This is a genomic window from Virgibacillus halodenitrificans JCM 12304 (assembly GCF_001310895.1).
Taxonomy (GTDB): Bacteria; Bacillota; Bacilli; order Bacillales; family Amphibacillaceae; genus Virgibacillus_Q; species Virgibacillus_Q halodenitrificans.
In genome coordinates, this window is the sequence record NZ_BAZS01000001.1 from 57,672 (window position 1) to 173,014 (window position 115,343).

Here is a 115,343-nt window from a genome sequence, read left to right on the forward strand (position 1 = left end):
CATCTCCCTGGTCCAAATAATAGAACACGTCCACTTGATGTATATGTAGGGAGATGTAGTTATATGTAATAGAAAAGGTTATATGGAATTAGTTAATCACAATTTTCTAACCCAATTTGGAAAAGTCAGTTCTTGTAAAATCTGAAGCTCTTTTTCTCTTTGTTCCTGATAAGAACTAACGGAGCGTAAATCCTTGTCTACAATAGCTGGATGGGTCATGATTTCAATCGAATGATGTGGTTGCTGTTGTAGCTTATCAAAAAGCTTTTCATCCACACCTTCCCCATAAAAATCCAACCAAAGTGCTTCGGTTAGCAGGATATCTTTTTCGTTCTTTAGCGTGTCTGTATAACGGACAGGTACCTGGTATTCATTTGCTAGCTGAAGAACGAGATTTTTTAATGGTGCCCAGCCGTGTATATGGTGATGACTATCAATATGATGAAGTGGAAGCCCAGTGGCTAAAAATGCTTCCAGTTGCGAACGCCACTCTCTTTCTACTTCCTCTAAATCAGGTGCTTCCATCTGTGCAAAGTTATTCGTGTATCGGAAATTACCTTTCTCATTAGTCAATCCGAAAACATTGTTAGATAGCGGCTTCCCCCATGTAAGAACAAGATGTATTCCTACTTTTAGCGAGGGATTCAATTTAGCGGCTACTACTGCATATTCGGTTGCTAAACCATTCATCATTAAGGTTGTGGACTGAACAATGCCATATAGATGGGATTGAACAATTCCGTCGGTAACTCCCTTTGTTAATCCAAAATCATCTGCATTCACTAAAACTTTCAAGACTCATTCCCCTCTCTTATTCATTAGGATAGTTACGCTCAATCACAAAATTTGTTTTATCTCCTCGGAAAAAGGAACGAGAATATTCTACTATTTTACCGTTTGCATCTTCAGCAATTGTTTCAATATAAAAACACGGTAAGCCTTCTTCATAATCTAATTGGTTAGCAATTCGTTCATCAGCAAAAGCAATTTCCACATGTTCTGTTGTCTTTGCTATATGAATCTGGAAAACATCTTTCATAGCTGCATATAAGGAAGTTTCTGCATGCTCCTTTGTAACTCCGGGAGCGACGACCAAGGAATATAAGCGATTTCGTATTGTGTTGGCTCACCATTTGCTTTTCGAACGCGTTCAATCCGTTGTACGGGATCGTTTGGTGCAACTTGTAATGTTTGTTGTAACAATTCTGTAGCAGGAATAACTTGTATGCCGACTAGAACAATCTCTGCCCTCTTTCCTTGGACCGCGACCTGATCACTATATCGTTTTACAGTGTGAGACAATGTTTGCTTTACTTTTTGTTCAGCTACATAGGTGCCTTTTCCTTGATGACGGACAAGATAGCCTTCCAGTGTTAATTGGTTTAATGCAGTTCTCACAGTGGTTCGGCTAACATCAAAATCCTTACATAGCTCCAACTCAGTTGGTATCTTCTCACCTTTTTTATAAATATTTGATTTTATTCTATTTAAAATTTCTTCTTTAATATAAACATGAAGTGCTTGATTTTTTTCCATATATTTTCTCCTTTAATAATCTCCTTTAAGTGTACTAAAATGCCTGGAAAATAACAACTTATTATCAAATGTAGTAACAAATAATACAATTTTATAAAAATAACTAGACAATAAAAAATATGTATGATACATTTTATTAAAGATAACAACATATTATGAATTACAAGAAATTAATTATTAAAACTTAAGCGTTTACAAAAATGCATCAAAGGAGTCTTGCGAAATGGCATTAAAAGTAGTCGTGATAGGTGGAGGATCCAGCTATACACCAGAAATTATTGAAGGACTTATTAAAAGACATTCCTCTTTTCCTGTAACGGAGATTGTACTAGTAGATATTGAAGCGGGAAAAGAAAAGCTGCAGATTATTGGAGAATTGTCGAAACGAATGATTGAAAAGTCCGGCAAATCTATTAATCTAGCCTGGACATTGGACAGAAGAAAAGCACTGCAAGGAGCAGATTTCGTATCTACACAAATTCGTGTGGGTGGACTGGAAGCACGTGCCAAGGATGAGCGAATACCATTAAGTCATGGATTTATTGGACAGGAAACAAATGGGGCTGGAGGTATATTCAAGGCATTCCGTACGATTCCTGTATTAATGGAACTGGCAGCAGATATTCACCAAATTTGCCCGGATGCATGGATGATCAATTTTACAAATCCTGCCGGTATTATTACAGAAGCTTTGTTAAAGCATTCGCAACACGATAAAGTTATTGGTGTTTGCAACATTCCATATAACATGCGTCATTCCACAGCAGAGATCCTGCATGTGGCTCCAGAGGAAGTGGATATTCAATTTGTTGGTATGAATCACTTTGTCTTTGGAAGAAGAGTATTTGTGAGCGGGATCGATCGCACCCAAGAAGTTTTGGAGAAATTAAAACAAGGGCTTGATTATTCACCTGCTAATATTGTAAACCTTGGTTGGTCCAGCACATTCATAGATGCGTTAGGCCTTTTGCCAAACCCGTATCATCAGTATTATTATCAGACGGAAGAAGTGTTGAAAAAAGATATAAAAGCATTTGAAGAAAACGGAACAAGAGCAGAAAAGGTACAAGAATTGGAAAGATCCTTGTTTAAATTATATACAAATCCTGATCTCCACGATAAACCGAAGGAATTGGAAGAAAGAGGAGGGGCCTTTTATAGTGACGTTGCCTGTAGTCTGATGGATTCCATCTATAATAATAAGAAGGATATTCAGACTGTAAATACTCGTAATAATGGCGCAATCCCAGATCTGCCAAATGATGCAGTTATCGAAGTGAATAGTGTTATTACGAAAAATGGGCCTAAGCCGTTAGTTGTCGGTCCACTTCCTTCATCTATCAAAGGAATGGTTACCCATATGAAGGCGTTTGAAGAGCAAGTAATTCAAGCAGGTATTTCCGGTTCATATAATGATGCCTATATTGCCATGTTAATGAATCCACTAATGCAAGACGAAAAAGGAAGTAAATTGGTTCTTGACGAGCTGTTGGAAGCACATAAAGCGTTTTTACCACAATTTAATTAGGGAGGAAATAGTATGAATAAATTTATGGAAAAATTTATTGAAATTGCCGGGCGGATTGGTGCCCAACGTCACTTAGTGGCTATACGTGATGGATTTGTAGCTATCATGCCATTGATTATTGTAGGATCTCTCGCAATACTAGTTAATAATTTTCCACCATTCGGTTCCTTTGACTTTGTTGCATGGATGAATGGGATATTTGGAGAGGGCAACTGGCAAACAGTTGGCGGCAGTATCTGGAATGGGACATTTGCGGTATTAGGTTTACTTGTGGCTTTCTCCATAGCTTATAATCTCGCTAAGTCCTATGAAGTAGATGGCCTTTCAGCTGGTATTATCTCGGCGGCAGCTTATATTATGCTTGTGCCGGTAACGGAAGATTGGGGTCTGAATTTCGCTTGGCTTGGAGCCCAAGGATTGTTTGTCGCTATTGTACTTTCTATTTTAGTAACCGAGTTGTTCCGTGTTCTGGTAAAATCAAAATGGACAATTAAGATGCCAGAAGGTGTCCCAGAGGGTGTTGCAAGGTCATTTAAAGCATTAATCCCTGCTACAATTATATTAATTCTTATTGGTTTCTTTCAAGCTATCATGAGCGTATTTGCTGAAATAAGTGTATTTGAATGGATCTTTAGTGTAATTCAAGAGCCGTTGCAAGGTCTTGGTAACACATTACCTGCAGCTATTATTATTGCTTTTTTAAATCATTTATTATGGTTCTTCGGATTGCATGGTACGAATATCATTGGTTCTGTCATCGAACCACTTTACTTACCGCTAATTCAAGAAAATCTGGAACTATTTAAAAGCGGTGTGTCTGCCTTTGATGTACCATATACAGTTACTAAACCATTCCTTGATTCATTCGTTTTTATGGGCGGATCAGGTACAACAATTGCATTGCTGGCAGCCATTTTTATTGTGATTAAACAACAGAAAAACCATCCGTACCGTGAAGTCGCAAAGCTATCTGCACCAGCTGGATTGTTTAATATAAACGAACCTGTTATTTTTGGATTACCAATTGTATTAAATCCTGTTATGTTAATTCCGTTTATTTTGGTACCGGTTACGTTAACGATTATTTCTTATGTAGCACTATCTACAGGACTTGTACCTAAAACGGTGGCATTAGTACCTTGGACCACACCACCTATTTTAAGTGGATATCTTGTCACAGGAGGAAGCTGGAGAGGAATTGCTCTACAGGTGTTCAACTTGGTTCTGGCAACACTCATGTATATTCCGTTCATTATGGCAGGTGCAAGAACATTAAAAGCAAAAATGGAGGATAACTAACATGCAAACAACAGAAGAAATACAAATGCTTTCTTTTACCATAATACTTCACGCAGGGAATGCGCGTTCACATGCGATGGAAGCAATTTCTCTGGCTAAAACTTATCAATTTGATGAAGCACGAGGTAAAATTGAAGAAGCAGAAAAAGAGTTTACTGAAGCCCATCATCAGCAGACGAAACTACTACAAGATGAGGCAAACGGTCAGGCAAATGAAGTAACGGTTATTCTTGTTCACGCACAGGATCATCTCATGACTGCAATGACTGTTAAAGATCTAGCAAATGAAATGATCGACATGTATGAAAAAATGCAATCCATGGAGGAGGCTAAAAAATGAAAATCATTTTAGTATGTTCAGCCGGAATGTCAACGTCTATGTTAGTTAATAAAATGAGAAAGGCTGCAGAGGATCGTGGAATGGATGCTGAAATCAATGCTATAGCAGAATCTCAGCTGAAAAATAATCTTGAGGGACTTGATGTTGTTTTGGTAGGGCCACAGGTTAGATACTTGGAGAAAAAAATTAAACAACAGCTCGAACCACAAGGAATTAAAGTTGCGATTATCGATCAAATAGCATATGGTATGATGCAAGGTGATAAGGTATTGGATCAGGCAATTGAATTAAAAGGATAGAGGTAGCTTGGCCATTTTCTTGAAAAAAGCTATTCATCATGTATAATAAAAGCTAATTGAATAGAAACGTTTTCTAGGGTTCCGTAACATGTCATGTTAGTCTGGTCCGAGAGAAAACTCACAGCTAAGCTGTGCCACGGAGGGACAAAAGCCTGGGAGATACTGTTTACAGTTATCTCCCTTTTTAGTGGAAAAAAATCTTGGAGGTGCTTATGACATGAATGCAAACTGGTTAAAAGTATTTATTGCTGCCTTTTTTGAGGTAGGTTGGGTAATTGGTTTAAAACATGCAGATGGTGTAATGGAGTGGGCGGCTACTGTTATTTGTATTATCGTCAGCTTTTATTTATTAATCATGGCGGGAGAAAAGCTTCCTGTTGGCACGGTTTATGCTGTGTTTGTTGGATTAGGTACTGCAGGGACAGTTTTTTCAGGGATTATATTCTTTGATGAACCCTTTAAAATAGCAAAAATATTACTAATCTGCGTTTTACTCGCCGGGGTAATTGGCTTGAAAATAGTTACAGAAGATAATGCTACGGAAGGGGCTGAATCCTAATGGCATGGCTTTTTCTCATATTCGCAGGCTTATTTGAGATGATTGGTGTGTTAATGATTAGTAAGCTGCACAAAGACCGGAGCTGGCAGTCACTTCTACTCCTCTTCCTGGGATTTGGCGCAAGTTTTCTATTCCTTTCTTTTGCAATGGAGACATTGCCTATGGGAATCGCATATGCCGTTTGGACAGGAATCGGCGCATCTGGAGGAGCAATTGTAGGAATGATTTTATATGGAGAATCAAAGGATTGGAAAAGAGTTGCTTTTATAGCAATGATTATAGGAGCAACCATTGGTTTGAAACTAGTTTCGTAAATAGAAAGAAGGAGAGCTTGGGAGGCTCTCCTTCTTTCTATTTATCAAGTATTATGGCATCATCAGGAACAAGGATACAAGAGCGATAAGTGGCATACTCATAGAAAGCGGCAAGCTGACCATCGCAAAGGCATTCACTGTTTCTTCAGATTCTGGTGTCACATCAATCCGCTTATTAACAAGAATAAAGAAAACTGTATATGCCATTAAAAATAAAACAATTAAAAATGGGATATAGAGCGCTGATATCGTTTGAACGGGTTCGAGGTTGATGAACCCATAAACAATTAAAAGGATAGGAATCGCTTCACTGATGGCAATACCTATCATAAACTTTGTTTGAACTTTATCTCTTAAACTAGGATCTTCTTTGAGCTTACTGCTATGTATCTTATAAAGTATTAAAATAGGAATTACAGCCAGTACAGCTGCAGCTACAAAAATATAAGGAACCAATTGATTAACCTCCTTTTCCAGATAATTTAGGTAATATTATCTTACCATAGAATCTGGAAAAGAACATCGGAAAGTTGGTGAGGAGTCGAGCGAGACAAAAAGACACATTGCCGAGACAGCAGGGGGCTCATCCGAGACAGGCGCCCGCCACCCGAGACAAGATCGCACACGCCCGAGACAGGCGATCGCCCATCCGAGACAACCGAGCGTCTACCCGAGACACCAGCGCTTGCACCCGAGACAGCCCAGCGTCCACCCGAGACAGGATCGCATACGCCCGAGACAAGCGACCGTCCATCCGAGACAGACGCACTCACCCATGCGAGACAACCCAGCGTCTACCCGAGACACCAGCACAGCATTTCACTTAAAATACAGGAGAAAATTACTTCCCGTGTTTACCTCATATCTCCATTCTCCCTGCACGATAAATATGTTGCTTACTGTCAGGTGCGAAGCCTGAAATAGTTACTTCAAACACTTCTTCTTGAGGTGAATCTCCAGCAACCTCCACAATTTTTGAGGCTCTTCCATTTCCTTTTTTAATGAAACCTGAGGTAACTAAACGGTTATTCGTCTGTGGCAACAAGTCTGCATCCCCTACAATTGGAGAGAAAAATGCTTGGCCACGCTCTTCTCCATATGTCCATACTTCCTCGACTGTCTTTTCCTTTTCATTAATGCGGTACTGTACTGCTCTGCTATATTGTTGACTCACTGTTTCATCTCCGCGGGTTATTCGATTATTATTGTCAAAAAGCATAATATCCAATGTCTCCGCGTTTCCGTCCTGATCAGCAAGAGCCATCACAGCATGGGGACCAGCCGGGTATTTAAAGTTTTGGCCTTTAGGTGTAAGTAAAACATCCTGATAATCGTCTGGCCATCCTTCTGGAGAAGAAAGAATCCAATCGATGTTTCCATCTGGAAAACTGTGCTTCATTACCAGGTCCTGATGTCTTGCTGTCATAACGACAGAATCGCTTTGTGTATCCAGCCAAATAGAATTATTATGAAGCCAATCGCCTACCTCTGAGCCGATACCAACATAATTTTCCTGAAAAGCTTTAGGAAAAAGGCTGGCATAGTCTAAGCGATTTATTACTTTTCCCGTCCTGCGATTTAACTCGACTAACCGATCTTCCAATGAATTCTCTGTTTGTTCGTGTGTCGTAACCAAAAGATTTCCATTGGAGAGCTCCATCACGTCTGTGTTAATTGCTGTAGTTGGGATCTCTGATTTAGCATAAATCGGATAGTAGTAATAGATCTTACCAAGTAAATCAATTTCCAATATTAAGTTGTGTTGTGTTTTAGGTGACCTGGTGTAGACTAAGAAATTGCCATTGGACAACGGCTTGAACAATTGTCTTATATTAAGGGTGCTATACCAACGAACCTTTGCTTGATTGTCGATGGCAAATAGATAGTTTGCACTTGGAACAATAAATGTAAGTCCATCTTCCATCTTCTCAGGAAGCGAATGATCCAATTTGATATTTAAAAAGTCCTTTGGTAATGATTTTGTTTTTAAAAAGATAGTGTTGGTTTCATAGGTGCCTGAGTGAAACGTAGCCGTAACAGTTATCCTGTTTTTTGTGTTAGGATACAGTCCGATAATAGGGAGTCTGTGAATAGTATGATAACCAGGATAGGTTTTCGTAATCGGATTTTCTCCGTCAATAGTGACTGAAACATGGGCTGGCTTCGAAGTTGTAAACAAAATTAAAGCTGTTAATGGGGCATTATGGTACGGATTTAGCTGAACTAAAGGATTGGTAATGGTATGTGTACGATGATTAAATCGTCTTTCAAGCCTTTTAATAATTTGTTGTTGTCTGTGCATTTGAGGTGTTTTACGACGTGATGTAGTCATAGGTACTCTGTCTCTCCTTTAAAAAATTAAATGAAAATAAAAAGTTCTGCCATCTGCTATTTGCTCTCTATTAACCTATTCCCTAAAAAAATGATTTCATTCTTATTATATTTGGAATGGGACGCCAGGTTCAAGCGAGAAACTTAAAAATCCGAATGAGAGAGCAGTTCATCCAAATGAGAGAGCCGAGCATCCAAATGAGAGAGAGACGGCCAGCATGAGAGAGCCGCCCACTCAAATGAGAGAGGACCGCACTCAAATGAGAGGCCTACCCCTTCATATGAGAGAGGCCCGCACTCAAATGAGAGACCAGGCATTCATATGAGAGAGGCCCGCACTCAAATGAGAGACCGAGGCATTTATATGAGAGAGGCCCGCACTCAAATGAGAGACCAGGCATTCATATGAGAGAGGCCCGCACTCAAATGAGAGACCTACCATTCATATGAGAGAGCCCTGCCCCCAAATGAGCCCCCACCGCCCCCAGAAGCCAACACCCCATTCAAACCAACTCACCGCTGGACTTCCTCCAACACCATTCTCTTCCATTTCAAGAATTCTTCTGAAAGCAGGATTTGTTCATCCCGTGGGCGAGCAAATGGTACCTCGAATACACGCTTTACCTTTGCTGGTCCTGCGCTTAATACAACAATTTTATCCGACAAAAAAAGTGCTTCATCTATACTGTGGGTGATAAATAAAATAGACTGCTGGTTATCCTCCCAAATATGAAGCAGCCATTTTTGCATGTCTAATCTGGTAAACTCATCTAATGCAGAAAAAGGTTCATCAAGGCAAAGAAAGGATTGGGGACTAAGCAATGCGCGAATAAATGATGCACGCTGCTTCATGCCTCCCGACAGTTCATGGGGATAGCTATGAATTACCTCCCCAAGGCCCGCTTTTTGCAACATTTCCTTGGCCAACCCTTCTTCTTTTCTACCTTGAAGCTCTTGTCCAATCAACACATTCTGTAAAATTGTTCGCCACGGAAACAGCGAGGCATGTTGGGGCATGTAGCTAATATGTCCAGTCGTATTCGTGATATTATCCTCATTCTTCCAAATTTCTCCGCCATCTGGCATTAACAGACCACCGATCAGATTAAACAGGGTCGTTTTACCACTGCCTGAAGGCCCAATAAGAGATACAAATTCACCCTCAGCAATTTCAAGCGATATGTCCTCCAAGACAATTTTATCACCAAAATGCTTACTAATCTGCTTTACAGAAAGCATTAGACAGTGCCCCCTTTCTTATTCCATTTCAATACAAGCTTTTCCAATAGTACAATCAACCCGAAGAAAGTGAGGCTTAGCACCATAACAACAATGATGGCAACAAATACTCTCGATGTTCGGAAAGAGGAAGTAGCTAATGTCATAAAAACACCAATACCTTCTTGTGCACCAAGCCACTCAGATATAACAGCAGCCATAACACTATAAGTTGCTGATATTTTTAGCCCTGAAAAAATGGAAGGTAAGGCATGAGGGAATTCTAATTTCCAAAATAATTGCCTTTTTGTTGCTCCCATCATTTTCATATAATGTACCAACTCGCGACTTGTTTGTTGAAAACCACCCAACGCCGAAACGGCAATAGGGAAAAAGCATGACAATGTAATAATAATTAACTTTGGAAGCGATCCAAAACCGAACCAGATAACAAGCAGGGGAGCAAGGACAATAATTGGGATGTTTTGGGATAATATTAAAAATGGATAAAAGGTTTCTCTTACCCTAGGGAGCATATGTAATAAAATAGCAACAGCTAATCCCACGCTAATACCAATAATAAATCCGCCAATCGTTAATTTCACTGTAGCTACAAAATGAAAGAGAAACTCTTCCCACGTATGCTGTGCTTCACTTAAAATGTCGGTTGGAGCAGGCAAAAGCCATTCCTCTATCGTAAATACACGAGTTGCTACTTGCCAAATAACGATAAATAGAAGGATGGCAGCAAGTGGCCGCCATCCTTTAGTGAAAATTTGTCTCATCGGTATTTCTCCGTAAGTGTGTCCATTGTAATTCCTGACGGCTGGTGTAAAATTTTAATTTGGGATATAACATTTTCAGCACCGATTTCCACCATGCGTGCATTCATTTTTTCCACGATGTGAAGAAGTTCGGATAATTCTCCTTCCATCGTTGTTTCCAACGGATTTACCTGATAAGTTACTCCTGCTTCATCAATTATCGCAATCGCCTCATCAACCATTCCATATACATCTTTTACATTGTCCGCCTTTGGGATAATTTGAATACTAACTAACGAATTTGCCATCAATAGTTCCCCCTATTCCTTTGTTGGTAAAAACTCATTCGTAAATGCTTTTTCTACGTCAATATCTTTATTTATAATCTCGTTTTCGACCATCCAATTTGTGAATGTCTGCCATCTTTCCTTTTCTTGGATTCCCCATTGTTTTGCATCATCCTGATATCTTGGAGATAACCATTTTTGACTGTTTTTCACCAGATCTTCATCTAAGTCGGGTGCGTGTTTTAATAAAATGTCTGCAGCTTCCTCTGGTTGATCAATTGCAAATTCATAGCCTTTCGCTGCAGCGGTCATAAATGCTTTTACAGTTTCTGGATTTTCTTCAATCATTGTTTCGTTCGTAGCAAGCACTGGTGTATAGTAATCCAGCTCTTCGGCAAAATCTTTAAGATAAATTGCATTCAATTCTTCTCCGCGGGTCTCTGCTTCAATGCCTGTCCAACCGTAAAAGATATTTGCAAAATCAATATCGCGTTTCACTGCAGTGAAGTAATCGGAGCTTCCGATATTTAAAAAGTCAACTTTATCTACATCTGCACCGTGCTGCTTCATAATTGTGCCAAGCACCGCTTTTTCCATATCTGTTCCATAACCGCCATAAACCTTTCCTTCAAAATCAGCAGGCTCCGTAATATCTTTGCCGACCGGCGAAGCGTAGGCTGCGGTGTTATGTTGAATAACGGCAGCGATCGAAACAATTGGCAGATCTTCTGCTCTTGCTTGTGTTAATTCTTCCTGAAAGCTAACCCCGAAATCTGCCTTTCCTGCAGCCATCAGCTGATTTGCTCCAGCCTCTCCAGGCAGCATGAGCTCTACGTCCAGACCTTGTTCTTTAAAATATCCTTTTTCTTTTGCTACATAGAGTCCTGTATGGTTTGTATTTGGTGTCCAATCTAAGGCAAATTTAATCGGAGTTAACTCCCCATCCTTACTCTTGGCTTCGCCTGATTGACCATCCTCTTGATTACACCCTGTTATAAAAATTAGAAATAAAACAACAACAAGTCCATAAAAAAACTTCTTCATATCTCTTCCTCCTTCATTGTTCTATTGCAAATGCTGGGACCCAAACGTTATCTTTTATATTCATAGTTGTTTGATTGCTACGAACTAGAGGTAACTTATTTCTCTGTTCATACAAAATGGCTAAATAACACCGCTAGGGAAAAACACTGCGCTTTTCGGGGGCGGCTGATGAGCCTCGGGCCAACATGATGTTGGTCATGAAGGCGTTGCGACAATGGGGTTTGGTGGGGCGAGTATGCGCAGCCCCAGGACGTCGCGACTTTAGCCTTCCGACCTTTACACCGCATTCCGGGGTCTCACCTATGCCTCATCTCCCCCAGAAGTCTTCGTATTTTTCCTTCGCTAAGGTACATTTTTACTTCAATGAAAAACATATTATTAAAATAGATGAGCTGTACCAAATGATTGGAATGGAAGATGGCAATCTAAGAACGCTATGCCCTGGGGATGAGACTACGATTACTCGTCCCATCGAAAACATTTTGGGCACCGATTGCATGACCAACGCCCTCGAAAAGGAAAACCACTTTTTCATCATGCGATGTTTCTCTTAAAAGCTTTCCTTATAACCCGCGGCTCCAGCCGGAATGCATGAGCTGAACACGCTGTATATAGCGGGTTACTATCACACCACATTATCAGTGAAGGAAAATCACGCAGACTCCTGCGGGAAAAGCAACGACTGAAGATCCCGCAGGAAGTGTTTTTCTTCCGAGGAAGCTGAAGGTTGCCCGCGGAAAGCGAAGTGTATTTACCGAAACGGCAGTTTACAGCACAAGGTAGTTCACAGTCCCTCCATTTTAAAGATTATTGGATAACCCCAATATAAATCACCCAGAACCTAAAAAAGCGCTAGAGGTTTAGTCCTCTAGCGCTTGGTATAACATTCATCATGTTGAGAAAAATATGATTATGTTCCCTCCGCTGGTACCAACCAGATCAGGTTCTAAGGGTCAGTATCATACGGATACAATCTCAGCCAGCTTCACCAGCCCCCCTACATTTAGTATTATGAAATTGACGGCAGGAACGTCTTCCAACCTGTGACGTATAACGCGTTACAAGGACAGTATGCCATAGAAGGAAGAACAATGTAAAGGTATTTGGACAAATAATTCTGAAAAACAAACATAATCCCTTAAATTCCCGTACGAAGGAACTATAATTTGCTAAAAGAAGCCAACCTTCGCTATAATTTAAGAACAAAAGCGCAAGCGTCTTATTTAGCAAATGTTTGTTTAGACTATATAATAGGAGAATATAATGTTTACTTATACAGAGTTAGTTCTCGCAGGTTTGATTGCGTTAGTTACCACACTGGTTTTAACGTATCCGGTGAAATGGCTCTCCATAAAACTTGGGGCAGTAGATTTTCCCAGCCATCGGAAGATACATACAAAAGTAACACCACGGTTGGGCGGAATCGCTATTTTCTTCGGTGCCCTGGCAGGAGCTATCTATTTACAGCCAAGTCACCCGCATTTACCTGAAATTTTTCTAGGGGCCATTGTTATTTTGATCACTGGTATCCTGGACGACCGTTACAATATTCGACCAGTTGTTAAACTCACAGGACAGCTACTCGCTGCATCCTTCCTGATTTCTTCCGGGTTAATTATAGAAAAACTGACCTTACCCTTTATTGGTACAGTGGAACTTGGCTTTATAAGTGTATTTGTTACCGTTCTTTGGATTGTTGGTGTTACCAACGCCATTAATCTAATTGATGGGCTTGATGGATTGGCAACAGGGGTAACCACTATTGCGTTGATAAGTATCTTTGCAATGGCAATTATTGATAGCCAAATTCTAGTTGCTTACTTATGTATATCTATCATTGGAGCCAATGTTGGGTTTTTATTTCATAATTTTTATCCTGCGAAAATCTATATGGGAGATACAGGCTCGAATTTTCTGGGGTATATGATAGCATGTGTATCCATGCTTGGCCTATTTAAAAATATAGCGCTATTTAGCTTTATTATTCCAGTCATTGTCTTGGCTGTTCCCATATTTGATACATTATTTGCTATAGTAAGAAGAGCATATAATAAAGAAAACATTATGATGGCAGATAATAAACATATTCATTACCAGCTTCTAAGAGCCGGCTACAGTCACCGCACGACCGTGCTCATCATCTATGGCTTTAGTGCTTTATTTGGGCTTATGGCAATACTGCTTTCTAATGCAAGTATCGTCATTAACCTCCTCGTCACATTATTCTTATTGGCATTGTTCCAACTTTTCGCAGAGATGATTGGGATTGTGATCGGGGGAAAACAGCCATTATTGGAGGCATTGCGGAAATTAGTGAATAAAGGAAGCAGAAACAGATAGCATAGAATGTATGATTATATGTTAATACATTATTTAAAATAGAGAGGAAGTTTTATACGATGGCAAAACAGCAAATTGGCGTTATCGGTTTAGCAGTAATGGGAAAAAATCTTGCAATGAACATGGAATCAAGAGGATATTCTGTTGCTGTATACAATCGTTCCGTGGAAAAAACAGAGGACTTTATGGCAAATGAAGCAAAAGGAAAGAACTTTGTCGGAGCTACATCGATCGAAGAATTTATTGAGTCTCTCGAAAAGCCCCGCAAAATCATGCTAATGGTTAAAGCAGGAGATGCTACTGATGCAACGATTGCAACGTTGAAGCCTTATCTGGAAAAAGGCGATATACTTATCGATGGTGGAAACACATTGTATGAGGATACGATTCGTCGTAATAAAGAACTGGAAAAAACAGGAATTCACTTTATCGGGACAGGCGTATCCGGTGGGGAAGAGGGAGCACTTAAAGGTCCTTCCATGATGCCAGGTGGTCAGAAAGAAGCATATGATTTGGTTGCACCTATCTTTGAAGCAATTGCTGCCAAAGTGGATGATGCACCTTGTACGACGTATATCGGCCCGGATGGCGCTGGTCATTTTGTAAAGATGGTTCATAATGGAATTGAGTATGGCGATATGCAGTTAATCTCTGAAGCATACTTTATCTTAAAGCATGTACTAGGTCTTGACACAGATGAATTACATGATGTATTTGCGGATTGGAATAAAGGGGAGCTTGACAGCTATCTAATTGAAATCACAGCAGATATCTTTAAGAAAAAAGATGAAGATACAGGTCAGCCACTTATTGATGTTATTTTAGATACGGCCGGTCAAAAGGGTACAGGAAAATGGACAAGCAAAAATGCACTAGATCTTGGTGTTCCACTACCTTTAATTACCGAATCCGTTTTTGCCCGTTTTATTTCTGCAATGAAGGATGAACGCGTAAAAGCAAGCAAAGTTCTTAGCGGACCTGCTCCAGAAGCCTTTACAGGAGATAAAGGAGAGTTAATTGAGGCAGTAAGAAAAGCTCTTTATATGAGTAAAATCTGTTCATACGCACAAGGCTTTGCCCAAATGCGTGCTCAATCAGAAGAATACGGATGGGATCTGAAGTATGGCGACATTGCTATGATCTGGCGTGGTGGTTGTATTATCCGTGCCCACTTCCTGCAAAAAATTAAAGAAGCATATGACCGTGATCCAGCTCTAGCAAATCTAATGCTTGATCCATATTTCAAGGAAATTGTCGAGGGTTACCAATCTGCATTGCGTGAGGTTGTCTCTGTAGCAGTCAAGCATGGTATTGCTGTTCCAACATTCTCCAGTGCCATTGCATATTATGACAGCTATCGTTCCGAAGATTTACCAGCAAATTTACTGCAAGCACAACGTGATTATTTCGGTGCCCACACCTATCAGCGTAAAGATAAAGAAGGCACTTTCCATACGAATTGGTTTAACTAATAAAAAAAGCATAGTGAAAGATTCTACAAAAAAGCACGCTCTTGAGGAGTGTGCTTTTTATCTTTAAAGGAGTTTTTTTCTGAATGAACATTACAACCAGCCAGTAACAAGATGGTAAACGTCAAAATAAGAACATTGAAATTTATTGGAATGTGAAAGAAGGCATAAAAACTAAATCTGGTTTCTGGTGAATCTATCTCAACAAAGAATGAATAGTTCTTTAGTTAGATAGATTTTTTTATAATTTTTATTCCGCATTTTACTTCGATTAGGACATAGAGATACACAGTAAGCTGAAAACAATTTCTTCCAGCAATCCCGCTCCCATCAAGCAATCCGTTACATCTTCACTATTTATCTACATTCACTCAACAAAAGCCAACAAATTTCCCCTACAAAACCCCTGTCTATTTACCCACTACTTTTGGCACTACACTATTATTTACCAATTTAATATACTTTAAATTGTAGGAAAATTATGTCACAAATTATTGTGGGGAAAAAGGAGGAGGGTTTCAAGATTCTTTATAAATCTATCAATTTTAGTACAAGGGGGAAAAATGTTGAAAAGATTAACTATTGCTCTATTAGCAGTTCTACTAGTATTAAGTAATTTTACCTATGCTAGTGCGCTAACAGGGGGAAAACTGCCGAACCAAGCAAAGAAAGCTGAAAAGCAGACAACCGAAAATATTGGGGAAACAGAAGATCCGAATAAGGAAGTGCGAGTTATTGTAGAAGCAGATGAAACCGCTGCCATTGAAGTAGCGACCCAAAAAGGCATTACCTTTAAAAAAATGAAGGAATCGGAAAAGAAGCAATTAGATAAAAAAGCGAAGGCAAAGCAAAAAGTAATTAAAGATAAAATGAAGGATAAAAAAGTAAAAGCAGAATATCATGAAGAATTTACTACCGTTGTGAATGGATTTAGTGCGGAAGTAAAGCAAGGCGACATTGATGAAATTAAAGACATCCCAGAAGTAAAGAACGTACATATCGTCAATGAATATAAGCGTCCAATTGAGAAACCTGATATGAAATACAGTAAGGAGCTTGTGGAAGCCCAACAGGCATGGCGCGATTACGGATTTAAAGGGGAAGGTATGGTCGTTGGAATTATTGATACAGGTATCGATCCGTCCCACCGTGATATGGTGCTATCTGATAATAAACCAGGAGAACTGACTCAAAAAGAGGTCAATGAAACAGTTGCTGAAGAAGGACTCCCAGGTAAGTTTTATACAGAAAAAGTCCCTTATGGTTATAACTACATGGATGAAAACGATGAGATTCGTGAAATTCATGCAGGAGCAAACTACCATGGGATGCACGTCGCTGGAACAGTTGGGGCAAACGGTGATGAAGAAAATGGTGGAATCCTAGGTATTGCTCCAGAAGCACAGCTACTAGCTTTAAAGGTTTTTGGAAACGACCCGGAATTTCAATCAACATACGGTGATATTTACGTAAAGGCTATTGATGATTCTATCAAGCTCGGTGCAGATGTGTTAAACATGAGTCTTGGATCAACTGCTGGTTTCGTAGATGAAGACTCTCCAGAATCAAAAGCTATTTCCCGCGCAGTGGAAAATGGGGTGCTTATGTCCATATCTGCAGGAAACTCTGCATTATTGGCGGATGGTTTTTATTACCCATTATCCTCTATGCCGGATTATGGAGTAGTTGGTTCACCTGGTGTTTCCCATGATTCACTTCAAGTAGCATCTTTTGAAAATACGTTTATGACAGTGAGTGGACTGGAATATACGGTGGACGGGGAAGCTGGAGCAGCGCCTTTCTTATCTGCTGGTAACACAGAGCCACCGAAAGACGGCTCTACCTTTGAACTTGCTTATGCAGGATTAGGGAAGCCTGCAGATTTTGAAGGAAAGGATTTTTCAGGAAAATATGCATTAGTACAACGTGGTGAGCTTGCATTTACAGATAAAGCGTTAAATGCACAGGCTGCCGGAGCTGAAGGGGTTATTATCTACAACAATACAGATGGTGTTGTTAGTATGGCTACAGACCCATCAATCAAAATTCCACAGCTGTTTATGCTGAAAAGTGATGGTGATAAGCTAGCTGCAGCATTGAAAAATGAACAGCAAGTGGCTATCACATTTAATGGAGATTCTTCAACAATTCAAAATCCTGATGCAGGAAAAATGAGTGACTTTACTTCATGGGGATTGACACCTAGTCTGGATTTCAAACCGGAAATCACAGCACCAGGTGGACAAATATTATCTACTCTAAATGACAATAAATATGGTTTAATGAGTGGTACATCTATGGCAGCACCACACGTTTCCGGTGGAGCGGCACTAGTATTAGAGCGTGTAGATGAAGAATTTGGCTATGAAGAAGCAGATCGCGTAGAATTGGCAAAAACATTAATGATGAACACATCGAAAAAAGTTACTTTTGAAAATGCATTTGTTTCACCACGTCGCCAGGGTGCAGGCCTTATGCAGCTCCATGCCGCACTTAGCACACCTGTAACTGTAGTGGAATCCGAAACTGAGGAACCAAAGGTAGCATTAAAAGAAGTAAGCAAGAACAAAGTAACATTTAAATTAACTGCAGAGAACCACTCTGACAAAGCAGTAAAATATGATGTAGCAGCAAATGTCCAAACAGACCAACCAGTACAAAACGGAGAAGACGTAGTTGTAGCTCCTAACATTATTGGCGGTATGGATATTACAGATCAAGCTACGGTGAAAATTAATAATAAAGAAACAAAAACAATTAAAGTTCCTGCAAATGGTGAAAGAGAATTTAAGGTAACCATAGATGTGAGCGCACTAGATGCTGATTTAAAAGCAAGCTTTGAAAACGGCTACTGGTTGGAGGGCTTCGTTACACTTACAGATCCGACAGATACCAATCCGGAATTAACTGTTCCATACGTTGGATTTAAAGGAGATTGGGATGCTTCACCAATTTTTGATCAGCCAATGTGGGATGCGAACAACTTCTACGGAATGACAGGTGTCGTTACTTCTGCTGAAGAAGAAGGTTCTTATAATTTCCTAGGAGAAGATCTTGCAACTGGCAACATTGATCCTGAAAAGATTGCCTTTTCACCAGACGGAGATGGTGTACAGGATGATGCACTAATGATCCTTTCCTTCCTTCGTAACGCAAAAGAAGTGAAGTTTAATGTGCTGGATGAAGATAAGAAAGTAGTAAGAACAATTAAGCTTGAAACAGAAGCACGCAAAAATTACTATGATGGTGGGAGCGCGCCAGAATACTCCTTGTCAGGTGATCGTGCTTGGGATGGTAAAATCAATGGCAAGCAAGCAGACGAAGGACAGTACTATTTACAGGCAACTGGTGTCATCGATTTCGAAGATGCAGACTGGCAATCATTGGAATTACCAGTAATTCTTGATACTACAGCACCAGAAGTAGAGGCTTCTTACAATGAGGACAAGCTTTTAACAGTGAATGTAAAAGAAGATCCGAATGGAAGTGGCATGAAGTATTGGGATGTCCTCGTTGATGGTAAATCAGTATTGGAAAAACCATATGTAAATGGTGAAACAGAGCATCAATTAAAGGATATAGCAGAAGGGCAAGAAGTAATTGTGGTTGTTCAGGATAATGCTGGAAACAAAACAAAAGCAGAAGCAGCACTAGCAGAAGAAAAGGATACAACGGTGCCGGACCTTCATGTTACTTCACCTGAACAAACAGGCGTAGCATCCGAGAAGGAAGTAGAGTTCTCCGGCTATGTTACAGATGCTTCTGGCATCAAATCTGTAACTGTAGACGGGCAAGAAGCTGACCTTCAATACGATGAGGAAAAAGACCAATATAATTTCTCATTAAAAGTAAAGCATAAAAAGGACGATTTCTATTTCCGTCACATTAAAGCTGCAGACAATGCCGGAAATGAAACAGAAATCGGCCGGAGATATTTTGTTGATTCAGAAAAAGCAAAAGTCAAAGTAAAAGCAGACAAAAAGACATCTGAAAACAAAGTAACTGCAAAAGTAAACGTAAAAGATGCCTTTGATGATATCAATGTATATGTAAATGGCAATCATGTGTACAAGCATGATTTGACCCAACCATATGAAAAGAAAAACTTCAATGAAGAGATTGAAGTAGAGCTTAACCTGGAAGATGGCAAGAACGAATTTGAAGTGAAGGTCGTCGATCTGGGAGGACATGAAACAGTTAAAAACATTACAGTGAAAAAAGTAAAGGAAGACAACGAGGACGATAACAATGATGGAGGAAACGAAGAGGAAGAGGAAAACAACAACTTCTTCGGCTTCATCTGGAATATCATCGGTAAGTTTTGGGGATTCTTCGGATAAACCATTAAAAGAAGCTGGCAGCCGCCAGCTTCTTTTATTTTCAGCTCAAAATGAGAGGGGGAAGTGGTCATATGAGAGACATAGCGTCCAAATGAAAGGGACAGCCTTTATATGAGAGACACAGCGCCCAAAAGAGAGAGGAAGCTTTCATATGAGAGAAGCAACGGCCTAAATGAGAGAGGAAGCTTTCATATGAGAGAAGCAGCAGCCTAAATGAGAGAGGAAGCCTATATATGAGAGGAGCAGGGGCCTGAATGAGAATCAAGCAATAAATTGAGAGGGTTTAGTCTTAGTAACATACACCTAATAGTAATTTCCCAATTAATACTAAAATACTATTTTCACATCTCCCCCAACAGAAAATAAAAAAGTTGTCGAATGATGTAAAAAGCATTGACTCTTATCAAAGTAGAGCAACACCCAAGAAGGTGGGGGAGAATAAATGGAACGTGATTATAGTATTGATTTTTTAAAGTTTTTTGCAATTTTTGCAGTTGTATGTATTCATACAGGAACCGTAAGTGGTGTCCATATAGGTAATATAGATGGGGATCAATTAGACTTCTTGATAGATATTACTGCACGTTTTGCGGTACCTTTCTTTTTTGTAACCTCAGGCTATTTGTTTATTCGAAAATTGAAGCAGCTGGAGAACAAGAACGATCAAGAAGTAACTTCACAGCAAAATCATTATTTCTACAAATATACAACTAAGCTGATCAAGTTATGGGCTGCCTGGTTTATCTTTTATTTCTTATTTGATTTACTAATTAAATATGTGGAAACAGAAAAAACAAGTGCGTCATTAATTTCAATGGTAAAAGAGCATATCACTTCTATTTTTACATGGGATCTCTTTTATTATGGAGCGGGCCAAAACCAATATCATCTATGGTTTTTACTCGCGCTCATATGGTCTGTAATGATCTTGTTTGTTGCATACAAAACAAATATGCTAAAGACCTTTTTACTGATCGGCCTCGGATTAAATATTTTAGGTATGTTTGGTCAGTCATATTCGTTTATCTATGATATGAGTTGGAACACTAGAGATGCATTATTTTTTGGAATGTTTTATATGTTACTTGGGGGTTTTATGGGAAGCTATATATTAAAAGTGAGGAATCTTGCTAAAAGAGTACCAACAACCGTATTTATAGGAGTAAGTTTGTTGTTTGTTTTCCTTCAAATTGGAGAAGCATCCCTTACAGTGCAGGTAGCAGGGGGAAAAGAGCAAAACTTCTTTCTGAGCACAATTCCGCTTACCATTATCCTGTTTATGTTGATTATGAAACATAATCAAGTCGGTAAAAATACAATTGTCTCCAAAATTGGAGCAAATTCTGTAGGTATATACGTGAGTCACGTATTTGTCATGGAAACATTACGTATCTTGATGAATCGTATGGGACTAGAATTAGTAATGGAAACCTTAGCGTGGAAGCTGGCATTTACACCAGCTGTGTTTATTCTAGCTTATTTGTTTTATATAGGTGTACAAAAAATGAAAGACCTAGATACGATAAAAGAAATATTACTACCAAGTAAGGTGCCTGTACCGAAAAGAAATTTACTAATAAATACAAATGAAAAGAAAAGTTAATGGAAATGCCGGTTATAAAGACCGGCTTTTGTTTAATTGATGTGACGACACTGGCCAATTCAACCGCAACGAGCCTCCCTTCAACCGAGACACCCGCACGCGCCACCACGACAGCACCCTCCCCCACCGCGACACCCGCACGCACCACCGCGACAGCACGCTCCCCACCCGCGACACTCACCCACCCCCACCTGCCAAAAATAAACAGGTTTAACATTCCCTAATAAAAGGAATGAACTAGTTAAATAAATATTTTTCAGCGTAAAGCCATTTCAAAGCATATTCTTTCATAATTAGAGAGGTGAAACATACAACAGTAAATTTGCGTCCATATTATTCCGTATACCGCCATATACATAGTAATATCTGAATTGAGCAGGGGAACGGGCTATTGATATAATTTTATGTATGGCAAAAAAGTCATGAAAGTGGAAATACTATTAGTAAAATATATTTCTATATTATACAAATCTATATTATAGAGAGAAAAGGGAGTTAGATCATGGAAGAGCGAACGACACTAGAGAAATCACTTAAGCCACACTGGGTATGGGCGATAGCGCTGGGATCCTCAATTGGCTGGGGAGCTTTCGTGCAGCCAACAAATTGGATGGCAGATGCTGGCCCCTTAGGCGTTATTATTGGCTTCGGAATAGGAGCCTTATTGATGATGCTGATCGCAGTGAGTTATGGATTTCTGATCAAAAGCTTTCCGGTATCAGGGGGAGAGTTTGCGTATGCGTTCATTAGTCTTGGAAGAAAGCACGCGTTTATTAGTGGATGGTTTTTAACACTTGGTTATATATGTATTGTAGCCCTTAATGCTTCCGCTTTTGCCCTCATGTTAAAATTTGTCTTTCCGGCAGTTATTGAACAAATTCCGTTGTATCAAATCGCTGGTTGGGACGTGTATGGAATGGAAGTAATTGTTGCTTCCGCCGCACTTGGTATATTCGGTTATTTTAATATAAGAGGAACTGGCTTATCCGGCCAGATGCAGTTTGTTTTCTGTACAATCATGATTATCAGTATTGTTGTAATCACCTTTATGGTTGGCGGACATCCTGGTGCAGGTTTAGAAAATGTCCAACCATACTTTCCAAAAGACACAACAGCATTTGCAGCGATTATTTCTATTGTTGCCATCGCACCGTGGGCCTTTGTAGGATTCGACAATGTCCCGCAGGCTGCAGAAGAGTTTCATTTTTCATCTAAAAAAGCATTTACATTAATTATATTAGCAATCTCTATTGCAGCTGTATTATATAGTATGATGATTATTGCTACAGCAATGACACAGCCTTGGCAGCAAACCGTTGGTGAAGGTCAGGTGTGGGGAACAGCAGCAACGATTCAAGAAACAATAGGTACGATTGGTCTCGTGCTTCTCGTTACCGCATTGACGATGGGGGTATTTACCGGATTGAACGGCTTTATCATCTCATCAAGTCGGTTATTATTCGCCATGTCACGTGCCAAGATTTTACCAGAAGCATTTTCTAAGCTTCATCCAAAATATAACACACCACATATCGGGATTATTTTTACTGTGGTTGTATCCATGTTTGCTCCATGGTTCGGAAGAGAAGCATTGCTATGGGTTGTAGATATGTCATCCGTTGGTGTAACAATTGCTTATTTCTATACATGCTACACGGCATTTTCATTATTTAAAGTAAAAAAAGGGGAGGACTTTAATCCTTCTAAGCATGTTGTATCACCAATGAAAAAATCTATTGCAGCTGCAGGGATGATCGCAAGTCTGGCATTCCTCGCATTACTATTAATTCCTGGATCTCCTGCATTTTTAGGAATTCAATCACGAATTGCGTTAATAGCGTGGATAGGACTTGGAGTCATTTTCTATATGGCAAAACGGAAGGAATTTAATAAGATTCCAAAAGAAGAGTTAAACTATTTAATTCTCGGCAGTAAAAAAATAATTGCAAAGAATAGATCGTAAAGTAATGCTAACATGCACACCAATCACGTCTTGGCATCTATTTTCATCGTAAACAACTACTAAGCATTATGCCCGCCGGACAAACACCTGTTGTTTGGCGGGCATCTTGTATGTAATAAAAGGGGAAGAAAAGAATAATCTCGCTCTGGATAGTGATTTCCTTCCTAGTTTAAACGATAACAATTAATAAAATTATTTAATGGAGGTGAACACATGCACGAGAAAACATCTTTTACCCATAGCTATTTTTTCTTTTTCCTGGTGGCATTTTCCCTGAAATTATATGTGTTCCGTCTCCTGCAGTTTGAGGACTTTAACCCGCTGAATACCATTTGGTATGAACTTTGCTTTATTGTCATTCTGTTTGCGATCGTGGAGTTGTTCATTAAAAAAGGGAAATTTACTGTTTATATTATACTTGATGTCCTATTTACCCTCCTGCTGTTTGCGATGGCAGTATACGGGAGATACTTTCACAATATCCCAACATACCATGCCCTGGCGCAAGTGAACCAGGTAGGATCAGTTAGTGGAAGTATCTGGTTGCTTTTATCCTTTAAAGATTTGTATTTGTTAGTTGATTTTGTTCTCTTAATTATCTTCCATAGAATAAAAAGTAAACGATTCTTCCCACAGGATCGTACGTTTACTAAAAAAAGCATGCTTGCCCTTGGAGTAGTGGGACTTTTGATTTCTATACTCAATTTCTCCCTTCACCGCGATGAAGTTATCCGGGATCAGGCGCTATTTTCAAAAAAATACGGGGTTACCAATGCCCAGTTAATTAAAGCGAACGAAGACGTACTTGGCACAACAAATACAAATATATCAAAAGTAACGCAAGAGGATATTATTAAATTAAAAGGAAACAAGCCAGTTCCATTTGAGGAACACACGTATTTTGACTCAGTCCCAGATAAAAATTTGCTTATCATCCAATTAGAGTCGTTTCAGGATTTCGTAGTCGATTTAAAAGTGAATGGGCAGGAAATTACACCGAATCTAAATAAATTAACGAAGGAAAGCATGTACTTTAAAAATGTCTTTCAGCAAATAGGCTCTGGAAATACAGCCGATGCGGAATTTATTATGAATGCATCAGTTTACCCAGTTGGAGAGGTCCCAACATCTCAAAAAATAGAAGGAAAGAAGGTAGAGCATAGCCTGCCGCGGTTATTGAAGGAGGAGGGATATTTCACCTCGACATTTCATGCAGACAAGGTTACGTACTGGAATAGAGATGCCCTATATCCTGCATTAGGTTTTGATGCCTACTTTGATTCGGAATACATTGGTGAAAAAGATATTATTGGCTTTGGTCCTTCAGACAAATATTTTTACAACCGCACAATGAAAAAGCTAAAAGAATTTCAAAACACAGGTAAGGAACCATTTTATGCCCATGTGCTTTCTTTAACAAGTCATTCTCCTTTTAAAATGCCAAAAGAGAAGCAAATGTTGGATTTACCGGAAAGGTATACAGATACATTAACCGGAAACTATCTGCAATCGGTTCACTATGCGGACCAAGCTCTTGGAAAATTCATTCAAGAATTAAAAAAGAGCGGCCTATGGGATGATTCCATGATCGCATTATATGGTGATCATTCCGGCGTGCATGGCGGACTTATGGAGGAAGAAGATAATAAGCTGTTAAAAGAAATATTGAATGAAGAATATACGATGGAAGATCGCTTCAACATCCCATTTCTTATTCACGTACCAGGGGATAAAGATAAGTTTATTAAAGAAGTTGATACCGTAGGCGGGCAGCTTGACATGATGCCGACCATTCTTAACTTGATGGGCATTAAGCCAAAGGGACTCTATTTCGGGCAGGATATTTTACAATATAAAAATAATCTAATCGGAATGCGCTACTATCTGCCGACAGGTGCCTTTATAAATAATGAGCATTTCTTTATCCCGGAAACTAGTAAAGAGCCTGTGCGAGTTTACGATTTGAAGGGGAAAAGTTTAAATCTGGAGAACCCGAAACAGAAATTTAAAGAGGATTATCAGAATATGCTGCAGCTGTATGATTGGTCTGATGCTTATTTTGAGGAATTGCCGATGAACTAATATCTATATTCCATCAAGGGATATAAGGAATGCCTGCTCCATATAAGAAAAATCGCCATCCTGTATCGACTTCAACAGGATGGCGATTTTGTTAAATTATTGGATGGCTTATAGGCTCCAGTAATGATAACCTTCAGCTTCACAAGCCTTCCAATCAAGAACTCCTTTTATATCTATCAAAACTTTTTTATTGCTTTTATATAGTTTATCTAACGTTTTTAGATCATACGTCTTTTTAAATTCTTCATGAGGTACCGCTAATACTACACAGTCTAACTCAGTTAATTTCTCTGAACCTACTAATTCAATGCCAAATTCTTCATTCACAGCATCTGGCTCAGCAACTGGGTCATGTACTAATACATCTACACCATATTCTTTTAATTCATCTATAATATCAATAATTTTTGTGTTTCTGACGTCTGCAACATTTTCTTTAAATGTTAAGCCTAGAATAGCTACTTTAGCTCCGTCTATTTCCTGTTTTGCCTTAATCATCTTTTTAATAATATTCCCGGCTATATACTTACCCATATCATCATTAATTTTTCTGCCAGAAAGAATAATTTGAGAATGGTAGCCTAACTGTTCTGCTTTATAAGTGAAATAGTATGGATCAACTCCAATGCAATGACCGCCAACCAAACCTGGAGTGAAATTCAAAAAGTTCCATTTGGTACCAGCAGCTTCCAATACAGCTTTTGTATTAATATCCATTTTATTAAAAACCATAGACAGTTCGTTCATGAAAGCAATATTAATATCTCGTTGAGAGTTCTCAATAACCTTAGCTGCCTCTGCTACTTTTATTGATTCAGCTTCATGAATTCCCGCTTCGATTATCGATCCATATACATGAGAAATTTCTTTTAATGCTTCTTCATCTGATCCGGATACAATCTTAACGATTTTTGTTAAAGTGTTTACTTTGTCACCAGGATTGATTCTCTCTGGAGAATATCCAACTTTAAAATCTTTGCCGTATGTTAAACCGGATTCCTCTTCAAGAATTGGAATACAAATTTCTTCAGTGGTACCTGGGTAAACGGTTGATTCATAAACGACAATAGAACCTTTTGTTAAATTACGACCTACTGTTTTACTTGCACCAATTACAGGATCAAGGTTTGGTGTCTTATCAGTATTGATAGGAGTGGGAACTGCAATCACATGGAATTTGCAGTCTTGCAAGTCATCTTCTTCACTCGTGAATTCCATGGTAGTTTGTTGAACCATTTCATTTCCAACCTCTTCTGTTACATCAATACCACTTAAATACTTATCTAATTTATTTTTATTTAAATCAAAACCAACTACATCATATTTTTTAGCAAATTCAATAGCTAAAGGTAGTCCGACATACCCTAATCCGATGACTGATACTTTCTCTTCTTTTTGTTGTATTTTTTCAAATAGACTCATACTATTTAGCCCTGCCTTTACAAGAGTTTTCGACAAATTATGATACTCTGTTCGATATCTATATAGTTATCGTTATCTTTATTATACAATTATTAAAGATATAATACATCAATTTGGTAAACAATCATAGAATTGACTATTTTATATCGGGAAAAAAATAAATACTATAATGAACCTGCTAATAATTTTTGTTTTGGACGAAGAATCTAATACTGTAAAAATTGGTTAGTGTGACCCCTTGTGATAAAATTAATATGGATATATATTTCATTTGAAATAAAGGAGATATAAAGAATGCGTGTAAAAAAAGCAATTATACCAGCTGCGGGTCTTGGGACTAGATTTCTCCCGGCGACAAAGGCTCAGCCTAAAGAGATGCTGCCAATTGTCGATAAACCAACTATTCAATATATTGTGGAAGAAGCTGTGGCTTCAGGCATAGAGGATATAATAATAATCTCCGGAAGAGGAAAAAGAGCTATCGAGGATCACTTTGACACCTCGTATGAACTGGAAGAGAAATTATCACAGAATGGGAAAACTGAGCTATTAGAAATGGTCCAGTCTATATCTAATTTGGCTAATATTCATTATATACGTCAGAAAGAACCGAAAGGACTGGGCCATGCAATTGCTTGTGCTCATCGCTTCGTAGGTAACGAGCCTTTTGCTGTATTGTTAGGAGACGATATTGTTGAATCGGAAGAGCCGTGCTTAAGGCAGCTTATAAATGTCTATGATAAATATCATACCTCTATTATTGGAGTACATGACGTCCCAGAAGAAGATGTTTCCAAGTATGGTATCATCAAGCCTATAGAACATACTAACTATGGAACGGGAATAAGGGCAATAGAGTCTTTAGTTGAGAAACCTCCGCGAGACAAAGCGCCCTCTAATTTAGCTATAATGGGAAGGTATATTCTTTCACCGGAAATATTTAGCATTTTGGAAAACCAAGAGCCTGGGAATGGTGGAGAAATTCAACTTACTGATGCAATTCAGAGCCTTAATGAAAAAGAGCAGGTATTAGCATACAATTTCACTGGGAAACGTTATGATATTGGTGGTAAATTAGGTTTTATTCAGGCAACAATTGATTTTGCGCTTAACCGTGAAGATCTTCGAGAAGATATAAAAGCATATATGGAAAAGAAACTGGAAATTATTGATTAAACCAGGAGTGAATAAGAATGGAAATTGCAGTAATTGGGACAGGCTATGTCGGATTAGTTACAGGCGTGTGTTTGGCTGACATTGGAAATAAAGTAACTTGTATTGACGTAGACCCAGATAAAATTACTATGTTAAGGGAAGGGGTTAGCCCAATTTATGAGCAAGGGTTAACAGAGCTACTTCAACAGAACATAGAGCGGGGTACTTTAGATTTTACTACGGAATATAATGAGGGGATATATGGTAAGGATTTAATCTATATTGCTGTGGGGACCCCACAAGGGAAAGATGGAGCCGCAGATTTATCTTATATTGTACAGGCAAGCAAATCTATTGCTGAAAATTTAAATAAAGATGCTGTGATTGTTACGAAAAGTACCGTCCCTCTTGGAACGAATGATTATATTAAACAGCTAATAGAATCTAACCTTAATAAGAGCGTGTCCGTAAAGATTGCTTCAAATCCAGAATTTTTAAGGCAAGGTACTGCAGTGTATGACACGTATAACGGTGACCGTATTGTAATAGGCGCAGACGATGAAGAGGCCTTAAAAGTTTTAGAAGAGGTGAATAGCGGTTTTAATCTACCAATAGTAAAAACTGATTTGAGAAGTGCGGAAATGATTAAATACGCTTCAAATGCCTTTTTAGCAACTAAAATCAGCTTTATTAATGAGATGGCAAATCTTTCGGAAAGAATAGGTGCAAATATTGATAACGTAGCAGAAGGTATGGGTATGGATAAGCGGATTGGACAATCGTTTCTAAATGCTGGAATAGGTTATGGAGGTTCTTGTTTCCCAAAGGATACCAATGCTATTATTTCAATTGGAAAAGAAGTTAACTACAGCATGCCTATTTTGGAGAGTGTAGTTAAGGTTAATGAAAGACAAAGAGGAATTATTGTAGAGAAGATATTGGACAGGATAAAAGATGTAAAAGGCAAAAAAGTTGCTGTGTTAGGCCTTGCCTTTAAACCAAATACAGATGATATGCGTGAAGCACCATCTATTTTAGTAACAGAAAGGCTTATTAAAAAAGGTGCTGAAATTTCTGCATTTGATCCTGTTGCTATAGAAAACGCAAAAAAAGTATTACCTAAAGAAATAAATTATACTTCAAGTATAGAAGAAACCATAGAGGATGCGGACATCGCCGTGATTTTGACAGAATGGCAGGAAATTAAGCAATTCCCACTGGAAGACTATAAGTTGAAAATGAAGGAACCAATAATCTTCGACGGTCGCAATTGCTTTACTAGAGAAGAGGCGGAAAGAGCTATGATTGAATATCACTCCATTGGACGCCCCACTGTTATAAGGAATTAGCGTGAGAGCTGATTCCTTTTTCATTGTAAAATTTGTAATTAACGGATACTCGCTGGAAGATTTCCTCATGCTGATGAAGAGCACTTGTTTTTATAATCTCTCTATCCCCAGCATACGAAGGATTTCGACAATTTATTTATTGACATTGCTATGATATAATGCTTTAGGTATAGTGCCATCTATTATTAGACATTTGCTAAAGGGAAGGCTGACTACATTGAAAAGAATAAAAGTTATGTTTTTTATATATCAGATGGGTGGCGGGGGAGCCGCAAGGACGCTTTTGAATATTGTGAACAATATAGATAGAGAGCGTTTTTTACCTGTTCTGGTTACTTTAAATTATAATGGAAGCTATGAAACGAATTTAAAAGAAGATGTAAAGTTTATAAAACTCAACACCAAAAGACTACGCTCAGCTATTCTCCCGTTAGCCAAAGTTATTCGAAAAGAGAGTCCAGATATTGTGTTTAGTACGATCCCGAATTATAATACGATAGCAATTTTAGCAACCTTACTATCTTTTACACGTGCCATGAATATCGTAAGAGAAGCAGCATACTTGGGAGGAGATTTCAAAACCAATTTGAAGCTTTTGGTGTATGGCATGTTTTATAAACTAACTAGTCAGGTTATTGCTTTATCAGACGGCGTAAAAGAAAACATAGTGAAGAGATATAAGGTGAAACCTAATAAAATAACTGTAATATACAATCCGGTTGATCTGGAAAATATTAGTCGAAATATTAATGATGGCTATATACCAGAAAAACATCGTTTAATATTTGAATCTCCAGGAAAAGTTATTGTGACGGCTGGAAGGCTTGTGAAAGACAAAGATCACCATACTTTATTAGAAGCTTTTGCCAAAGCAAGGAAACAAGTGAATATTAAATTAGTACTTCTAGGAGAAGGAGAACTACAGGAAGAGCTAAAACTAAAGGCAAAAGAACTACAAATTATTGACCAAGTGTACTTTGTTGGATTTCAACTAAATCCCTATATCTATTTTCAGAAAGCTGACTTATTTGTTCTTTCCTCTATTAGGGAAGGCTTTGGTCATGTTTTAGCTGAAGCTTTAGCTACCGGTACTCCAGTCATTTCCACCAGGTGTGAACCTGGGGCAGGAGAGGTATTGAATTATGGGGAATTTGGTAGAATGTGTGAGGTTAAAGATACAGATGAAATGGCTTCATTAATTATTGAACTTCTTAATTTGGATGAAAATTCCAGAGAGGCGCTTATTACTAAAGGTCTTCAGCGTGCAGACCAATTCAATGCCAAGTTAATTGTGAAGCAATATGAAAAAGTGTTTAATCAGACGTTAGACCAAACAAAAAACAGACAAGCGAGAGGAGCTGATGAAGGATGAATACATCAAAAAGAGTGGTACATTTGACTACCGTCCATCACCCTTATGACCCTAGAATTTATCATAAGGAATGTATGTCACTTCATCGTGCTGGCTATGACGTTACGTTAATTGCACAGGAAGACAATACCCAAGTAAGGGAAGGTAAGCCAATAAAGCACATCCCCCTTAAAAAGCACTCGAGTAGATTAAAGCGGATGATCTTTGGTGCCTGGGAGACATACAAGCAAGCCAAAAAATTAGAAGCTGACGTTTATCATTTCCATGATCCAGAGTTATTACCAGTTGGTTGGTTACTTAAGAAAAGAAAAAACGTAGTTATTTATGATATTCATGAGGATTATATTACAAGTATTATGCAGAAAGATTATATGGTTAAACCAGTTAGAAAAATCATTTCATATGCGTATAAGTATATGGAGAAGTTTTTCGCGCGAAAATGCAGCTTTGCTTAGCAGAAAAATATTATAAAGATATATATCCAAAGGGTGTATGTATATTAAACTATCCAATGGTAAATGAAGCCTTTATTAACCATAAAAGAAGCGAAGGTCCATCTGAAGATAAGCTATTGTATACCGGAAATGTTTCTTATGTAAGAGGAGCGCTTCTCCATGCAAAAGTACCATTAATTGAGGGAAATGTTTCTGTTTATTTTGTTGGAAAATGTCCAGGAGAATTGGCGGAAGAAATGTATAAAGTTGCTGGGGACGAAAAGGATAGATTAGTAATTGAAGGTATTGATCAGTATATAGAGAAGGAAGAGATAGAAGCAAGATATCTGAGTCGTGATTGGTTAGCGGGGGTGGCTCTCTTTCCTCCCACAGATCATTATATGAGGAAAGAGCTAACTAAGTTCTTTGAGTATATGAATGCGGGGCTTCCTATCCTATGTTCAAATTTTCCCGTTTGGAAAAAATTTGTAGAAACATATAATTGTGGAATCGCAGTAGATCCTTATAACGAAAAGGAAATAAAGCAAGCTATCAGTTATTTACAGGATAATCCTCGACAAGCAAAACGCATGGGAGAAAATGGTAAAAAGGCAGTATTAGAAGAACTTAATTGGGGAACTCAAGAAGATAAATTAATTACATGGTATAGTCAACTGTTAAAACATAGTTAATTATACAAAGTTAGGGCTGGTCATTTGGAGTACAATAATCCATTAGTTTCTGTAATAACGCCTGCTTATAATGCAGAAAGATTTATAAGACAAACAATTGAATCTGTTCTAGCGCAAACATACTCAAATTGGGAAATGATTATAGTTGATGATTGCTCAACGGATAAAACTGTGGAATATATTAATCACTATATAAAAACGGATAGTCGTATTAAATTATTTATCCAAGAAAAAAATAGAGGATCGGCAATTGCGCGTAATACTGCAATGAATAATGCAAAAGGGCAATATTTAGCTTTTTTAGATAGCGATGATTTGTGGTACCCTGAAAAATTAGAGAAACAGTTACACTTTATGATACAAAAAAACATAGCCTTCTCTTTTACTAAATATGTACGAATGACAGAAGAAGGGGTGCTTAAAAACACATTTTCAAAGACGCCAGAATCTGTAGGCTATAACGATTTGTTAAAACATTGTGTAATAGGCTGTCTTACCGTAATGATAGACAGAAATAAAACTGGCCACCATAGTATGGTGAATATTAGAACTAGACAGGATTATGCTTATTGGCTTACTTTAACGAAAAAGGGGCATCTGGCATACGGATTACCGGAAGTATTAGCAAAGTACAGAGATGTAGAGAATTCTATTTCCAGTAATAAAATCAAAGCTGCAAAGCGCCAATGGTTTGTTTATAGACAAATTGAAAGATTAAATTTGTTTGCAAGCATATGGTATTTTTCCCATTACGCATGGAAAGGTATTAGTAATACAATTAAGTACAAGCTTTCAAAGCGAAAAATTTAAATAGATGAAAGCTCTTGTGATGAAATTAGGCGGTGTCATTTTTAATGAAAACTTATATTCAAGAAATGTTAAAAAGAAAAGATTTATTAATATATCTAGTTAAATCTGGACTAAAAGCAGAGCATAGAAATAGTTATTTAGGTTATTTCTGGTGGTTATTAGACCCGCTACTTAACGTACTTGTCTATTACTTTTTAGTTGTTATTATTTTAGGAAGAGGGGGAGAAAATTATCCCTTATTCCTTGTAATTGGATTAGTTGCATGGAGATGTATCAGCTCGACTATCAATTCATCTGCAAAATCAATTATGCGTTATAGTTCAATTATTAATCAAGTATACTTGCCCAAATCGATTTTTCCACTGGCATTTATATTAACACAACTTTTTAATTTTGCTTTTGGTTTAGTAGTTGTGGGAATATTTCTTGCATTCTTCGGAGTGATGCCAGGTTGGGAAATTATCTATTTACCATTGATTGTGTTTGTGCAAACCGTTTTCTTATTGGCTGTGGGGTCATTCCTCGGATATATTACTGTGTTTGTTCGCGATATTGATAACTTATTAACATATATTGTCCGTATATTCTTTTACGCGTCACCAATCATTTGGGAAGGTGGACGTTTACCAGAGGAATATAGTTTTGCAGTGGATTACAATCCAATTGCTATCATTGTGGAATCATATAGAGCTATATTTATGTACAAAACAAGCCCCGATTTGGTTGGATTATTGATAATTTTCTTATTATCTGCAGTGTTAGCTATCTATATGCTTTATTATTATAGTAAGAATGAGCACAAAATAATTAAATCTCTATAAATGGAACTTCAGAGTTTGAAGTTCTTTTTTCCAATGATTAAAGTTATTTCATGACTACATCGATAAAAAAAGAGGGTTGAAATATGGCTGAACAATCTAGCTCCATAGTAAATAAACCAAATAAAGATGTTATACAAGCAAAGAAAATAGGTGTGTCTTTCTATGAAGGAAGACATAAGGATGACTACAAGTCTCGTGTATTACGATTCATTAAAAATAGGGGTAAGGTAAGTAAAATACAAAAGGTTTGGCCACTTAAAGATATTAACTTTAATGGACATCAAGGCGAAATATTAGGGATAATCGGTTCAAACGGGGCCGGTAAAACAACGCTTAGTAAAATTATAGCCGGTATTTTACAAGAAGATAAAGGAGAAATGAATGTAGATGGAAATGTGACAGCTTTGTTTTCGTTCGGTATGGGTTTCAATAAGGAATTAACCGGTCGCGAAAATGTATATTTAAATGGTATGATGCTCGGAATTGATAAAAAGTTAATTGATTATTATATAAGAGAAATTCATGATTTTTCCGACCTCGGAGAGTTTTTTGAACAACCAATGAAATATTACTCAAGTGGAATGAAAGCTAGGTTAGGATTTAGTGTGGCTTCTCATTTGCAGCCTGAAATACTTATTTTAGATGAAGCACTTAATACAGGTGATGCTAAATTTAGTAGAAAAGCTGCAGAAAAAATGAAAGAACTCGTTAAAAAAGCAAAAATGGTTATCATCGTTACTCATAGTCTGAGATACGCCCAGCGTAATTGTGACAGATTAATGTGGTTAGACGGTGGCGTTGTAAGAGAAATCGGAGATCCAAAAACAATTATAGAAAATTACAAAGCTACAGTCCCGCCTAGACCACCAAGGAAGCATCGGAATTTGCAACTGGAAAAAACGCAGACAATTGTAAAGGAAAACACGATTATTAAAGCCAATAATTTAGGAGTATCCTTTAACTTAAGCAGTGGAGAGTTTTGGGCTTTAAAAGATGTTAACTTTGAGATAAAAGAGGGAGAAGTTGTAGGGATCATTGGCCACAATGGTGCGGGTAAGAGCACACTCTGCAAAGTGCTCACTAAAATATTATCTCCGGATGAAGGCAATATTGAACTCAAGGGCGACACCTCTGCTCTGCTTGGTTATGGAACGGGTTTTAACGCGCATTTATCAGGTAGAGATAATATATACTTAAATGCAATGTTATTAGGAATTTCAAAGAAAAGAATTGAAGACAATTATGATGAAATTGTGGAATTTTCTGGATTAAAGAAAGCTATTGATAAACCTGTTAAAGAATATTCTAGTGGTATGAAATCCCGATTAGGATTTAGTATTGCAGCTATTTTGCAACCAGATATATTCATTATAGATGAGGCACTGTCGACAGGTGATATGGCGTTCAAACAAAAAGCAAGTGAACGAATCCAAGATATGATGGCTCGTGCAAAAGCGGTAATTATCGTAACACATAGTATGGCTTTTGTAGAACAAATATGCACTAGAGCAATATGGATGGAAAAGGGACAAATACGTTTTGACGGAAATGTAGAGGAAACTGTTGATAAATATAGAGAATCACAGGGTGTTAAAAAGAAAGTGAATGTAAAAAAACAACCAGGGAACTAACCTGTTACAGAAAAGTGATCACTTTAGCTGTTTAAGGAGGAAATATCAGTGCTACAGCGAGTAAAGAATATAATCTCCCAACCAGTGGACTGGTTTATGTACACCATTCTTTCTGAAAAACAAAGGAAGAATATAGGCGATATTTTTTCGGAACGACAAAAAAACTTGATGAAAAAATTATTGCATGGTAAGCAAAATGAACTTAGGCAAAAGCTGAAACAGATCAGGTTTTATCTCTATGGACTTGGATTTACGGAAAGAGGTCTTTACGAATTGGAGCACTTTTACACCAATGTTTCTGATCCTTCACTTAGACGGTTGGCGGCATGGGAATTGGTTTTATGGCATGCCAATAAGTATACTTCTGATGGAGCAACACAAGCATTGAATTACATTCCAGCAGCAAGATACCAAGTAAAAGATGTAGATCAGTTACGTAGAATAGCTATCATTGAAGCGGAATGTCTAGATATATTAAACAAGAATATAGAAGGTAGAACAATTATTGAACAGTTGCTAAAGGAACATCCGCACCCTGATTTGTTTTTAGCTGCAGCAAACCAAGAGGAGACAGTTCATGACCGTTTAAAGTGGATAAATAAAGCGATGGATATGTACAATATTAAACCTCTTACCTTTATTTCAAAAAGAAATAATCCTTCGTATGATGATATTAGAAATGAAGCAGTTGACAAAAAAATTGAAACGGGACCGAAAGTCTCTATTATCATTCCTGCTTTTAAAGCAGAGGAGGGTATTCGAACGGCTATTGAGTCTATGCTCTCCCAGACATGGCAAAATATTGAGTTGCTAGTTGTAGATGATTGCAGTCCGGATCAGACAGCGGAAGTGATAAAGGGATATGTGGAACAGGACTCCCGAGTTAAATTGTTTTCTACGCCCGTTAATAGCGGTCCTTATGTTGCCAGGAATATAGCTTTAAAAGAGGCATCTGGGGAATATGTAACGATAAATGATTCAGATGACTGGTCACATGAAGAAAAAATTGAAAAGCAAGTTAAACATTTAATTAATAACCCAAATATTATCGCGAACACTTCCGAGCACGCAAGATTAACGGAAGGTGATTTAAAGTTATACCGAAGAGGAACACCAGGTAGATATATTTTCCCTAATATGTCCTCAATCATGTTCCGCAGAGAACCAGTAAAGGAGAAAATAGGTTTTTGGGACAGTGTACGATTCGCTGCTGACGGTGAATTCAAACGACGCCTAATCCAGGTATTTGGTAAGGATAGTTATGTGGATTTACAAACTGGACCGTTATCTTTCCCGAGGCAGTCCGTTTCCTCGCTGACAGGGAGTTCTGCCTTTGGCTATAATGGTTATTTTAAAGGAGTACGTAGGGAATATGTGGACAGTCTGGAGAATTACCATAAACAAGCTAAAAGTTTATACTACCCATATCCTCAAACCACCCGACCTTTTCCAGTACCTGAACCCATGTGGCCAAATAGAGAGAACAAGATTGAAGGAAAAAGGGTGTTCGATGTTGTAATAGCTTCTGATTTAAGAGTGATGGACAGTCACTTAGTGGATATTATTAATCAAAATAAAAGCAAAAGTAAGCGTATAGGGTTCATACAAATGCATCAATTCGATTTGAATGCAACGAAAAAAGTGCATCCAGAGCTACGTAATATGATTGATGGAGATCAAATTCACATGCTTGTATTTGGGGAGAAAATATCATCTGATGATTTGATCGTTCTAAATCCTTTAGTACTAGAAGAATGGCAAACTTACATCCCTGAGGTCCATACAAAAAAAGCAAAAGTTATTGTTACCCAAGCACCAAAGGATATTTCTCATTTGAAAAAGTGTAGCGAAAATATGAAAACTTACTTTGGTACGCCGGGTAAGTGGTACGCTTTTAATGAAAATATTAGAGAAAGTATGAGGAGTCAGGAGAATGATATTAAAAAGGTTATTAATTTAGCTGATGAAAATTGGGAGAACTGTTGAAGTGAACAATATAGACGATCATCTTGTAGATAATGAAGATAAGAATTTGGAGGAGTCAACGGAGCTGATAGAGTTGACTGAAAAACTCCCAGCAGCTCGAGCAGAAAGAGATAGAGCAAAAGATAAATTATACACCTTAGAACACCAATATGATCAACTGTTGAATAGTAAGTTTTGGAAGTTAATACGTACTCCTCAACTAGTTAAATCTTTTTTTAGGTCGACGGTTGCATATTTGCTTGGGAGAAGAAATAGAAAGCAACTTTATAGTAGAGATTATAAAAGGAAAAATGCTGAGAATGCAATTAAACCTTATAAAAAATACTTGTATAATTTTGGTTTTATAGACAGAACCATAGCGGATTTAGAAAAAATATATCAAGAAACAACTAACTTGTACATGAAACAGGCGATCGCTTGGGAACTGGGGTTGTGGTATGCCAATAAATACACAAAAGAAGGGGCTAAAGAAGCACTAAATTACTTGAAGCTAGTAGTAAAAGAAAACCCTAATAAAGATCGCTTAAGACAGGCTACAATTATCCAATCAGAATGCTACGACTTATTAAATGAACAAGAAACGGGGAAAAATTTGATTTTTCCTTTGTTAGAAAAGAGTCACCATCCAGATTTATATTTGGCTGTAGCTAATCTTCAACCCAATATTGAAGAAAAACTTCCTTGGATAAATAAAGCACTAAATATGTATGGAATTCAACCGATTGGCTTTGGTGGAATGAAGAACCCTGGTTATAATGATTTAGTGACTTTAGGAGACAAAAAAGAGCTAGAATCAATACCAAAAGTTACTGTAATAATCCCTTCATATAATGCAGAAGAGGGCATTGGTACTGCAATTGAGTCCATATTAGCTCAAACCTGGGCTAATTTGGAGGTTTTAATTGTTGATGATGGTAGCACAGACAGTACAGTTTCCATTATCCAATCTTATGTTGAGACAGACAATAGAGTTAGGTTGTATTCAACACCGACAAATAGTGGGCCCTATATAGCAAGAAATATAGCGCTACAAAATGCTACAGGAGATTTTGTTACAGTTAACGATGCGGATGATTGGTCACATGCTGAAAAAATCGAAATACAAGCAACGTACCTAAGAGATAATAATGAGGTAATTGCTACAACTTCTGAACATGCCAGATTAACAGAAGAGTTGAAATTTTACCGTCGTGGTACTCCAGGAACCTATGTTTTTTCAAATATGTCCTCACTCATGTTTAAAAGAAAACCAGTGTTAAAAAAAGTCGGTTTTTGGGACAGTATCCGCTTTGCTGCTGACAGTGAATTTAAACGGCGTATTATAGCGGCCTTTGGACAAAAAAGTGTTGTTGATTTGAATACAGGGCCGTTATCGTTCCCACTTCAATCCATAGGATCATTAACTGGTAACTCTTCTTTTGGATATAATGGTTTCCTAATGGGTGTGAGAAAAGAATATGCTGAGGCTCATCGCGAATCCCATAAGAAAGCTGATGACTTTTATTATTCCTATCCTCAATCTGTTCGACCTTTTCCCGTACCTGAACCGATGTGGCCTGAAAGGGAAAAGAAGAATAAAGGAGCAAGGCAATTTGATGTCATTATTCTGTCGGACTTTAGATTGCCAAAAGAGCTTCTCCATACAACAATTGAGGAAATTAACCTACAAAAGAAAAAGGGACTACGGACAGGGTTAGTTCAAAAAAGTTGCTATAATTTTAAATTACCGCTATTGATTAACAATCAAATCAGGGAATTGGTAGATGGTGATAAAGTGCAACTTCTTCATTATGGAGAAAAAGTTAAAAGTGAATTACTTATCATTAAGTATCCTTTTATTTTTGATGAAATTGAAAAGTTTCTACCAGAAATCAGAACCAACTCTGTCTTGGTCATGTTAGACCCTGCAAGTGAGCGCCAGATTGTCCCTCACTACGATGTTAGGCACTTTTCGAGAAATATTGCAGAATATATAGGTAAAACGGGAAAATGGTATCCTATAAACAAGAAAGCTAGAAATGATCTAACGGAACAGCCGCATCTTCATTCAGTTAAGTTATCAATTGAGAATTGGATTGGAACCAATAATAGTAACTCGGAAGCACACGTTGAACGTCTGGAGAATTGGTTAGTTTGTAATAAGATAGAGCTGGGAGGAAGTGATGACGTTGAAAAACTATGATAATAAAGATACAAATGAGCGACCACAGCTAAATGAGCATGTCGACACTTCTCTCCACATAGAGACAGCTAAAGAACAAGAATTAATTAAAGAAATCATTAATAAGGAAGCTCAAATTAATAAGGCCAAAAGGGAAAAACTGAGTTTTGAAAAGAAAATTAAAGATATTGAAAAAAGCAAAACGTGGAGATTCTCTAAACCGATACGTAACATTTTTAGTTTCTTTAGTAGAAGCAAGAAGCAACAAACTATTCAATACATTCGTGAACTAGAAAAGAAATTGGAGTCAACACAAAAAGAGCTATATAGCACAAAAGACACCGTGAATGAATTATTGCTTGATGATCGGAAAATAAATAGTTATCAGATAGCTAAAATGATAAGAGACCTTAAAGATGAAGGAAAGATTATTAACTTTATTGACCACATATTAGAAATGAAAAGCAAGCACGAGGAAAACTATAGACATGCTCTTGTATATTCTGCAAGAATGTTTATAAATGAGCCGAATAAGTATAGGAATTTTGTATACTCTAAAGCCTTATCTGGTCTAACAATAGAAGAAATACCTGAATTCATGATAAGGGGGGGCTGTCGGATTCACCTATTCCCTTGAAGGCTGCCACATCTTTTCGGGCCTCATTAAATATGAGAATGAGACAAAAACAGCTAGTGGATTCCCTCCCAGAGTGGTTGTTAGATGACAAGAGAACTGCTTATGAATTCTTGGAAGTATTAGGTGTCCGCATTCCTTGGACTTCCTCAGAGACATATAGGGCAGAAGAACTTCCACGAAAAAAAATGTCTGTTATCAAACCAACAGATGGAGCAGGCTCCCGTGGAGTATATCTCATCTATGAAAGTGATGATATAATAGATGTTAAACAATCAAAGCAAATTAATAGTTGGGATACCTTACTAAATAGAATGAAAAAAGATATCTTGATGGGATGGGTAAGGCAAAATGATTGGTTTATAGAAGAACTTATCCTTGAGAATGAAAAAGAAAAGAAACCAGGAAGAGACATCAAGTTTTATTGTTTTTATGGGAAGGTTGGTTTGATATTAGAGATAACTCGTTTCCCTGAAAGGAAACATTGCTGGTGGACAGCTGATGGGAAAAGGATAAGAACAGGAAAATATGAAGAGGAATTATACAAGGGAGACGGAGTAACTCAAGAAGAGTTAGAATTAGCGTCAAGTATCAGTCTTAAAATTCCAGCCCCTTTTGTGAGGATAGATTTTCTTCGTTCTGAGAATGGATTGGTATTTGGAGAATTCACTCCAAAACCTGGTAATTATGACGAGTTTAATGATGAGATAGATCAGTTATTAGGGGATTTCTTTGTAGATGCACAAGGCCGACTGCTAAACGACCTTTTAAACGAAAAGAAGTTTAGTGAATTTAATGAAGTTGTAGTTAAATAAATTATAATATATTAACTGTTTTGTTTTTTAGGAGGACAAATTCAATGGAAGATCATAAAACGGAATGGCTGCCACATCTTACTAATGAGGTTGTAGCAGATGCACATGGAAACTTGTTAGATGCTTACGCGCTTTCACTAGAAGGTTGGAGAAGAGGGTTAACACTTAGATGGCATGTTAAGGATTCAGAAAAATTTAGTGAAATGCTTACATGGTTTGTGGATAAACCAGGGCAGTTATTTTCGTTAAGTTATAAAGAAAGAACGCACTATTTTTTCCGTACAAGAGGAGATAAAGTAACTAATGAAGCTGTAATAATTGGAAAAGATAAAGAAAAAACAAAACAAACACTACAAAATGCAGGTGTGAGAGTTCCCGAAGGAAAGCAGTTTTCTGAGGGGAAAACTGATGAAGAAATTGTTCATTATGCATCATCCATTGGTTATCCAGTTGTATTAAAACCTACGGATGGAAGCTTTGGAAGAGGTGTAATTTCCAATATTACAAGCTCAGGTGAATTGGAGCATTCTCTTTCTTATCTTCGCACTGAACTTAATTATAAGGATGTAATTATAGAGCAATATATCCCAGGGGAGGAATATCGACTTTATGTAGTGGAAAATGAAGTTATTGGGGCAATCAATCGTATTCCACCTAACGTTATTGGAGACGGAGTTAATTCATTAAAAGCCTTAATTGAGTTGAAAAATGAGGAAAGAAGTTTAAATCCTCGATTGGTTAGCTGTCCTATCACTGTTAATCAGGAATGTATTGATTTCATTGGTAGAAAAGGATATACATTAGAAACTGTTCCTGAAAAAGATGAACAAGTATTTCTTAGTGCCAAGAGTAATATATCAATCGGGGGAGACCCAATTGATGTACTAGATGTTTTGCCTCAGGTGGTAAAAGACACAGCCATCAATGCAATAAAGGCTGTAGATGGATTGTCGCATGGTGCAGTTGACCTTATTATTCATAATGACAGGAATATTAATGAGGCAGTGTTTGTTATAGAACTTAACCCTACTGCACAAATAGGAGCTATACTGTATCCTATGAGTGGAAAGTCCCGTGATGTACCTGCGGCAATAATTGATTATTACTTCCCTGAAACAAAAAATATGAAGGTGGATCGCACAAAAACATTTTTTGATTTTCATGATGTTTTAGACCCTTTGCAATCAAGAGATGCGAGTGTAACAACAGTAACACCTTCACCTATGGATAAAATATATTCTAAGAAATATACAGTTAGTGGAGAAGTACAAGACTTAGGGTATCACCGTGGTCTAAGAAAGCATGCTTTTGAAAGGTATCTTCATGGGTTTGTTATGAATCTTGAGAACGGGGATATAGAAGTAGTAGTCGCTGGTACTGATCCTGAAATGGTGGATGACTTTAAAAATGGATTATGGGAAGATGAGGAGCGAGCAACAGTGATAGAGGTTCAAGAAGCTACTTATGATGAGCCTATTAAAGTCGGGTTTGAAATAAAAGCAGACCTAAAGACGCAATTAGAGGAATTAAAGTTATACAAGCAGGAGCTTGAAGAAACTGAACTCGCTATGAAAAAGGCAGAAGTTCAAAGAAGAAAGTTTTATGAAAGTCTTTCTTGGAGAGCAACCAAGCCGATAAGACTAGTTGGGGCTATCATTAAAAGATTGAGTAAATAGAAATAATTATCTATTGGAGGTAAGAAAGATGAACGAAAACACAGGAATTAGTCTGCCTCAACTGCCAAATGACATTGTAAAAAATGCCCGAAAAACAAGATTAGATGCTTTTGCTGTTGCACTAGAAGGTTGGCGTCGAGGATTAAAACTAAAATGGTATACTAAGGACTCAGAACATTTCAAAGATATGGTTATTTTCGGGGTCAATCCTCCAGGTAGGTTATTTTCTCTAAGTTCAGAAGAAAGGACACATTACTTTTTTAGAACCAGAGGAGATAAAGTAACCAATAAAGCAGTCGAATTAGGATCTGAAAAAGATGATACCAAGGTTTGGTTAGAAAAAGCCGGTGTACCAGTCCCAAAAGGGAAAGGATTTAGTAGCGAAACAACAGATGAAGAAATCATAAATTATAGTAAAACATTAGATTTCCCACTTGTTTTAAAGCCTACAAATGCTAGTTTAGGAAATGGTGTTGTAACCAATATTAAAAATCATAAAGAGTTCTTGAAAGCAGTACGGTACGTTCGACATGACTTAGGGTACGGAGAAGTAGTAGTTGAACAGTATGTCAAAGGGGAAGAGTATCGTGTTTACGTTATTGAAGATAAAGTTATAGCAGCATACAATCGTGTACCTGCTAATATAATTGGTGATGGCACACATACCATAGAAGAACTTATAGAGTTAAAAAATAATGAACGTAAAAAAAATGCAAGATTAAATAGTTGCTTAATCCATATGGATATAGAGATATTAGAATTTATAGAATCAGTTGGTTATAAGTTGGATAGTGTACCCAAAAAAGGGGAGCAAATATTCTTAAGACAAAAAACAAATGTGTCGTCTGGAGGCGACCCTATTGACGTTACAGATAGTCTTCCAGAGGAATTCAAAAAGATAGCTATAAATGCTATTAAAGCAATCCCGGGATTATATCATGCGGGTGTGGATATAATTGTAAACGAAAATAAGGTAGTAGACGCTCCGGCAGTTGTAATAGAACTTAATCCAACTGCACAGATAGGTGGCATATTATATCCTTTAAAAGGTAAAGCACGCAATATTCCAGCTGCAATTATTGATTATTATTTCCCTGAAACTAAAGGAATAGATACAAGTAAATCTAAAATTTACTTTGATTTACCAACTGTTTTAGAGCCATTAGAAAATAGATCAGCATTAGAAGTGGAAGTCTCTCCTGCCCCCTTAGGAGAACTTGTTATGAAACGGTTTGTCGTATCCGGTATGGTCCAACGTCATAGCTATCATAGATGGTTGAAAAAACAAGCATTAGATAGAAATTTACATGGTTATGTAAAAAATATGGTGTTTGATGAAATTGAAATAGTGGTAGCTGGGAATAGTAAATCAGATGTTCAAGATTTTAAAGGAGTAATTAAACAATACCCTCAAAACTCTAAAGTGCAAAATATTATTGAGGAAGATTTCAGCGAGCCAGTTACTATAGGATTTGAAATTGCAGAAGTGTATAATACTTCAAATTTAAAATCGGTACAATACGCATTAAGGAAAATGGAAAAGAACTTAAAGCATATGACTAAACAACAAAAACGCCTAGAAAAAGATAATCAACACATCTTAAATAGTACTTCATGGAAATTTACGGTACCTATTAGGAAATTTGGCCAGCTAGTAAAAAGGAATAGATCTTAAAAATCTTAAACTTTGAAGGTGGGATCAAGTATGAACGAAAATCATCCTAATTGGTTAACTAAAGAAATGATAAGTGGGATTAGAAGGTTTAATTTGGACGCTTATTTAGTTGCTTTAGAAGGTTGGAGAAGAGGGCTGAATTTAAAATGGTACTATGACGCTTCAAATTTGACCAATATAAAATTAGTTGGTTTTAATTCTATTGGAAAACTTTTCTCTCTTGGTGATGACAAAGATATATTTTTTTTCTATAGATCTAGAGGAGATAAAGTTAATAACAGTGCTGTGGAGATTACCTCAAATAAAGATGAAACGAAAAAATACCTAAAACAAGCTAATGTGCCTACTCCTAAAAGTATAAGATTTGACGAATCAATGGACTTGGGAAAAGTTTTTGATTCATTTACCAACTTATCTGAGTCTTTAGTTATAAAACCAACCTTTGGCTCGTTGGGAAAAGGGGTAGTAACAGATATTCGTTCAAAACAAGATTTTCTAAATAGTGTTAGTCATATACGTGAAAACTTAGATTATAAAGATTTTCTTCTTGAGCAATATGTAACTGGAAATGATGTTAGGCTATATGTCGTTGGAACTCAAGTTGTGGCAGCATTAAGTAGATTTCCAGCAAATATAACGGGAAACGGTGTTAGTTCAATTGAGGAATTAATTCATAATAAAAATGAGGAGAGGATAAATAATCCTAGTTTATCCTCTAAGCTCATTAAAATCGACTATGATATGAAAGAATTCTTACGAAGGCAAGACATGGATTTAAATGATGTACCTGAAAAAGATAAAGTTGTTTATCTTAAAGGCACAAGCAACATTTCTGCCGGAGGTGACTCGATTGATATAACAGATCAAATTTCCTCTGAAGTTAAAAAAGTTGCTATTGAAGCGGTTAAGGCTATACCTGGGCTACTACATGCTGGAGTTGATCTGATTGTTAATGAAGATAAAGCAACTGTTATTGAAATTAATGCTACAGCAGATATTGCTATGCATGTATTTCCGCTTAACGGAGAACCAAGAAATGTACCAGCTAGTATAATTGATTATTACTTTCCGCAGACAAAGGGTTCACCATCAACTCAGAATAAAATCTATTACGACCATAAAACAATACTTCAATTAATCAAGAGTAGATCAATAAAAGAAGTAGAAGTTTCTCAAGCGCCTCAAGGTGAATTGTATTCTAAAAGGTATGTGTCTTCAGGGAATGTCCAAGGTGTTGGTTATAGAGATTGGATACGAAAAAAAGCTCTTCAAAATAACTTAAGTGGGTATACTAGAAACTTAAAGAACGGTAAAGTTGTAGTTGTCGTCGGTGGTATTGATAGAAAAACAGTAGATGATTTTAAAAATATTTGTCTTGAAGGACCACTTAGAGCTAAAGTTGAGAATGTTGAAGAATATATATGGGATAAGCGTATCAGGGTAGGTTTTGAGATTAGAACTAAATAATGGATTTTAAAATTTGATCATGATATTTACCATTATAGAATGGAGATGTTATAGTGAACGCGTTTTCAGAAGAAAATCGAGTTACTTTATCAGCTGTAGGAGATATACTACCACATGGAAGGGTCTATGGGGGTACAAAGAAAAAGTCTAATTACAATTTTCATGAGAGATTCCAACGTGTTAGACACTTACTAGGGAGGACAGATATAAACGTTGCCAATCTAGAGTCTATTATAGCAGGAAAAGATATTGGTTTATCTTCCTTCCCTAAGTTTAATAGTCCTGTGGAAATTGGATACGTTCTTAAGGAATTAGGGATAGATATTGTAAACATCGCAAACAATCATATTCTTGACAGAGGCGAACAAGGCTTGCTAAAGTCTATTGAGAATATTGAAAAAATAGGCCTTGAATATGTTGGGGGTTACAAATCCTTTGAGGATCAGGATAGACTTAGAATCATAAAAAAGAATGGATTAAGGGTTTGCTTTGTTTCTTACACTAGAGGTACAAACTTTATTAAGGTGCCAGAAGATAAGCCTTATTTAGTAAATTCACTTAGAGAAATCTCTTTACTGAAAATTTGTAGTACCCTTAGGAGAATAAAGAGAAACAAACTTGCTGATGTAATAGTAGCCAACATGCACTTTGGAGAGGAATATCACTTGATACCGTCAACTACTCAAAGAGAGATTTCAGCTTCTTTATCAGATGCGGGTGCTGATTTAATCATTGGACATCATCCTCACGTTCTCCAACCACCTGAATGGATTGAAAATTCACGCGGTACAAAGACATTTGTGGCTTATTCATTGGGTAATTTTTTCTCCGGGCAAAATGGTTTGCATCGACAAATAGGTGCAGTATTGACAGTAGGGATAACTAAACCAAGCAAAGATCATAAAGCTATTGAGATTAAGAATCCCAAGATGGATTTAACCTTTGTGAGTAAGGAAGAAAATAAGAACTATAATATCAATGTATTTAGCGATTGGATAAAAACAAATCATTATATTGAGACTGCCGATGCTAAATTTGAGTCTGAAAAAGTCTATTTAGACACCATAAATAGAATGCGATCTAAGATAAAAGATTTGGATATTAATTAGAAACTTAGGAGAATTAAAATGAATAATTACAAAAGTGAATGGTTACCTCATTTGAAGCAAGCAGTTCCTGAAGCTGCAAAAGGAAAAGGCACTTGTATGTACATAATGGCCTTAGAAGGTTGGAGAAGAGGATTAGAGTTAAAGTTTATTAAGAAAAAGGGAACTGGCTTATTAAAGTCGGTTGCATTTTCTTTAAGCGATGGTAAGAATGAGCATGTATTTAATGGCTCACGCGGTGATACGGTTACTAAAGAGGCCATCAAAATTTGTACTAGTAAAGGATTAACAAATAAATATTTAGCGGAAGCCAATGTACCAATACCTGGAGGAAAGGCCTTCGCTAAAGAAGAATCTAACGATAATATAATAAATTATGCAAATAAAGTAGGTTATCCACTCGTTATTAAACCTAGTGACTCGGATGGAGGGGGAGCCGGAGTAATAACAAATATTAAAGACCAAAAAGAAATGGAAAGCGCTCTTTTAAAGGTTAGAGTAAAACCTATTTCAGTTGTAGTTGAAAGATTTTTTGTTGGAGAAGATTTTCGTGTTTATGTTCTAGATGGTAAGGTAATTGGTGCCTTTCATAGACGAGCTGCAAGTGTTGTGGGGGATGGGAAATTAAATATCAAAGAACTGCTAGATCAAAAAAACTCCGCGCGTCAACTCAGTCCCTTTTTGGCAAAAAGCTCTATAAAAATTGATGAAAATATGAAGACTTATCTTCAAAAGCAAGGAATGAACGTTTTTGATATACCTAAAAAAGGGGAAAGGGTTTTCTTAAGAAGAAATGGAGAATATTTTAAAGAGAGGGATTCCATAAATGTTACTGAAAGTCTCTCCCCTAAAATGAAGAATATTGCTATTGAAGCAGTAAATGCGATTCCTGGTCTTACTCATGGTGGCGTTGATATGCTAATTAATTTGGAAAAAGATGAAGGAGTAGTTAATGAGGTTAACTCAAGGGCACAAATAAGTAATCATGTATTCCCTGTTGAGGGAGAAGCTGTAGATATTCCAAAGTATTTAATTGATTATTATTTTCCGAACAGTATTAACGATAAGGCGACTGATGTCCCGTTCAACTTTGATTTTAAATTAATTGTAGATAGCTTTGAAAAGGGCTTTGCTACAGAAATTAAAGTCCCCTCTATACCAATTGGTTTAAAAACTACTAAACGATTTGTTTTAACCGGTAGTAATTTTGATAACAAATTTAGAAAATGGGTCCAGAGACAAGCAATTAAACAAAATATAAATGGTTACGTGAGAACTATTAATCAAGATAGCATCTCAATTGTAGTAGCGGGCTCAGAACAAGTCATAAATAATTTTAAAAAAAATTATTAAACAAAATTCTCCTAAAACAACAGTTATAAAAGGTATAGAAGTTAAACAATTTGCTAAACCAGTAAAAGTTGGGTTTGAACTTAAAAATAACCAGAACTTTAAAAAACAAAAAACTAAAAATAATAATAAGAGTAAAATAACAAAAAAACAAACGAAAACTGTTAAAAAGAATAGAGAGTTACTCCTAATTAGGCTAATGAAAAAGATTATTAGGAAGATTAAATAAGATTTGTAGAAGCGGACCTCTTTATAGGTTCGTTTTTACTGTTAAAAATCATTGCGTTTTACTCTATTAGTTCTCTTCTAGGGTTTATGAGATTTATTAGTAACCCTATCAAGTACGATGGAAGTATTCTCTGCTTAGTGAGGTGGGGAGTAAGCCTCTTGGCAGTCGTGTTAAGAGCTACGACCATATGACAAAAATTCTAAAATGCCTAAGCTCTTGGATCTCCCAGAAAAACTAAACTTCCGTTATATCTACTGGGCAATTGAACATCCTGCTAGACACATAGCCCAAAAACTAGTTACCTTACCGTTCGGTTGGATAATGGTTAAGTTAAGAGAATAAATATCCAAATGAAAGCAATCAATCTTAAGGCATTACATAATGTTTCCGCGGTTGTTTTCGTCTTAAGGAAAACTACATCCTCAATACTCCATGTAATGTTCGAGTCAAGTAATTAAGAGAAAGAAACTAAATTCATTTAAAAAAATGTTGAAGTTTGGTAGGGATAAGCCGATAATATAAAAGATAGTAAAAAACAACAAGGAGGTGAAACTAAAGTGAAATTAAGATTGTCCCTGATTTTCCTTATATTCCTATTCACTCTTTTCCACTTTAGTCCACAATTAGCAGAAGCAGAGGTAGAACAAAAAAGTAAAAATGAAGTTATTAATCAGGAAGGTGAGCAAACCTCTAATACTCAGGAAATTGAAGAAGATTTGGAAATAATATCTGACGCTGAAACTACTAATCAAACAGAACAAAACTTACCTTCATCTGACACAACTACTTCTGGCAAACATACGGAAAAGGAACCCCAACAAAACAATTTAAACCAAGATAAGAATGAAAATATAGAAAACCCTACAGAGGAGATAATTCCACAGTCACAGGAAAAAGAAACGACAAAGCAGGATAATAAAGTAACTACATTTTCAGTTAAAGAGCAAAATGTATTTCAGCAAGGCGATAGACATAATAATATAAGCTCTTTGAAAGAAAAACTGAATTATATAGGGTTCGGTGGAATTAAGATAACAAACTATTATGGCTCTTTTACTAAACAGCGGGTAATGGAATTTCAAGAAAACTATGGTTTGCAAGTAACTGGTAAAGCTGACCAAGCTACTATAGCAAAGCTCGAAGAAGTTTATTCTAGTCCGTTTCAATATGGTAATCGTCATGATGACATAGTTGCATTTAAGAAGACTTTAAACCAAACGCAATTTGGTGGAATATTGGTTACTGATTACTACGGCTCTTTTACAGAAAAAAAGGTTAAGGACCTACAAAGGCATCTTGGTTTAAAAGAAAATGGAATTGCTGATGCTTATACCCGAAAAAAGTTGAATGGAGTTAATTCATTAAATAAGAAAGAATTTGGAAAAGGTGACAGGCACGCAGACATTGAAGAAATGAAAGTGATGTTAAACGCCATTGGTTTTGATGGAATAAAAGTTACAGATTATTTTGGTTCATTTACGGAATTAAGAGTAACACAGTTTCAAAATAACTATGGCTTAGAATCTACAGGTAAGGCTAATGAACTAACCTTGAAAAAACTAAATGAAGTATACAGTAGTCCGTTTCAGCTTGGAAAAAGAAATAATAGTATTATAGGTTTAAAAGAGAAGCTTAACACAATGGGCTTTGGAAAAATATTGGTTACTGATTATTATGGGTCCTATACAGTTAAAAAAATTAAGGAACTGCAACAGTTTTTTGGTTTGGAAGAAAATGGTATAGCTGATAGCTATACAAGAGATAAATTAAACGTACTATATGATAATGGTTATGGAAAAGGAGATCGCCATGAGTTTATTAGTGCTATTAAAACAAAACTAAACGCCATAGGCTTCGGTGGCATAAAAGTTACTGATTATTATGGCTCATTTACAGAGCAAAGAGTTCGTGACTTCCAAGAATTTTATGGACTTTCTGCAACAGGCAAAGCAAATGCAATTACCATAAAAAAATTGGAGGAAATACAGGAAATTACTTTTTCATATGGAGATAGGCATAGCAACATTTCAAAACTTAAAGAAAGACTTAATTCTATTGGGTTTGGAAATATCCTTGTAACTAACTATTATGGAGAATACACTAAAAAAAAGGTGAAAGATTTTCAACAATATTACAATCTAACTGCGACCGGTAAAGTGGACCCCATTACTTGGAAGAAAATCAGAGAAATTTATGAGCATCCTTATCAAATGGGTAATCGCCATAAAGGGATTAGTTCTATGAAAGAACAATTAAATAAACTTGGATTCGGTATAATACAGGTTACTACATACTTCGGTAATTACACGGATAAAAAAGTTAAAGAATTTCAAGAATATCATGGATTGGTTGCAAATGGAATTATAGATGAAAATACGCAGGCTGAAATGGATCGATTATTAGATAGCCCGTTTCAGGTAGGAAGAAGACATAAAGAAACGATACAATTAAAAGAAAATCTAAACAGTATAGGTTACGGAAATATAAAGGTTACCGATTATTATGGTTCTTTTACTAAACAAAAGGTAAAGGAATTTCAAAGTGATAATGGACTACCAGTAAGTGGAATTGCAGATGAAGTTACCCGAAAAGAAATTGAAAGCCGGATTTTAAAAATCTTCTTGGACCCAGGACATGGAGCCCACGACCCAGGTGCGCAAGCTTACGGCTTAATGGAAAAGAATGTAGTTCTTGATATTGCTCTAGAAACTTCCAGAGTATTGTCGGAAAATTATTATGGGGTTAATATAAAGCTTTCTAAGACAACAGATGAATTTATTGAACTAGCTGACAGAGCAGAAATGGCAAATAGATGGGGAGCAGATTACTTTGTTAGCTTCCATGCTAACTCTCTTAATGGTAATGCATACGGATTTGAAAGCTATATTTATAATGGATATGTATCTAGTGAAGCAAAGGAACGTCAAAAAGATTTGCATCAGTATCTTATTAATAAACTAAATATAAGAGACCGTGGCATGAAGGAAGCCAATTTTAGTGTTTTACGCAACACAAACATGCCTGCAATATTACTTGAATATATGTTTATAGATAATTTTATAGAAAATGGATTATTAAAAGATGCAAGTTATAGAAAATGGTTAGGGAAAATAACCGCTGATGCTATTGCCAATTCTTTTAATTTGAAAAGAAGGTAGAAACTATAAGAGGAATAAAAGTTATAAAGTATTATGGCTTTTGTTCCTCTTAATTTTACAAAAGAGACAATTTTTAACAAAATAGTTTAAAAAACTCTTGAAATTAATATAAGGAAGATAGATACTATAATAGTATTGAAAAAACTAAGGAGGTGAAACTAAAGTGAAAATAAGAAGAAATTCAATTATTCTACCTGCAGCCATATTTTCTCTTTTCCACTTTAGTCCAATTTCAATAATAGCAGCAGAGAGCACAGAGGAAATAGAGCAAGAAGTACAGCAATCTGCTGATATTGATCAATCAGAAGTTGAAGGTGAAGAGAAGAATACAGGTGAACAAACAAATATAGTTAATGAGGATACTGTCGCTAGTGAAGAAGAGACAGTATCTAGTGATGGAGAAGATCCTCAAACAGAAGCTGAACCTTCCATTGAAAATGAAAATTCACAAGGCCAAGCGGAAAAATCAACGGAACCTAAGATGTCTAACGAAGAAGATGCTGAAACCCATCAGAATAAGGAAGCCACCGAAGAAAAAACAGTCGTTTTCACGGCAAGTAGCCAAAGTTTTCAAAAAGGCGATACTCATGAAGAGATCGCGGATATGAAAACAAAGTTGAACGCCATAGGTTTTGATGGCATTAAAGTAACTAATTACTTTGGTAACTTTACGGAACAACGGGTAAAAGAATTTCAAAAGAATTATGGCATCCAAGTTACTGGGATAGCAGATCAAGTTACTTTAGCAAAAATAAACGATGTTTATACAAGTCCATTTCAGCTAGGTAACAGACATAAGGATATTGTTAACTTGAAAGAAAAACTTAATAAAACAACTTTTGGAGATATTCTTGTAACGAACTATTATGGATCCTTTACAGAACAAAGGGTTAAAGAAGTCCAAAGATACTTCGGACTAAAAGATAATGGTATAGCCGATTCATTGACAAGGGAGAAAATTAATTCTCTTGTATCTAAGGGTTTCCAATATGGAGACAGAAATAAAGAAATAATTAATATAAAAAACAAGTTAAACGCAATTGGCTTTGGCCAAATTAAAGTAACAGATTATTTTGGTTCCTACACTAAGGAAAAGGTGGAAGAATTTCAAAATTATTTCGGCCTTCAAGCTACAGGTACTGCTAATGCAGAAACCCTGGAGAAGCTGGATCAAGTTTATTACAGTCCATTTCAGGAAGGCAATCGTCATAATGAAACGGAAGAACTCAAGAAAAAGTTAAATCGTCTAGGGTTTGGTGATATTTTAGTTACTACTTATTACGGCGCTTTTACAGCTACCCAAGTTAAAAGCTTTCAAGACTATTACGGACTTAAAGTTAATGGAATAGCTGATGAGGTTACGAGGAAAAAGATGGATGAAATATTAGCTAGTCCGCTTCAACAGGGAAAACATCATGAAAAAATGATTGAAATAAAAGAGAAACTTAATCGATTAGGTTATGGTCCTATAACTGTCACCACCTATTTTGGATCCTATACTGAAAAGCAAGTGAAAGAATTTCAGCGCAATAATGATCTAAGAGTAAGTGGCATATTGGATGAGGTCTCCATGAAGAAATTAAATGAAGTATTTACAACAGGGTTTCAAAATGGGGCACGTCATGATGGTATTATTGATTTAAAGAATAAATTGAATCGGCTTGGTTTTGGAAATATTCTAGTGACAACTTATTATGGTAACTTTACTGAGAAAAAGGTAAAGGAATTTCAAGATTACTATGGTCTAGAAGTAACAGGCATAGCTAACAAAGAAACATTAGACAAGCTAGATGAAATGATGAACCATCCATTACAAAAAGGGAAAAGTCACAGTGAGTTACCTGAATTAAAGCATAAGTTAAATTGGCTAGGGTATGGTGAAATCTTAGTTACTGATTATTTTGGATCCTATACAGAAAAGAAACTAAAAGAATTCCAAAAAGATTATAATTTACCTGTGAGCGGAATAGGTGATAAAACTACAATTGAGAAGTTAACTGAAGCTATTTCAAAAGTTTTTCAAGAAGGATCAAGGCATCCAAAAATTAGCCAGTTGAAGAATTACTTAGATAAAGTGGGCTTTGGGGGTATACTTATCACAGATTACTACGGTAATTATACAGCCAAACGCGTTAAGGAATTTCAAGAATACTATGAATTGGAACCTACAGGAATAGCAGATTATAACACATTAAAACTGCTTAATAGTCTAGTAGATTCTCCATTTCAAGAAGGAAAAAGAAATGAGAAGACCAAAGAACTTAAACAGAATTTAAACAAGTTAGGCTTTAAGGGTTTGGATGAAACTAATTTGTATGATTCACTTACAAAGCAACATGTTACAGGTTTCCAAGAGTACTATGGATTAGTCGCAAATGGAATTGCCGATGGGCCGACTTTTACTAAAATTAAAGAGGTTCTATCTACTCCATATCAAGAAGGAAAAAGACATGAGGGTACGATTAAATTAAAAGAAGATTTAAATAGAATAGGATTTGGAAATATACAAGTTACTTCGTTATACGGCAGCTATACAGCTAAAAGGGTGTCAGATTTACAAACATTTTATGGGTTAAGAGTCAATGGAATTGCCGATGCGCCCACACTAAGTAAAATTGATGAAATTATTAGCAGTCCAATGCAGTTAGGTAACACTCATCCAGATATTTCGCAAATGAAAAGGGACCTAAACTCACTTGGTTATGATGGTATTAAAGTAACCGACTATTTTGGGAGTTTTACAGAGGAGCGTCTAAAACAATTCCAAGATGACTATGGTCTACCTGTTAGCGGTATAGCAGATGAAATAACCTTGCTTAAATTAAAAGAAGCTTTAGAATCTAGAGAAGTAATAACTTATTCTCAATTTGATATAAGCTTAGAAGCAGCCTTAGATGTTCAAATGAACCAGCTTCAGCAAACTGATAAATATCGCAATGATCCGGCTTATATTCATAGTAACTATGTAGAGATTATAGAATCAGCTATAATTAATGGAAATGGCGTAAGATTGCGTACTTCTCCAAATTTTAATGATAATATAGCTACTACTGTTAACACAGGAACCAAGGTAACCATTAGAGAAACTGTTACTGGAGCTTCTTATTCTGGCAGTACTCGTTGGTATGAGATAGGTTATAATGATAAAGTTTTATTTGTACACTCTTCTTTGGTAGATTTAAATGGTAAGATTGCTATTACTACTGCAAAAGTGAATATAAGATCTAAGGCTAGTAATTCAAGTCATATATACGACACTATACCTGCTGGAACTTCTGTAAATATATTAGAAGAAGGAACAACCTGGCATAAGATTAGTTACCAAACGTGGAGAAACCCAACACGTACAGATGTGATGAATTATTTGGACCCTAATAATAATGATGTCTTCCAACATCTGCAACTATCTAAAAGCGCTGGCGTATCAGCAGCGGAGTTGAATAGAGTTCTTTCAGGCAAAGGCATACTTGATGGTAAGGGCCAAGCTTTATTGATGGTGGTAAGCAACATGCTGTTAATGAAATTTATTTAATATCACATGCTTTATTGGAAACAGGCCATGGGGATTCTGATTTAGCAACAGGAATTAAAGTAGGGAAAAACAGTAAAGAAGAGTTAGTTTTAGTCACTAATAATAATCAAAGCAATTTAACTGATATAAGAACTACTTATAATATGTTTGGTATAGGAGCGGTAGATGGTGATGCACATCGACAAGGCGCTTTTCGTGCATATCGAGAAGGATGGTTTTCTCCTGAAGCAGCAATCATCGGTGGAGCTAAGTTCATAGGAGAAAGATACATTCATAACGCATACAATCAAGATACCTTATATAAGATGCGCTGGAACCCAGCAAATCCCGGGTATCCGCAATATGCTACAGATATTGGATGGGCAGTTAAACAAGTAGACCAAATTAAAAAAATGTATAGTTTACTTGATAATCCCTTATTGCACTTTAATATAATAAGATATAAATAGTTTAATATTTAGTCGGTTATTAAATCTTAAAATGCAGTTTCAGTGAAAAATTTGAGTTGGTTGGATTAAGTTCTTGTAAAAACAGAACTTAATTCAACCAATTTTTATTTAATACTTTTGTATTACGTAATTTAACCTGTAACAAATATAATACACCCTAAAATATCTACTGGTACGAACGTTCTAACATTATTGTAAATAAGTCCAAGCTCAAATAAAATAATAGAATAAAAGTTTTAATGGAGGACGAGTATGAAAGAAAGAACAACATTAAATAAAACCTTAAAACCACATTGGGTATGGGCAATAGCGTTAGGATCCTCCATTGGATGGGGAGCTTTTGTACAACCGACAAACTGGATGTCCCAGGCAGGACCACTAGGAGTTATTATAGGGTTTATTATAGGCGCTATACTAATGATGCTTATTGCGGTAAGCTATGGTTTTTTAATTAAAGAATATCCGGTTTCCGGCGGAGAATTTGCATACGCGTTTATAAGTTTAGGAAGGACACATGCCTTTATTAGCGGTTGGTTTTTGACTCTTGGATATATTTGTATTGTGGCATTAAATGCTTCAGCTTTTGCTTTAATGTTTAAATATGTATTTCCTAGTTTTGTGCAGAATTTCAAAATGTATGAAATGGGGGGGTGGGATGTTTATTTTACGGAAGTAATCATTTCTACTGCTGTTCTAATTATATTTGCATACTTTAATATGAGAGGCACAGGTTTGTCTGGAAGTATGCAGTTTGTATTTTGCCTGGTTATGCTATTAAGTGTATTTGTTTTAACGGGTTTGGTGGGAATTTCTCCTATGAGTGGAATTGAAAACGTACAACCTGTATTTAACCCAGAGGTTACTACTTTAGCTGCAATTATTTCCATTGTTGCTATTGCACCATGGGCTTACGTTGGTTTTGATAATGTGCCTCAGGCTGCAGAGGAATTCAATTTCTCATCTAAAAAAGCATTTGGCCTTATCATTTTTGCATTAATAGCGGCAGCAGGACTTTACAGTCTAATGATTTTGGCTACAGCTATGGCGCAACCTTGGCTTGGTTTAGTTAGCGAAGAACATATTTGGGGAACAGGGGCAGCAATTCAGCATGTGCTTGGGACAACAGGTTTAGTAATCTTGGTAACTGCATTAAGTATGGGGATCTTTACTGGTTTAAATGGGTTTATTATCTCTTCTAGCAGGTTAATGTTTGCCATGTCTAGAGCGAAAGTGCTCCCTGAAATATTTTCTAAATTGCATCCCAAATACAATACTCCTTATGCAGGCATTATATTTACAGCAATTATTGCTATGCTAGCACCATGGTTTGGTAGAGAAGTCTTACTGTGGGTGGTAGACATGTCTTCCATAGGTGTATCCATTGCGTATCTTTATACATGTTATACTGCTTTTTCTTTATTTAAATGGTCAGAAGACAAAGTAAAAGATCCTAGTAAACATGTTGTAGCACCGTTTAAAAAGATATTAGCATTAATTGGAGTAGTATCAAGTTTAACTTTTATCGGATTATTATTAATCCCTGGATCACCAGCATTTTTAGGGATAGAGTCACGTGTTGCTTTATTTATTTGGATAGCGATTGGAATAGTTTTTTACTTGCTTAAACGTAAGGAATATAATGCAATACCTGAAGAGGAACTAAGATATTTAATCTTAGGGGAAGAAAAAGCAAAGGTAAACGGAACAGACGTAGTTTAATAGTAAGCAAATATCTAGAGGGTTGTTCTGAAAAGTGTGAACAACCCTCTTAATTATTACCTAACCGACTCTTCCTTGTTGTATACTATCTCTCCGTCGATAAAGGTAGATTCAACCTGAATATCTTTAATATATTGTGGATCTATGATTAAAGGGTCTTTATCAAGTACTACAAAATCGGCCTTTTTACCAACCTCAATACTCCCAGTATTTTCTTCGTCAAAAATTAATTTAGCTCCATATATAGTCATCGCTTTCAATGCAGTAATGACATCGATTCGTTGCTCTGGACCCAGGATTTTTCCTTCTCTAGTTTTCCTATTTACAGCTGCCCATACAGAGAAGAGTGGGGATATTGGTGTCACTGGACAATCAGAATGCAGGGTAAATAATAATTCGTGATCTTTAGCTTCTGCTAAAGGGCTGATACGACGGGCACGCTTAGGGCCTAGAAATATTTTTTCATGACGATCTCCCCAGTAGTATACATGATTAATAAAAAAAGATCCTGCTACATTCATTTCTTTCATCCGTTGTATATCCTCAGTAGTTGCTGTTTGTACATGTTCTATTCTGTGATTATGTCCTGACTTCGGTACCTTTTCTAAAGCATAACCATATGCATCTAAAATAGATCCTATTGCTCTATCTCCATTTCCGTGTGTTGTAATACGGAAGCCACGTTGATGCAAGTCAAGAACCTCTTCTTGAAAATCTCTCTGTTTATGGATCAATTCACCATACGTATGAGACTCTTGGTGGTAAGGTTCTCGTAACGCTCCAGTTAAACCTTGGATTGATCCATCTTGAAACATTTTTGCACTATCCAACTTTGCAAGGTTTCCTGAGCGTTGTTGAATTTCCAAGTTTAATTGCGAAGGAGAGTAATCACCATAAATCTCATTTTTTCGTAAAAGATTGTGCATGATCATTAACTGAGTTCGCATAGGATTTTTCCTTGTTTTTGCTGCAATTAGATGTGCTTCAAGCTGTTGAATATTAGTTACAGCTGCATCTGTATTTGTAGTAATCCCTTGCGCAAGATACTCCTGCGAAGCGTTCTCTAATGCAGCAACCATATCTTCTAGGGTATATTCAGGTATAAGTTGTTGCACGGGTCCCATGGCACCGGGTTCATAGAGCACACCGTTTAATTTGTCTTGTTCGTCTTTTCCAAAATGTCCTGCATCTGGTTGTGGAGTACTATTGCTTATGCCGGCATATCTAAGTGCTAACGAATTAGCTACTGCAAGATGTCCGGATATATGAGTTATAAATACCGGATTTTTAGGAGCTACTAAATCCAAGTCTTCCTTGGTTGGATGCCGATTATCAATAAGGAGGGTATCATCATAGCCATAGCCAAGTATCCATTCACTTTCTTTCATTTCACTTGCTTTTGCTTTTATTCTTGACAGAATATCAGAAATTGAATTATTTGATGGGCTACTACAATCAACTTGTTTCCTTAATAACCCATACATAAGAATATGATTATGTGTATCAATAAATCCAGGCAATAATGTCTTTTTGTTTAAATCAATAATTTTACTATCTTTATCAAGATTTATAGTGTTTCTTGGATCGAATTCATCCCATACTTGAATAATCCTTTTGTTTTCAACAAGAACTGATCCAGCTATTCTATTTTTCTCGTCCATAGTCAATATATGTCCATTAATAAATAAAGTTGTCTTTTCACTCATCTTGCATCACCTTTCTCTAAAGCCATTGCTTTATAAGAATTTTTAGAAGTTACATTCTGTTTTAGGGAAAAGAAGTAAGCCTCGACTTGTTCTTCCTCATCATGGTTGGTAAGTAAACTTACAATTACTATTAATACAAGAGAGGTAACCAATCCCGGAATAATCATATGTAATCCCAAAGGTTGATCTAATAACCTCCACAAAATGGATATGATCAATGAACCAATCACACTTGCTAACATTCCTTTTTTTGTAGCCCTTTTCCAAAACATAGCAGCAAGGACTGGGACTACCATAGTTATGGCAGATAACGATAGTGCATAAGTGTAGATGGCTATAATATCTGTAATTAGAAGAGAGACTAACAAACCTCCAATGGCCATTCCAGCAACAGATATCCTAGAAACCTTAAGAATCTTTTCACTACTTGCTGTTGGGGCGATCCATCCTTGATAAATGTCCTTTGAAATATTCATCGCTCCACTTAGTAAAAATGAAGTAGCACCTGTCAAAACAGCAGCAAACAATGAAACCATGAAAAAACCTCCTACTGCTGGTGGGAAAATCGTAGTGAGAAATTCGGTATATACTAGATCTGGATGCGTTGAAATTGGCACAGCTTGACGAGCAATTATGCCAATACCAATAGCAAAAATGCCAACTAGTGATGTGAGAATAAAACCTACCGTTACAGCACTCACGGCAATTTTCTCTGTTTTAGCGGCTGAAATTCTCTGCCAGGAAGTTTGCCAAACGAGATAGAAAGGACCAAAAATGATTAAGTAATTTATAAGCTCGGTAGTTTCCAGCCCAGAGAAGCTCAATAGATTTGGAGGGGTGTTGTTAATAACTGTCTCAAATCCACCTACATAGTTGGTACCTAGGATAAACATAATAATTAAACCAGCAAGAATGAGTACGGATTGAATAGCATCTGTCCATGCCACACTTGGCAACCCTCCCATTAATGTGAAGATAACACATATAAAAAAACCTACTAACATTGCTGTAACTAAAGAGACATCAATAACAGAAGTCAATATTGCTCCCATCCCCACAATTTGCATACCGAATGTTGGTGTCATATATAGCACACTAATAATAAGAGCTGGGATAAGTCCTGCTGTTTTTCCAAACCTACGAACAAATAGATCCGGAATAGTATAGAGTTTCAATTTACGTATAGTAGAACCAAGTAGTATGGCTAGCAGTACCGAAAAAAATAAAGTCGGCAGCCCAGTAAGAAACCATGAAAGTCCAATTTCGAATCCTTTACCAGATGCTCCAATTACAGCAGCTGATCCCATTGAAGTTGCAATAATACTCCCTGCAATAGGGAAAAAGCCTAAACTGAAGTTCGCCATTGTAAAATCATCAGCAGTTTTAATTTTTTTTGAGTAGTATAAACCAATTCCTAATATTACTATTAGGAAAAATAAAATCCATACAATATACCAATTCAATACCTTCACACCTTTCTTGCAAAAAGCAAGTTGAATTGTGTCTAATTTTAAGGAATAGTTAAAATAAAATAAACATTGTTATAATATTCGTACCAGTATTATTAAAATAAAGAAGAATAAGCACAAAATAAAAAAGGGACTTACAATTAAGTCCCTTTATGAATTCTTTCGTGATAATTTAATTTTAAAAGAATACATGTCCGCTCGATATAAAGCATGCTCATACTCTACAAACTGATTATTAATATCGACAAGCTTTCGGTCGGTAACTAGTAAACTTGACTTTTGGGAAATGTTCATTAACGAAGCTTCTTCCTTTGATGGGATGTCTGCTCTTATAACTTGTTCAGCTTCAAAGGTATGTATTCCAAGTTTTGTCTCTAGTAAATCATAAATTGTCTCTTTGTTCAGATCATATTTGCTGATTTGTTTGCCCAAAGTGATGGGATAATAATGATTCTCAATTCCCATTGGGATATGGTTTGCATATCTAAGTCTTTTGAAATGAAAAGCTTCTGTTAAACCAGTTATTTTTTGCAGGTTGGGAGATAAGCTAATTATCTGCGTATCCAGTAGCCTTGCTCCTGACTGCATACCCATTTTTTCTATTGTCTCAGTAGTACTGCTTAAATTACCTAGCCAGTCATGAATAGGTTTTAAGGCAATGAAAGTACCACGACCTGGTCTCCTTACAAGAAAGCCCTCACTAACCAATTCAGCAACCGCTTGTCTAACTGTGCTTCGACTTACATAAAATTCATCCATTATTTCTCTTTCACTGGGAATTTTCGGACCGTAATTCCCTTTCTTTATATTATGAATTAGTTTTTCTTTTAACTGAACGTAAAGTGGAATAGAGTTATTATAATTTAAAGGCATATAGTTTCTCCTTTTTGAAATTTGCTTTATTTATAGAATAACATATAGGAAGCAACATTTTGTATTGGCATATGTCGTGGGAAGCACTCTGATTAATACGTTAACAACAAAATTACTGTTATTTTTTTAAACTTTTGGTTTTATGCAAGGGTATGTATTTAAATAAATGGGAGATTTTGAATTATAAAAATGATAATGAGGCCTAAAGTCCTAATTATGTTGTTTACATTTATGTAAGCGTGTTATAATCACAATGTTTGAATAATATTTTGGATCAATTAAAATCTTGAAGTTATAGGAGGGATATTTATGAATAATAATGCGCTAGGAGAAGAGGAAGAAGAAACTGATGTAGATTATAAAAATAAAGCCTCCCAGAGCAATTATTCACCACTATCAATATTAATTAATAGATCTGTTGAATTGTCAAAGGATATCTTATTTAAAATGAGTATTTTCATGAGAAGAAGTACTAAAAGTAATAAGATTGACAATGTCATACCAATAAAAGAATTGGAGGATCATTCCGACACTATTCAATTACAAAATAATCACGATGAGGTAGTAAAAATAAAACGAAAATTAAATGCTATAGGGTATGGTGGTATAAAGGTTAATAATTACTTTGGAAGCTTTACACAAAAGCGGATAAGAGAGTTTCAGGAGGATTTTAACCTTCCCATAACTGGTGAGCTTAATAGAACAACGAGTATAAAGATTGATGAAGTATTTTTAAAAATTTACCACGAAGGAAGTAATCATAAAAAGATATTAGAACTTAAACAAAAGCTTAATAAGCTAGGTTTCGGTGAATTGGAGGAGACATACCTTTTGGATGCTCAAACCACAAAGCGAGTAAGAGATTTCCAATTTTACTATGGCTTAGAAGCTACTGGAAAGGTAGACTTACATACAATAAAAGAAGTAAATAGTATTTTAAATTCTCCTCTTCAAAGAAATAAACGAAATAGCAAAACATTACATTTAAAAAAGTCATTGCATACTTTGGGATATAATAATGTAAACTTTACTAATGAATTCAGTAAACTAACTGAGGACAACTTAAAACAATTTCAGACAGATTATAATTTACCTGTAAGCGGTATTGGGGATGAAAGGACATTAAAAAGAATCAAAGAAGCGATAGACACAAAGGGGAGAGCAAGTCGAATAGAATATAATATAACCTTGGATGAAGCAATTAAGATGCAAATAAGCAGCGGTAACAAAATGTTAGATGATATCCCCTTTTCTAAAATTGAGAAACTCCTTGATCCAGTTTATTTAGAAAATGATGATAAGAATAAATTTCAATTTCTTGATTTAGGCAGAACAAATGTTACTAATGTTAAGGAGCTTGAGAAGCTGTTAATAAACTCGCAATTATTGACAGGAAAAGCAGAAACATTTAAAAATGCAGGAACTGAAATGGGGATAAATGAAGTATACTTAATGCTACAGATTTTAAATAATATACAAGATAAGAATAATGTATTTATTGAACTACCAGTAGATTGTAATGGCAACATCACTTACATAAAAAATGCTCATAATAACAAATTTACAAAGAAACCAGGTTACACTTCCGAGACTGACAGATACCTATACAATTTCATCCCGGATTTCGACACTCAAGAAGACGCCATAAAGAGAGGGTTTCAAGAGAACTGGGTCACTTTAGATAGAGCAATTTATGGGGCTGCTAAATACTACAAAGATAAATACATTAATACTGGTAGGAATACATATTATAAGATGTATTGGAATCCTGACTTTATGGAAAGAAACAAGTACGCAGATACGGAGAGCACCAAGTATTTAAAACAATACACTATATCTATTGAAACTGTTTATAACGCTTATCGAAAATTGGAATCATACATACTTTATCTTGAAATTCCGGAGTATAAATAGTTAGTTGCAATTTTAACATTACTAGTTATGCTATATGAATAAAATATCATATTTTTAATAGGCCACTTTACAAAACCATCTTCATCGGACTTATTTAAGGTTTAATTTTTCCGAAAGAGTGAATTTAATACTAAAGAATGATATAATTTCTTCGGAATTATGGTAGAATAAGTTTGATAATAAACTAAGATTATAGTAAGTAGGTGGATCTATGTGGAACATTAGTGAATTAATATTGGCTTTTCTCATTTCCTGTATAGCATCTTTACTTGTAACTCCTTTAATTATAAAAATAGCATTAAAATTTAGAGTTGTAGATAAACCCGACAATAAAAGAAAATCACATAATAGAGAAAAACCAAGCATGGGTGGTTTGGCAATATTTATTGGAGCCGCAGCAGGTTTTATTTTTATCCAACCTGTTCACCCACAAATGAACGCTGTTATCATAGGTGCATGTATTATGCTTATAACTGGTATATTGGATGATATGTTTGACTTAAAACCTTTGTATAAATTGTTAGGTCAAGTGACGGCAGCTTTAGTGGTTGTCCAATCTGGGCTGATTATCGAAAAACTGACCATTCCCACAGTAGGCACTGTATATTTGGATAATTGGGGTATTCTAATTACGGTGTTTTGGATTCTTGCAGCTTCAAATGCAATCAACTTAATTGACGGCTTAGATGGTTTAGCTGCAGGAGTTTCAGCTATTGGGTTATCTAGTATTCTAGTAATGGCAATTATGGATTATCGATTAGTTGTTGTTTATCTATCTGTCATTTTAATAGGAAGTTGTATTGGCTTTCTTGCTCATAACTTTTACCCTGCCCAAATCTTTATGGGAGATACGGGAGCCTTATTCTTAGGTTATTCTATTGCGATTGTTTCTATGCTCGGTTTATTTAAAAATGTTGCTTTCTTTAGTTTTATCGTTCCCATTATTGTTATTGCAATTCCTGTATTTGATACTATCCTTGCGATTATACGAAGAGCGATGAGTAATCAAGGAATTGCCACTGCTGATAAGAAGCACATTCATTACCAATTAATAAAAATGGGCTATAGCCACCGCCAAGCAGTATTAATAATATACGCCTTTAGTATTTTCTTTGGCTGTATGGCGATAATCTTTAATAGTGCAACACTATTATCTTCTCTAGTTACATTGATAGTTATCGTACTGGGAATACAGTTAATAGCTGAACTAGCCGGGATTACTCTTTATAACAGGCAACCGTTGCTTGACGGACTTCGAAGAGTAGTCGGATTAAAGAAAATTAGATAAACCACACAATAAAAAAGCTTCGCATCCTTTTCAAATTGATGCGAAGCTTTTTTTATTAATTAGATTCTTCTTGATTTTCAGGAGCAGCATTTTGTGTTGTAGACTCTTCTGCGTTGGAAGTGTCTATTTCTAGATGATTCTTTAGTAAGCTTCTCGTCTCTGCTAAAGCTACATCATCCAAATGCCAATAATAAGTGCTGCCAGGCTGATAATCATAGCCTTTTAGAGTCAGAGCTTCGATGTCTAAATCAGAACCACTGGTACCGTATGAAATGAAGCTTTTCATTTCACTAAATGACATGTTAGTTTTCATATTATCTCCTACAGCTTCAATGATGTCATCATATTTTAGCAGAGAGCTGGCTGAAGCAGCTTTATTAACAATTGCTTTAATAAGATCTTGCTGACGTTTGCCTCTTTCAATATCATTATCTAATTTTCTAGTACGTGCAAGAGCAAGAGCCTCTTCACCATTTAACAATTGTTCTCCAGGTAATAAGTGAATAGCATCACGCTTATCCATTGAATTAGATTCTTTAAATTCATATGGTACTTCAGCTTTGATACCATTGAGTGCGTCTACAACATCTACAAATGCATGGAAATTTACTTTTACATAATAGTCAATAGGTATCTCTAAAAGATTTTCTACCGTCTCTATTGTTGCTTCAGGACCGCCATAAGCATGTGCATGGTTAATTTTTGTTTCATAACCTACTTCTGGAATATATACGTACGTATCACGAGGAATACTTAGTAACTTTACACTTTTATCATCTTTATTGAGAGTCGCTACCATTAAGGCATCTGTACGAGAATGCTCAGAGTTTCCTCTGTGCTCATTCGCATCAACACCTAAAATAAGTACTGATACATTATCGAATTTTGGATCAACTCTTTCATCTCTTAATGCTGATTTTTCTCTTCCGTCTTTTTCATAAGAATCCGAAAAGACAGAATCGGCTTTAATATATAAGTAAGTCCCATACACCAAAACTCCTAAAAAAGCAGCTATCAGAGGTAGGATTATATATGCTCTTTTACGTAATCTTCTTTTACGTTTTCGTTTAATCATTCGAGAATGATTATTATCGTTATTATTATACATAAATGTTCTCCTTCAATTTTTTGATCTACCCTAAGTGGCTAGATCAAGTATTTGAAAACCACTTTTTATTTTACTATGGAATCAGTGGATCGTAAATCACAATTTTATTACAAATATATTGAACTGTAATAAATATTTGACATTAATTACAACTTTATGACTTGGAGAAATTCAAATTTTATTCAAGTCACTTTTAATTTTTGAGGTCGATATACCTGATGTTCTTGGTAAGTATATAACTTCACAGTAGGGTTTTAAAAAATCAAACTTACCCTCCCAGTCATCTCCCATAACAAAGGCATCTATATCATAATATTTTATATCTCTTATTTTCTGGTCCCAACTTTTTTCCGGAACAATCATGTCTACATACCTTATAGATTCAAGTATAATTTTACGGTGGGTAAACGAATGATAGGCCGTTTTTCCTTTTTTAAGATTAAATTGATCTGTAGAGAGACCAACTATAAGGAAATCACCCATATCCTTTGCCTTTTTTAGTATATTTATATGACCGGCATGTAACAAATCAAATGTTCCGTAGGTGATAACTTTTCTAATGCTATTCACCTCCATAATTTATACATCCTATTTTAACACAAAATTGATAGCATTAAATAGTAATAGGAAAGTTATCGCAGTTAATTTTAATTACAAAAAATAAAAACCGATGCCCCCTTTTGCTCACCACATACGATTATAGTTGTGAAAGGGAGGTGAGACACATGGCAGTAGCAGAATTAATGAAATCCTCATTACAGCTGGTATTTGTTAATGGCACGGACTTGGAAACTGGAAAATCGCTTTATAAGTCAAAAACTTTTAACAATGTTAAAACAGCCGCAACAGCAGATCAGCTATACGCTATAGCTGAGGCAATTTCCGGATTGCAGGAGCTCCCACTTTACATGGTTCATCGTAAAGATAGCACCGATATCCATCAGGGATAGTTGATCCAGCTTAAATTTAATAGAAAGGAGGTCAGGAAATGAAAAGATTAGAACTGAAATTTGATAACTATGATGGCAAGGTCGTAACTTATACGATCGATAACCCAAAAGAACCAGTTGATCCAGCTGCTGTTAACGCAGCAATGGATGAGATTATCACACAAAATGCATTCACATCCGGCGGTGGCGATTTAATCGCTAAAAAAAGTGCTCGCCTTGTTGAACAGACAATTGAAGATGTAGAGATTCTGTAAATAGAAGGGCAACCGCTAAATTAAATAAACGTTTGATCAAGAAACAGGACCAGCGGCCAGGCCACTGGTCCTGTTTATCTATGGGAAAGGGGTTAGGAGCAGCGGCCGAGACAACGAGGCTCCTCTCCGCGACAGAGAGAGCAGCATCCGAGACAGCTAAGCATCATACCGTGACAGAGCTGCACTCGAGACACAAAATGCTATACCAACTCACCCATGCTGATGTCACGCCAAAAAGGAGGAAACAATCATGGAAAGCTGGGTACCTTTCATTACAGATGTTGGTTTTCCCATAGCGGTAACATTTTATCTGTTACACCGCATCGAGGGGAAACTCAATTTGCTAATTGAATCGATTCATGCATTACCTGAAAATATGAGAAATCAGTAAAGAAGAAACTTCGGCATATGCCGAAGTTTTTTATTGTAAGAACCAATCCCCGTGTTGGTTGAACTGTTTGCAGTATTTTTGTTTGAAGAGAATACTTGAAGTTGATGCTAAACTTTGGGGAATGTAGTACGGATTGATAAAATTTAAGAGTGTGCAATATGACTTCTTAGTTTACTTTCCTGTTCCACTGCACGTAAAGCCAAAGTCGCAATTACGTCTTCCTGACGGTTACTATTTTTAGTTAAATTATCCAATTGCTCGCTGTTCTTGGCGATTTGCTTAAAATTTTGCTCAATCAGCTGCGTATTCTGCTTTACTTGGTCATATTGTTTATCCATTTTTACATTTAGCTCATCAATTCTATTAGTATTCGTGTCTATCTTATTTTCAAGTCTCTGGCAATCTTGTTTTGTAGCAAAATTGTCTAAATCCTCTTTCGTAGCAAAATTCTTTAGATCGTCTTTTGTGGCAACAAGCTTCGACATCTCATCAATTTTCGTCATAATTTGTTCTAACATCAGATTATCATTCCTTTTGTTATCACCTCCTAATTAAATAAATAGCAGTTCATTCGACATAATAAGCGAATTTTTGCTTACCTTTAATATACAAACTTTTCATCGGAAGGGCAATCCTCTATTTTATGAAACTGAGAGTTGCCATTTCCATTCCTCCTAAACCTTAGGCATGTTTCCTATTTCCCAATTTTCATACCAAGATGTTATCTGATTATTTACTTCCAGACCCAGATCAGCTAACGCCTTTTTAAGTCGTTTGTATTGATAATGGACCAGCACACCGTAATCAACTTCAGCGTAAATTTTCATTAATTGAAAAGCCGCTTGCTCCTCTTCCGGATGTCTTTCACAAATTTTCACATACCATTCGATTGCTTTTTCCAGATCATGCTTTTTTTCATAACAAGCTGCGATCTGATTAGCTGTTTTGGCCCATAATTGACTTAGTCGAAATCTTTCTTGCTCGGCCCATATATAGTCATTTACTTCCAAATAACTGCCCGTGTATTCTTCCATGATTTCTTCATATAGTTCAATGGTACTAAGCTCCAACTTTGGAGCTGATTCAAGCTTACTTTCCCAACTTTTTATGTCAATTTGTGCTTCTTCTATTTGTAATGTGTATCCTGATTGCACATTTTTAATATTGATATGTTTACGGTAATGACGTAAGGCCCGTCGAATATGGTAAATTGCCGTATACAATTGGGTATACGCCTTTTCCGGTTCATAATCAGGCCATAGTAATTCAATCAATTCGGCCTTATGTATTGATTTTCCACAATAATGTAATAAATAGAGAAACAATTCCTGGGCTTTGGCTGTTCTCCAGGAGATAACTTCTTTTTCTTCATTACTATATTGAAAAGACAGTTCTCCACATACAGAGATACTTAGTTTCTTATCATGATTATTTGGATATGAAGCTGCAGAACGGTCATATCTTTTTGACGTAATTCGGTCTAAGGTCTTTTTTAGTCTATCTTTTTCTACAGGTTTTAAAAGATAATCTAATGCATTTAATTCAAATGCCTGTACTGCATAAGCTTGATAAGCAGTAACGAATACGATGGCCACCTCCGAGTTTGTATCTAAGATTTTTTCAGCGAGTTCAAGTCCATTAGTTCCTGGCATTTCTATATCCAAGAATATGACATCCGTTTCATATAGAATATGGGAGTTTTTATTGTAATCGAAATGAATAAATTTATGCACACACGCTTCTTCATATAGCTCTTTTAAGCGACGCTCCAAAAGGTCCATTGCTAATGGTTCGTCATCAATCAGAACGATATTCATAATATCCACTCCTATTCAGCTGTTTGTTATTTTTTACTAGAATTAAATGGTAGATTTGTAGTTGTTTTAGCTGAGGTAGAAATTCGTGTTGTGTTATACCAATAAACAATTTGGTGCTTATAAGTGAAGTATATTCATTCATTACATGATTTGCAATAACCTCAAAAAAATTGTTTGAGGCAATCTAAATCTTGGTGGTGTTAATTAGGTATTTATACCTATTTTTGCGTGCCGGGTAGAAATAAGTAAGTAAATTTGTTCAGTATTTGTATAAGTTCTTTCTCTATAATTTGGTATTGATTAAAAATAGTAAACATATTTTAGGGGATCGAGAAAGGAGCTTAGCAATGCAAAGAAGATTAAGTATGTTATTTATTTGTGTGCTGCTTTTTCAAACAATGATTAGTGGGATTTCACCATCATTAGTTAAGGCAGAAGGAAAGCAACAGAGTATTTTTACAGACAGCATATTAACAGATGAAGAAGGAAATAAAGTTAAACTTGAAGATGTGAGTGCAGGTGCGCCAGTACATATCAACATAGGCTGGTCAGTAAAGGACAAAGACATCCGGGCTGACAGCAATGAAAAACTTCAGCTCCCTGCTGAATTGGAATTTAGCGAGCCACAGGAAGGTGAGTTAGGAAAAGAAGGAAGCGCAATCGGTACCTATCAGGCAACATCAGATGGTATCCTTACTGTTCAAATTTCTAATGAGATAGACAATTATCCTGAAGCAAGCGGGACGATCGTGCTAAGTGCGGTAAAATCTACAGATTCTACAAAAGCTAATGAGCAAGACGCAAGTGAGAATCCTCCAGAAGGTGAATCGGAAACGAGTTCACCAGTAACGGATGAAAATGAAAATACAACAACTGAGCCAGTAGCAGAAGAAGAGAATGGAACTGAAAAGCAGAATCCAGATAAGGAAAAAGAAAAGCTAAACGCTGAAAGCACTAATGAAACTACTAAAATTGAAGACTCAGCAAAAGAAAAAGATACAAAAATAGTAGATGGGGAAGACTCTGAAACAGAGAAAAACTTGGTTCAACCAGCAGCACAAGAAGTTTCTGGATTTAATTTACTGCTGGATGCAGTAACTGATTTAGATGGCAACCCGTATACGGAAGAGAGTTTACTAGAACCGAAAGATCAGTTCTGGCTGAACCTTGACTGGAATCTTGAGAATGGCCATACGTATACAGCAGGTGATAAGCAAGTATTTCAATTGCCAAAAGGGATTAAGGTAATAGAAGAAATATCGGGGGAGCTAAAAGACGCCACTGGTCTAACCGTTGCTACTTATAAAATAACTAAAGATAAAAAAGTGGAATTGATATTCACTGATTATGTAGAAACACATAGCAATGTTACAGGTTGGATCCAAATCATTTCGCAATTAGATGAGAAAAATGTTGATGTTGAAGATGGAGAAGCGATTATTGACCCTATTGGCGAAGAGGGAGAAATTCGCATTCCAATTGTTCAAGGTGAGTCAGGAAAAACAATAGAGAAAAAAGGTACTCCTAATAAAGGCTATAATGCGGATGAAATAAATTGGGAAGTAATAATTAATAAAAATCGAACTTCTTTAACGAATGCCACAATTACAGACATTCTTCCAGCGGGGACCGAATATAAGGAAGGTAGCTTAAAAGTTACGAAATTGAAAGTGGACTTATACGGAAATGTGCTAGGGGATGCAGAAGAGGTTGACGTCACTGGTGAGTTGTTTGCGAATGGAGAGCTGTCCATCCCGCTTGGTAATATAAAAGATGCATATCGGGTGGAATATGTTACTACAGTTACGGATGAGGAGAAAAAAGAATTTACGAACAATGCTATTCTATCAGATGATCGATTGGAGGATGTTTCAGCAAAATCCACAGCCACAATTAATCGCGGAGAAGCAATTAAGAAAAAGGCTGCCAAAAGCTATAATCCGAAAACAGGGGTTATCGAATGGGAAATTGAATTTAATTATAATGAGAAAAATTTAAATGATGTTACATTAAAGGATGCTTGGACACCAGCAGGTAAACTGGAGTTAGTTGAAGATAGTCTGAAATTTACAGAAGTTACGATTGATGAAGAAGGTGATGCACATGCAACAGGAAATGTTGGCTTACCAGAGGGCGCTCAGCTTGTGCCTGGAACAGATCAGTTTGAAGTAACTGGTATAACTACAACTAAACCTTATAAAGTAACTTATCAAACAAAAGTGAAAGATCGCGTATTGGATCCTTTTGAAGTTGCAAACACAGCAGGATTTGGCACAGAGACAGCTAAATCTGGCACGCAAGTAGGAGCTTATTATGGGTCTAAATCAGCTGGAACGGTTGATTATAAAAATAAAACGATCGATTGGAAGATTGAGATTAATCATGATGAATATCCAATAGAGAACATTAGCATAAAGGATACATTGGGTGAGGGTCTGGCTTTAAAAGAGGATACACTTAAAGTCACCGTTGATGGAGCGGATTATAAAGATTTTAGTATTTCAGGAGATAATCCATTCACTATTCAGTTTCCAAATGATTTTACTACCGATAAAAAGATCGTCATTACGTATCAAACGAGCTATGTTGCTGATGAGGTGCCAGAATATAAGCCAACAAATACCGCAGCAATTACTTGGACCCCAGAAGGCAGTAGTGATTCGATGACGAAAAAGGTTACAGCAGGAACAGAACTAAACAACAAAACAAAAAATAATGATTGGAAAAACGGCTCGTATGATCCAGAGACAAAGGAAATTACCTGGACGATTTACACGAATTACCGTGAGAACGAAATCGGAAATTTAATTGTTAAAGATGCACCACAAGGGAACCAGAAAATTGTTGCAGATTCGATTGTGGTGAAAGAACTAGCAATTGATGAAAAAGGGAATATATCGGAGGGCAACGAACTTACTAATGGTATAAGTGTTGACTCAGAACAGAATACATTCCAAGTCACAATTGGCGAAACAAATAAAGCACACAAAATCGAATATAAAACATCACTTGTTGGATTAAGTGATATCCAAACGGAATATGTTAATAAAGCTGAAGTATTGGATGGAGAGACCAATCTTTCTAACTTAGATGCTAAAGTGGGCATTGCTAAAGCAGAGACTTATGGAGAAAAATCGGGCTATCAAGACGGGAAACAGGTTCATTGGTCTGTAAAAGTCAATCTCGGGCAGCAAAAGATTAATAATCTAAAGCTGGTAGATACCATTTCTGCTAACCAGGAGTATTTAACAAACACGATTAAAGTATATAAAGCATCCGTTGATACAAATGGTAAAGCAACCAAAGGAGAAGAGATTTCTCCAGAGCAATACCAATTAACACATACAACAGGAGAACCGGACTTTACGATTATATGGAAGAATGAGGTGGAACGCGCATTTATTGTAGAGTATTCCACATTATTCTTTGCTGGACATAATGAAGATGTTACAAACAATTATGAAGTAACAGGCGATAACATAGTTGACGATGGTAAAACAAACGGAGATGGTTCGGTAACAATTAAGCAATTAGCATCAGGTGGAGGAAATGGTGAAGCAGGCTATCTTGTCGTTGATAAAGTTGATACCACTTATGGGAAAGAAGAGACAAGTCTAGAAGGTGCTGAGTTCGACTTAATTGATGCTGATACTGGAAACGTATTGAAATCAGGTACTACAGATGAAAATGGTCAAATTGATTTTGGTCGTTTACTTTTCGGAGAATATGAATTACATGAACGAGTTGTACCTGATGGGTATGTAACCAAGAACGAAAGACAAACAATTATAATCGATAAAAAGTACGAACAAAATAATGAACAAACGAAAACAACCTACAGAGTTGAAAACTTTGTACCAGTTTATGCAATTGAACTAATAAAAACAGACAATAAAAGCAAGGCATTGCAGGACGCAGAGTTTACCTTATACGACGGAGACAAAAAAGAACTTGCAAAAGCGACAACTAATCAAGATGGTAAAATTTTATTCGAAAATTTAAAAGAAGCTGGTACGTATTATGTTCAGGAAACAAAAGCACCTAAAGGATTTGTACTCGATTCAACAGAACATAAAGTGGTAATTGGAGATAAAGAGCCAGAACCTGTAAAGGTATCTGTTACGAATAAACCACGTGGTGCTGTCGTTTTAACAAAGAAAGATTTAGATTCAGACATAGCCCTTAAAGGTGTGGAATTCGCCCTGCAAAAACAGGATGATACTGGTGATTACCAAACAATTGCTACCCTAACAACAGATGATAAAGGAAAGATTAGAACATCCAATACACTGGAAGCCGGAAACTATCAGTTTGTTGAGACAAAAGGGTTAGATGGTTACCGTACTAATGGAACGCCGATTAAATTTACAGTGAATGTTAATAGTACGAAAGATCAGCAGCTTACAATGAAAAATGAGCGTTATAAAGGTTCTGTAGAATTAGTGAAAAAAGACGATGTAACAGATGCAACATTAAAAAACGCAACATTTAAATTGGTTAAAGCAGATGGAGAGCTGGTTAAAGAAAACCTAACTACAAATAATCAAGGAGAACTACGGATTGATGACCTTTTCCTTGGTAAGTACCAATTAATTGAAACAAAAGCTCCAGCTGGATATAGACTGGAAGAAACACCGATTGATATTGACATTACTGAGGATAACCAAGTTATTGAAAAAGTGATGACAAATGAAAAAATCACGGATATAACGGTAGAGAAGAAGTGGAACAATTCCTCAGGAGATAATGAATCTGTTACTGTAAAGCTTTTACCTACAGATCAAACAGTGAAGTTAAGTGAGAAAAATGATTGGAAAGCAACGTTTAAAGATTTAAGCGTCTATGACGAAGCTGGAGAAGCCATTGATTACCAAGTAGAAGAACTTAACGTAGATGGTTATAATTCTGCTGTAACAGGTGATCGAGTAAATGGATTTATAATAACAAACACAGAAACTACAACCGTCGAAGGAACAAAAACATGGCTTGATGATGGGTCAGCTGATCGTCCAGATGCAATCACAGTTAAACTGTTGGCGAATGGAGGAAAAGTAGCAACAACAGAAGTGAAAGCAGCTAACGATTGGAAGTATTCTTTCAAAGATCTTGATAAGTATGATGCAAATGGGGAAGAAATTGCGTATACCATTGAAGAGGTTCCAGTTGAGGGCTATGAAACAACTGTAAATGGTTTTGACCTTGAAAACCTTCGTGTGGGAACTGTTTCAGTCAAGGGTGAAAAAATTTGGCAAGATGAAGACCCAACAGATCGTCCGGAGGAAATAACCGTAAACTTAAAGAGAAACATTGATGGAGTTGAAGATAAATCATTCTCTAAAAATAAAACGGTAAAGCCGAACAATCAAGGTAAATGGGTTTACACCTTTACAGATTTAGCAGAATTTGATGAGCATGGAGCAGCATACACGTATACCGTTAAAGAAACAAATGTACCAGAGAAATATGAGGCGAAAATTGATGGATATGATATTATCAATACTCGTGTTGGTACGACGGAAGTTTCCGGTAAAAAGCGGTGGAAAGATGATAAAATTACCGACAGGCCAGAAACGATTACCATTAATCTTTTACGTAATAATGTTGTTGTAGACACAACGCAAACGACAGCAGATGATGATTGGGTATATCGTTTCCAAGACTTACCGAAGTATGATAACAAAGGTCAATTATATGACTATACGGTTAAAGAACAAGATGTCAAAGGGTATGATTCACAAGTGAGTGGCTTTGACATTACAAATACGCGTGCGGAGAAGAAGTCAATTGAAGTAACGAAAGGCTGGCTGGATGATAATTCTAAAGATCGTCCCACATCCATTATTGTCTATTTAAAACAAAATGGAGAGCTTTTCGACACTTTACAATTAAAGGCTGAAGACGATTGGACATATGTGTTCAACGATTTAGAAGCATATGATGAAAATGGGCAAGAATATGCGTATACAGTGGAAGAAAAGGCTCTAGAAGGTTATGAAACAAAAATAGATGGATTTAACATAACTAATCTTCGTGTGGGCAAAACAGACGTGACAGGAACAAAAACCTGGTTGGATGATAATTCACCAGATCGTCCAGAATCTATTACAGTGAAGTTACTGGCAAATGGAGAAGAAACAAATGAAACAGCCACTGTTAGTGCTGATTCTGACTGGAAATATGCATTTACAGACCTTGAGAAGTATGACGATCAAGGGAAAGAAATTGCGTATACCGTGGATGAAGAAGTGGTAGAAGGTTATAAAAAGAGCATATCCAATAATAACATCACAAACTTACGGGTTGGAAAAACTGCAGTAACTGCTGAAAAGATTTGGAATGAAGTTGATGAAAGATACCGTCCAGATCATGTAACTATAAACCTATTAGCAAATGGCGAAGTTATTGATACCCAAATAGTCACGGCTGATACGGATTGGATGTACACATTTAGTGATCTTGAGAAATATGATGAGCAAGGAAAAGAAATCACATATACCGTGAAAGAGAACGACGTTCCAGCAGGCTATGATGCAGATGTTGATGATTATAAGATAACAAATACGCAGAAATCTACAGAGGTAATTGGTACAAAAGAATGGATAGAAGTGGATGAGCGTTATCGTCCGGATTCCATCACTGTGCAGCTTTTGGCGAATGGTGAAAAAGAAGCAACCGTTGAGGTCTCTGAGAATACAAATTGGACCTATGCATTTACAAATTTAGCGAAGTACGATAAAGCAGGCGAAGAAATCACCTATACAGTGGAAGAGCTTGATGTGCCAACAGGCTATAAATCAACAGTAGATAAATTTAACATCACAAACTCACAAAAATCGACCAAAGTAACTGGTGAGAAGACATGGTCAGAAGTTGATGAAAGATACCGCCCGGATTCCATTACTGTTCAGCTTTTGGCAAATGGTGAGAAAGAAGCGACATTGGAAGTCTCAGCTGAAACAGACTGGAAATATGCTTTCACTGATTTAGCAAAGTATGATAAAACAGGCGAAGAAATCACCTACACGGTGGAGGAAATGAATGTTCCGACAGGCTATGAGGCAGAGGTAGATGGTTACAACATTACGAATACCCAAAAATCAACCGAAGTAACTGGTGAGAAGACATGGGAGGAAGTAGATGAGAGATACCGCCCAGATACAATAACAGTGAATTTGCTGGCAAACGGTGTTGCGGAACAATCTGCCGAAGTGTCCAAAGATACAGACTGGTCGTACACTTTTACAGACCTGGCCAAGTACGATAAAGAAGGTAACTTAATTACGTACACCATCAAAGAAGACGCTGTTACTGGATATACTTCAACAGTGAGCGGCCATGATGTAACCAATACACAGCAAACGACAGAAGTGTCCGGAATGAAAACGTGGTTAGATGATGAATCAGCAGATCGTCCGGATATAATTACGGTTCAAGTGAAAAATGGCGAAGAAATCGTTCAGTCACTAGAAGTCACAGCAGAAGACGATTGGAGTTACACATTTAAAGACTTACCGAAGTACGATAAAGCAGGTAAGGAAATTAATTACTCCATTAATGAAAAAGCGGTTGATGGCTATAAAACGATCATTAACGGTTTCGATATTACAAATCTTCGTGCAGATGTGACAGTGGTAGAAGGAGAAAAAATCTGGAAGAATGATAGTCCTGCAGAGCGACCGGAGGCAATCACAGTTATCTTATATGCTAATGATAAGGAACTGAAGCGCCAGAAGGTTACAAAGGAAATGGATTGGAAGTATACTTTTGCCAGCCTACAGCAATTTGACGATGAAGGTAAAGCAATCGTGTACACGGTAGGTGAAAAACCGGTGGATGGATATGATACCGAAGTAAATGGATTTACCATAATAAACACATTAAAACCAAATGACCCTATTTCACCAAACGATCCGGAGGACACGGATGATCCGGCACAACCGACCATTTCAGGAGGCGCAAGTAATTCGGGGAATGAACTGCCTAATACAGCGACGAATATTTTCAATATCTTCATGATAGGTGCAGGTTTCCTATTAGCTGGATTTGCTTTGTGGATATACAAGAGAAAGTTTGCAAGAGACTAAAACTTAAAAAGCGATCGCATACTGTAGCTGTATGCGATCGCTTTTTTTAGGTTCTATTTTAATGTTGGAGTTCAACTGGAGTATTTGCAGAGATGGAGGAATTTCGTATCACTGACAAAAATAATCGTCCACAGAGCAAGGGAACCCGCCGGAGGATGAAATAATCGTCCGGAGAGCTCGGGAATCCGCCGAATGTCGAAGATCAACCTCGCTATACAATAAATAGCTTTATTTATTCAACGGGATGGTAAATTGAATGCGTGTGCCCTCATTTAACTTTGATTCAATTTCCAATCCTTTTCCAAATAGTTTCTTTAGTCGAAGGTTTGTATTAGCCATCCCAATTCCCCTGGACTGATTTGAACTTTTTTGAAGAAGTTGATCAACAACATTTTGTTCCATCCCTACACCATCATCAGCAACAGAAACAATGGCATGATTAGAATGAACCGCTACAGTAATATAAACGCATCCGCCAATAGGGCGTGGTAAGATGCCATGCTGAATTGCATTTTCGACAAGTGGCTGTATTGTTAAAGGAGGTATACGTATGTCTGTGACGTTCTCTATATCCCACTCTACAGCTAAACGCTCACCAAATCGTTCTGTTTCAATATATACATATGATTTAACTATTTCCAATTCTTCCTGCAGAGAAATAAGTGTGTCAACATTTTTAATATCAAAACTCCTGCGTAAATAATTACCAAATTGGTTTAATAGTTTTGTCATTCTAGTTGTATCCACTTCACTTAGTGATGCAATCGTGTTTAATGTATTAAAAAGAAAATGTGGTCGGATCTGCGCTTGTAATAAAGCCGCCTCCATGCGCAGATGTTCATGAATAGAAACTTTTAGATCAATTAGAGATTTCACTCGAGAAAGTAATTCGACCCCATCTACAGGTTTGGCGATATAATCATTCGCACCTGCATCAAATGCTGTATGAATATCCTCTGTCTGGTTGCGAGCTGTTAGTAATAAGATAGGTAACTCTGACACTGTATACTGTTTTCGTATTTCTCTTGTTAACTGGTACCCAGACATATTTGGCATCATTACATCTGAAATAATTAAATCCCATTGTTTGTCTGTTAGACGGTTTAGAGCCTCTTCGCCATTACTTGCTGTACCAAGGTGGTATTTTTCATCAAGCAGCCTACGTAAGATTTTCAGGTTAACAGGGTCATCGTCCACAATTAGTACATTGGAGGTAGAATGTCTAGTCGTTTCCTTTTTACGTGGAGCTTGTAAAACGGATGTATTCGAGTCCACTACCGCAGCTACTTCTTCTTCATTCTCATCCTCATTCATTGGCGTACTCTTTGCAAGTGGAAGGGTAAATGTAAAAGAAGATCCTTTTTCTAAGACAGATGTAACTCCAATACTGCCTCCATGAAGTTCAATCAGTTGTTTACTTATGGAAAGACCGAGTCCAATTCCCTCTTCTTTGTAATTTCGTATATCACTGCCTTGTGAGTAAGGGTTGAAGATAGCTGCTTGCTCTTCATCGCTAATGCCAATGCCAGTATCACGGATAGTAATAGTTGCCCACGTTTTTGTAGAGGTAGCTGTAATTGTAATGTTACCTTCTTCCGTATATTTAACGGCATTATGAAGTAAGTTAAAAATAATTTGCGTTATCCTATTTTTATCAGCCAGCACAAGTGGAAAGTCACTTTCTATTTTATTTATAATATCAAGTTTTTTTCCATCCGTCATAAAGGAAACAATGTCGATAACACCTGACGAAACGGAGGATAAATTTGTTGGCTGTTTATTTAGTTCAATATGTTTATCCTTCAGCTTAGACATGTCGAGTAAATCATTCAATGTAAACTTCATTTGTTTTCCAATACGTACTAATAAACTTAGATAACTTTTATTTTCTTCAGATAACTGCTCCGACTTATTATGTAGAATTGATTGGGCAATTGTAATTATTCCATGTAATGGATTTCGTAACTCATGCGAAGTATGTGCTAAGAACTCATCCTTCTTCTTATCAGCTCGAAGTAGTTCCGCTTTCTGTAGCTCATTTAATTGGACAGTTCGATTGTATCTGCTTAATAACAAACCACCAATGGCAAGAATTCCAACTACAAAATCAACAGGATAATATGGAATATCAAATAAATTCAAATTAATAGCAACACCCCATAACACATTAAAGAAGTTTACTATATTTGCTATTAAAATATAAAAAGCATCTATGTTTCCTTTTTTCAATAGTTTAATTACAACAACAGTTATAGAAGTGTAAGAAATTACATTTAATAACATAATAGTGTAACCGACATAAGACAGGCCGCCTTCAGGAAGAATAAATAAAGCAATAACAGATAAAGGATATAAAATAAATAGGCTTCGGAACATTACACTATTTATATGAAATACATGTTTTACAAATTGAAGCATGAAAAAGAGAACGCCAGCAAAAGAGAAGTAAAGTAGCTTATATGCAAATGTACTGTCAATTGTAAAAGGTTGAATTAATAGTTTATCTTCATCTACTAAGATACTCAAAGCAGCAAAAACAAGAAGAAGGCCAAAAAATAATAATTCTTTTTTGGTGGTTTGTCTGCTTATAAGGTACAAAGATAATGCATATATACTGTGAATAATCAGAAGTACAACCATAGAGATTTGTAGTATTCTAGAAAAATATATTTGATTATTTATTGTTTTATTCAGGCCAAAATCAATAGAAAAAGGTATACCTCCAGGTTGGAAATTTTCAAAGTTTGCGACCTGAATAAGTAAGTCAACTTCATTAGAAAATGTCGAAACAGTAGCCTTATAGGTGCCTGGCTTTGATTTATAGCTAGCTTCTTCTTTTGATGGTATTCCGGTTTCTAAAATTAAATCATCATGGGCATATACACGGTAGGCAGAGGAAATATCTTTTATTCTAAGTCCGTATAATTCTTGCTCTTCCAATGCTTTAGGTAAAATAATCTTTAAGTGATAGGTTCCATAATGAATGTTATCTTTATTTTCGGAATTAAGATTCCATGTGCCTGGTACCATCATGGATATTTGTTTTAAATTATTATCGTCTGAAATAAGAGTAGGAGAAAGAAGGCGGTTTGGATAAAAGTCCCATTCTCCATTAAGAGAAACTGTTTCTGAAGGGACCAGATTGATTTCTGATAAATCCAAAACACCATCAGTAGCTTGCATTTCATGACTTGGTTGATAATACATTATCCACATTATGCGAAAACAAGTTAATATGAAAATAAGCATGATTAGTAGAATAATAAGTTTTTTTATCGAAAAGGACTTCATCAGGTTCACTCGTTTCAACTAGTAATAGTTACCAATTTATCTATCCATCTATTATAATGTTTGCTGAAACGTTATACAACTCAGTTAGGGTTTTATTTGAAGAACAAAAAAAGCAATCAATCAAGCGTTTGATTAATTGCAATAGAGTGGAGGGAGTAGTTATTTATTAAATAACCAGTGGTAAATTTAGACATAATCTCACAAATTATTTCCCGGGAAATGACATATTTAGTCACAGTTTAATCTTATTTGTCAGCGATAACCTTCACATGGTATTTTCGGCTTCGTGGACCGTCAAATTCACAAAAGTACACTCCTTGCCATGTGCCAAGCACTAACTCTCCCTCTGAAATAATTAACGTCTGAGCATGACCAACTGTGCTTGTTTTAAGATGTGCAGCCGTATTTCCTTCTGCATGCTTGTCTTGTGGATGTGTCCAAGGGTAGATCTTATCCAGTCGCATCAGCATATCTGTTTTTACATCCGGATCCGCATTTTCATTTACAGTAATTCCAGCTGTAGTATGAAGAGAGGAAACAATTGCAATGCCTTCCTGAATACCTTGTTCCTTTACCCATCCCTCGATTTCATGTGTAATATCCAACATCTCAGAATGCGAGTGTGTTTGAATATGAAATTCTTTGTTCATGTATAACTTCCTTTCAGTTAATAATTTTATTGTTATGTCCAGTATATATGTAACCATTCTACAAATAATTAAACTGGCGAAAGCGAAAAGTGATGTCACATCTCCGGGATGAGAGCCCGCACTATCCAAATGAGAGAGGCGCCCAGAATATGAGAAACCCAGGCGCCCAAATGAGAGAGGCGCCCAGAATATGAGAAACCCAGGCGCCCAAATGAGAGAGGCGCCCAGAATATGAGAGCCCCCGCCACCCAAATGAGAGAGCCGCTCGGAATATGAGAGAGCGCCGTGCAATATGAGAGCCACTCCCCCAACAAAACAGCTTACCCAACACCATCATAAATAAAAATATGGCAGTAATACATATGCCAAAATGGAGTTTAGATTATATTGTTATAGCCATGTGAACTGTATAAAATTTAATTATAGCAATAATAAATCAAATTATTAATAAATAGGAGGGTTTTTATGGCTGAAAATAATGGGGTTCGTGTCAAGGTTCAACGCTTTGGTAGTTATTTAAGTGGTATGATTATGCCGAATATCGGTGCGTTTATTGCGTGGGGGATTATTACTGCCTTATTTATCCCGGATGGCTGGTTACCAAATAAGCAGCTGGCTGAGTTAGTTGGTCCAATGATCACTTACTTGTTACCTTTGTTAATTGGTTTTACAGGTGGACGAATTGTATATGATATTCGTGGTGGTGTCGTGGGTGCCACTGCGACGATGGGAGTTATCGTTGGGGCTGAGATACCTATGTTTTTAGGTGCTATGGTTATGGGCCCACTTGGTGGATACTTAATTAAAAAGGTGGACCAGTTGTTCCTGGATAAAATTCGTTCAGGCTTTGAAATGCTATATAATAACTTTTCAGCCGGAATTTTGGCAGCATTGTTAGCTATTGCAGCTTCACTTGGAATTGGCCCGGTAGTAGAATCGTTAAATCAGATTTTGGCAACAGGGGTAGAAGCAATAATTGGTGCTGGATTAATTCCGCTGGCGAACATCATAATTGAACCTGCGAAAATCCTGTTTTTAAATAATGCAATCAATCATGGGATCTTAAGTCCTATTGGAATTGAACAGGCAACAGAAACCGGAAAGTCTATCTTATTCCTTTTGGAAGCTAACCCAGGACCTGGTTTAGGAATTTTATTAGCTTTCACTGTATTTGGGAAGGGTATGTCGAAGAGTTCTGCACCAGGAGCAGCACTAATCCACTTTATTGGTGGTATTCATGAAATTTACTTCCCATATGTGTTAATGAAGCCTGCTCTTGTGCTGGCAGCTATTGGTGGAGGAATTAGTGGTGTCTTCACCCTGACATTGTTTGATGCTGGATTACGCGCGCCGGCTTCCCCAGGGAGTATCATTGCCGTGCTTGCGATGACCGAGAAGGGTAGTTATGTTGGCGTTATATTAAGTGTGATAATCGCGACAGCAGTCTCATTCCTAATCGCAGCAATTATTTTGAAGACAAGCAAAGCAGAAGAAGCGGATTTAACTTCTGCAGCTGGTAAAATGGAAGAAATGAAAGGGAAGAAGAGCTCCGTCGCTGGAACTTTCGCTAACTCGGAAAAAGAGGAAGAGCAAACTTTCAAAAAATCAAATGAGAATGTAGATAAAATTATCTTCGCCTGTGATGCAGGTATGGGTTCCAGTGCAATGGGTGCTTCATTATTAAAGAACAAATTCAAAAAAGCAGATATTGATATTGCAGTAACAAACAAGGCGATAAATGATATTCCTGAAGATGCGGATATTGTCATCACGCATAAGGATTTGACGACAAGAGCTAAAGATAAAATGCCGGAAGCTGAGCATATTTCCGTAGAGAATTTCTTAAACAGTCCTGCATACGACGACTTAGTGAACCGTTTTAAATAAAGTTCTAATTTGTTTAAGAGGGGAGGTGGGTAAGCTGTATATAGCATCCAGGGAACGTAAATTGCTGTCCATTTTATTGGACGCAAGAGGCGAAGTGAAGGTGAAAGAGCTGGCAAAGTTGCTTAATATCAGTGAACGTACAGCACATCGGGATTTAAATCAGGTCGAAACAACCGTTGCTAAATTTAATTTGCAATTGAACAGGAAGCAAGGAATGGGTATAAAGCTTTCTGGGCAGGAAGAAAACATTCTCAGATTGCAAGCAACAATTGCCAGTTTAGAGCAAACAGATTATACCATAGAGGAAAGACATGCAATTATTTTCCTCATCCTTTTTGAAGCAGATGAACCAGTTAAGTTGTTTACTTTTGCTAGCGAGTTGAACGTAACAAATGCAACGATTAGCAATGACCTTGATCAAATGGAGGAACATTTAAACAAATACGGATTACGGCTCTATCGGAAGCGGGGACTTGGAGTAGAGCTGGAGGGTACGGAAGCTGCTAAAAGAAAGGCGATCAGTAGTTTTATAGCTGATTTTATTGATCCATATGAATATCTTACGATGGCAAAAGAAACTCTTAATAAACATTCGAGCTTTCCACAAAATAGTATATCTAATCGTCTGCTCGGTCTCGTTAATCCGGAAAAGCTGGAACGGATTGAAGAAGAAGTACAACAGGTTGTTGGTAAGCTTTTACCCCATTTGGCGGATAGTGCCTATATTGCGCTCGTTGTTCACTTAGCCCTTGCAGTACAGCGTTTAGAAAAAGGAGATCATATCAAATTTGATCCAACATATCTGGAGGAGATTCGGCCAACAAAAGAGTTTGGTATTGCACGTCAATTAATTTTTGGTTTGGAGCAACGCTTAAACCTCCATATACCGAATGATGAAATAGGCTATATTACGATGCATCTTATGGGAGCTAAACTTCGTGTAGAGCAAAATTATATGATAGAAGATTCAAGTATGGATACGGCCTATATTGCTAAAGAGTTAATCTCATATATCAGTCACCGTCTCTACGTGGACCTAACTGAAAACTTCTCGCTGTTAAATGATCTAGTAACCCATTTAAAGCCGGCAGTTTATCGGATTAAGCAAGGGATGAATATAAAAAATCCAATGCTTGAGGACATTGTCACAGATTATGAAGATTTATTCGAATTAATAAAGGAAGCTGTCACAGAGCTTTTTCCGGAAGTACATTTTCCGGATGATGAGATAGGCTATCTGGTTCTTCATTTTGCCTCAGCATTACTTTCCGGAGAATGGAAAGTGGATCTGCGTGCACTGGTTATTTGTTCAAGTGGAATTGGAACGGCCAAAATTCTGGCAAGTCGGCTAATGCAAAAAATACCGGAAATTAAACAGGTTGACAATCGCTCCATGTTTGAAGTAGCGGACGTAAAGGCTGATTATGATTTGATTGTTTCCACCATTCCATTAAAAGAGGATGAAAACGACTATATTTTAGTATCACCAATGCTGCAGCAAGATGAAGTGGAACGGATTAAAAGGTGGGTACGAAAGCAAAAGCTTCAAAAAATAAACAAAAAGAAACCGCAGCAGGAAGAAGGAGAACAATCAAACGCTTATACTGAGAAGCTAACTATCATGCAAAAGTATTCAGGGATCACTATTCGTATATTAGACGCCTTTCGAATAACCTATCTATCAGCAAAAGCATCATTAATACATGTTTTAGAAAAAGCATGTAAGCAGCTTGCAGATGAAAAAGTCATCACAGATGAAAAAAAGATTGTTCAAAAGTTAATGGAAAGGGAACAAATTAGTGGACTGGGTATTCCTGACACATCCCTTGCGTTATATCACACACGAGATGATGGAATAGATAAGTCAAGTTTTACTATATATGACTTAAAGGAACCAATAGTTGTAATGGGGATGGATGGGAAACAACAAGCTATTTCACGCGTCCTTCTTATGCTTGCCCCAAAAGAAATAGAACAGGAAAGCTTAGAAGTATTAAGCTTTTTAAGTAGTCTTCTAATTCAGGGTGACAGTATAACTCGTCTCTTTGAGAGTGGGAAGGAAACAGAGATAAGGGAATACTTATCGGAACAGTTTTTTAATTTTATTCAACAAAAAGCTTAAAAAGGAGTGCATCATGTTATGACGAAAGAAATTTTAAGCAAGGAAAATATCAAATTAAATGCGCAATTTCAGAATAAAGAGGAAGCAATCCGTTACACAGGCGATATTCTAGTAACAAATGGATATGTACAGCCAAATTATGTTGATAAAATGCTGGAGCGCGAGGAAGTAACTTCCACATTCATGGGGAATTTTGTAGCCATCCCACATGGCACAGAAGATTCTAAGGGAGAAGTAATTGAAACAGGGATATCTGTTGTAATCGCTCCAGAGGGTGTTGATTTTGGTGATGGAAACACTGTTAAAATTCTTGTCGGTATTGCAGGTAAAGGAGATGAGCATCTGGAGGTGCTTTCTAAAATTGCGATTGTTCTTTCAGAAGAAGATAATATTGAGAGTCTTGTGAAAAGTAAATCAAAGGATGAAATAATTCGTATTTTTGATGAGGTGAATTAAATGCTGGCAGTTCATTTTGGTGCAGGAAATATCGGTCGTGGCTTTGTAGGTGCATTGCTTTCTCAAGCGGGTTACCACACATTGTTTGTGGATGTGAATGATACGATGATCCAGGAATTAAATAAGAGAGAGACCTACAAGGTGACATTAGCTTCTGAAAAAGAAGAAACGTTAACTGTCAACAATATTTCAGGTGTAAACAGTATTACCCATCCGGAAGATGTAATGGAAGCAATAGCCACTGCTGATATTGTAACAACAGCAATTGGACCAAGCATTCTCTCGAAAATTGCGGAATTGATCGCAAAAGGCATTCAGCAACGTTTGAAGACAGATGGTCCGCCACTAAATGTGATTGCCTGTGAAAATATGATAGGTGGCAGTAGCTTACTCAAGGAGCATGTGTATACCTACCTTACAGGAGATGAGAAGCAGTTCTGTGAAGATAATATCGGTTTCCCAAATGCAGCTGTTGACCGTATTGTACCAAATCAAAAAAACGAAGATATTCTTGCCGTTTCTGTAGAGCCTTACTTTGAATGGGTGGTAGAAAAGCCAGCAATCAAGGGTGCTATTCCCGAAATAGAAGGTATAACCTATGTAGAGGATCTGCAGCCATTTATTGAGAGAAAGCTGTTTACTGTTAATACAGGTCATGCGGCAGTTGCTTACGTTGGCAAGTTTTTAGGATATTCCACCATCAGTGATGCAATGAACGATCAAAAGGTACAGGAAATTATTCACCATGCATTACAGGAATCAGGAGAGGCATTAGTAAACACCTATCACTTTGCCCAAGTGGAACACAATCGTTATATAACGAAAATTATTGATCGTTTTAAAAATCCGTATATCTCAGATGAGGTAACTCGGGTAGGACGTGGGCCTATTCGAAAGCTTGGCCCACAGGATCGGCTTGTAAGACCAGCACTTATGTATATTGATACAGTAAAACAAGAACCAGTATACCTGGCAACAGTTATTGCCGCAGCATTAAATTATACGAATGATGAAGATGAAGAAGCGGTTAAATTACAGAAGATGATTCATGAGCTTGGATATGGGGGGACACTGCAAGGTGTGTCTGAATTGGAGATGAGCCATCCTCTTATACCAATTGTAATTAAAGAGTGGAACAAACTCAAAAAGTTAGTTTAGAAAGTGAAAAAAGGAAGGATGTCTGAGTAAATGGACATCGCTTCCTTTTTGTTTGAAAGGAGAGTTATTTATAAAATTTCATGCTAGGACGAAAGAGCGCAAATGTTCTCGGAAGAACGAGTGTAGCCTGTCTTCCTTACTTGCATGTACTTGCGTTTCCTCTAAACTTCCAACGTTTCTTCCCTTGCATTTTTTACTAACAGTGCCGCTCCGATCATACTGGCATCGTTTTTCCACTGAGCTCGCTGTAAATTGACTTTAATAGGCGATGCTGTATTTACTTCTTTAATTAGAGAATCCCACCAAGGCCCTGTTGCATTTACAACGCCGCCTCCAAGTACGATCATTTCCGGATCCAACGTATATTGAAGATTAATAATTCCTATGCTTAGATGATGAATAAACGTGTCAATAATTTGTTTACACTGTTCATCGTGAGGATAGTGAACAAATAAATCTTTTGGAGTATAGTCTTTTGCTGATAAAGATGGTTGACTATGTATGGCATCCTCGAGGGCTCTACCGGAAGCGTATCTTTCCCAACAGCCTTTTTTTCCGCAATCGCATCTCATTCCATCAGGATAAAGAGTCATATGGCCGACCTCACCGGAGTACCCGTTTAAACCGTGAATGATTTGCTTATGTTGAACTACGCCACCGCCAATTCCTGTGCCAATCGTAGCACATATGTAATGATTAACTTCTTTCGCAGCACCTACTATTCCCTCTGTCAAAGCTGCACAATTTGCGTCATTGTCTACATATACAGGGACATGAAATCTGTCTTCGAGCATGTTACTTAGTGGAGCGTGTTCCAGGTCGGGCAAGTTGGTAGCGCGAGTGATCATGCCTTGACTAAAATCAACAATTCCTGCCGAGGCAACTCCAATGCCTCTAATTTCCTTTCCTAATGTTAAAGTGGCGATAGTCTCTATCATAGTTCCAATGATGTTCTTTTTCGGTGTAGGGATCTCGGTATGCCTGGAAAGCTGATGTTCCTCGTCAAACAATCCAAACTTTATTTTCGTCCCTCCGATATCAATTCCAATTACGTTCATGTTGCTTATTCCTCCTTCTCTTCATTCAACTCCATATTTCTCTCCCTTTAATAGATCGAGATCAAACCTGTGCGAGTCGTTCGCAGATGTTAAACAACGCATTTAAATGTGTTAATTAACATCATGTTATTAATTAGGGGTAAATTAACAATAAAATATTCGAATTAAAATATAATTTCAAATAAATTATACGAATTTAAAAGTAATTTAGCAACAGCAAAAATTTAAAAACTTATAGATAATGCTATATTATCAAGCGTTAAACCAAATTGCGCCGTTAATCATTAAAATTTTCAAAAAATAGGGTTGACGATTTTTACAGGGTAAATTATAATCTTAATAACTCCATGGGAGAAATTAAACGAAATAAAATATAAAATTGAGCGAATAATGAATAATATAGTCGATTCTTTTATGGAAATGAATGTTTTAATAACATGATGTTAAAAGGTGAGTAAATGATAATTAAAAATCAGGAATTCTTAAAGAAAGAAAATCAGAGTTTAGTATTGGAACTTATTCTTACAAATGGACCAATATCCCGAGCAGAAATAGCTAAACAGACGAAAATGAGCCCTACATCTGCTTCCAGAATTGTTGGTTCCCTATTGGAAAGTGGTTTGATCAGAGAAGTTAATCTCTCTAATGAAGGAATAGGAAGAAAGGCAACCTATTTATTGCCTGACGAAAACTCTGTTATCTCGGTTGGCGTAGAATTAAATCAGCATACGATTCACGTTGGCTTTATGAACTTTGTTGGAGAATTAATTATTCAAGAGAAGCATGATTATACTGTGACAGACCCAGTCGAAACCGTTCAGTTTATTTCAGGAAAAATACAGAGTCTGATGCAACAGCAAGGGTTTCAAAAAGACCAAATTGCCGGTGTTTGTATTGGATTACCAGGATTGATCGAAAAGGATAAAGGGTTAGTAAAGCTTTCCGCTCAATTTGATTGGAAGAATGTTTTACTAAAGGAAATGTTTGAAAAAGAAACTGGTCTCTCTGTATCTATTGATAATGAACTAAAATTGAAGGCACTTGCAGAGTATGTGGTGTATCCGTCACCAGAAGAAAAGCACATGGCCATGATTGGATTAGGTGCCGGGGTAGGTTCTGCTCTAGTAACAGATGGTGAGATCTACCGTGGGGAAGGCAACTTCTCAGGTGAAATAGGCCATACTGTCGTGGATCCGTATGGTATGTCCTGCCCGTGTGGCAATTTTGGTTGTTTACAAACATACATCGCCGAAAAATTTCTTTTGGATGAGGCTTCAAAAACCAAAGTTGTTAGTAGTTTACAAGAATTGGTGGAGGAAGCGGACAAAGGAGAAAAGTGGGCAAGGAATATTTTGGATAAGGCTGTTACATATGCTGCAATCACCATTAATAATGTCGTATGTGTGTTTAACCCAGATAGTGTGGTTCTTGCTGGAACATTAATAGAGGACCATCCACGAATCAGGGAGCAAATTCTTGCTAAATGTGAGGAGCAGATCTGGACTCCAGTAGTCGGCTCGTTTGCTTTACGCACGACGAAGCTTGGTGCAGAAGGTGTTGTGGTAGGAGCTGCTATGAGTATACAAAAGGAATTCATCAAGAATCTGCGCGTGTAATAGTAACACGTCGGGGCCGTTTCATTAGACCCTAACTTGATTTGAAAACGTTTTTATGAGCTATCTCACTAAGGAATAAGCAGGTGCAGAAAAGTAATCATCTTTAGATAAACCGGAGGAAGCACTGCTTTAAATATAATTTTCAGAAGAGGAGGAAGAGTGGCATTTTTATGTAGTGTAAAGACCTAACCATTTTTAATAATAAGGGGGAATTTAGAATGAAATCACGAATTAGTTTACTTTTATTCATCATGATGGCTTTTCTGGCTATCACGGCATGTTCGTCTGATGAAAACAGTGAAGGAAAAGCAAAGGACGAAAAGAAGGAAATAACGATAGCCATTGATCAAAATTTTGTAACCCTTGATCCACATAATGCAGGAGATACAGTTTCCATTTTTGGAACGAGAGCGATGTATGAAGGACTTGTGGGTTTTGACCAAAACATGGAGGTTATCCCTGTATTGGCAGAAGACTATGAAGTTAGTGAGGATGCGTTAGAATACACGTTCAAATTAAGAGAAGGTGTTACCTTTCATGATGGTGAGCCGTTTAATGCAGAAGCTGTACAAGCAAATTTCGACCGCATTATGGATGAAGACCAGGATCTAAGAGCTAAACGTAATTTTCAGTATGTAGATAAAATGGAAGTTTTAGGTGATTATGAAGTTAAATTCACATTAAACCAACCGTTCAGTGCGATGTTAAATAAATTTGCAATGGTGCCTTTTATTAGTCCTAAAGCAATTAAGGAAGATAAAGACTTAGGATTAAATCCAGTAGGAACAGGGCCATTTCAGTTTAATAAATGGAACCAGGGTGATTCGCTTGTAGTCGACAAATATGCGGATTATTGGGGAGAAGATGCTACAAATGTAGAAAAGGTTGTTTATAAGCCAGTACCTGAAAACGGGTCACGAGCAGCTATGCTAAAAACAGGTGAAGCTGATTTCGTGTATCCTGTTCCACAGCAAAATGTAAAGGATTTTGAAAACAATGATGATGTGGTCATTGAAAAAACTCCTTCAACGATAGCAAGGTATGTATCTATTAACACATTTAAAGAACCTTTTAATGATGTCAAGGTTAGAAAAGCAATGAATATGGCTGTAAATAAAGAAGCATATATTGATGTAGTGAAAAACGGATATGCAAGTATTCTTGATTCTACGATGTCTTCAGAAACACAATATTATTCAAAGCAAGAGCCTTACACATTTGATGTAGAAGAAGCGAAGAAGCTAATGAAAGAAGCTGGATATGCGGACGGCTTCGAAGCAGAGATTTGGGGTAATTCAAGTTCAGAAACCATTCAGGGAATGGAGTTCATTAAACAACAATTGGCGCAAATCGATATTGATGTAAGCATTAAATCAATGGAAGAAGGAACATTATCTGATGAAATTTATACACCGGAAACACCAGAGGATGCGAAGGTGCAAATGTGGTATGTAAGCTGGTCTCCTTCTTCCGGTGATGCGGATGGTGCAACTCGTTCCTTGTTCAGCAGTGAGTATTTCCCGCCAAATGGTGCAAACACTGCTTACTTTAATAATAGTGATGTAGATAAATGGATTAACGCAGCGAACGAGACCTCCGTAAAGGAAGAACAAGCAGACATTTATTCTAATATCCAAAGCACAGTTTACGATGAAGCTCCTTGGATTTTCCTTGCGACAGATACTATTTTATCTGGACATACAAAGAATCTGGATGGTGTTTATGTACTACCAGATGGCTCCGTCAGTATTAAGAACGCTACATTGAAATAATACAAGTGGGAGCTGATATTTCAGCTCCCTCTATTGGAGGTGACCCAAGCATGTGGCAATACATAGTAAAAAGAGTTATTGGGCTAATTCCGCTTATCTTAGTTGTATCCTTCGTTATCTTCATGTTCATTCACCTCATACCAGGTGATCCAGCGAGGTTGATTGCCGGAAAAGAAGCGACAATAGAAGAAGTTCAGGAAATCAGAGTAAGCCTCGGATTAGATAAGCCAATAATAGAACAATATTTTGTCTATTTAAAAGACTTGCTAACTGGGGATCTTGGCTACTCCATCCAATCAGGGGCTCCTGTTAGTGAATTAATTGGTGAACGTATTATGCCAACACTTGGTTTAACGTTTATTAGTATTATCTGGGCATTAGTTGTAGGTATTTTAATCGGTGTCGTATCGGCTGTATTCCGTAATAAATGGCCAGACCACCTTGGCATGGTTGTAGCTGTTTCTGGTATTTCATTACCGAACTTCTGGGTGGGATTAGTGCTCATTCAATTATTTTCTGTACAGCTTGGCTGGTTACCAACCGGTGGAGCAGACGATTGGAAAAGTTATCTGATGCCTTCCTTCGCGTTAGGGGCAGGAATTATGGCAATGATTGCAAGATTTATGCGTTCCTCCTTAATGGAGACAATGAAGCAGGATTACATTCGTACTGGAAGAGCAAAAGGTCTCGGAGGTAATGCCATTGTTTTTGGACATGCGCTTAAGAACTCTCTCATTCCCGTCGTAACCATTGCTGGTCTGCAGTTTGGTTTTTTATTGGGAGGGTCTGTTGTTGTTGAAACCGTGTTTAGCTTCCCAGGGCTTGGCAGATTACTAATTGATTCGATCCAGTTTAGAGACTATCCGGTCGTTCAAGCAGAGATTCTACTATTTTCTTTACAATTCATCCTGGTAAATCTACTGGTTGATATCGTCTACAGCTTTTTAAATCCAAAAATACGCTATCAGTAATTTGATCAGCAACAGGGGAGGTTTATTATGAGTGATGTTCAAACAGAGATCATGCCGGAAGGAGCGGTAAGTATGAAGGAAGGGAAGCTATCGAATTTCTGGAAAGACTTTCGGAAGAAGAAACCAGCCCTCATTTCCTTTTACTTTATTATTCTCTTATTTATTATCACATTAATTGGTCCATATATTGTTCCTTATGACCCTGCAGCCCCGGATTATAATAAAGTCCTTGAATCACCTTCACTACAACATTTATTTGGAACAGATAGCTTTGGAAGGGATATATTAAGCAGACTGGCTGTAGGTGCAAGGATTTCGTTGACTGTAAGTATATCTGCTGTATTGCTTGGAGCACTAGTCGGCACATTTCTTGGTCTGATCAGTGGGTTCTTTGGCAAATGGGTAGATCGAGCGATTATGCGCGTATGTGATGTTTTATTTGCATTTCCTGATTTGATTTTAGCGATCGGGATCGTAGCTATTTTAGGACCAGGATTAAAGAATGTTGTCATAGCAGTAGCTTTCTTCAGTATTCCTTCCTTTGCTCGCATTGTCCGAAGTGCCACATTGGAAACGAAGGAAATGTTATTTGTCGAAGCAACTAGATCCATTGGCGCAAGTAATAAACGAATGATTTGGAAACATATTTTCCCGGAAACCGTACCTACGATTATTGTTTACTTCACGATGAAGGTTGGTACAGCAATTTTAGCTGCTGCCAGTTTAAGTTTCTTAGGGCTTGGAGCAGAACCTTCTTCTCCGGATTGGGGAGCTATGCTCAGTAACTCGAGGGATTATATTGACTCCTCCTTTCATCTCGTATTTTTTCCGGGGTTAATTATTTTCCTCACCGTACTGGCCTTCAATTTGCTTGGAGATGGACTGCGGGATGTACTTGACCCTAAGACGAAAGATTAAGGAGGACAACCGATGAACCAATTATTACAGGTAAAAAATTTAAAGACAGGTTTTCGTAAAGAAAATGGCATGCAAAACGTCGTACATGGAATAAGCTTCCATGTAAATAAAGGTGAAATCGTTGGTATTGTTGGCGAATCCGGTTGTGGTAAAAGTGTAACTTCCTTATCCATCATGCGATTGTTACATGATACACCAGGTGAAATTGTGGATGGCTCTGTCATGTTTAAAGGGGAGGACTTAACCGCACTGTCGGAGAGACAAATGAAAAAGTATCGTGGAAATGAATTATCTATGATCTTTCAGGAGCCTATGACTTCTTTAAATCCGGTATTAAAAATAGGAAGACAGTTGAGAGAAACAATCCAGTTACACTTAAATATGTCTAAAAAGGAAGCACATCAACATGCGATATCGATGTTAAAGTCTGTTGGAATCCCGCGTGCAGAAGATGTGATGAACGATTATCCTCATCAGCTATCTGGTGGGATGCGACAGCGTGTTATGATCGCTATCGCTATTTCTTGTAACCCTTCCTTACTTATCGCAGACGAACCAACTACTGCATTGGATGTAACCATTCAGGCTCAAATTCTATCTGTATTAAAAGATGTTCAAAAACAAAATGAGATGGGCATTTTAATGATTACTCACGATTTGGGTGTCGTTGCAGAAGTTTGTGATCGTGTGGTAGTGATGTATGCAGGAAGAATTGTAGAAAGTGCTACAGTAGAGGAATTATTTGCAGCACCCAAACATCCATATACAAAGGGATTAATTGCATCAGTTCCTAAAATCGGCCAAGGAATTAACAGACTTTATTCCATTCCAGGCACAGTGCCAAGCCCGTCAAATATGCCGACAGGTTGTAAATTTGCCCCGAGGTGTAGTCAAGTGATGGAAATTTGTAAGATAAAGGAACCGGAATTAATCCAAATGAAGGAGCATGATTGCAGGTGCTGGCTTTACCAGGAGAAGGAACAGGAGGTGGAGCATATTGAAAAAGGAAGTTCTGCTAGAGGTTAAGGATGTAAAAAAGGTATTCCCACTTTCCACAAGCTGGTTTGCGGAAAAGAAGTATGTGAGAGCAGTGGATGGTGTCTCCTTTACAATCAATAAAGGAGAAACTTTTGGTTTAGTTGGGGAGTCGGGCTGTGGAAAGTCAACAACAGGGAGACTTGTTAATGGATTAATTAAAGTAGATGAAGGTGAAGTCAATTATAAAGGTAATGACTTAGCTAACATTTCCGAAAAAGAATGGAAAAAATATCGAAAACCAATGCAAATGATATTTCAAGATCCATATGCTTCGCTTAGCCCTAGAATGAAGATAAAGGACATTCTAATGGAGCCATTAACTATTCACTTTCCAAAGATGAGTAGCTCTGAAAAACAATCCATTGTTAAGGAGTTATTAGGAAAGTGTGGTATCAGTGAATATCATTTGGAGAAATATCCTCATGAATTTAGTGGGGGGCAACGGCAACGGATAGGTATTGCTCGTTCTTTAATTTTAAAACCAGAGCTGATCATTGCCGATGAGCCTGTATCTGCGTTGGATGTATCCATTCAATCGCAAATTCTAAATTTAATGAAAGACTTACAAGAGGAATATGAGTTAACGTATCTATTTATTTCCCATGACTTGAGTGTTGTAGAGCATATTAGTGATCGGGTCGGCGTTATGTATTTGGGAAGTCTTGTAGAGGTTGCTTCAAAGCAGGCAATATTCAAGGAGCCGAAGCATCCATATACGAAGGCATTGCTCTCCTCGATCCCGCAGCCGGACCCGAAAGTAAAACGGGAACAAATTGTGCTGCAGGGGGATATTCCAAGTGCTTCGAATCCGCCTGCCGGTTGCAAATTCCACACAAGATGTCCGTTGGCAATGGATATTTGTAAGAAAGAAGTAGCACAATTACAGCAGGTGGCGGAAGATCAGCAGGTAGCATGTCATTTATATTAGTAATTTTTTAGATAAAGAAAAAACGGAGGGTAAATGTTGACTAATTTACGCTATAGACAGGTACATATGGATTTTCATACAAGTGAACATATTCCCCATGTTGGCAATCGATTTGTAGCAGAAGAATTTGCGGATACGCTAAAGCAGGCGAATGTCGATTCTGTTACTTGTTTTGCTCGATGTCATCATGGTTGGTTGTATTATCCGTCAAAAAACAGACCGGACCTTATTCATCCACAGTTAAAAAATAATCGATTATTGCTCGAGCAAATTGATGCGTGTAATAAGCAAGATATTCAAGTTCCTATTTATACAACTGTCCAATGGGATGCATATGTGATGAAGCATCACCCTGAGTGGCTGGCAATAGATGAAAATGGAGAATATATCAATAGTCAGGGTGTACCGGAACCACATTTTTATTACACGATTTGTTTAAACAGTGATTATCGAGTCTATTTCAAGGAACACCTCCAGGATATCGTGGATGTCGTTGGTGTAGACAAAATTGATGGATTCTTTATGGATATTCTATTTAAAGTGGATTGCAATTGTTCAAATTGCTTTAAAGAGATGAAGAAAAAAGGCTTGGATACAACAAGTCGCCGTGATCGAATCTACTATTCTACGATAATGCTGGATGAGTTTAAAGAGGAGATTACTGGTTTTATTCAAGAAAGAGTTCCACATGCAGGTATCTTTTATAATAGTTCACATATTGGACCAAATACGAAACACAGTGCAGCACACTATACCCATTTGGAGCTTGAATCACTGCCTAGTGGTGGGTGGGGATATGATCATTTTCCTGCTACGATGCGCTATGCCAGAAATTTGGGCAAAGAAGTACTAGGGATGACAGGGAAATTCCATACCTATTGGGGAGACTTCCATTCATTAAAAAACAAAGCAGCACTAGAATTTGAATGCTTTCAAATGCTGGCATTAGGTGCAGGCTGCTCCATTGGAGACCAGCTTCACCCAGATGGTCAGCTATCTCAGGCAGCTTATGATCTGATTGGAGACGTATATGGGCGCGTAAAAGAACTGGAGCCCTATTGTAAGGATACAAGCACAATTTCTGAAATTGGGGTAATGACCCCGGAGGAATTTTATGTGCCGGGCGATCATAATCTAGGCATTCATCCTTCACTAATTGGGGCTGTTCGTCTTCTCCAGGAACTGTCCTACCAATTCGATATTATCGACAGTGGGATGAACTTTATGGATTATAATATGATTATTTTGCCAGATGTGATTGAATATTCTCCAGAGTTGGAAGAAAAGCTGCATACCTACATGGAGCAAGGTGGTAAGGTTATTGGAACACATCACTCACTTATGGAGAAATCAGGTAAAACAAGCAACGTTTACGGAAATAAATATATTCAGGAAGGACAGTTTGATCGGGATTTCATTTTACCAAATGATACGTTAGGTAAGAAATTGCCAAAAGAAGAATTTGTCATGTACGTAAAAGGGACAGAGGTAGAGCCTGTTCAAGCAGAGGTCCTCTTGGATACAGTTAAGCCATATTTTAATAGAGAAGGCGATACATTTTGTTCCCATCAGCATGCACCTTCTTCCAAAGAAATGGGTATGCCAGCTGCCACAAGAAATGGGAATGCTGTTTATTTTGCTCATCCGATTTTTGGCACATACAGAAAGAACAGTCTTGCATGGTGTAAGGCAGTGATGAAGGATGCCTTGGAAATGCTTCTTCCAACGCCATTGGTGCAGCATAGGGGACATGCCGGATTAATTACATCGCTTGCAGAGAGAAAAAGTGATGGAGCGCGAGTTCTACATGTACTGAATTACCTTACTCAAAAAAATCGGAAGATATTTACACGATTGAAGATATCTTACCCGTTTATGATGTTCCATTTGAGGTGTTCGTCGGGAGTAAGCAGGTGAACAACCTTTATTTCGCACCAGATATGCACTCCATCCCATTTGAACAAGTGGGGGAATCCATCCGCTTTGAAGTACCACGGCTAGATGGATATGCTGTCATGGTAATTGAGTAAAGGAATTTTTGAATAACGATTTGTAAAACCAGATAGCGTAGCTATTTTTATGAATTCAAGATAGATAGAAAGGAAAGAAATCATGTCACATCCGATTGTAGTAGAAGAATACAGAGGAAAAAGCTTAGAAAACACACATCAAGGTATCATATGCGTTCTTAATGAAAACAAGGAAGTGATTTATGAAAAAGGGGACATAAATGACTATGTATTTTACAGGTCAGCAATGAAACCCCTTCAGGCTATACCCGCATTCACGACAGACGTAATCGAAAAGTATAAGTTGACAACAGAGGAAGCTGCATTATTCACAGCCTCCCAGCGTGGGGAAACGTACCATCAGGAAGCGTTGGAAAGTTTAATGAAGAAGCTGGATTTGGCTGAAGACTTACTTGTATGTAATCCAAGCTATCCACTCAATGAAGAGCCAAAGAATAACTACATTTGGGAGCATAAACCGAAACGACGGTTATTGCATAATTGTTCTGGTAAACATTTAGGGTTTCTAGGATATATCAAGGAAAAAGGCTATTCCTTCACCGATTATGAAGAACTCGACCATCCATTGCAGCAAGAGATTTTGCAGTATGTGGCAGAGTTATCTGAAACACCGAAAGAAGAAATTCAAACAGCAATTGATGGCTGTGGCGTTCCTGTGCACGCGATCCCATTAAAAAATATGGCATTGTCCTTTCTGAAATTTGTTAAGCCGGAGCTGATTGAGAATAAGCAAACAGCGGAAGCAGTACGAAAAGTCGGTGATGTCATGAATGCACATCCGGAGATTGTCGCATCACATGATTTCATTTGTACAACCTTATTGGAGGATCCGAATATTATCGCAAAAGGTGGGGCACAGGGTGTATATTGTCTCTCTCTCCGTAAAGAAAAGATCAGCATTGCACTTAAAGTATTGAGTGGATCTGAACTGGTATGGCCTGTGCTTGTTGCAGAGCTTTTAAAAAAGATCAATTACAGTAATGAAGAGACAATTGAGCGTCTGTTAAACATTCGGTCGATGGAAATTATGAACGACAATGGAAAGCTGGTCGGTGAGACAAAAGTAATTCTTTAAAAGATAAAGAAAAAAGTTTGAGCTGAAAACGTAGATACCAGTTATTGCTAGTAACTGTATTTAGAATCTACGTGCTTGCAGGGAAAAATCAATATACTAATTTGGCAACAACAGAAGGGAAGGGTTTAATGAAGATGAGAAAATATATTCTGTTTGCATTAACCGTACTTATAGTAAGCAGCATGCTCGCTGCATGTTCAAGCTCTGATGAATCTGCAGATCAGAAGGATGCATCTGCAAAAGATGGAGAAAAGAAACAGGTATTTAATTTAATCAGCAATGATACGATTCCAACGATGGATTCTTCCATGGCTACAGATGGATATGCGTTTCAATTTCTTGGTACTACAATGGAAGGACTCTACCGACTTGGTGAGGATGGAAAGCCAGTAGAAGGGATTGCCAAGAAACATTCGGTGAGTGAAGATGGATTGACTTGGACGTTTGAATTAAGAGAGGATGCCACTTGGACAAATGGTGATCCGGTAACTGCCCATGATTTTGTTTATGCATGGAGAAGAGCAGTAGACCCGGAAACTGGCTCAGAGTATGGTCCTTACATGATGGGTAGCGTGATTAAAAATGCTGCTAAGATCAGTAATGGAGAAGCGGAACTCGATGAACTGGGAGTAAAAGCAGAAGGAGATTACCAATTGGTAGTTGAACTGGAAAACCCAACACCATATTTTGAATCCTTAACTACTTTTGGTACATTCTATCCTCTAAATGAAAAATTTGTTGAGGAGCAAGGAGATAAATATGCGACAAGCGCAGACACAATGATCTTTAATGGTCCGTTTGTTATGAAGGATTGGGCAAGTACAAGCAGTTCCTGGGAAGTAGAGAAGAATCCAGACTACTGGGATGCAGATGCAGTACAATTAGATAAAATGACTTTTGATGTTATTAAAGATCCGCAAACAGCTCTAGACCTTTATCAAAAAGGAGAGGTAGACCGTGTGGATCTCTCATCCGATTTTGTAGATCAATATGCTACAGACGAAAATTTTGTGAATACACCTGAGTTCGGCATGCGCTATTTCAAATTTAATATGAAAACAAATGAACATTTGAAAAACAAAAACATCAGAGCTGCGATTGGCAGAGCTTTTGACAAGCAAAGCCTTGTGGATGAAATTTTAAATGATGGCTCACTTGCTGCTACAGGAATCGTGCCTCAGGAGTTCGCTAAACATCCGGAAACAGGAGAAGATTTCCGTAAAGTTAATGGTGATCTGATGGCATATGATGTAGAAGAAGCAAAAAAATATTGGGAAAAAGGGTTGAAAGAAGAAGGAATCGATTCATTGGAATTGGTATTCTTAGCTGGTGATAGTGAAGAAGGCAAAACGCTGAGCGAATACTTGGCAAATCAGCTTGAATCCAATTTGGAAGGATTATCTGTTGAATTAAAGCAAGTACCAATGAAGCAGCGTATTCAAGCAGATAATAACTTGGAATATGATTTGCAGCTATCAAGCTGGGGTCCTGACTATTTAGATCCAAACACGTTCTTGAATATCTTCTTAGAAGATACAGGTGGGTATTATAATGAAGAATTTAATAAGCTGGTAGAAAAAGCGAACACAGAGCTTGCCTTAAAGCCAGTGGAACGATTTAATACATTCTTAGAAGCAGAGAAAATCCTATTTGATGATGCTGCTATTGGCCCTGTTTATCAAACAGGAAGAGCACAGCTAATCTCTCCAAAGATGGCTGATGTCATTGCTGTTCCGTTCGGTCCGGAATATGAATACAAATGGGCGCATGTGGAGTAATTATAAAAGGTAAAGAAGGAAAAGAGTATGGGACAAAACTAATGGCGACATTCTAAAGACAAATATTTTAGCGTGTGGGTGCCCCGCTCCGGAAAAGTCGCTTCGCTTTCCGTGGGCGCTGCTAAGCCTCGGGCCAACAGGATGTTGGTCATGAAGGCGTCGCGACAGGACGTCGCGAATTTAGCTTCCATCCTAACGCACTGTGGGGTCTTATCTAGGCTTATCCTCCCACAGGAGTCTGCGCGATTTTCCTCCGCTAATTTGTTACAATAAGAAATCCGAACCACGTTTCAGTGTTAGTGTGAATTGGTTCGGATTTTCAATGTATAAAAATTTCCTTTCAATCTCTTTTCCACAAATTATGAACGTGCTTAATCATACAAAAATCAGGAGGAATTGTTATGAAGTTATCGATGTATTCTATGTCAACAAATGAAATTGAAAGCAAACAAATAGAGAAGGATGCTTGTTTTGGAACGAAGAAAATAGTTGAAAAGGAAACGGGCCTTTATTTCTTATTAAGCACGAACACAACCAATCAATCAACAGAAGATATCCGTCATTTGGGAGGAGAGGCGCGTAGCTATATTCGTAATGAGTTTCCCGGCGAAGCTTTAACGATTGATATGCAGCCTTTCTTTGCCGAAGCTGCTGCTGTATCCTCAGAATTCCTCCCGGCGTTTATGGAAGGATGGTACCTCGCCAGTTATTCTTTTTCAAAATATCAGGGCTCCAAAAGGCCCGCTGATCCTATTTTACTTTATGATCTAGATAAATATGAAGCGGTAGTAAAAACAGCACAAACACGATCCCAGGCTGTAAATATTGCCAGAGATTTATGTAATGAGCCTGCCAATAAATTAACACCTGCTATTTATGCTGATAAACTGCAAGAGATTTTTAAGGACACGAATGTAAATGTGGAAATTTTACAGGGAGAAGATCTGGACAAACATGGCTTAGAAGCAATAAAGACGGTAGGTAAAGGAAGCATCAATCCGCCAAGAATGGCTGTTCTCACATTAAAAAATAGCGATGAAAAGCATATAGCTCTTGTCGGAAAGGGAGTAACCTTCGATTCAGGTGGAGTAAATGTGAAAACCGGTAAAGGAATCTGGGAAATGAAAATGGATATGGGCGGATCTGCGGCCGTAGTTGGTGCGATGAAGCTATTAGCAGATTTGGCAAGTCATGTCCATGTAACTGCAGTTATTCCTTTAGTAGAAAATCTGGCTGGAACGAACGCTATTTGCCAGCAGATATTATTTCCTATTCCAATGGCTTATATGTAGAGGTTGGAAATACGGATGCAGAGGGAAGACTTGTTTTGGCAGATGGGATGCTTTATGCTCAAGCATTAGGTGCAGAAACAGTTATCGATATCGCGACATTAACAGGTGCTATTGGACAGGCATTAGGATTAAAAGCAGCAGGTGTTTTCAGTAATCAAGAAGAGGACTTGTGGAAATATAAGCAATTGGGAGAACAAACGGGGGATTATGTCTGGCCAATGCCAGTGATTAAAGAATACCAGGAATATATGAAAAGTGATTATGCAGATTTAAACAATATGAGTTCTTCTGATTTTGGTGGTGCCATTACTGCAGCTATTTTCCTGAGTAATTTTGTTGAGCCGAAGACAAAATGGGTACATATTGATATGGCTAATACAGTAAGGCCTTGGAAACAATATGGCTATCATGTAGCCGGCGCATCTGGATTTGGTGTAAGATTGTTAACAGAAATGGTATGTGAAGAAGGGAAGGAATAAAGATGAAGCTTGAAGTCATTGTACAAAGTAAGCAGGAAGCAATCGAGGCACAAAAACTGGGAGCGGATCGCTTGGAACTGGTGTCTGCCATGAAAGAAGGCGGTCTGACCCCTAGCTATGGAACAATTAAACAGGTACTGGAAAATGTAGAAATCCCTGTGCAAATCATGGTCCGCCCGCATAGTTATAACTTTTTCTATACAGAAGCAGATATTGAGGTCATTGTTGAGGATGTAAAAGCCATTCGCGAACTAGGTGGAAACCGAATTGTATTTGGTGCTTTAAATCAAGATGGTACAGTCAATGAATCCATGTTGAAGGAGGTTATCAATCAATTCCCGGAAATCGACATCACTTTTCACCGCGCATTTGATGAAGTCACTTCACAGGAAGAAGCATATCGAACCCTATGTAACTATCCTTCAAATGTGAAGCGAATTTTAACATCAGGCGGAAAACCCAATTGTATGGAAGGAAAAGAGCAATTGCGCAACCTGGTGAAATTGGAGCAAGAATTAGGCGGCCCAGTAATTATGCCGGGATCTGGACTTACCCCAGAGAATGTTCAGGAGATTAAGCAGACGACAGAAGCGACAGAATTTCACTTTGGAAAATCTGTGCGTGTTGAGCAGTCATTTGCAAATGGGTTTGATGAGGGAAGTGTGGATAGCGTATTGCGGGTGTTGAAGTAATATAATGAAGAGGCATTCCTTACAGATAGGATAAAAAGTATTTTATTTATAATAAACAGTATTAAACAGTTTTGTATTTCAACCATAATAGAATAGTGCTAAAAAACCTTTTATCTTTTTATGAAAATAAAAGGTTTTTTATTTACAATAATATTACAGAAAATTAAAAATTAAAATAAAAAAAGGATATACGTATGTTAAAATGGGATATCAAAGATAATTTAATGAATGAAAGGAGTGTGAAAATCTATGAAAAATAAATCATTGATTTTATATAAATATCTTATATCTTATATAATCATATTTTTAATTCCTTATGTAACAATAAGTGCAGTGTTTTATTTTATGTCCGTACATAATCTCCGTACTGAAATAATTAAATCTAATGTTGAAAAGATAGAGCAGGTAATAGAGTTTACCGATACTAGAATGAAAGAACTTAGAAGCTTAGCAATTCGAATATCTTATGATCACCGTCTTACTCCCTATATGTTTAGCCAACCATATTACAGTAAATTGGCAATAGAAGAATTAAACTCATATAAAGCAAACAGCGCTATTATAGATGGACTTTATTTATATTACCAAGGAAATGACCAATTATACTCACAACGTGGCAGTACTACAATTCATACATTATTAAATGCTGTATATCGGGTAAAAGAAGATGAGGGAGAAAAATTCAATCAAAAATTGCAAACGGTTACAAAACCCATTACTTATCCAATTGAACTTGATACTAATAGTGGAGATAAAAGTCAAAAATTAATTTCATATTTATATCCAATTCCAACGAACAGTTCTTTTAGTTATGGTACAGTTGCATTCTTAGTGAAAGAATCGACACTAAAAAAATTAACACAGAATGTATTAGGGGATTTTAATGGAAATATCTACATATTTAATGAGGATAACGATTTGCTTTCAGCTAATAATAAAGGAGAAAAAATCGATTTAAAAGAGATAAAGCCTTTTGCTAGTGGACAGACTGGAGTAATTAACAAGACCATAAATGGTAGGAATTATTCTATGGTGGTGGTTCGTTCAGAAAATACTAACTGGACAATCGTAACAACGATGCCTACTACTCAGTTTTACGAAAAAATGTCTAGTTTAAAATTTACTATTTTATTGATCTTAACAATAATTGCCTTAATAGGAATTGTTACGGCAATCTTCATGTCTTTTCGGCAGTATAGACCCATTCAAAATTTGGCTCATTCATTAAAGAGTAAACACAAGAACATTACAAATAATAACGATAAGGATGAATTAGCAAGTATTCATGAAACTATTAATTTAATGTATGAAAATAGTGAGGAATTACAGAAAAAGATAGTTTCACAGCAACCGTTTATAAGAGACCAATTACTACTACTTTTATTAAAAGGTGATCTTAAAGATGAGACAGAAATTAATAAATTATTACGTGATGCTGGAATTAATTTTATAGGGAGTAAGTTTTTTATTACGTTAATTCTTTTTAAGGATAAGGTTTTGGAACATAAATCTTTACAGAACAGGGAAATAATTTTAAGTAATTTAAGGAACGTTTCTATTAACAGTTGTAAAGGGTATGGGGTGGAACTCATTCATGAAAATGGTTTGGCCATTATTACTAACATAGATGATACCGCTGAAAGAACGGAAGAAGTTCAAAGAAATTTTATTGAAGTATTAAAGGAACAATTGAAGAAATTCAGTACAGAAATGCCTATTATCACAGTTGGTAAGGTTTATGAAGAGTTAAGTTGGATCAACCGATCTTTTATTGAGGCAAATGCTTCCGTAGAATATAATCTACTAAATTATGAGCACAACACCGTGTATTTTGAAGACATTGCAATGGAAAAGACGGAGACAGCTTTATGGCTACCACAAGAAGAACAAGCTAAATTAACTCATAGTATGAAGCAGGGAGATAAAGTAGTAGCGTTGGAAACTTTAGGAACAATGTTTAACAATATAAAAGATCAAAAGATGTCTCCTCATATACTAAAATGTATTTGTTTTGACATGATCAACTGCGTTCTGAAAACAACCTTGGAATTAGGGATGAAAGAAAGTAGCATGGAGGTACAAAAGTTAGTGGATTTCACTTCGGTAATTGATCTTGAAAATAAACTTTCTCATTCAATACCAATTATCTGTGAGGAAGTTGAAAAGTCTAAAGAAAATACGGACAACCTGCTTAAATTGAATATTATAAAACATATCCAGGAAGAATATAAATCACACAGCCTTGGATTAGAATACACGGCAGAAAAATTCCAATTATCTGCTTCGTATTTAAGTAGATTTATGAAAGAGCAAACAGGAAAAACATTTACACAGTATGTCTGGCGCTTACGTAATGACGAGTTCAAAAGACAGCTAAGGGAAACGGACTACCCTATTAAAAAGATCGTTGAAGATATAGGTTATGTAGATGTTGCAAATTTCACAAGGAAATTTAAAAAAGAAGAAGGAATTACACCTGGACAATACAGAAAGCAATATAAAGTAAAGTAATTGTAAATATAAATCAGCCTATAATATAACAATAATTAGCACTTACAACAGCTACCTAAGGTCTAGAAGATCTTAGGTAGTTTTCGTTAACTTTATATTATTTAAAGAACAATTAATACATGCTTAACAATTAGAGGTTATTCTAAAAGCGTAAGAACGTACGCATGTCAAGAGTTACATAGTTTGTGTAAAACACATATTACGTAAACTTAGAAATAATGGTAGGTTATTTTTAATAGGTTTAGATTTTAGAATATACAGATAATTTAAACCTATAATAATATAGTTTGCAGGAGGTGAATACGTGATAAACCAGCGATATTTAGTTTTTATTTATACAAAATAGATGGGAGGTAACGAGTATTATTAGTAAATTTAAAAAAAGTTTAGCGATAATATTTATAGTTACTCTAGTTTTAGGAGATTTGTTGCAGGTAGGGTATTTGCATGCGGAAGAACAAAAGGGAAGCCCCAATATGACTCCACACTTATTAATCACGGAGATCGTCCCAGATTCTACAAATGTAAATGGAGCTGACGGATATGAGTTTATTGAAGTCTATAATAACACCGACCAATTGATTAATTTCAAAGACTACAATTTTCGTTACAGATATCCTAGTGGGCCTGATAATGATCAGGTTTGGAGAGCCATTCCGAATGATGTGTGGTTACAACCAGGTAAAGTGATGGTCTTCTGGGTAATGAATGATAAAAATAAGGAACTAACCATTGCTGATTTTAATTCAAATTATAATACTAATTTAATTGAAGGTGAAAATCTTGTGAAATTGGATGGCAATTCTATGTCCAATAGTCGAAAACGAAGCATCGTAGTATCTAGTAACACGGGATATGAGATTGTCAAAGCAACATATAATGATGGGGTGGATGATACTCAGCCTGATAAAGGGATTTTTTATAAATATCCTGAAGACGAGACCAATGTAATGGTACAAACAGGTGCTGGAGTGGAACAGGCTAATCCCGGGAGCATAGAGGATACCCAAGTGCCTGAGTCTGTTGTTAACATAGAGGAGGATACAACACCTCCAACTATAGAAAACCTTACAACCGTAAAGGAAACAACTGCCACTGAATTGGTAGAAATCAGTGCTGAATCAAGAGATGAATCGCTTGTTAAAACATTTAAGCTCTTTTATAAAAATACAGAAGATAGTACATTTAAGTCCGTAAATTTGACAAAAAGCAATGAAGACTCTTTATATAGTCATACACTTCAATTACTTGACTTATTAGGCAGTAAAAAGATTGAGTACTATTTTGAAGCTTCAGATGGTGTTAACATAACGACCTCTGAAAAGTATGAAATTAGAATTATAGAAGATGAAGCCAGTCCAAGATTAAATCTTTCAAATGGAGAAATAATAACTGGAGAAAAAGTAATTAAGGGAAATATAAGTGGATTGGATCCGGAAGAAATCTCTCTCTTTATAGATGGAAATGAGGTGGTGGATTCCTATCGCTCATTAGAAAAACAAGCTTACTTTGTTTTTGAGGGAGAAGGCTTGAATAATGGAGCTCAAAATGCAGTAACCATTAATGAGGAAATTTTAAAAATAGTAGAAGGGATTAGTGGCTTTTCATCAGTTATCGTCCCTGTTTCACCTGATGAGCTGAAACAAGGAGACAATCAAATGGCAATCCGTGCCGGGGATACGAAGGGTCCTTTCTTTGAAGATACGTTTCCGATTGACCGCTATGTAGATGATTTTGATGTAAGAAATGTACGTTTAATATTAGCCGATGGAACCGAGATTAGAGATCCGGATTACAGTGATGCTTCTGAGGAAATACACATAGGTGATGAAACGTACCGTGCAACATTTTTTAACTTCCATATACCAGAAGAGGAGTTAACATCTAAAACATACAACTGGGATACGAATACGACTAGCGATGGTGAACATCAAATTACTATATCTTCTCCTGGACACGGTGAGGAATCAAAAACTGTAGTAGTTGATAACAGTGGTCCGGAAATTCAAACCACGATGGAGGAAGGTAAGCAGTATAAAGGTGAATTTGTAATTGATGTTACCGTGGATGATGAAGGGGACAAGGTGAAAAGTGTTGATGTTTTACTAGATGGTCAACCTATTGAAGTTCCCTATGAGACTTCTTCTATAAAACTTGCAGCTGGTGAACATGTGCTTGAAGTTTCTGCTATGGATGAGGCAGGGAACGAAAGTAAAAAAGTGATTTCTTTTAATGTCATGGAAGAGATGCCACATAAACCTAAGATCATTTCACCGCTGGATGGGGAAACGGGTATTAATGTGAATCCGGAATTAAGTGCAGAAGTAACAGATCCCACAGATGATGATTTGCATGTAACCTTTTATCAAGGGAAAAAATATAATGTTGAAAACAAAAATCATGTAACTGCTTATAGAAATGCAGTTAGTACAGAACCTCCTCAAGAGAAAATACCTGACGGTGAGTCTGCATTAACTGAGGAAGAATATGCAAAAATTATGTCCTCTAATGATGAATATTTCATCACAGATTCAACCGAGAAGTTCCCTTATTTGCGATTTGAAGCAGATTTAGAAGGTGAAATTGATGGAAAAGATATGGTTGAGTTGATTTGGGAAGGTAAATCTCTTGAAGGGCGCAAAGTCACCATGTATGCATGGAATTATAACGAGGGTGAAGAAGGAGCATGGGTAGCAATTGACTCTTCAACTACAGAAACAGAAGATGATTTTTTCTTAACAGCTGATGTCAGTGTTGAGGATTTTGTAAGAGAGAATAAAGTAGACATACTCATACAGGATCAAATCCCACCTCCAGAAGAGTATGATTACACCTTTGCATGGATGACTGACACACAATTCTATACAGAACTTTGGCCGGATATTTACCAATCACAAGTGAATTGGATTAGGGACAACCAAGCAAATTTGAATATAGACTATGTGTTTCATACAGGAGATATTGTAAACGAAGTTAGCGAAGTATATCAATGGGAAAGAGCAGATCAATATATGGGTGTTTTGGATGGCGCTTCTGTACCTTATGGCGTATTGGCAGGTAACCATGATGTTGATTTGCAAAATAACAATGATTATACGACTTATTCTCAATATTTTGGTGAGAAACGGTTTGAGAGAAAACCCTACTATGGAGATTCATACAAGGATAACCGTGGTCATTATGATTTAATATCATCTAATGGTAATGATTACATTATGCTTTACATGGGTTGGGGAATAGAAGATGAGGATATTGCATGGATGAACAATATATTAGCACAATACCCAAATCGGAAAGCGATCTTAAGCTTTCATACTTATTTGACTCCTGAAGGTACCAGATCAGCAATTGGCGAGAGATTATACCAGGAAATCGTAGTGCCAAATCATAATGTTGTTATGGTATTGTCAGGCCATCTTACTGATAGTGAGCTACTTACCAGTGAATTAGATGACGATGGAGATGGGACACCAGATCGAAATGTATATCAGATGCTTTCTAACTATCAAGGCAACCCAGAAGGTGGCGCGGGATATATGAAGCTGTTTCATTTTGATACAAGTAGTGGAACAGTATTTGTTAATAGTTATTCTCCTTACCTGGACGATTTTAATTACTACGACACAGAAGAATATCCAGACAAAGATGAATTTACCATAGATTTGAATCTGGAACCACAGGTTAAACGAGTAGCTACAGATTATTTTGAAATTAATGTCTATTCAGATGAAAAAATTGGAGAAGTTAAAGATGTACCAAGTGGTGAAGTTGCCAAGATGAAGTGGAGGGCTAGAAGAGAACACAACTTATTATTGGTACGCTTCTGTGAAAGATGAATTTGGAGGAAGTGCAAAATCAGCTATCAACCAATTTACTACAGGAGAGATCCTCCCTTCACCTGAAAATTTACGAATAATTGATAGAACCGACAATAAGATTGAGTTGGCTTGGGACCCTGTTATGAAGACGGAGGATCTGGTGACTTATGAGATCTATAACAATGATCAATTGGTAGCTTCCACGGAAAATACGGCTCATGAAATTACAGAACTGCAAGCTGATACAGAATATCATTTTACAATCAAAGCAAAAGATCAAAGTGGAAAGGTTTCCCAATTAAGTGATCCATTAATAGTAAAAACGTTAAAGGATCTTTCCGAACTGAATTTGTTAGTAAAAAAATATAAAGAAACAAAGGAAATTAAAGGTCCTTTGGTAAAGCAACTGGAAAATAAGTTGAAGCAAACAGAAAAATTTCTCTTGAAAGAAGATTTTAGTAAAGCAGTTAAGAAACTAAATGATCTTCATAAACATGTAAACAAAGATTCAATGGCAAAACATATTTCAGAGTCAGCAAAAGAGATGCTTAACAAAGAGACAGAATATATACTGGAATCCTGGAAAAACAAATAACCAAATGGAAATGCTCCTTAAAAAGGGGCTTTTTTTCTTGCCTTTTATAAAAATCACATATAAAGGATAAATTACATATTAGAAAATTATATTTTTTAGCATAATTTACAACAAGTTTGAAGAGGGTTAATAACTAATTAATAATTGTTGATTAGTATTAAACATAGATTATCTAACTAAAATCATTGCTGCCATAAGTCTTGTAAAGGGAGATAATAGCGAATGTCAACGATTACATAGTAAAAATAAAAGTGACATATTACTTATTTCTTGTAAGGATGGTAAATTAAAATAGATAGAAAAAACTGAAAAATATAATTAGGGGTTGTACAAATGATAAACATACTTGTACTTGGTGCAGGAACAATGGGCAGAACCCATATCCGGGCGTATCAAAGAATGAGTAATGTGAAAGTAGTTGGAATAGTGGATGTTAATAAACCAACTGTAGAAGGGGTGGCAAAGGAGCTTTACTTCAATCGTTTTGAAGATGCCCTGGAAAGTCTGGGAGAAATACATGTGGTAGATATTTGTCTTCCAACATATTTGCACAAAGAGTTTGCTATTAAAGCAGCAACAAGTAAAGCCCACATTATTTGTGAAAAACCATTAGCAAGCACATTGGAGGATGCGGGAGAAATAATATCTATATGTGAAGAAAATAAAGTGAAGCTTTTTGTAGGACATGTGGTTCGATTTTTTTCGGAATATTCTCAAGCTAAGAAGTTAGTCGATCAAAAATTATTTGGAGACATTAAATATGTAAGAACTTTTCGAAATAGTAGCTTTCCAATAGCTTGGAACGATTGGTATTCTAACTATCAATATAGCGGGGGGCTCTTATTGGATTTGCTCATACATGACATTGACTTTCTTTGTTGGTGTTTTGGAGAGGTAGAAAGTGTGAACGCAAATAACATTCGAAAAATGGAGTACAAAGATGTACAACATATCTCAGTGGAACTTAATTTTAAAAATGGTGTGAATGCACAAGTAGCTGGCAGTTGGTCGGAAAATAAATTTAGAACCAATTTTGAAATTCAGGGTGAAGCAGGTTATTTAGTATTTGATAGTACGAAAGAACAACCACTGAATCTACAAGTAAAAAGGGGAACTTCAATGAAGTTGATTGCTAATCAAGAAGAAATAAAGAACATAGAAAGTCCTTATTTTACACAGTTAAACCACTATGTAGACTGCATTATAAATAATCACACACCTATTATGACACCTCAAGAAGCTTATCAATCTATGAAAATAGCTTTTGCAGCTATAAAATCTTTTGAAATTGGAGATACGGTTTATTTAGAAGAAAAGTATCACTAGGTTTATGAATTTAGTAAAGGGGGTGATCAAACGAAATACGAATACACATAGAAGCTTTTTTCTAAATCAGGAGAATATTATTCAAGGAGGGTTAATAGTGAAAATTAGAAATCTATTATTATTGTTGGTTTTATCTTTTGTATTCATGCTTGTAGCTTGTAGTAATGGTGATGACGAAAAGGCTAGTAGTAAAGAGATTGATAAAGAAGCATTAGATAACTTAAATGATTCTGAAATGCCTATAGTAAAAGACCCAATAACACTTCATTTTTTGGCAGGGAAGCACCCGACAACAGCTAGCGATTACAATGAAGTCACAGTGTGGAAGAAGTATGAGGAAATGAGTAACATTAAAATTGATTGGGAAATGATGCCAAAGGAAGGTCTGGAAGAAAAGCGGAACTTGGCCTTGGCAAGCGGAAGTTTACCTGATGTTTTTTATACGAGCTATATGCCAAATAATGACTTAGTTAAATATGGGAAACAAGGTGTTTTTCTTACTCTAAACGATCTAATTGAGGAATATATGCCAAATCTTACAAAATTATTAGAAGAGTATCCGGAGATTAAGAAAGGGATAACATTTCCAGACGGGAACATTTATGGACTACCAACTATTTATGACCCCGAGTTTCCTTCTTTGCTAATTGGTTCCAGACCATGGATAAGACAGGATTGGCTTGACCAACTAAATATGGAAATGCCTCAAACTACTGATGATTTTTATGAATATTTAAAAGCAGTTAAAGAAACGGATCTAAACGGAAATGGAAAAGCTGATGAGATACCGTTTGGTGGAACATCTATAAGTGGGTTACGTCAATTTCTAGCAGGTTCATTTGGTGTTAACAATAATGGAAGAGCTCACTTATATACGGATATCGACCCTGAAACAAATGAAATGAGATTTTTCCCCATTGATGATGGATACAAAGAACTACTTCAATATATGAATAAGTTATATAGTGAAGGGTTAATTCATGAAAATATCTATACTATTGATACAAACCAGAGTTATGCGCTTGGTTCTGAAGGTTTATATGGAAGCACAGTCATTACAAGTGCTGAAACGATCTATGGAGAAGCAGGTAAGAATTATGTAGGTATGACAGCATTAGAGGGACCAAATGGAGATAGGAAATATACAGATATAGGCTCAGCGTTAGCGCACCTTGGTGGGTTCGTCGTTACAAAGGACAATGCTAATCCAGCGGCAACACTAAGATGGATGGATTATTTCTATAGTGAGGAAGGAACAAAATTATTCTTCATGGGCGTAGAAGGTGAGACCTATGAGAAGAAGAATGATGGTTCCATCGACTATGTAGATGAAATTAAGAACAGTCCTGAAGGTTTAACTCTTGAACAAGAATTGAAAGACCATATCACCTGGTTGGGCGGAGGCTATCCAGGAATCGTAATGGAAAACTATTTTAAGGGAGCTGAAAGTCTACCCTCCTCTATAAAGGCTGCAGAGGGACTTGAACCATATCTTATTGAAGATATATGGCCAAAGTTCACTTATACAGTTGATGAAAGTAAAGAAATGTCAGCATTATCAGCGGATATTGAAAAATATGTGGATGAAATGCAGGACAAGTTCATAACAGGTAATATTGCTTTCTCTGAATGGGATAAATATGTAAAGACAATTAAAGACATGGGTCTGGAGGATTATATGAGTATTGAGAAAGCTGCCTACGATAGATATAAGAACAATGAATAAAAAGTAAAAATATAGGGGGGGCATGCAGTGGGTATCCCCCCCTATATAAGGAGGTTACTGAATGCCACATAATCTGCAAGACAATCCACCTATAAAACATAGTCGATTTAATCTTGTTAAGAAAAGAATGATGAAAAGCTGGCAGCTATATGTTTTTCTTATACCTGCCCTTACATACTTTATTATATTTCATTATATTCCAATGTATGGAGTACAAATTGCATTCAAGGACTTTTATGCAACAGAAGGAATACTGGGCAGTCCTTGGGTAGGTTTTGAGCATTTCACCAGGTTTTTTGATTCGTATTATTTCTGGAGACTGTTAAAAAATACACTTCTTATCAACCTATATCAACTATTATTATTTCCGTTACCTATTATTTTTGCTCTAATGTTAAATGAACTTAGAAATGGACCATTCAAAAGATGGTCGCAGACACTGACATATGCCCCTCACTTTATTTCAGTGGTGGTAGTTGTAGGTATGCTTGTTGCATTTTTAGATCCGATTACAGGATTAGTAAACCATCTTATTGTAGCTTTAGGTGGTGAATCGGTACCTTTCTTAACAGATCCTGATTGGTTTAGACATATTTACGTTTGGTCAGGAGAATGGCAATCATTAGGTTGGGGAACGATTATATATTTAGCTGCTTTGGCTGGGGTAAATCCAGAATTGCATGAAGCTGCAAAGGTGGATGGGGCTACTCGATTTCAGAGAATTATTCATATTAATATACCATCGATTCTTCCAACGATTGTTGTCTTATTTATTTTGAACATTGGTAAGTTTATGTCCATCGGCTTTGAGAAAGTATTGCTGATGCAAAACTCTTTAAACTCAGAAACCTCTGATATAATACAGACTTTTGTTTATCAGACAGGACTATTAGAAGGTCAATATAGCTTTGCTGCGGCTATTGGTTTATTTGATTCAGCTATTAACATTATATTACTTATTACAATTAATCAAATTGCGAGAAAAACTAGTGAGAATAGCTTATGGTAGGGGTTGAATTGAAATGAGCAATCGAGGTATGTCTGATAAAGCATTTGATAAACTGAATACACTATTTGTTTTTTTAATTGTTGTAGTGATCATTTATCCTTTAATCTTTGTAATTAGTGCATCCATTAGTGATCCTGCGGCGGTCAGCACAGGGGAAATGTGGTTATGGCCTGTAGATATTACTTTTGAGGGATTTAAATTAGTTTTTAATAATGATGCTATTTGGTTAGGTTATAGAAATACTATTTTTTACACCATTCTTGGTACCTTAATTCATTTAATAATCTTACTTCCATGTGCGTATGCCTTGTCACGGAAAGAACTGATGGCAAAGAAATTTATACTATGGATTATCCTCTTTACAATGCTATTTAATGGTGGGTTGATTCCTACGTATTTATTAATAAAGTCATTGGGTATGGTTGACACAATATGGGCCATTGTCATACCAAATGTAGTAGGAGCTTGGTCTATACTGGTAGCACGCGCATTTTTCCAACAAAGCATACCAGATCAACTAGTGGAAGCTTCAAAAATAGATGGAGCATCAGATTTTTATATTTTTGCTAAAATTGTACTTCCACTATCCTTGCCTATTATTGCGGTGATGGCTTTATTCCATGCGGTAAGTTTATGGAACCAATACTTTATTGCATTAATTTATCTCTCAGATCAAAATTTATATCCTTTACAACTTATTTTAAGGGAAATCTTAGTAGTAAATGAAATTGGAGCTGATGGAGGAGGGGAAGCAGGCCTTGCGGAATCACTAGTTAATCAAGTGAAAACTGCTGGACTTGTGAAATATGCGGTGATCATTGTTTCGTCTTTACCATTATTAATAGTATATCCATTTTTACAAAGGTTTTTTGTGAAAGGTGTACTGATCGGTTCTGTGAAAGAGTAATGGTGGCCACGTAGGAGGAATTTGTATGAATACGATTTCAAGCGGTTTCTATAATTTTAGTTTATGGATATCAAGACTTGCTTACGTAAATCTATTGTGGATAGTCTTTTCGTTATTAGGTTTGGGCGTTTTAGGTTTAATGCCAGCAACTGCAGGCATGTTTGCTGTAATTCGAAAATGGGTTTTGGGAAGAGATGACATTCCTATTTTCAGCACTTTTTGGGGAACGTTTAAAAAAGAATTTCTTAAAATAAATTTAATTGGATATATTTTAATTTTAATTGGCTATGTTCTATATATGGAAGTGAGAATTTTATGGGTGCAGGAAAGCGCTGTATATATTCTTGCAGGCTTTGGAGTATTGGCTCTTATCTTCATCTATTCTATTGTATTGCTCTATATATTTCCGATCTTTGCACATTTTAAGTTAAATACGTTTCAATATATAAAATGGCCAGCAATCATTGGAATAGTGCATCCAATTTTGACAATAGTATTAGGCGGAGGGCTTCTTTTTCTACATTATTTAACTTACGTAACAATCCCTGCGTTATTGTTTTTCTTTGGAGGTAGTGTTACTGCATATGTTCTTACATGGGGGATATCGAAAACTTTTAACAAATATGAACAAACAGCCTCTTAGCAAAAAAATCGGAGGAGAAGGGATTAGATCTTATGAGTAAGTATCGGTTGTTAGCGTTAGATTTGGATGAAACATTACTAACAATAGATAAAAGGATTACTGATGAAACAAAAAAATGGATAAACAAAGCCATTGCAGAAGATATACATGTAGTGTTTGCGACTGGTAGAGGACTTCAAAAGATAGGTGATTTTCGAGAGGAGCTAGGGTTAAATTCTCCAATGGTACTTGTTAACGGAGCGGAAGTTTGGGGTGGCTCTAATAATCTGTTAGGCAGGTATTTTATTTCTAAGCAGGATATAAGAACACTTCATCAATTAGCAATGGAAGCAGAGGCCTTTTATTGGGGGTATAGTGTAGAAAGTTTAACGGGGCCTGGAACATGGTGTGAGGAAATGTTTTACAGGAATTGGATGAAGTTTGGCATGAGACATGATGATCCTAACGTAATTCAGCAATTGAAATGCCAACTTGAGAATGCCAAAACACTTGAAATTACTAGCTCTGGTGACACAAATATTGAGTTTTCCTTAAAGGGAATTACAAAGGAAAGTGGAATTCGGAAGGTATGTGAGCATTTACAACTGGAAATGAAAGAAGTACTAGCGATTGGTGATAACTTAAATGACCTCAGACTTATTGAACATGCTGGGCTAGGCATAGCTATGGGAAATGGAGATGAAAAACTAAAAGCGGTTGCCGATGGGATAACAGATACCAATGAAAAAGATGGTGTAGCAAAAGCTATCCAAAGATATATTTTTGAAGTAAATGAGGAAGTTGT

At 36.8% G+C, this 115,343-nt stretch carries 78 protein-coding genes, 3 pseudogenes and 2 riboswitches (1 of these 83 only partly in view); of the genes and pseudogenes, 62 read left to right on the forward strand and 19 right to left on the reverse strand.

All coding sequences use genetic code 11. The features are described 5' to 3' along the window. Nucleotides 1-96: 96 nt before the first annotated feature. Nucleotides 97-795, reverse strand: a complete 699-nt coding sequence (chbG, locus tag JCM12304_RS00280) for a chitin disaccharide deacetylase (protein WP_060678162.1) — start codon at nt 793-795, stop codon at nt 97-99. A gap of 16 nt (nt 796-811) precedes the next feature. Continuing rightward, nucleotides 812-1,536, reverse strand: a pseudogene (locus JCM12304_RS00285) (GntR family transcriptional regulator). A gap of 223 nt (nt 1,537-1,759) precedes the next feature. Between JCM12304_RS00285 and JCM12304_RS00290 the strand changes: the two are divergent. The 6 genes from JCM12304_RS00290 to JCM12304_RS00315 all read left to right on the forward strand — a co-directional run bounded on the left by JCM12304_RS00290 (nt 1,760) and on the right by JCM12304_RS00315 (nt 5,875). Next, nucleotides 1,760-3,064 carry a 6-phospho-beta-glucosidase gene (locus JCM12304_RS00290; protein ID WP_060678163.1) on the forward strand — a complete coding sequence of 435 codons (1,305 nt, stop codon included), beginning with the start codon at nt 1,760-1,762 and terminating at the stop codon, nt 3,062-3,064. Between the two features lie 12 nt (nt 3,065-3,076). Further along, a complete protein-coding gene (locus JCM12304_RS00295) occupies nt 3,077-4,363 on the forward strand; it encodes a PTS sugar transporter subunit IIC (protein WP_254844411.1) in 1,287 nt (428 codons plus the stop codon). Nucleotide 4,364: 1 nt separating this feature from the next. Then, complete coding sequence (locus JCM12304_RS00300; RefSeq protein ID WP_019378032.1) at nt 4,365-4,703, forward strand: PTS lactose/cellobiose transporter subunit IIA; 339 nt, start codon at nt 4,365-4,367, stop codon at nt 4,701-4,703. Beyond that, nucleotides 4,700-5,002, forward strand: coding sequence for a PTS sugar transporter subunit IIB (locus JCM12304_RS00305; protein WP_019378033.1), 303 nt, complete (start codon nt 4,700-4,702; stop codon nt 5,000-5,002). The genes JCM12304_RS00300 and JCM12304_RS00305 overlap by 4 nt, the downstream gene beginning before the upstream one ends. Nucleotides 5,003-5,064: 62 nt before the next feature. Next, nucleotides 5,065-5,163: riboswitch (guanidine-I (ykkC/yxkD leader) on the forward strand. 56 nt (nt 5,164-5,219) lie between these two features. Beyond that, entirely contained in the window at nt 5,220-5,561 is a 342-nt protein-coding gene (locus JCM12304_RS00310; protein ID WP_060678164.1) for a DMT family transporter, read from the forward strand. Beyond that, on the forward strand, nt 5,561-5,875 hold the full coding sequence (locus JCM12304_RS00315) for a DMT family transporter (RefSeq protein WP_019378035.1): 315 nt from the start codon (nt 5,561-5,563) through the stop codon (nt 5,873-5,875). The genes JCM12304_RS00310 and JCM12304_RS00315 overlap by 1 nt, the downstream gene beginning before the upstream one ends. A gap of 51 nt (nt 5,876-5,926) precedes the next feature. Here JCM12304_RS00315 and JCM12304_RS00320 read toward each other — a convergent pair whose 3' ends face one another. The 6 genes from JCM12304_RS00320 to JCM12304_RS00345 form a co-directional block, all read right to left on the reverse strand. Continuing rightward, on the reverse strand, nt 5,927-6,331 hold the full coding sequence (locus JCM12304_RS00320; protein WP_060678165.1) for a hypothetical protein: 405 nt from the start codon (nt 6,329-6,331) through the stop codon (nt 5,927-5,929). Between the two features lie 403 nt (nt 6,332-6,734). Continuing rightward, a complete protein-coding gene (locus tag JCM12304_RS00325; RefSeq protein ID WP_060678166.1) occupies nt 6,735-8,207 on the reverse strand; it encodes an aryl-sulfate sulfotransferase in 1,473 nt (490 codons plus the stop codon). Nucleotides 8,208-8,719: 512 nt separating this feature from the next. Continuing rightward, nucleotides 8,720-9,445, reverse strand: a complete 726-nt coding sequence (locus JCM12304_RS00330; protein ID WP_060678167.1) for an ABC transporter ATP-binding protein — start codon at nt 9,443-9,445, stop codon at nt 8,720-8,722. After that, complete coding sequence (locus JCM12304_RS00335; RefSeq protein WP_060678168.1) at nt 9,445-10,209, reverse strand: ABC transporter permease; 765 nt, start codon at nt 10,207-10,209, stop codon at nt 9,445-9,447. Before JCM12304_RS00335 ends, JCM12304_RS00330 begins: the two co-directional genes overlap by 1 nt. Continuing rightward, nucleotides 10,206-10,496: a thiamine-binding protein gene (locus tag JCM12304_RS00340; RefSeq protein WP_019378040.1), complete on the reverse strand. Its 291-nt coding sequence runs from the start codon at nt 10,494-10,496 to the stop codon at nt 10,206-10,208. Before JCM12304_RS00340 ends, JCM12304_RS00335 begins: the two co-directional genes overlap by 4 nt. Nucleotides 10,497-10,508: 12 nt before the next feature. Next, nucleotides 10,509-11,519 (reverse strand): ABC transporter substrate-binding protein, encoded by a 1,011-nt coding sequence (locus JCM12304_RS00345; RefSeq protein ID WP_060678169.1) that lies wholly within the window; start codon nt 11,517-11,519, stop codon nt 10,509-10,511. An 899-nt stretch (nt 11,520-12,418) separates the two neighbouring features. Continuing rightward, a riboswitch (TPP riboswitch) is annotated at nt 12,419-12,528 on the reverse strand. A gap of 254 nt (nt 12,529-12,782) precedes the next feature. On the opposite strand from JCM12304_RS00345, the gene JCM12304_RS00355 reads away from it, so the two are divergent. The 6 genes from JCM12304_RS00355 to JCM12304_RS00380 all read left to right on the forward strand — a co-directional run bounded on the left by JCM12304_RS00355 (nt 12,783) and on the right by JCM12304_RS00380 (nt 25,316). Continuing rightward, entirely contained in the window at nt 12,783-13,859 is a 1,077-nt protein-coding gene (locus tag JCM12304_RS00355) for a glycosyltransferase family 4 protein (RefSeq protein WP_060678171.1), read from the forward strand. Between the two features lie 59 nt (nt 13,860-13,918). Then, nucleotides 13,919-15,331 carry an NADP-dependent phosphogluconate dehydrogenase gene (gene gnd / locus JCM12304_RS00360; RefSeq protein WP_060678172.1) on the forward strand — a complete coding sequence of 471 codons (1,413 nt, stop codon included), beginning with the start codon at nt 13,919-13,921 and terminating at the stop codon, nt 15,329-15,331. Between the two features lie 560 nt (nt 15,332-15,891). Continuing rightward, nucleotides 15,892-19,668 carry a S8 family serine peptidase gene (locus JCM12304_RS00365; protein WP_082387939.1) on the forward strand — a complete coding sequence of 1,259 codons (3,777 nt, stop codon included), beginning with the start codon at nt 15,892-15,894 and terminating at the stop codon, nt 19,666-19,668. Between the two features lie 442 nt (nt 19,669-20,110). After that, nucleotides 20,111-21,271 (forward strand): acyltransferase, encoded by a 1,161-nt coding sequence (locus tag JCM12304_RS00370; protein WP_060678173.1) that lies wholly within the window; start codon nt 20,111-20,113, stop codon nt 21,269-21,271. A gap of 502 nt (nt 21,272-21,773) precedes the next feature. Further along, the gene (locus tag JCM12304_RS00375) at nt 21,774-23,234 is read left to right on the forward strand and encodes an APC family permease (protein ID WP_060678174.1); all 1,461 of its coding nucleotides are present in this window, start codon (nt 21,774-21,776) and stop codon (nt 23,232-23,234) included. Between the two features lie 213 nt (nt 23,235-23,447). Beyond that, on the forward strand, nt 23,448-25,316 hold the full coding sequence (locus JCM12304_RS00380) for an LTA synthase family protein (protein WP_060678175.1): 1,869 nt from the start codon (nt 23,448-23,450) through the stop codon (nt 25,314-25,316). Nucleotides 25,317-25,424: 108 nt separating this feature from the next. Here JCM12304_RS00380 and JCM12304_RS00385 read toward each other — a convergent pair whose 3' ends face one another. Beyond that, on the reverse strand, nt 25,425-26,738 hold the full coding sequence (locus JCM12304_RS00385; protein ID WP_060678176.1) for a nucleotide sugar dehydrogenase: 1,314 nt from the start codon (nt 26,736-26,738) through the stop codon (nt 25,425-25,427). A 294-nt stretch (nt 26,739-27,032) separates the two neighbouring features. Between JCM12304_RS00385 and galU the strand changes: the two genes are divergently transcribed. The 20 genes and pseudogenes from galU to JCM12304_RS00480 all read left to right on the forward strand — a co-directional run bounded on the left by galU (nt 27,033) and on the right by JCM12304_RS00480 (nt 56,959). After that, nucleotides 27,033-27,914 carry a UTP--glucose-1-phosphate uridylyltransferase GalU gene (gene galU, locus JCM12304_RS00390; protein WP_060678177.1) on the forward strand — a complete coding sequence of 294 codons (882 nt, stop codon included), beginning with the start codon at nt 27,033-27,035 and terminating at the stop codon, nt 27,912-27,914. 17 nt (nt 27,915-27,931) lie between these two features. After that, a complete protein-coding gene (locus tag JCM12304_RS00395) occupies nt 27,932-29,242 on the forward strand; it encodes a UDP-glucose dehydrogenase family protein (RefSeq protein WP_019378051.1) in 1,311 nt (436 codons plus the stop codon). A gap of 217 nt (nt 29,243-29,459) precedes the next feature. Beyond that, nucleotides 29,460-30,614 carry a glycosyltransferase gene (locus JCM12304_RS00400; RefSeq protein WP_060678178.1) on the forward strand — a complete coding sequence of 385 codons (1,155 nt, stop codon included), beginning with the start codon at nt 29,460-29,462 and terminating at the stop codon, nt 30,612-30,614. Next, nucleotides 30,611-31,740 (forward strand): annotated as a pseudogene (locus tag JCM12304_RS00405) (glycosyltransferase). The gene JCM12304_RS00400 and the pseudogene JCM12304_RS00405 overlap by 4 nt, the downstream one beginning before the upstream one ends. A 24-nt stretch (nt 31,741-31,764) precedes the next feature. Continuing rightward, nucleotides 31,765-32,550, forward strand: a complete 786-nt coding sequence (locus tag JCM12304_RS00410; protein ID WP_060678179.1) for a glycosyltransferase family 2 protein — start codon at nt 31,765-31,767, stop codon at nt 32,548-32,550. Nucleotides 32,551-32,594: 44 nt separating this feature from the next. Continuing rightward, nucleotides 32,595-33,371: an ABC transporter permease gene (locus JCM12304_RS00415; RefSeq protein ID WP_019378055.1), complete on the forward strand. Its 777-nt coding sequence runs from the start codon at nt 32,595-32,597 to the stop codon at nt 33,369-33,371. Nucleotides 33,372-33,454: 83 nt separating this feature from the next. Further along, a complete protein-coding gene (locus tag JCM12304_RS00420) occupies nt 33,455-35,002 on the forward strand; it encodes an ABC transporter ATP-binding protein (RefSeq protein ID WP_019378056.1) in 1,548 nt (515 codons plus the stop codon). A gap of 48 nt (nt 35,003-35,050) precedes the next feature. Further along, entirely contained in the window at nt 35,051-36,988 is a 1,938-nt protein-coding gene (locus JCM12304_RS00425) for a glycosyltransferase family 2 protein (protein ID WP_157360408.1), read from the forward strand. A 1-nt stretch (nt 36,989) separates the two neighbouring features. Continuing rightward, nucleotides 36,990-39,170 (forward strand): glycosyltransferase family 2 protein, encoded by a 2,181-nt coding sequence (locus JCM12304_RS00430; RefSeq protein WP_218185764.1) that lies wholly within the window; start codon nt 36,990-36,992, stop codon nt 39,168-39,170. Further along, the gene (locus JCM12304_RS19805; protein ID WP_256200736.1) at nt 39,151-39,786 is read left to right on the forward strand and encodes a coiled-coil domain-containing protein; all 636 of its coding nucleotides are present in this window, start codon (nt 39,151-39,153) and stop codon (nt 39,784-39,786) included. Before JCM12304_RS00430 ends, JCM12304_RS19805 begins: the two co-directional genes overlap by 20 nt. Nucleotides 39,787-39,824: 38 nt before the next feature. After that, a complete protein-coding gene (locus JCM12304_RS19810) occupies nt 39,825-40,598 on the forward strand; it encodes an ATP-grasp fold amidoligase family protein (protein WP_256200737.1) in 774 nt (257 codons plus the stop codon). A gap of 44 nt (nt 40,599-40,642) precedes the next feature. After that, a complete protein-coding gene (locus tag JCM12304_RS00440) occupies nt 40,643-42,274 on the forward strand; it encodes an acylphosphatase (protein ID WP_060678181.1) in 1,632 nt (543 codons plus the stop codon). A 28-nt stretch (nt 42,275-42,302) separates the two neighbouring features. Beyond that, nucleotides 42,303-43,949 carry an acylphosphatase gene (locus JCM12304_RS00445; protein WP_060678182.1) on the forward strand — a complete coding sequence of 549 codons (1,647 nt, stop codon included), beginning with the start codon at nt 42,303-42,305 and terminating at the stop codon, nt 43,947-43,949. Nucleotides 43,950-43,979: 30 nt separating this feature from the next. After that, a complete protein-coding gene (locus JCM12304_RS00450) occupies nt 43,980-45,416 on the forward strand; it encodes an acylphosphatase (protein WP_060678183.1) in 1,437 nt (478 codons plus the stop codon). Between the two features lie 53 nt (nt 45,417-45,469). Beyond that, the gene (locus JCM12304_RS00455; protein WP_060678184.1) at nt 45,470-46,525 is read left to right on the forward strand and encodes a CapA family protein; all 1,056 of its coding nucleotides are present in this window, start codon (nt 45,470-45,472) and stop codon (nt 46,523-46,525) included. Nucleotides 46,526-46,543: 18 nt separating this feature from the next. Then, nucleotides 46,544-47,875, forward strand: coding sequence for an ATP-binding protein (locus JCM12304_RS00460; protein WP_060678185.1), 1,332 nt, complete (start codon nt 46,544-46,546; stop codon nt 47,873-47,875). Nucleotides 47,876-48,658: 783 nt separating this feature from the next. Then, entirely contained in the window at nt 48,659-51,259 is a 2,601-nt protein-coding gene (locus JCM12304_RS00465) for a peptidoglycan-binding protein (RefSeq protein WP_060678186.1), read from the forward strand. Between the two features lie 163 nt (nt 51,260-51,422). Beyond that, entirely contained in the window at nt 51,423-54,791 is a 3,369-nt protein-coding gene (locus tag JCM12304_RS00470) for a peptidoglycan-binding protein (protein ID WP_060678187.1), read from the forward strand. Next, entirely contained in the window at nt 54,791-55,240 is a 450-nt protein-coding gene (locus JCM12304_RS00475) for an N-acetylglucosaminidase (protein ID WP_369813119.1), read from the forward strand. Before JCM12304_RS00470 ends, JCM12304_RS00475 begins: the two co-directional genes overlap by 1 nt. A gap of 252 nt (nt 55,241-55,492) precedes the next feature. Continuing rightward, the gene (locus JCM12304_RS00480; protein ID WP_060678189.1) at nt 55,493-56,959 is read left to right on the forward strand and encodes an APC family permease; all 1,467 of its coding nucleotides are present in this window, start codon (nt 55,493-55,495) and stop codon (nt 56,957-56,959) included. 56 nt (nt 56,960-57,015) lie between these two features. Here JCM12304_RS00480 and JCM12304_RS00485 read toward each other — a convergent pair whose 3' ends face one another. The 3 genes from JCM12304_RS00485 to JCM12304_RS00495 form a co-directional block, all read right to left on the reverse strand. Next, nucleotides 57,016-58,665, reverse strand: a complete 1,650-nt coding sequence (locus JCM12304_RS00485; RefSeq protein WP_060678190.1) for an amidohydrolase — start codon at nt 58,663-58,665, stop codon at nt 57,016-57,018. Beyond that, the gene (locus JCM12304_RS00490) at nt 58,662-60,128 is read right to left on the reverse strand and encodes a sodium:solute symporter family protein (RefSeq protein ID WP_019378067.1); all 1,467 of its coding nucleotides are present in this window, start codon (nt 60,126-60,128) and stop codon (nt 58,662-58,664) included. The genes JCM12304_RS00485 and JCM12304_RS00490 overlap by 4 nt, the downstream gene beginning before the upstream one ends. 156 nt (nt 60,129-60,284) lie before the next feature. Further along, entirely contained in the window at nt 60,285-61,007 is a 723-nt protein-coding gene (locus tag JCM12304_RS00495; protein WP_019378068.1) for a GntR family transcriptional regulator, read from the reverse strand. A gap of 309 nt (nt 61,008-61,316) precedes the next feature. Here JCM12304_RS00495 and JCM12304_RS00500 point away from each other — a divergent pair, with 309 nt between their 5' ends. Beyond that, nucleotides 61,317-62,921: a peptidoglycan-binding protein gene (locus JCM12304_RS00500; protein WP_060678191.1), complete on the forward strand. Its 1,605-nt coding sequence runs from the start codon at nt 61,317-61,319 to the stop codon at nt 62,919-62,921. A gap of 211 nt (nt 62,922-63,132) precedes the next feature. Continuing rightward, nucleotides 63,133-64,209: a glycosyltransferase family 4 protein gene (locus JCM12304_RS00505; RefSeq protein ID WP_019378070.1), complete on the forward strand. Its 1,077-nt coding sequence runs from the start codon at nt 63,133-63,135 to the stop codon at nt 64,207-64,209. A gap of 55 nt (nt 64,210-64,264) precedes the next feature. On the opposite strand, the gene JCM12304_RS00510 is transcribed toward JCM12304_RS00505, so the two are convergent. After that, a complete protein-coding gene (locus JCM12304_RS00510) occupies nt 64,265-65,317 on the reverse strand; it encodes an LCP family protein (protein ID WP_060678192.1) in 1,053 nt (350 codons plus the stop codon). A 171-nt stretch (nt 65,318-65,488) separates the two neighbouring features. Next, nucleotides 65,489-65,878 carry a glycerol-3-phosphate cytidylyltransferase gene (tagD, locus tag JCM12304_RS00515; RefSeq protein WP_060678317.1) on the reverse strand — a complete coding sequence of 130 codons (390 nt, stop codon included), beginning with the start codon at nt 65,876-65,878 and terminating at the stop codon, nt 65,489-65,491. 164 nt (nt 65,879-66,042) lie between these two features. On the opposite strand from tagD, the gene JCM12304_RS00520 reads away from it, so the two are divergent. The 3 genes from JCM12304_RS00520 to JCM12304_RS18865 all read left to right on the forward strand — a co-directional run bounded on the left by JCM12304_RS00520 (nt 66,043) and on the right by JCM12304_RS18865 (nt 66,912). Then, nucleotides 66,043-66,267, forward strand: coding sequence for a DUF1659 domain-containing protein (locus JCM12304_RS00520; protein ID WP_019378073.1), 225 nt, complete (start codon nt 66,043-66,045; stop codon nt 66,265-66,267). A gap of 38 nt (nt 66,268-66,305) precedes the next feature. After that, nucleotides 66,306-66,521 (forward strand): DUF2922 domain-containing protein, encoded by a 216-nt coding sequence (locus JCM12304_RS00525; RefSeq protein WP_019378074.1) that lies wholly within the window; start codon nt 66,306-66,308, stop codon nt 66,519-66,521. A gap of 250 nt (nt 66,522-66,771) precedes the next feature. Further along, complete coding sequence (locus JCM12304_RS18865) at nt 66,772-66,912, forward strand: YvrJ family protein (RefSeq protein ID WP_082387941.1); 141 nt, start codon at nt 66,772-66,774, stop codon at nt 66,910-66,912. Nucleotides 66,913-67,055: 143 nt separating this feature from the next. Here JCM12304_RS18865 and JCM12304_RS00530 read toward each other — a convergent pair whose 3' ends face one another. Then, entirely contained in the window at nt 67,056-67,430 is a 375-nt protein-coding gene (locus JCM12304_RS00530) for a hypothetical protein (protein WP_060678193.1), read from the reverse strand. A 156-nt stretch (nt 67,431-67,586) separates the two neighbouring features. Next, nucleotides 67,587-68,729, reverse strand: coding sequence for a response regulator (locus tag JCM12304_RS00535; RefSeq protein WP_060678194.1), 1,143 nt, complete (start codon nt 68,727-68,729; stop codon nt 67,587-67,589). 347 nt (nt 68,730-69,076) lie between these two features. On the opposite strand from JCM12304_RS00535, the gene JCM12304_RS00540 reads away from it, so the two are divergent. Beyond that, a complete protein-coding gene (locus JCM12304_RS00540; RefSeq protein WP_060678195.1) occupies nt 69,077-76,813 on the forward strand; it encodes a Cna B-type domain-containing protein in 7,737 nt (2,578 codons plus the stop codon). A 228-nt stretch (nt 76,814-77,041) separates the two neighbouring features. Here the strand turns inward: JCM12304_RS00540 and JCM12304_RS00545 are convergent, their stop codons facing one another. Then, the gene (locus tag JCM12304_RS00545; RefSeq protein WP_060678196.1) at nt 77,042-80,020 is read right to left on the reverse strand and encodes a hybrid sensor histidine kinase/response regulator; all 2,979 of its coding nucleotides are present in this window, start codon (nt 80,018-80,020) and stop codon (nt 77,042-77,044) included. Nucleotides 80,021-80,349: 329 nt separating this feature from the next. Further along, nucleotides 80,350-80,754 (reverse strand): secondary thiamine-phosphate synthase enzyme YjbQ, encoded by a 405-nt coding sequence (locus JCM12304_RS00550; RefSeq protein WP_060678197.1) that lies wholly within the window; start codon nt 80,752-80,754, stop codon nt 80,350-80,352. A 465-nt stretch (nt 80,755-81,219) separates the two neighbouring features. On the opposite strand from JCM12304_RS00550, the gene JCM12304_RS00555 reads away from it, so the two are divergent. From JCM12304_RS00555 to JCM12304_RS00570, 4 genes are read left to right on the forward strand one after another with little or no spacing between them, the layout of a single operon-like run. Continuing rightward, nucleotides 81,220-82,641, forward strand: a complete 1,422-nt coding sequence (locus JCM12304_RS00555) for a PTS mannitol transporter subunit IIBC (protein WP_060678198.1) — start codon at nt 81,220-81,222, stop codon at nt 82,639-82,641. Nucleotides 82,642-82,666: 25 nt separating this feature from the next. Beyond that, a complete protein-coding gene (locus tag JCM12304_RS00560) occupies nt 82,667-84,763 on the forward strand; it encodes a BglG family transcription antiterminator (protein WP_060678199.1) in 2,097 nt (698 codons plus the stop codon). Nucleotides 84,764-84,781: 18 nt separating this feature from the next. After that, entirely contained in the window at nt 84,782-85,219 is a 438-nt protein-coding gene (locus tag JCM12304_RS00565; protein WP_060678200.1) for a PTS mannitol transporter subunit IIA, read from the forward strand. Then, nucleotides 85,220-86,377: a mannitol-1-phosphate 5-dehydrogenase gene (locus JCM12304_RS00570; RefSeq protein ID WP_060678201.1), complete on the forward strand. Its 1,158-nt coding sequence runs from the start codon at nt 85,220-85,222 to the stop codon at nt 86,375-86,377. It abuts the gene before it with no gap. A gap of 161 nt (nt 86,378-86,538) precedes the next feature. On the opposite strand, the gene JCM12304_RS00575 is transcribed toward JCM12304_RS00570, so the two are convergent. Beyond that, nucleotides 86,539-87,435 carry an ROK family protein gene (locus JCM12304_RS00575; RefSeq protein WP_060678202.1) on the reverse strand — a complete coding sequence of 299 codons (897 nt, stop codon included), beginning with the start codon at nt 87,433-87,435 and terminating at the stop codon, nt 86,539-86,541. A gap of 458 nt (nt 87,436-87,893) precedes the next feature. Between JCM12304_RS00575 and JCM12304_RS00580 the strand changes: the two genes are divergently transcribed. From JCM12304_RS00580 to JCM12304_RS00680, 20 genes and pseudogenes are all read left to right on the forward strand, one after another. After that, nucleotides 87,894-89,051 (forward strand): ROK family transcriptional regulator, encoded by a 1,158-nt coding sequence (locus tag JCM12304_RS00580; protein ID WP_019378096.1) that lies wholly within the window; start codon nt 87,894-87,896, stop codon nt 89,049-89,051. 218 nt (nt 89,052-89,269) lie between these two features. Then, nucleotides 89,270-90,823, forward strand: a complete 1,554-nt coding sequence (locus JCM12304_RS00585; RefSeq protein WP_060678203.1) for a glutathione ABC transporter substrate-binding protein — start codon at nt 89,270-89,272, stop codon at nt 90,821-90,823. A 50-nt stretch (nt 90,824-90,873) separates the two neighbouring features. Beyond that, nucleotides 90,874-91,794: an ABC transporter permease subunit gene (locus JCM12304_RS00590; protein ID WP_019378098.1), complete on the forward strand. Its 921-nt coding sequence runs from the start codon at nt 90,874-90,876 to the stop codon at nt 91,792-91,794. Nucleotides 91,795-91,821: 27 nt separating this feature from the next. Continuing rightward, nucleotides 91,822-92,712 (forward strand): ABC transporter permease, encoded by an 891-nt coding sequence (locus tag JCM12304_RS00595; protein ID WP_060678204.1) that lies wholly within the window; start codon nt 91,822-91,824, stop codon nt 92,710-92,712. 12 nt (nt 92,713-92,724) lie between these two features. Next, on the forward strand, nt 92,725-93,738 hold the full coding sequence (locus JCM12304_RS00600) for an ABC transporter ATP-binding protein (protein WP_060678205.1): 1,014 nt from the start codon (nt 92,725-92,727) through the stop codon (nt 93,736-93,738). Further along, the gene (locus tag JCM12304_RS00605) at nt 93,710-94,678 is read left to right on the forward strand and encodes an ABC transporter ATP-binding protein (protein ID WP_060678206.1); all 969 of its coding nucleotides are present in this window, start codon (nt 93,710-93,712) and stop codon (nt 94,676-94,678) included. Before JCM12304_RS00600 ends, JCM12304_RS00605 begins: the two co-directional genes overlap by 29 nt. Nucleotides 94,679-94,714: 36 nt before the next feature. Then, entirely contained in the window at nt 94,715-96,595 is a 1,881-nt protein-coding gene (locus tag JCM12304_RS00610) for an alpha-amylase family protein (protein ID WP_218185765.1), read from the forward strand. A gap of 195 nt (nt 96,596-96,790) precedes the next feature. Further along, a complete protein-coding gene (locus JCM12304_RS00615) occupies nt 96,791-97,783 on the forward strand; it encodes an asparaginase (RefSeq protein ID WP_060678207.1) in 993 nt (330 codons plus the stop codon). Nucleotides 97,784-97,911: 128 nt separating this feature from the next. Beyond that, nucleotides 97,912-99,561 carry a peptide ABC transporter substrate-binding protein gene (locus JCM12304_RS00620; protein WP_060678208.1) on the forward strand — a complete coding sequence of 550 codons (1,650 nt, stop codon included), beginning with the start codon at nt 97,912-97,914 and terminating at the stop codon, nt 99,559-99,561. A 683-nt stretch (nt 99,562-100,244) separates the two neighbouring features. Beyond that, a pseudogene (locus tag JCM12304_RS19815) lies at nt 100,245-101,332 on the forward strand (M17 family metallopeptidase). Between the two features lie 2 nt (nt 101,333-101,334). Next, the gene (locus JCM12304_RS00635) at nt 101,335-102,024 is read left to right on the forward strand and encodes a copper homeostasis protein CutC (protein WP_060678211.1); all 690 of its coding nucleotides are present in this window, start codon (nt 101,335-101,337) and stop codon (nt 102,022-102,024) included. 249 nt (nt 102,025-102,273) lie between these two features. Beyond that, entirely contained in the window at nt 102,274-104,535 is a 2,262-nt protein-coding gene (locus JCM12304_RS00640; RefSeq protein WP_060678212.1) for an AraC family transcriptional regulator, read from the forward strand. A gap of 476 nt (nt 104,536-105,011) precedes the next feature. Next, the gene (locus JCM12304_RS00645; protein ID WP_157360410.1) at nt 105,012-108,371 is read left to right on the forward strand and encodes a lamin tail domain-containing metallophosphoesterase family protein; all 3,360 of its coding nucleotides are present in this window, start codon (nt 105,012-105,014) and stop codon (nt 108,369-108,371) included. Next, nucleotides 108,361-108,948 carry an FIMAH domain-containing protein gene (locus JCM12304_RS00650; RefSeq protein WP_060678214.1) on the forward strand — a complete coding sequence of 196 codons (588 nt, stop codon included), beginning with the start codon at nt 108,361-108,363 and terminating at the stop codon, nt 108,946-108,948. The genes JCM12304_RS00645 and JCM12304_RS00650 overlap by 11 nt, the downstream gene beginning before the upstream one ends. Before the next feature lie 333 nt (nt 108,949-109,281). Beyond that, on the forward strand, nt 109,282-110,274 hold the full coding sequence (locus JCM12304_RS00655; RefSeq protein ID WP_060678215.1) for a Gfo/Idh/MocA family protein: 993 nt from the start codon (nt 109,282-109,284) through the stop codon (nt 110,272-110,274). A gap of 97 nt (nt 110,275-110,371) precedes the next feature. Further along, nucleotides 110,372-112,000, forward strand: coding sequence for an extracellular solute-binding protein (locus JCM12304_RS00660; RefSeq protein ID WP_060678216.1), 1,629 nt, complete (start codon nt 110,372-110,374; stop codon nt 111,998-112,000). 61 nt (nt 112,001-112,061) lie between these two features. Next, nucleotides 112,062-113,009 carry an ABC transporter permease gene (locus JCM12304_RS00665; protein ID WP_019378111.1) on the forward strand — a complete coding sequence of 316 codons (948 nt, stop codon included), beginning with the start codon at nt 112,062-112,064 and terminating at the stop codon, nt 113,007-113,009. 13 nt (nt 113,010-113,022) lie between these two features. Next, the gene (locus tag JCM12304_RS00670; protein ID WP_060678217.1) at nt 113,023-113,916 is read left to right on the forward strand and encodes a carbohydrate ABC transporter permease; all 894 of its coding nucleotides are present in this window, start codon (nt 113,023-113,025) and stop codon (nt 113,914-113,916) included. Nucleotides 113,917-113,941: 25 nt separating this feature from the next. Further along, nucleotides 113,942-114,559 carry a YesL family protein gene (locus JCM12304_RS00675; RefSeq protein ID WP_019378113.1) on the forward strand — a complete coding sequence of 206 codons (618 nt, stop codon included), beginning with the start codon at nt 113,942-113,944 and terminating at the stop codon, nt 114,557-114,559. Nucleotides 114,560-114,591: 32 nt separating this feature from the next. Beyond that, nucleotides 114,592-115,343 carry the 5' portion of a Cof-type HAD-IIB family hydrolase gene (locus JCM12304_RS00680; RefSeq protein ID WP_060678218.1) on the forward strand. 4 nt of this gene lie beyond the right edge of the window, so 752 of the gene's 756 nt are visible here — the first part of the coding sequence; its start codon is at nt 114,592-114,594; its stop codon lies off the right edge, out of view.

Excerpts from the sequence above, each read along its gene's own strand:
- JCM12304_RS00290 (WP_060678163.1), top strand. The coding sequence starts at position 1,760 with ATGGCATTAAAAGTAGTCGTGATAGGTGGAGGATCCAGCTATACACCA.
- JCM12304_RS00295 (WP_254844411.1), top strand. The coding sequence starts at position 3,077 with ATGAATAAATTTATGGAAAAATTTATTGAAATTGCCGGGCGGATTGGT.
- JCM12304_RS00300 (WP_019378032.1), top strand. The coding sequence starts at position 4,365 with ATGCAAACAACAGAAGAAATACAAATGCTTTCTTTTACCATAATACTT.
- JCM12304_RS00305 (WP_019378033.1), top strand. The coding sequence starts at position 4,700 with ATGAAAATCATTTTAGTATGTTCAGCCGGAATGTCAACGTCTATGTTA.
- JCM12304_RS00310 (WP_060678164.1), top strand. The coding sequence starts at position 5,220 with ATGAATGCAAACTGGTTAAAAGTATTTATTGCTGCCTTTTTTGAGGTA.
- JCM12304_RS00315 (WP_019378035.1), top strand. The coding sequence starts at position 5,561 with ATGGCATGGCTTTTTCTCATATTCGCAGGCTTATTTGAGATGATTGGT.
- JCM12304_RS00325 (WP_060678166.1), bottom strand. The coding sequence starts at position 8,207 with ATGACTACATCACGTCGTAAAACACCTCAAATGCACAGACAACAACAA.
- JCM12304_RS00330 (WP_060678167.1), bottom strand. The coding sequence starts at position 9,445 with ATGCTTTCTGTAAAGCAGATTAGTAAGCATTTTGGTGATAAAATTGTC.
- JCM12304_RS00335 (WP_060678168.1), bottom strand. The coding sequence starts at position 10,209 with ATGAGACAAATTTTCACTAAAGGATGGCGGCCACTTGCTGCCATCCTT.
- JCM12304_RS00340 (WP_019378040.1), bottom strand. The coding sequence starts at position 10,496 with ATGGCAAATTCGTTAGTTAGTATTCAAATTATCCCAAAGGCGGACAAT.
- JCM12304_RS00345 (WP_060678169.1), bottom strand. The coding sequence starts at position 11,519 with ATGAAGAAGTTTTTTTATGGACTTGTTGTTGTTTTATTTCTAATTTTT.
- JCM12304_RS00355 (WP_060678171.1), top strand. The coding sequence starts at position 12,783 with ATGTTTACTTATACAGAGTTAGTTCTCGCAGGTTTGATTGCGTTAGTT.
- gnd (WP_060678172.1), top strand. The coding sequence starts at position 13,919 with ATGGCAAAACAGCAAATTGGCGTTATCGGTTTAGCAGTAATGGGAAAA.
- JCM12304_RS00365 (WP_082387939.1), top strand. The coding sequence starts at position 15,892 with ATGTTGAAAAGATTAACTATTGCTCTATTAGCAGTTCTACTAGTATTA.
- JCM12304_RS00370 (WP_060678173.1), top strand. The coding sequence starts at position 20,111 with ATGGAACGTGATTATAGTATTGATTTTTTAAAGTTTTTTGCAATTTTT.
- JCM12304_RS00375 (WP_060678174.1), top strand. The coding sequence starts at position 21,774 with ATGGAAGAGCGAACGACACTAGAGAAATCACTTAAGCCACACTGGGTA.
- JCM12304_RS00380 (WP_060678175.1), top strand. The coding sequence starts at position 23,448 with ATGCACGAGAAAACATCTTTTACCCATAGCTATTTTTTCTTTTTCCTG.
- JCM12304_RS00385 (WP_060678176.1), bottom strand. The coding sequence starts at position 26,738 with ATGAGTCTATTTGAAAAAATACAACAAAAAGAAGAGAAAGTATCAGTC.
- galU (WP_060678177.1), top strand. The coding sequence starts at position 27,033 with ATGCGTGTAAAAAAAGCAATTATACCAGCTGCGGGTCTTGGGACTAGA.
- JCM12304_RS00395 (WP_019378051.1), top strand. The coding sequence starts at position 27,932 with ATGGAAATTGCAGTAATTGGGACAGGCTATGTCGGATTAGTTACAGGC.
- JCM12304_RS00415 (WP_019378055.1), top strand. The coding sequence starts at position 32,595 with ATGAAAACTTATATTCAAGAAATGTTAAAAAGAAAAGATTTATTAATA.
- JCM12304_RS00420 (WP_019378056.1), top strand. The coding sequence starts at position 33,455 with ATGGCTGAACAATCTAGCTCCATAGTAAATAAACCAAATAAAGATGTT.
- JCM12304_RS19805 (WP_256200736.1), top strand. The coding sequence starts at position 39,151 with ATGACGTTGAAAAACTATGATAATAAAGATACAAATGAGCGACCACAG.
- JCM12304_RS19810 (WP_256200737.1), top strand. The coding sequence starts at position 39,825 with ATGAGACAAAAACAGCTAGTGGATTCCCTCCCAGAGTGGTTGTTAGAT.
- JCM12304_RS00440 (WP_060678181.1), top strand. The coding sequence starts at position 40,643 with ATGGAAGATCATAAAACGGAATGGCTGCCACATCTTACTAATGAGGTT.
- JCM12304_RS00445 (WP_060678182.1), top strand. The coding sequence starts at position 42,303 with ATGAACGAAAACACAGGAATTAGTCTGCCTCAACTGCCAAATGACATT.
- JCM12304_RS00450 (WP_060678183.1), top strand. The coding sequence starts at position 43,980 with ATGAACGAAAATCATCCTAATTGGTTAACTAAAGAAATGATAAGTGGG.
- JCM12304_RS00460 (WP_060678185.1), top strand. The coding sequence starts at position 46,544 with ATGAATAATTACAAAAGTGAATGGTTACCTCATTTGAAGCAAGCAGTT.
- JCM12304_RS00480 (WP_060678189.1), top strand. The coding sequence starts at position 55,493 with ATGAAAGAAAGAACAACATTAAATAAAACCTTAAAACCACATTGGGTA.
- JCM12304_RS00485 (WP_060678190.1), bottom strand. The coding sequence starts at position 58,665 with ATGAGTGAAAAGACAACTTTATTTATTAATGGACATATATTGACTATG.
- JCM12304_RS00495 (WP_019378068.1), bottom strand. The coding sequence starts at position 61,007 with ATGCCTTTAAATTATAATAACTCTATTCCACTTTACGTTCAGTTAAAA.
- JCM12304_RS00500 (WP_060678191.1), top strand. The coding sequence starts at position 61,317 with ATGAATAATAATGCGCTAGGAGAAGAGGAAGAAGAAACTGATGTAGAT.
- JCM12304_RS00505 (WP_019378070.1), top strand. The coding sequence starts at position 63,133 with ATGTGGAACATTAGTGAATTAATATTGGCTTTTCTCATTTCCTGTATA.
- JCM12304_RS00510 (WP_060678192.1), bottom strand. The coding sequence starts at position 65,317 with ATGTATAATAATAACGATAATAATCATTCTCGAATGATTAAACGAAAA.
- JCM12304_RS00520 (WP_019378073.1), top strand. The coding sequence starts at position 66,043 with ATGGCAGTAGCAGAATTAATGAAATCCTCATTACAGCTGGTATTTGTT.
- JCM12304_RS00525 (WP_019378074.1), top strand. The coding sequence starts at position 66,306 with ATGAAAAGATTAGAACTGAAATTTGATAACTATGATGGCAAGGTCGTA.
- JCM12304_RS18865 (WP_082387941.1), top strand. The coding sequence starts at position 66,772 with ATGGAAAGCTGGGTACCTTTCATTACAGATGTTGGTTTTCCCATAGCG.
- JCM12304_RS00530 (WP_060678193.1), bottom strand. The coding sequence starts at position 67,430 with ATGTTAGAACAAATTATGACGAAAATTGATGAGATGTCGAAGCTTGTT.
- JCM12304_RS00535 (WP_060678194.1), bottom strand. The coding sequence starts at position 68,729 with ATGAATATCGTTCTGATTGATGACGAACCATTAGCAATGGACCTTTTG.
- JCM12304_RS00540 (WP_060678195.1), top strand. The coding sequence starts at position 69,077 with ATGCAAAGAAGATTAAGTATGTTATTTATTTGTGTGCTGCTTTTTCAA.
- JCM12304_RS00545 (WP_060678196.1), bottom strand. The coding sequence starts at position 80,020 with ATGTATTATCAACCAAGTCATGAAATGCAAGCTACTGATGGTGTTTTG.
- JCM12304_RS00550 (WP_060678197.1), bottom strand. The coding sequence starts at position 80,754 with ATGAACAAAGAATTTCATATTCAAACACACTCGCATTCTGAGATGTTG.
- JCM12304_RS00555 (WP_060678198.1), top strand. The coding sequence starts at position 81,220 with ATGGCTGAAAATAATGGGGTTCGTGTCAAGGTTCAACGCTTTGGTAGT.
- JCM12304_RS00565 (WP_060678200.1), top strand. The coding sequence starts at position 84,782 with ATGACGAAAGAAATTTTAAGCAAGGAAAATATCAAATTAAATGCGCAA.
- JCM12304_RS00570 (WP_060678201.1), top strand. The coding sequence starts at position 85,220 with ATGCTGGCAGTTCATTTTGGTGCAGGAAATATCGGTCGTGGCTTTGTA.
- JCM12304_RS00575 (WP_060678202.1), bottom strand. The coding sequence starts at position 87,435 with ATGAACGTAATTGGAATTGATATCGGAGGGACGAAAATAAAGTTTGGA.
- JCM12304_RS00580 (WP_019378096.1), top strand. The coding sequence starts at position 87,894 with ATGATAATTAAAAATCAGGAATTCTTAAAGAAAGAAAATCAGAGTTTA.
- JCM12304_RS00585 (WP_060678203.1), top strand. The coding sequence starts at position 89,270 with ATGAAATCACGAATTAGTTTACTTTTATTCATCATGATGGCTTTTCTG.
- JCM12304_RS00590 (WP_019378098.1), top strand. The coding sequence starts at position 90,874 with ATGTGGCAATACATAGTAAAAAGAGTTATTGGGCTAATTCCGCTTATC.
- JCM12304_RS00595 (WP_060678204.1), top strand. The coding sequence starts at position 91,822 with ATGAGTGATGTTCAAACAGAGATCATGCCGGAAGGAGCGGTAAGTATG.
- JCM12304_RS00600 (WP_060678205.1), top strand. The coding sequence starts at position 92,725 with ATGAACCAATTATTACAGGTAAAAAATTTAAAGACAGGTTTTCGTAAA.
- JCM12304_RS00615 (WP_060678207.1), top strand. The coding sequence starts at position 96,791 with ATGTCACATCCGATTGTAGTAGAAGAATACAGAGGAAAAAGCTTAGAA.
- JCM12304_RS00620 (WP_060678208.1), top strand. The coding sequence starts at position 97,912 with ATGAAGATGAGAAAATATATTCTGTTTGCATTAACCGTACTTATAGTA.
- JCM12304_RS00635 (WP_060678211.1), top strand. The coding sequence starts at position 101,335 with ATGAAGCTTGAAGTCATTGTACAAAGTAAGCAGGAAGCAATCGAGGCA.
- JCM12304_RS00640 (WP_060678212.1), top strand. The coding sequence starts at position 102,274 with ATGAAAAATAAATCATTGATTTTATATAAATATCTTATATCTTATATA.
- JCM12304_RS00645 (WP_157360410.1), top strand. The coding sequence starts at position 105,012 with ATGACTCCACACTTATTAATCACGGAGATCGTCCCAGATTCTACAAAT.
- JCM12304_RS00655 (WP_060678215.1), top strand. The coding sequence starts at position 109,282 with ATGATAAACATACTTGTACTTGGTGCAGGAACAATGGGCAGAACCCAT.
- JCM12304_RS00665 (WP_019378111.1), top strand. The coding sequence starts at position 112,062 with ATGCCACATAATCTGCAAGACAATCCACCTATAAAACATAGTCGATTT.
- JCM12304_RS00670 (WP_060678217.1), top strand. The coding sequence starts at position 113,023 with ATGAGCAATCGAGGTATGTCTGATAAAGCATTTGATAAACTGAATACA.
- JCM12304_RS00675 (WP_019378113.1), top strand. The coding sequence starts at position 113,942 with ATGAATACGATTTCAAGCGGTTTCTATAATTTTAGTTTATGGATATCA.